This is a genomic window from Sphingobacterium sp. LRF_L2, from assembly GCF_965644235.1.
Taxonomy (GTDB): Bacteria; Bacteroidota; Bacteroidia; order Sphingobacteriales; family Sphingobacteriaceae; genus Sphingobacterium.
On the sequence record NZ_CBFFRI010000009.1, the window covers coordinates 115344 to 230686 of the forward strand.

The 115343-nt window shown below is 39.9% G+C and carries 92 protein-coding genes (1 of these 92 only partly in view); 39 read left to right on the forward strand and 53 right to left on the reverse strand.

All coding sequences use genetic code 11. The features are described from left to right. Positions 1–287 carry the 3' portion of an acyl-CoA thioesterase gene (locus tag ACSZOX_RS18015; protein WP_437921577.1) on the forward strand. Its footprint begins 160 nt before the window's first position, so only the last 287 of its 447 coding nucleotides appear in the window; its start codon lies beyond the left edge, outside the window; the stop codon is at positions 285–287. A gap of 21 nt (positions 288–308) precedes the next feature. Here ACSZOX_RS18015 and ACSZOX_RS18020 read toward each other — a convergent pair whose 3' ends face one another. The 4 genes from ACSZOX_RS18020 to ACSZOX_RS18035 all read right to left on the reverse strand — a co-directional run bounded on the left by ACSZOX_RS18020 (position 309) and on the right by ACSZOX_RS18035 (position 4112). Continuing rightward, on the reverse strand, positions 309–821 hold the full coding sequence (locus ACSZOX_RS18020; protein ID WP_437921578.1) for a DUF421 domain-containing protein: 513 nt from the start codon (positions 819–821) through the stop codon (positions 309–311). Positions 822–825: 4 nt separating this feature from the next. After that, positions 826–2334: a GNAT family N-acetyltransferase gene (locus ACSZOX_RS18025; RefSeq protein ID WP_437921579.1), complete on the reverse strand. Its 1509-nt coding sequence runs from the start codon at positions 2332–2334 to the stop codon at positions 826–828. Between the two features lie 257 nt (positions 2335–2591). Then, entirely contained in the window at positions 2592–2933 is a 342-nt protein-coding gene (locus ACSZOX_RS18030) for a DUF3467 domain-containing protein (protein ID WP_437921580.1), read from the reverse strand. Between the two features lie 60 nt (positions 2934–2993). After that, the gene (locus ACSZOX_RS18035) at positions 2994–4112 is read right to left on the reverse strand and encodes a M42 family metallopeptidase (protein WP_437921581.1); all 1119 of its coding nucleotides are present in this window, start codon (positions 4110–4112) and stop codon (positions 2994–2996) included. A 229-nt stretch (positions 4113–4341) separates the two neighbouring features. Between ACSZOX_RS18035 and lgt the strand changes: the two genes are divergently transcribed. Continuing rightward, on the forward strand, positions 4342–5166 hold the full coding sequence (gene lgt / locus ACSZOX_RS18040) for a prolipoprotein diacylglyceryl transferase (protein ID WP_437921582.1): 825 nt from the start codon (positions 4342–4344) through the stop codon (positions 5164–5166). Beyond that, positions 5163–6410 carry a multidrug effflux MFS transporter gene (locus tag ACSZOX_RS18045; RefSeq protein WP_437921724.1) on the forward strand — a complete coding sequence of 416 codons (1248 nt, stop codon included), beginning with the start codon at positions 5163–5165 and terminating at the stop codon, positions 6408–6410. Before lgt ends, ACSZOX_RS18045 begins: the two co-directional genes overlap by 4 nt. Before the next feature lie 38 nt (positions 6411–6448). Here the strand turns inward: ACSZOX_RS18045 and aroQ are convergent, their stop codons facing one another. After that, positions 6449–6865: a type II 3-dehydroquinate dehydratase gene (gene aroQ / locus ACSZOX_RS18050; RefSeq protein WP_437921583.1), complete on the reverse strand. Its 417-nt coding sequence runs from the start codon at positions 6863–6865 to the stop codon at positions 6449–6451. Positions 6866–7358: 493 nt separating this feature from the next. On the opposite strand from aroQ, the gene ACSZOX_RS18055 reads away from it, so the two are divergent. Together ACSZOX_RS18055 and murI are read left to right on the forward strand one after the other, a co-directional pair. After that, the gene (locus ACSZOX_RS18055; protein WP_437921584.1) at positions 7359–8777 is read left to right on the forward strand and encodes a glycoside hydrolase family 125 protein; all 1419 of its coding nucleotides are present in this window, start codon (positions 7359–7361) and stop codon (positions 8775–8777) included. 55 nt (positions 8778–8832) lie between these two features. Then, on the forward strand, positions 8833–9657 hold the full coding sequence (gene murI / locus ACSZOX_RS18060) for a glutamate racemase (RefSeq protein WP_437921585.1): 825 nt from the start codon (positions 8833–8835) through the stop codon (positions 9655–9657). 61 nt (positions 9658–9718) lie between these two features. On the opposite strand, the gene ACSZOX_RS18065 is transcribed toward murI, so the two are convergent. Further along, positions 9719–10132, reverse strand: coding sequence for a SufE family protein (locus ACSZOX_RS18065; protein ID WP_437921586.1), 414 nt, complete (start codon positions 10130–10132; stop codon positions 9719–9721). Between the two features lie 8 nt (positions 10133–10140). Continuing rightward, complete coding sequence (locus tag ACSZOX_RS18070; RefSeq protein ID WP_437921587.1) at positions 10141–11364, reverse strand: SufS family cysteine desulfurase; 1224 nt, start codon at positions 11362–11364, stop codon at positions 10141–10143. A 180-nt stretch (positions 11365–11544) separates the two neighbouring features. Between ACSZOX_RS18070 and ACSZOX_RS18075 the strand changes: the two genes are divergently transcribed. The 3 genes from ACSZOX_RS18075 (at position 11545) to ACSZOX_RS18085 (ending at position 15786) form a co-directional block, all read left to right on the forward strand. After that, positions 11545–12540, forward strand: coding sequence for an acyl-ACP desaturase (locus ACSZOX_RS18075; protein ID WP_437921588.1), 996 nt, complete (start codon positions 11545–11547; stop codon positions 12538–12540). 237 nt (positions 12541–12777) lie between these two features. Further along, positions 12778–14091, forward strand: a complete 1314-nt coding sequence (locus tag ACSZOX_RS18080) for an NAD(P)/FAD-dependent oxidoreductase (RefSeq protein ID WP_437921589.1) — start codon at positions 12778–12780, stop codon at positions 14089–14091. A gap of 9 nt (positions 14092–14100) precedes the next feature. Next, complete coding sequence (locus ACSZOX_RS18085; protein ID WP_437921590.1) at positions 14101–15786, forward strand: helix-hairpin-helix domain-containing protein; 1686 nt, start codon at positions 14101–14103, stop codon at positions 15784–15786. Positions 15787–15798: 12 nt separating this feature from the next. On the opposite strand, the gene ACSZOX_RS18090 is transcribed toward ACSZOX_RS18085, so the two are convergent. The 4 genes from ACSZOX_RS18090 to ACSZOX_RS18105 all read right to left on the reverse strand — a co-directional run bounded on the left by ACSZOX_RS18090 (position 15799) and on the right by ACSZOX_RS18105 (position 18752). After that, a complete protein-coding gene (locus tag ACSZOX_RS18090) occupies positions 15799–16602 on the reverse strand; it encodes a M48 family metallopeptidase (protein ID WP_437921591.1) in 804 nt (267 codons plus the stop codon). A 180-nt stretch (positions 16603–16782) separates the two neighbouring features. After that, positions 16783–17430 carry a glycerol-3-phosphate 1-O-acyltransferase PlsY gene (gene plsY, locus ACSZOX_RS18095; protein ID WP_437921592.1) on the reverse strand — a complete coding sequence of 216 codons (648 nt, stop codon included), beginning with the start codon at positions 17428–17430 and terminating at the stop codon, positions 16783–16785. Positions 17431–17459: 29 nt separating this feature from the next. After that, complete coding sequence (gene nadC / locus ACSZOX_RS18100; protein WP_437921593.1) at positions 17460–18314, reverse strand: carboxylating nicotinate-nucleotide diphosphorylase; 855 nt, start codon at positions 18312–18314, stop codon at positions 17460–17462. 81 nt (positions 18315–18395) lie between these two features. Then, positions 18396–18752: a DUF4783 domain-containing protein gene (locus ACSZOX_RS18105; RefSeq protein ID WP_437921594.1), complete on the reverse strand. Its 357-nt coding sequence runs from the start codon at positions 18750–18752 to the stop codon at positions 18396–18398. A 275-nt stretch (positions 18753–19027) separates the two neighbouring features. Between ACSZOX_RS18105 and gpmI the strand changes: the two genes are divergently transcribed. Then, positions 19028–20560, forward strand: a complete 1533-nt coding sequence (gpmI, locus tag ACSZOX_RS18110; protein WP_437921595.1) for a 2,3-bisphosphoglycerate-independent phosphoglycerate mutase — start codon at positions 19028–19030, stop codon at positions 20558–20560. A 28-nt stretch (positions 20561–20588) separates the two neighbouring features. Further along, complete coding sequence (locus tag ACSZOX_RS18115) at positions 20589–21104, forward strand: hypothetical protein (RefSeq protein ID WP_437921596.1); 516 nt, start codon at positions 20589–20591, stop codon at positions 21102–21104. Positions 21105–21216: 112 nt separating this feature from the next. Here ACSZOX_RS18115 and ACSZOX_RS18120 read toward each other — a convergent pair whose 3' ends face one another. The 4 genes from ACSZOX_RS18120 to ACSZOX_RS18135 are packed head-to-tail and all read right to left on the reverse strand — an operon-like array spanning position 21217 to position 25398. Then, complete coding sequence (locus tag ACSZOX_RS18120) at positions 21217–21756, reverse strand: adenine phosphoribosyltransferase (protein ID WP_437921597.1); 540 nt, start codon at positions 21754–21756, stop codon at positions 21217–21219. After that, positions 21749–22657, reverse strand: coding sequence for a helix-hairpin-helix domain-containing protein (locus ACSZOX_RS18125; protein WP_437921598.1), 909 nt, complete (start codon positions 22655–22657; stop codon positions 21749–21751). Before ACSZOX_RS18125 ends, ACSZOX_RS18120 begins: the two co-directional genes overlap by 8 nt. A gap of 13 nt (positions 22658–22670) precedes the next feature. Then, the gene (locus tag ACSZOX_RS18130) at positions 22671–23993 is read right to left on the reverse strand and encodes an efflux RND transporter periplasmic adaptor subunit (RefSeq protein WP_437921599.1); all 1323 of its coding nucleotides are present in this window, start codon (positions 23991–23993) and stop codon (positions 22671–22673) included. 19 nt (positions 23994–24012) lie between these two features. Continuing rightward, the gene (locus tag ACSZOX_RS18135) at positions 24013–25398 is read right to left on the reverse strand and encodes a TolC family protein (protein WP_437921600.1); all 1386 of its coding nucleotides are present in this window, start codon (positions 25396–25398) and stop codon (positions 24013–24015) included. 58 nt (positions 25399–25456) lie between these two features. On the opposite strand from ACSZOX_RS18135, the gene ACSZOX_RS18140 reads away from it, so the two are divergent. After that, positions 25457–26065, forward strand: coding sequence for a polysaccharide deacetylase family protein (locus ACSZOX_RS18140; RefSeq protein ID WP_437921601.1), 609 nt, complete (start codon positions 25457–25459; stop codon positions 26063–26065). Positions 26066–26084: 19 nt separating this feature from the next. Here ACSZOX_RS18140 and ACSZOX_RS18145 read toward each other — a convergent pair whose 3' ends face one another. From ACSZOX_RS18145 to ACSZOX_RS18160, 4 genes are read right to left on the reverse strand one after another with little or no spacing between them, the layout of a single operon-like run. After that, a complete protein-coding gene (locus tag ACSZOX_RS18145; RefSeq protein ID WP_437921602.1) occupies positions 26085–26888 on the reverse strand; it encodes a DUF4249 domain-containing protein in 804 nt (267 codons plus the stop codon). Between the two features lie 5 nt (positions 26889–26893). Further along, positions 26894–29209 (reverse strand): TonB-dependent receptor, encoded by a 2316-nt coding sequence (locus ACSZOX_RS18150; RefSeq protein ID WP_437921603.1) that lies wholly within the window; start codon positions 29207–29209, stop codon positions 26894–26896. 17 nt (positions 29210–29226) lie between these two features. After that, positions 29227–30036: an alpha/beta hydrolase gene (locus ACSZOX_RS18155; protein WP_437921604.1), complete on the reverse strand. Its 810-nt coding sequence runs from the start codon at positions 30034–30036 to the stop codon at positions 29227–29229. A gap of 21 nt (positions 30037–30057) precedes the next feature. Continuing rightward, entirely contained in the window at positions 30058–30936 is an 879-nt protein-coding gene (locus ACSZOX_RS18160) for a hypothetical protein (RefSeq protein WP_437921605.1), read from the reverse strand. A gap of 163 nt (positions 30937–31099) precedes the next feature. Here ACSZOX_RS18160 and ACSZOX_RS18165 point away from each other — a divergent pair, with 163 nt between their 5' ends. After that, positions 31100–31270 carry a hypothetical protein gene (locus ACSZOX_RS18165; protein ID WP_437921606.1) on the forward strand — a complete coding sequence of 57 codons (171 nt, stop codon included), beginning with the start codon at positions 31100–31102 and terminating at the stop codon, positions 31268–31270. Positions 31271–31317: 47 nt separating this feature from the next. Here the strand turns inward: ACSZOX_RS18165 and ACSZOX_RS18170 are convergent, their stop codons facing one another. Next, positions 31318–31959, reverse strand: coding sequence for a hypothetical protein (locus ACSZOX_RS18170; RefSeq protein WP_437921607.1), 642 nt, complete (start codon positions 31957–31959; stop codon positions 31318–31320). A 163-nt stretch (positions 31960–32122) separates the two neighbouring features. Continuing rightward, a complete protein-coding gene (locus ACSZOX_RS18175; protein ID WP_437921608.1) occupies positions 32123–35044 on the reverse strand; it encodes an FAD-binding and (Fe-S)-binding domain-containing protein in 2922 nt (973 codons plus the stop codon). 237 nt (positions 35045–35281) lie between these two features. Between ACSZOX_RS18175 and ACSZOX_RS18180 the strand changes: the two genes are divergently transcribed. The 4 genes from ACSZOX_RS18180 (at position 35282) to ACSZOX_RS18195 (ending at position 39136) form a co-directional block, all read left to right on the forward strand. Continuing rightward, entirely contained in the window at positions 35282–35761 is a 480-nt protein-coding gene (locus tag ACSZOX_RS18180; RefSeq protein ID WP_437921609.1) for an Lrp/AsnC family transcriptional regulator, read from the forward strand. 5 nt (positions 35762–35766) lie between these two features. After that, entirely contained in the window at positions 35767–36876 is a 1110-nt protein-coding gene (locus ACSZOX_RS18185; RefSeq protein ID WP_437921610.1) for a DMT family transporter, read from the forward strand. Between the two features lie 351 nt (positions 36877–37227). Then, a complete protein-coding gene (locus tag ACSZOX_RS18190; RefSeq protein WP_437921611.1) occupies positions 37228–37911 on the forward strand; it encodes a DUF4397 domain-containing protein in 684 nt (227 codons plus the stop codon). A 259-nt stretch (positions 37912–38170) separates the two neighbouring features. After that, positions 38171–39136: a helix-turn-helix domain-containing protein gene (locus ACSZOX_RS18195; RefSeq protein ID WP_437921612.1), complete on the forward strand. Its 966-nt coding sequence runs from the start codon at positions 38171–38173 to the stop codon at positions 39134–39136. A gap of 67 nt (positions 39137–39203) precedes the next feature. Here the strand turns inward: ACSZOX_RS18195 and ACSZOX_RS18200 are convergent, their stop codons facing one another. The 10 genes from ACSZOX_RS18200 to ACSZOX_RS18245 form a co-directional block, all read right to left on the reverse strand. Beyond that, positions 39204–39749 carry a GNAT family N-acetyltransferase gene (locus ACSZOX_RS18200; protein ID WP_437921613.1) on the reverse strand — a complete coding sequence of 182 codons (546 nt, stop codon included), beginning with the start codon at positions 39747–39749 and terminating at the stop codon, positions 39204–39206. Between the two features lie 130 nt (positions 39750–39879). Continuing rightward, a complete protein-coding gene (locus tag ACSZOX_RS18205) occupies positions 39880–40605 on the reverse strand; it encodes a CPCC family cysteine-rich protein (RefSeq protein ID WP_437921614.1) in 726 nt (241 codons plus the stop codon). A 117-nt stretch (positions 40606–40722) separates the two neighbouring features. Next, complete coding sequence (locus ACSZOX_RS18210; protein WP_437921615.1) at positions 40723–41901, reverse strand: hypothetical protein; 1179 nt, start codon at positions 41899–41901, stop codon at positions 40723–40725. Positions 41902–42055: 154 nt separating this feature from the next. After that, the gene (locus tag ACSZOX_RS18215) at positions 42056–42925 is read right to left on the reverse strand and encodes a hypothetical protein (protein WP_437921616.1); all 870 of its coding nucleotides are present in this window, start codon (positions 42923–42925) and stop codon (positions 42056–42058) included. 171 nt (positions 42926–43096) lie between these two features. After that, entirely contained in the window at positions 43097–44050 is a 954-nt protein-coding gene (locus tag ACSZOX_RS18220) for a hypothetical protein (protein WP_437921617.1), read from the reverse strand. Positions 44051–44226: 176 nt separating this feature from the next. Further along, positions 44227–44952 (reverse strand): hypothetical protein, encoded by a 726-nt coding sequence (locus ACSZOX_RS18225; RefSeq protein ID WP_437921618.1) that lies wholly within the window; start codon positions 44950–44952, stop codon positions 44227–44229. Between the two features lie 284 nt (positions 44953–45236). Further along, complete coding sequence (locus tag ACSZOX_RS18230) at positions 45237–45704, reverse strand: hypothetical protein (protein WP_437921619.1); 468 nt, start codon at positions 45702–45704, stop codon at positions 45237–45239. A 263-nt stretch (positions 45705–45967) separates the two neighbouring features. Further along, the gene (locus tag ACSZOX_RS18235; protein WP_437921620.1) at positions 45968–46432 is read right to left on the reverse strand and encodes a hypothetical protein; all 465 of its coding nucleotides are present in this window, start codon (positions 46430–46432) and stop codon (positions 45968–45970) included. A gap of 831 nt (positions 46433–47263) precedes the next feature. Next, entirely contained in the window at positions 47264–48814 is a 1551-nt protein-coding gene (locus ACSZOX_RS18240; protein WP_437921621.1) for a HEAT repeat domain-containing protein, read from the reverse strand. Positions 48815–49090: 276 nt separating this feature from the next. Further along, complete coding sequence (locus ACSZOX_RS18245) at positions 49091–49282, reverse strand: SymE family type I addiction module toxin (protein ID WP_437921622.1); 192 nt, start codon at positions 49280–49282, stop codon at positions 49091–49093. 94 nt (positions 49283–49376) lie between these two features. Here ACSZOX_RS18245 and ACSZOX_RS18250 point away from each other — a divergent pair, with 94 nt between their 5' ends. After that, positions 49377–49616, forward strand: coding sequence for a helix-turn-helix domain-containing protein (locus tag ACSZOX_RS18250; RefSeq protein WP_437921623.1), 240 nt, complete (start codon positions 49377–49379; stop codon positions 49614–49616). A 43-nt stretch (positions 49617–49659) separates the two neighbouring features. Here the strand turns inward: ACSZOX_RS18250 and ACSZOX_RS18255 are convergent, their stop codons facing one another. Further along, positions 49660–49860, reverse strand: a complete 201-nt coding sequence (locus tag ACSZOX_RS18255; protein ID WP_437921624.1) for a hypothetical protein — start codon at positions 49858–49860, stop codon at positions 49660–49662. Between the two features lie 732 nt (positions 49861–50592). Between ACSZOX_RS18255 and ACSZOX_RS18260 the strand changes: the two genes are divergently transcribed. The 3 genes from ACSZOX_RS18260 to smc all read left to right on the forward strand — a co-directional run bounded on the left by ACSZOX_RS18260 (position 50593) and on the right by smc (position 55883). After that, positions 50593–51198 (forward strand): hypothetical protein, encoded by a 606-nt coding sequence (locus ACSZOX_RS18260; protein ID WP_437921625.1) that lies wholly within the window; start codon positions 50593–50595, stop codon positions 51196–51198. 211 nt (positions 51199–51409) lie between these two features. Beyond that, the gene (locus ACSZOX_RS18265; protein WP_437921626.1) at positions 51410–52066 is read left to right on the forward strand and encodes a hypothetical protein; all 657 of its coding nucleotides are present in this window, start codon (positions 51410–51412) and stop codon (positions 52064–52066) included. A 274-nt stretch (positions 52067–52340) separates the two neighbouring features. Beyond that, a complete protein-coding gene (smc, locus tag ACSZOX_RS18270; protein WP_437921627.1) occupies positions 52341–55883 on the forward strand; it encodes a chromosome segregation protein SMC in 3543 nt (1180 codons plus the stop codon). A 75-nt stretch (positions 55884–55958) separates the two neighbouring features. On the opposite strand, the gene ACSZOX_RS18275 is transcribed toward smc, so the two are convergent. The 7 genes from ACSZOX_RS18275 to ACSZOX_RS18305 all read right to left on the reverse strand — a co-directional run bounded on the left by ACSZOX_RS18275 (position 55959) and on the right by ACSZOX_RS18305 (position 65919). Further along, positions 55959–59009: an efflux RND transporter permease subunit gene (locus ACSZOX_RS18275; RefSeq protein ID WP_437921628.1), complete on the reverse strand. Its 3051-nt coding sequence runs from the start codon at positions 59007–59009 to the stop codon at positions 55959–55961. A 5-nt stretch (positions 59010–59014) separates the two neighbouring features. Then, positions 59015–60085 (reverse strand): efflux RND transporter periplasmic adaptor subunit, encoded by a 1071-nt coding sequence (locus tag ACSZOX_RS18280; RefSeq protein ID WP_437921629.1) that lies wholly within the window; start codon positions 60083–60085, stop codon positions 59015–59017. Then, positions 60082–61443 carry a TolC family protein gene (locus tag ACSZOX_RS18285; RefSeq protein WP_437921630.1) on the reverse strand — a complete coding sequence of 454 codons (1362 nt, stop codon included), beginning with the start codon at positions 61441–61443 and terminating at the stop codon, positions 60082–60084. The genes ACSZOX_RS18280 and ACSZOX_RS18285 overlap by 4 nt, the downstream gene beginning before the upstream one ends. A gap of 32 nt (positions 61444–61475) precedes the next feature. After that, complete coding sequence (locus ACSZOX_RS18290; protein WP_437921631.1) at positions 61476–62114, reverse strand: TetR/AcrR family transcriptional regulator; 639 nt, start codon at positions 62112–62114, stop codon at positions 61476–61478. A gap of 126 nt (positions 62115–62240) precedes the next feature. Beyond that, positions 62241–62684 (reverse strand): Hsp20/alpha crystallin family protein, encoded by a 444-nt coding sequence (locus ACSZOX_RS18295; protein ID WP_437921632.1) that lies wholly within the window; start codon positions 62682–62684, stop codon positions 62241–62243. A gap of 244 nt (positions 62685–62928) precedes the next feature. Beyond that, positions 62929–65109: a DPP IV N-terminal domain-containing protein gene (locus ACSZOX_RS18300; RefSeq protein WP_437921633.1), complete on the reverse strand. Its 2181-nt coding sequence runs from the start codon at positions 65107–65109 to the stop codon at positions 62929–62931. Between the two features lie 81 nt (positions 65110–65190). Next, positions 65191–65919 (reverse strand): 3-keto-disaccharide hydrolase, encoded by a 729-nt coding sequence (locus ACSZOX_RS18305; RefSeq protein WP_437921634.1) that lies wholly within the window; start codon positions 65917–65919, stop codon positions 65191–65193. A gap of 71 nt (positions 65920–65990) precedes the next feature. Between ACSZOX_RS18305 and folB the strand changes: the two genes are divergently transcribed. After that, positions 65991–66356 (forward strand): dihydroneopterin aldolase, encoded by a 366-nt coding sequence (folB, locus tag ACSZOX_RS18310; RefSeq protein ID WP_437921635.1) that lies wholly within the window; start codon positions 65991–65993, stop codon positions 66354–66356. Between the two features lie 106 nt (positions 66357–66462). Here folB and asnB read toward each other — a convergent pair whose 3' ends face one another. From asnB to ACSZOX_RS18325, 3 genes are all read right to left on the reverse strand, one after another. Next, positions 66463–68151 (reverse strand): asparagine synthase B, encoded by a 1689-nt coding sequence (asnB, locus tag ACSZOX_RS18315; protein ID WP_437921636.1) that lies wholly within the window; start codon positions 68149–68151, stop codon positions 66463–66465. Positions 68152–68345: 194 nt separating this feature from the next. Next, positions 68346–70184: a UbiD family decarboxylase gene (locus ACSZOX_RS18320; RefSeq protein ID WP_437921637.1), complete on the reverse strand. Its 1839-nt coding sequence runs from the start codon at positions 70182–70184 to the stop codon at positions 68346–68348. Positions 70185–70257: 73 nt separating this feature from the next. Further along, a complete protein-coding gene (locus ACSZOX_RS18325; protein ID WP_437921638.1) occupies positions 70258–71121 on the reverse strand; it encodes a hypothetical protein in 864 nt (287 codons plus the stop codon). A gap of 250 nt (positions 71122–71371) precedes the next feature. Between ACSZOX_RS18325 and ACSZOX_RS18330 the strand changes: the two genes are divergently transcribed. From ACSZOX_RS18330 to ACSZOX_RS18345, 4 genes are all read left to right on the forward strand, one after another. Beyond that, entirely contained in the window at positions 71372–72613 is a 1242-nt protein-coding gene (locus tag ACSZOX_RS18330) for a deoxyribodipyrimidine photo-lyase (RefSeq protein WP_437921639.1), read from the forward strand. 172 nt (positions 72614–72785) lie between these two features. Then, positions 72786–75515: a 2-oxoglutarate dehydrogenase E1 component gene (locus ACSZOX_RS18335; RefSeq protein ID WP_437921640.1), complete on the forward strand. Its 2730-nt coding sequence runs from the start codon at positions 72786–72788 to the stop codon at positions 75513–75515. A gap of 48 nt (positions 75516–75563) precedes the next feature. After that, positions 75564–76799: a 2-oxoglutarate dehydrogenase complex dihydrolipoyllysine-residue succinyltransferase gene (odhB, locus tag ACSZOX_RS18340; protein ID WP_437921641.1), complete on the forward strand. Its 1236-nt coding sequence runs from the start codon at positions 75564–75566 to the stop codon at positions 76797–76799. 72 nt (positions 76800–76871) lie between these two features. Further along, positions 76872–77888 (forward strand): hypothetical protein, encoded by a 1017-nt coding sequence (locus tag ACSZOX_RS18345; protein ID WP_437921642.1) that lies wholly within the window; start codon positions 76872–76874, stop codon positions 77886–77888. Positions 77889–77916: 28 nt separating this feature from the next. On the opposite strand, the gene ACSZOX_RS18350 is transcribed toward ACSZOX_RS18345, so the two are convergent. Both ACSZOX_RS18350 and ACSZOX_RS18355 read right to left on the reverse strand, forming a co-directional pair. Continuing rightward, on the reverse strand, positions 77917–79851 hold the full coding sequence (locus ACSZOX_RS18350; RefSeq protein ID WP_437921643.1) for an LTA synthase family protein: 1935 nt from the start codon (positions 79849–79851) through the stop codon (positions 77917–77919). A gap of 4 nt (positions 79852–79855) precedes the next feature. Continuing rightward, positions 79856–81631 (reverse strand): LTA synthase family protein, encoded by a 1776-nt coding sequence (locus ACSZOX_RS18355; RefSeq protein ID WP_437921644.1) that lies wholly within the window; start codon positions 81629–81631, stop codon positions 79856–79858. 263 nt (positions 81632–81894) lie between these two features. Between ACSZOX_RS18355 and ACSZOX_RS18360 the strand changes: the two genes are divergently transcribed. After that, positions 81895–84510 carry a valine--tRNA ligase gene (locus ACSZOX_RS18360; protein ID WP_437921645.1) on the forward strand — a complete coding sequence of 872 codons (2616 nt, stop codon included), beginning with the start codon at positions 81895–81897 and terminating at the stop codon, positions 84508–84510. 82 nt (positions 84511–84592) lie between these two features. Here ACSZOX_RS18360 and ACSZOX_RS18365 read toward each other — a convergent pair whose 3' ends face one another. Both ACSZOX_RS18365 and ACSZOX_RS18370 read right to left on the reverse strand, forming a co-directional pair. After that, the gene (locus ACSZOX_RS18365) at positions 84593–85309 is read right to left on the reverse strand and encodes a hypothetical protein (RefSeq protein ID WP_437921646.1); all 717 of its coding nucleotides are present in this window, start codon (positions 85307–85309) and stop codon (positions 84593–84595) included. Next, positions 85306–85875, reverse strand: a complete 570-nt coding sequence (locus ACSZOX_RS18370; RefSeq protein ID WP_437921647.1) for an RNA polymerase sigma factor — start codon at positions 85873–85875, stop codon at positions 85306–85308. The genes ACSZOX_RS18365 and ACSZOX_RS18370 overlap by 4 nt, the downstream gene beginning before the upstream one ends. Before the next feature lie 82 nt (positions 85876–85957). Between ACSZOX_RS18370 and ACSZOX_RS18375 the strand changes: the two genes are divergently transcribed. Then, positions 85958–87961 carry a PKD domain-containing protein gene (locus ACSZOX_RS18375; protein WP_437921648.1) on the forward strand — a complete coding sequence of 668 codons (2004 nt, stop codon included), beginning with the start codon at positions 85958–85960 and terminating at the stop codon, positions 87959–87961. Then, entirely contained in the window at positions 87949–90534 is a 2586-nt protein-coding gene (locus tag ACSZOX_RS18380; protein WP_437921649.1) for a CHAT domain-containing protein, read from the forward strand. The genes ACSZOX_RS18375 and ACSZOX_RS18380 overlap by 13 nt, the downstream gene beginning before the upstream one ends. A 66-nt stretch (positions 90535–90600) precedes the next feature. Here the strand turns inward: ACSZOX_RS18380 and ACSZOX_RS18385 are convergent, their stop codons facing one another. Then, a complete protein-coding gene (locus ACSZOX_RS18385) occupies positions 90601–92361 on the reverse strand; it encodes an OmpA family protein (protein WP_437921650.1) in 1761 nt (586 codons plus the stop codon). Between the two features lie 232 nt (positions 92362–92593). Here ACSZOX_RS18385 and ACSZOX_RS18390 point away from each other — a divergent pair, with 232 nt between their 5' ends. The 4 genes from ACSZOX_RS18390 (at position 92594) to prfH (ending at position 95474) form a co-directional block, all read left to right on the forward strand. Continuing rightward, entirely contained in the window at positions 92594–92878 is a 285-nt protein-coding gene (locus ACSZOX_RS18390) for a DUF4342 domain-containing protein (protein WP_437921651.1), read from the forward strand. A 35-nt stretch (positions 92879–92913) separates the two neighbouring features. Beyond that, positions 92914–93120 (forward strand): YqaE/Pmp3 family membrane protein, encoded by a 207-nt coding sequence (locus ACSZOX_RS18395; RefSeq protein WP_437921652.1) that lies wholly within the window; start codon positions 92914–92916, stop codon positions 93118–93120. Between the two features lie 329 nt (positions 93121–93449). Next, positions 93450–94844, forward strand: coding sequence for an RtcB family protein (locus tag ACSZOX_RS18400; RefSeq protein ID WP_437921653.1), 1395 nt, complete (start codon positions 93450–93452; stop codon positions 94842–94844). A gap of 12 nt (positions 94845–94856) precedes the next feature. Then, positions 94857–95474, forward strand: coding sequence for a peptide chain release factor H (prfH, locus tag ACSZOX_RS18405; RefSeq protein ID WP_437921654.1), 618 nt, complete (start codon positions 94857–94859; stop codon positions 95472–95474). A gap of 57 nt (positions 95475–95531) precedes the next feature. On the opposite strand, the gene ACSZOX_RS18410 is transcribed toward prfH, so the two are convergent. Continuing rightward, positions 95532–95951, reverse strand: a complete 420-nt coding sequence (locus tag ACSZOX_RS18410) for a Dabb family protein (protein WP_437921655.1) — start codon at positions 95949–95951, stop codon at positions 95532–95534. A gap of 173 nt (positions 95952–96124) precedes the next feature. Between ACSZOX_RS18410 and ACSZOX_RS18415 the strand changes: the two genes are divergently transcribed. Continuing rightward, positions 96125–98032 carry a DUF3857 domain-containing protein gene (locus ACSZOX_RS18415; protein ID WP_437921656.1) on the forward strand — a complete coding sequence of 636 codons (1908 nt, stop codon included), beginning with the start codon at positions 96125–96127 and terminating at the stop codon, positions 98030–98032. Between the two features lie 17 nt (positions 98033–98049). On the opposite strand, the gene ACSZOX_RS18420 is transcribed toward ACSZOX_RS18415, so the two are convergent. The 4 genes from ACSZOX_RS18420 to ACSZOX_RS18435 form a co-directional block, all read right to left on the reverse strand. Further along, positions 98050–100032 (reverse strand): DUF3857 domain-containing protein, encoded by a 1983-nt coding sequence (locus ACSZOX_RS18420; protein WP_437921657.1) that lies wholly within the window; start codon positions 100030–100032, stop codon positions 98050–98052. A 273-nt stretch (positions 100033–100305) separates the two neighbouring features. Next, entirely contained in the window at positions 100306–100749 is a 444-nt protein-coding gene (locus ACSZOX_RS18425) for a PepSY-like domain-containing protein (protein WP_437921658.1), read from the reverse strand. A 67-nt stretch (positions 100750–100816) separates the two neighbouring features. After that, positions 100817–102112 carry a sensor histidine kinase gene (locus ACSZOX_RS18430; protein WP_437921659.1) on the reverse strand — a complete coding sequence of 432 codons (1296 nt, stop codon included), beginning with the start codon at positions 102110–102112 and terminating at the stop codon, positions 100817–100819. A 2-nt stretch (positions 102113–102114) separates the two neighbouring features. Further along, positions 102115–102786 (reverse strand): response regulator transcription factor, encoded by a 672-nt coding sequence (locus ACSZOX_RS18435; RefSeq protein WP_437921660.1) that lies wholly within the window; start codon positions 102784–102786, stop codon positions 102115–102117. Between the two features lie 219 nt (positions 102787–103005). On the opposite strand from ACSZOX_RS18435, the gene ACSZOX_RS18440 reads away from it, so the two are divergent. The 4 genes from ACSZOX_RS18440 (at position 103006) to ACSZOX_RS18455 (ending at position 112364) form a co-directional block, all read left to right on the forward strand. After that, positions 103006–108366, forward strand: a complete 5361-nt coding sequence (locus tag ACSZOX_RS18440; RefSeq protein WP_437921661.1) for a translocation/assembly module TamB domain-containing protein — start codon at positions 103006–103008, stop codon at positions 108364–108366. Next, positions 108332–110665, forward strand: a complete 2334-nt coding sequence (locus ACSZOX_RS18445; RefSeq protein ID WP_437921662.1) for a BamA/TamA family outer membrane protein — start codon at positions 108332–108334, stop codon at positions 110663–110665. Before ACSZOX_RS18440 ends, ACSZOX_RS18445 begins: the two co-directional genes overlap by 35 nt. A 196-nt stretch (positions 110666–110861) precedes the next feature. Beyond that, positions 110862–111800: a malate dehydrogenase gene (locus ACSZOX_RS18450; RefSeq protein WP_437921663.1), complete on the forward strand. Its 939-nt coding sequence runs from the start codon at positions 110862–110864 to the stop codon at positions 111798–111800. A gap of 120 nt (positions 111801–111920) precedes the next feature. Then, positions 111921–112364 carry an aspartyl protease family protein gene (locus ACSZOX_RS18455; protein ID WP_437921664.1) on the forward strand — a complete coding sequence of 148 codons (444 nt, stop codon included), beginning with the start codon at positions 111921–111923 and terminating at the stop codon, positions 112362–112364. Here ACSZOX_RS18455 and ACSZOX_RS18460 read toward each other — a convergent pair. Further along, complete coding sequence (locus ACSZOX_RS18460; protein WP_437921665.1) at positions 112350–113570, reverse strand: MFS transporter; 1221 nt, start codon at positions 113568–113570, stop codon at positions 112350–112352. The two genes, ACSZOX_RS18455 and ACSZOX_RS18460, sit on opposite strands and share 15 nt — an antisense overlap. A gap of 129 nt (positions 113571–113699) precedes the next feature. Between ACSZOX_RS18460 and fsa the strand changes: the two genes are divergently transcribed. Together fsa and ACSZOX_RS18470 are read left to right on the forward strand one after the other, a co-directional pair. Then, positions 113700–114359, forward strand: a complete 660-nt coding sequence (fsa, locus tag ACSZOX_RS18465; protein WP_437921666.1) for a fructose-6-phosphate aldolase — start codon at positions 113700–113702, stop codon at positions 114357–114359. Positions 114360–114558: 199 nt separating this feature from the next. Further along, entirely contained in the window at positions 114559–115008 is a 450-nt protein-coding gene (locus tag ACSZOX_RS18470; RefSeq protein ID WP_437921667.1) for a Fur family transcriptional regulator, read from the forward strand. Positions 115009–115343: the final 335 nt, after the last annotated feature.

Below are 115343 nucleotides of genomic sequence, written 5' to 3' on the forward strand. Positions count from 1 at the left end.
ATATTGGGCCAATCTTGTTCCGGGAGGAGCTCATCTACCATCGGGAAATTGGCCTTGATGAGTTTATTGATGTCCGTGTTGAGTTGACAAAATTGAACACCAAAAACTTTCGATTTTCTTTTCGGCATGAAATCTACAAAGAAAACGGCATAAAGGCTGCGACAGTAAATGTTGATGGCGCTTGGCTAAATTTACAAGCGCGTAAATTAACCGCTGTGCCCGAGGAATGGATCCCCATTATCGCACATATTCCAAAATCAGAAGATTACCAAGAAGTAACAGAATAATATCCTGTTTCATCCCCCTCATCAATTAACATCCAAGTGTTTGTGTGGGTGTTTTCTTTTGAAGATGGTCTGTCTCATACCATCTTCATTAGTAATAATGCTAATATTACCATCGATCTCTAACATCGCTAGACGAACATCACGATAATGCGCTACGCCATGTTCGCGCATAGCCTCTTGCAGCTCTTCGTTTGTTATTTTCAATCGGCTTAATGTCGTAAAATCCAGTTTTCCATGATGAATAAGTATTTCAGGTTTTTGATTGAATAGGTTACGCCATTTTTCATGCTTAAATAAAAAGTTTTTCAACAGAAAATTCATCAAGAAAAGGACCGCCGCCGCCACCAATCCCCCGAGCAATGAGGTATCCGGTCCAACCATTGCATTCTGTACGGCATTACTAATTAGCAAGATCAATACGACATCGCTGGTATTTAATTGAGACAACTCCTTTTTACCAGTCAATCGGATAGCCAACAACATGAAAAAGTACACAGCCAAAGAGCGCAGTACAATCACTATGAGATTTTCCATATGCTTATTTCAATAAGTTTACCGTATAAAGGTCTTTTCGTCGATCTTTAAGGATCTTCACCGTTCCATACTCGTGCAAATCACGAAGTGCATACAAATCAACATCAGCAATAAGCACCATCTCCGTGTTCGGTGTCGCTTCCGCCTTTATACCATTATTTGGAAAAGCAAAATCCGATGGTGTAAACACAGCAGATTGAGAGTACTGTATATCCATGTTATTTACCCGAGGAAGATTTCCTACGCAACCCGCAATCGCCACATAACACTCATTTTCAATAGCACGTGCCTGCGCGCAGGCCCTAACACGCATATAGCCATTTTGCGTATCCGTCATAAAAGGAACAAAAAGCATCTGCATACCCTGATCGGCCATAATACGACTCACCTCTGGAAATTCCACATCGTAACAAATCAACAAGCCAACTTTTCCACAATCGGTATCAAAAACCTGAATATCATTTCCGCCCACCATACCATAGTATTTACTTTCGTTGGGCGTTATATGGATCTTTTTATGCACGTCCAGTTTTCCATTCCTATGGCAGAGGTAAGAAGCATTATACAGCTTCTTATATTCCATCACGGGCATGGAGCCAGCAATGATATTTACATTATAGGAAACAGCCAATTGCTGCATTTTATCCACAATTTCGTTGGTTAATTCAGCTAATTTTTCCATTGCCGCCCGCTCTGGAAGATCATTATAAGGACTCATCAAAGGCGTATTGAAAAACTCAGGAAACATAATAAAATCTGTTCCATAATCACTTACTGTATCGACAAAAAACTCCACCTGATCGTAAAACTCTTCGATATCCTTAAACAGTCGCATTTGCCATTGTACCAGTCCCAAACGAATAGTTTGTCGTGTTGCAGAGTTCGATTTTGCATCTGGTTCGTAATAAATATTGTCCCAAACCAATAATGTAGCGAATTCATTTGACTCCTTATCCTCCGGCAAATAGTTCTTTAATATTTTGCTTACATGAAAATCATTCGAGAGTTGAAAAGTTAATGTAGGATCATAGATCTCCTTCCGTTTCACTTTTTCAATATAAGTTCGCGGAGTCATTTTATCTGAATAATTATGGTAATTAGGAATTCGTCCACCAGCGACAATACTCTTCAAGTTCATTTGTTCACAGAGCTCCTTTCGGGCATCATAGAGTCGACGCCCCAAGCGCAACGAACGATGATTGGGATGTACAAAAACCTCTATCCCATATAGCGTATCCCCGTCGTAATCATGGGTCGTAAATTTCCCATCGTCGATAATTTCATAATACTTCTTGTATATATTGGTTTTCTTCGAATCAATAATCAACGATAGTGCACAAGCAACAACACGACCATTGAGCTCCACACAAAGTTGTCCTTCGGGAAATAAACGGATCAAATCTTCAATATTCTCCCTTGTCCACACCTCACCATCTGCACCATAAGCCTTTTCCATTGATTTTTTCAAATCCTTATAATCCTTTGCCGTCAAATTCCTTACCTGTATATCCATATTTGTACTTAAACTTTACAACAAGACAACAACTCGACAACGGATTTAGTTTTAAAAAACACATTGAAAAACAACAAAAATAAAAGCAAAAATAGATAAGAAACCTACACCTCGTACCCATCGACTGATTCCATTTCCTGCAGTACAATATAGGGTTTTGTCCATCGACAGTCGTTTATAACAAAATCCTTTCTTCTCAAATAGGCCCAAAAAAAAAGAGAACAGTTCTGTTCTCTTTTTTTAAATCTATTGAAAGCTTACGCTTCTCCTTTTGGTCCCCCAAAATTCAAAGGAAGCGCCGCATCATTGGTCTTAATGGTTCCATTGATTGCCTCAAAGCGGTTAATATTATCCTGCAAAGCCCCCAATAACCTTTTCGCATGTTCAGGTGTAAGCACAATTCTCGATTTCACCTTTGCTTTCGGAATCCCCGGCATAACACGGATAAAATCCAATACGAATTCAGAGTTAGAGTGTGTAATAATAGCCAAATTACTATAAATACCTTCTGCTATTTCCTCACTTAATTCGATACTCAGCTCATTATTTTCTTGTCCTTCGTTATTCTTGTTCTTCAAATCCATAAAATTGACATCCATTGCTAAAAATTATTTTTCTTATCCGTTGATTAAATATATTAATAAAATTAAAAAAAAAGATTAATGCGTGAAAGTTCGAAAATCTTGACCGTCCTCAATAGCCAATAACGCTTCATAAATTAATCGAATGACATTATCCACATCTTCTTTATGAATCATCTCAACCGTCGTATGCATATAGCGCAAAGGCAACGAAATCAACGCCGAAGGCACTCCACTGTTCGAATATGCAAAAGCATCCGTATCCGTACCTGTATACCTCGAAGACGCTTGACGTTGAAACGGAATATCATTTTTGCCTGCTATCTCCACCAATAGACGATTTAAATTAATCTGTACCGCTGGCGCATAAGATAAGACCGGACCTTGTCCACAAGCGAGATCACCCTGGGTAATTTTGTTAATCATCGGTGTTTGCGTATCATGTGTAACATCGGTAACGATAGCAACATTTGGCTTAATATAATTTGCAATCATCTCAGCCCCGCGTAAACCGATCTCCTCTTGTACAGAATTCACAATATAGAGACCAAAAGGAAGCGTCTTCTTATTCTCTTTCAAAAGCCTAGCTACCTCCGCGATCATAAAACCTCCGGCACGATTATCCAAAGCCCTTCCCACATAATACCTGTCGTTTAACACCATAAATTCATCTTCGTAGGTAACTACACAACCTACATGAATCCCCATAGCTTCTATTTCCTCCTTCGATGTTGCACCACAGTCCAAAAAGATATTCTTTAATGTCGGTCCTTCTTCCTTCTCTCCCGAGCGTGTGTGTATAGCAGGCCAGCCAAAAACAGCTTTAACAGTACCTTTATCGGTATGGATATTCACTCTTTTAGAAGGCGCTATTTGATGATCTGAACCTCCATTACGGATAACGTAAATTAAACCATCTTTTGTAATGTAATTCACAAACCATGAAATCTCATCCGCATGTGCTTCGATCACAACTTTATAAGGAGCATCCGGATTTATGATCCCTACAGCAGTACCATAATGATCAATATAGGTATCGTCTACATAAGGTTTTAGATAATCCAACCACAGACGCTGTCCCTCCCATTCAAACCCCGTAGGTGAAGGATTATTAATATATCGTTCAAAAAAATGCAACGATTGATCTGTAACGACAGATACATGCTTTCTATCTTCTTTCTCTTTTTTGTTCGCCATAATCCATTTTTTTAGCAAAATATATAAATTTTGCGACCATATCAAACATAAAGAACGAACGTCTAGGAAATAAATATGAGTTAAAAACCCACGACAACCTATCCTTCACCCTATTATCCTGTTATACAAAAATAATTTACATTAAAAAATCGTCCTCTTGAAGTGAAGTTTTTTTTGACCTATGGATTTTATAAATGATAAGCTTATATTTACCACACAATTTATGACTATGCTTTCAATACTAAATGCCATACACTGGAACATTGATCCTGTAATCTTTCACTTGGGATCATTTGGTTTACGCTATTATGCACTATGTTTTCTAGCTGCATTTGTGGTATCCTATGTTCTAATGCTGAAAATTTTCAAGAAAGAAGGGAAAACCCAGGAATTATTAGACCAGCTAAGCATCTATATCTTTTTAGGTACATTAATTGGAGCGCGATTAGGCCATTGTCTATTCTATGAATTTGATTACTATATAAGTCATCCGTTAGAAATGATTTTACCATTTAGAATGGTGAATGGAAGCTTTGAACTTACGGGATTTCAAGGACTCGCTAGCCATGGAGGAGCGCTCGGAATATTAACGGCTTTATGGCTTTTCTCTCGAAAAGCAAAAGTCGATTTCATGTGGATTGCAGATAGACTTGTTATTGTAGTACCTTTAGCTGGAGCATTTGTTCGTTTGGGCAACTTTTTCAATTCGGAAATCATCGGCCTACCAACATCTTTACCTTGGGCTGTTGTTTTCGAGAAAGAAGATATGTTACCTCGTCATCCGGCACAACTCTACGAAGCTTTAGCCTATGTTATTATTTTCTTCATCCTTTGGGCGATGTATCAGAAAAACTCGAAACCAAAAACAGGCTATCTTTTTGGTATCTTTTTAGTCTTATTATTTGGAGCCCGTTTTGTATTAGAATTCTTCAAAGAAAATCAGGAAGCATTTGAAGACGGCATGAAATTCAATATGGGACAACTTCTAAGTATTCCATTTATGCTCGTTGGGTTATATTTAATTTTTCGAAAACCGAAGCAAATCAAAAAATAAATAAAGCCCATCTCAAAAGGATGGGTTCTTTTTTTAAAACAACTATGCAAAAAACAACAAATAGAACAATTATCTTATTAATTCTTGGTTTACTATCTGCCGTAGGACCTTTTTCCATCGACATGTACCTACCCGCTTTCCAAACCATTGCAAAAGACCTCAACACTTCCGTAGATCAAGTACAATTTTCATTGACAAGCTTTTTTATCGGTATTGCTTTTGGGCAGCTCATCTATGGTCCATTACTCGATAAATTCGGCCGGAAAAAACCACTCTTAGTCGGACTAATAATCTACATAGCCGCAACCTTATTTTGTATTGTAGCACGTGATATTGAACATTTAATTGCCTTACGCTTTTTACAAGCTTTGGGAAGCTGTGCCGGTATGGTTGCTTCCAGAGCTATGATACAAGATTACTACGAACCCAGGGAAGCGGCACGGGTATTCAGTCTACTGATGCTTGTCATTGCCATATCGCCCATCCTAGCGCCTACTGCAGGAGCATTTCTACTCAATCACCTCAATTGGCATTACATTTTTGTATCCTTATTGGTCATTGGTCTCATTATCTTAATAGCAACTTACTTTTACCTCCCGGAATCCTATGCCGGCGATAAGAATTTCTCCCTTCGGCCAACTGCTATACTAGGAAAATTTGGAGAAGTATTAACCAATAAAACCTTTATAAGCTATTGCCTAGTGGGATCTATAGCATCCTCTGGACTGTATGCATACCTCGCGGGATCATCCTTTGTTATGCAGCAATATTTCGGTCTCAATCAAACCCAATATGGATTAGCATTTGCTTTTGTTGCCTCCGCTATGGTCGTAGCAACCCAGATAAACCGATTCGTCCTCAAGCGTTGGACCAGTTCTCAGATTAGTAAGATAGCAAACATCTGGCAATCTTTGATTTCTATAATTATGCTGATTTGCCTGTTAAGCAACCTCCTTACCTTTCCGGTTTTACTCGGTCTTATCTTCTGCTATTTATTAGGCCACGGTTTTATATTCCCAAACACATCGGCAATAGCATTATCACCGTTTAAAGCCTTAGCCGGAAGTGCCTCCGCATTACTCGGCTGTATTCAGATGGCTATCGGTGCATTAACCTCAGGTTTAGTCAGCTTTTTCCACAATAATACAGCCTATCCAATGGTTATCGTCATGGCAATTGCTGCTATATTTTCATTACTTATTCACATTTTTGCTGGAGAGTCTGCTCCAAAAAGAAACCTCTAAAATAAAGAAGGCGCATTCTACAATGCGCCTTCTTTATTTTAGAGGAAGCTTTCCAAACCAAGCCTATAACTATCCAAGCCAAAACCACATATGACGCCTACACAGACGCTAGACAAATAAGAATGATGCCGAAAAGATTCCCGTTTGTGCACATTCGATATATGAACCTCAACTACAGGGGTATTAATAGCAGCAATAGCATCCGCTATAGCCACAGAAGTATGGGTGTAAGCCCCTGCATTTAAAACAACGCCATCATAAGAAAACCCAATCTCATGCAATTTATCGATAATGCCCCCTTCATGATTGCTTTGAAAATAAAACAGCTCAACAGCATCATAACGAGACTTCAACGTATCAAAGTAAGTAAGAAAATCTTGATCACCATAGATCGACTTTTCGCGAACGCCTAACAGATTCAAGTTAGGACCATTAAGAATGAGAATTTTTTTCATCTGTTTATTTTTTGCTTTCAGATCGAAACTTAGGTAATCAACCTATCCATTAAACTGTGTATTTAATGGATATACAAATCACACTGGATTCATCTGCAACGAATCATTAAAAGTATAGGATCTCATCGGGATACATCAACAATCACATACCTTACAACCAAGAATACCCTATCAGACGCTAATCGCCTAAAGATAGGAATATCCTATATATCTCCATAGAAATTACGGAAACTAGATCGAAGTCAAATACTACGTACAACAATGAAAAACAATCCTGATAAAAGGAAAAGTTTGCTGCGTTGCTTCACATCAAGTCTTAACTATTATTCCGCGTTATAGAACAATTATTATTCCCAAAATAACAATAGACAAAGGTAACTATATTTAACGGTAATCAACAAATTTCAAAACCTCTATGCTAAAACGTTTATCTCTTGCTATAATTCCACTTTATTTCCTATATTAGTCGTTAATAACCAACATAAAATCGTCAATGAAACGTAGAACATTTCTTAAAACCGCAGGCACACTCAGTGCAGGTATGATGGCAACTCAATTTTCCTTTGCGGAATCCTTTAACACATTCCCCACTGTACGTGTAGCGGCAGAAAAACGACATTTTTCAAGCAAAGTCATTGAAGGAGTAATCGGTGAATTTCAAAAAAACATCAAAAATCCAGAGCTAGGATGGCTCTTTAACAACTGCTTTCCCAACACATTGGATACAACCATCTATGACGAGTCTACTGCAGCAAAAAAGCTAACTTATGTTATCACAGGAGACATCGATGCAATGTGGTTACGCGACAGTAGTGCACAGGTATGGCCTTATCTCCAATTCATGAAGAAAGACCGTAAATTACAAGACCTAATTTTAGGTTTGATCAACAAGCAAGCATTATGTATCAATATTGATCCATATGCTAACGCTTTTTACAACGACCCACACAAAAAAGGAGAATGGTTTTCCGATCATACGGATATGAAGCCTGGTATCCACGAACGCAAATGGGAAATCGACTCCCTTTGTTACCCCATACGTCTAGCTTACCACTACTGGAAGGAAACCAATGATAGTACACCTTTCGACGACGAATGGGTGAAAGCACAAGAAAACATTTATAAAACCTTCGTCGAACAGCAACGTAAACAGAACACAGGTCCCTATGTCTTTTCGAGAACAACATCGCGAGGGTCGGATACCCTACAAGTAGACGGATTAGGCTACCCCGTTAATCCCGTAGGATTAATCTGCTCCGCATTCCGACCATCCGACGACTGCTCCATTTTTATGTTTTTAATTCCTTCCAATTTATTTGCAGTTGTTAGTTTACGTCAATCTGCAGAAATTTTACGTAAGGTAAAAAGTAATACAGACCTCGCTAAACGTATGGAAGACCTTGCGACGGAAGTCGAAACAGCAATCAATCGTTACGGTATCATAGACCATCCTGAACACGGACGCGTATACGCTTTTGAAGTTGACGGCTACGGAAGTTACCTCATGATGGACGATGCCAATGTCCCTTCATTGCTTGCACTACCTTATCTAGGAGCCATCGATATAAACGATGAAGTATATCAACGTACCCGTAAATTTATACTCTCCGAAAAAAATCCATTTTTCTTCAAGGGAAAATACGCCGAAGGTATTGGAGGACCACACATCGGCAGGGATATGATCTGGCCAATGGCAATCATTATGCGAGCTTTCACGTCGACAGATGATAATGAAATTAAAAACTGTATCGAAACCTTACGTACAACCCACGGAGATACAGGATTTATGCATGAATCCTTTCACAAAGACGATCCAAAAAAGTTCACACGTCACTGGTTCGCATGGACCAATACTTTATTCGGCGAACTCCTTTGGAAAACATATAAAGAAAAGCCATCTTTGCTAAAGTAAAGCAAAAAAGACTCTTCTAAAAACGTTAGAAGGGCCTCCTTTCTAACGTTTTTTTATGGACAACAACGAACTAAAAGGCCCAATAGGCATATTTGATTCTGGTTTCGGAGGACTAACCGTTTTCCGGGAGATTAAAGATGCTCTTCCCCAATACGATTACATTTACCTTGGAGATAATGCACGGGTTCCCTACGGCACACGATCGTTCGAAACCGTCTATCAATTTACGAAGGAATGCGTATTCAAGCTGTTCGATTTAGGCTGTAATCTAGTCATTCTCGCCTGTAATACAGCATCGGCCAAAGCCTTGCGCACTATTCAGCAAAATGATCTTCCCGAAGGCAAAAAAGTACTAGGGGTTATCCGTCCGACCACAGAATCGATCAATCATTTCACGAAATCTAATGAGGTCGGCGTTTTAGCAACACAAGGCACGGTGTTGTCTGAATCATACAAAATTGAGATTAATAAATTTCACCCACACATTACCGTTCATCAGCACGCCTGTCCGCTTTGGGTTCCACTAGTGGAAAACAACGAAATTAATACCCCTGCGGCCGAATATATCGTGCAAAAGGATATACAAGAAATATTGGCAAAAAGCCCCAACATTGACACCCTTGTTTTGGCATGTACCCATTACCCCTTATTACTTCCTGTTATCCAAAAGTACACGCCCAAGCATATTCAAATACTTGCGCAAGGAGATCTGATCGCCAAAAGCTTAACAGCTTATCTCCAACGACACCCAGAAGTAGAACAATATTGTTCCCAAAACGGAAAAACATTATTTACAACCACCGATGATCCAGTCGATTTTCAAGAAAAAGCAAAGATTTTTTTTCGCGAAGACGTATCCGCAACACACGTTAAAGTGTAAAAGACGACATTCTCTTTGCTTTCCCTATGGAAGAAAAATTGGGAAAGCAAAGAAAGATGCACTATACGCTAAGCGCCAAAGCATATAATTTCATTTGCTTCACCATAGAAAGCAAACCATTCGCTCGTGTAGGGGAAAGATGTTCTTTAAGTCCTATTTGATCAATAAAATATAAATTAGACTGTGCAATCTCCTCAGGTTTATGCCCTGAAAGCACTTTAACCATCAAGCTGACCAAGCCTTTTGTGATAATAGCGTCACTATCGGCAGTAAAATAAACCTTGCCATCTTTCAATTCGGGAAACAACCAAACCTTAGATTGACAACCTTTAATAATATAATCATCAACCTTATATTCATCCTTAATCAACGGCACCTCTTTCCCTAACTGGATGATATATTCATATTTTTCCATCCAATCCTGATAAAAAGCAAAATCTTCAATCAGTTCGTCTTGTATTTCGTTTATCGTCATTTTTATCTTTATTTGAGCATGCGGACAGCTCTTTCCAATCCAGCAACTAATAAATCCACCTCTTCCTTTGTATTATACAAAGCCAAAGAAACACGCACCGTCCCAGGGATACCAAAAGCCTGCATCACAGGTTGCGCACAGTGATGTCCCGTACGAACCGCAATTCCCAGTTTGTCCAAAATGACACCAATATCATAAGGGTGTATCCCATCGACAACAAAAGATATCACCGAAGACTTTGTGGCAGCGGTACCAATAAAACGAATGCCCTCAATTGTAGCCAACTTTTCCGAAGCATAGGCTAACAGTTCCTCTTCATAAGCATGGATAGCGTCTAAGCCAATCGAATTGATGTAGTCAATCGCATCACCCAAGCAAATCCCAGCTTCGATATTCGGAGTTCCGGCTTCAAATTTAAAAGGCAACTCGTTGTAAGTCGTCTTCTCAAACGTCACGTCCTTTATCATATCTCCACCACCTTGATAAGGAGGCATCTTATTCAACAATTCTTCCTTACCGTAGAGAACGCCAACCCCGGTAGGGCCATACATCTTATGCCCCGAAAAGGCAAAAAAGTCCACATCTAATGCCTGCACATCCACAGGAATATGTTGAATAGCCTGTGCTCCGTCGACCAATACAGGAACGCCATGCTGATGCGCCAAGTCGATCATCGCTTTCACCGGATTGATTGTCCCCAGCGAGTTAGAAACGTAAGTAAAAGAAACCAACTTCGTCCTTTCAGAAAACAGCGCATTGTAAGCTTCAATATCTAATTCCCCCCGATCATTCATCGGAATAATCCGCAATACGCAGCCCTTCTCATCAGCTAACATTTGCCAAGGCACAATATTAGAATGATGCTCCATAGCCGAAATAATAATTTCATCGCCTTCTCCGATAAATGTACGGCCAAAACAAGAAGCCACAATATTGATAGACTCTGTCGTTCCCTTGGTAATAATAACCTCATGTTCATGCGCCGCATTGATAAAGCTTTGCACTTTTCTTCTGGTCACTTCAAAAGCATCCGTCGATATCTGGCTTAAATAATGTACACCTCTATGCACATTACTGTTCATATCTGCATAATAGTTTACGATTGCATCGATAACCTGTTTAGGCTTCTGTGTAGTGGCACCATTATCAAAGTAAACCAGCGGTTTACCGTTCACTTCTCTCCCTAAAATGGGAAAATCCGCTCTTACACGTTGTATATCAAAAGTCTCCAAATCTTACCTCTTATAAAAATATCCTACAAATTTAGTATATTAAGCCGTAAAATAGGTCAATCAAGTGTATTCTTTTTCGATCTCAACTATTTCAGCGCAGCTCTGCTATTTAGCTACATTTCTATATTTTATCAAATTATAAATCCAATATTAATTTGCAATTGGTTACCTTTGCATTATATGCAAGAAGTACCATTAAATATTCCAGAGGGGTCGAGAAAAGAGGTAATGACTTATCTAGAGCCATTCATGTTAAATGAAATGAGCGACTATTTAAAGCCAGTGGAGCAAATGTGGCAACCCGCCGACTTCTTGCCAGACTCCTCCCGTGACACCTTTTTTGAAGAGGTAAGGGACCTACAGGAAAGCGCTAAAGAATTACCTTATGATTTAGTTGCCGTACTAATAGGTGATACCATCACGGAAGAAGCACTACCGACTTATGAATCGTGGTTAACGATGGTAGAAGATGTAGAAAAGAACGAACAAGGTGGCTGGATGAAGTGGGTTAGAGCGTGGACAGCTGAAGAAAATCGTCACGGCGATCTTTTAAACAAGTATCTATATCTATCAGGCCGTATCAACATGCGTCAGTTTGAAATATCAACGCAATACTTGATTCAAGACGGTTTTGACATTGGTACAGGAGCAGATCCTTACCGAAATTTTATTTACACATCCTTCCAGGAATTGGCTACCAATGTTTCACACAGGCGTGTAGCAGGTATTTCAAAAAAGACCGGCGATAAACTGTTGGCAAAGATGTGTGGTGTGATTGCGGCCGACGAAGCAAGACACGCAAAAGCATACATGTCATTCATTTCGCATGCGATGACCGTCGATCAAAGCGAAGTCATGATTGCCTTTGAAGACATGATGCGTAAAAAAATTGTGATGCCTGCACATTTCCTTCGCGAAGCAGGTGAGCCACAAGGTGAAGCCTTCGCTCATTTTTCAGATGCAGCACAACGACTAGAAGTCTATACAGCGCTTGACTACGTTGACATCTTGAAAACACTCAACGAAGAATGGGCAATCGATAAAATTGGAGGTTTAAACGAGAAAGGAGAAAAAGCGAGGGATTACCTCATGAAACTACCAGACCGTTTAACCAGATTAGCAGAACGCATTAAAATCCCTGAAATTCAATATAAATTTAAGTGGATATACGAATAAAGCCTGGGGTAATGCTCCAAGCTTTTTTTGTTTACAGGTCAAACAAACAATTGCATAAATGTTAACAGCTTTAGTGTACAAAGAACACTAAGTTTTCGTATTTTTGCAATAAAGAGAAGAGATAGCTATCAGCGTAGTATAAGTTTGCACAAATATTAGATAAAGTTAATACTAGCATAAAGAAACTATTAAGATATTTGTAACCTATCTCAAAATATTGAACAAAATTAGTTTATTATGTTATTAGATCGTTCTGAAAGAAGCTTTCCGAGAGTTATCATCATTGGTGGTGGTTTTGGAGGGGTAGAAGCAGCAAAGCACTTCAAAGACAAAGAAGTTGAAGTGTTATTGATTGACCGGAATAATTTCCACACCTTCCAGCCTCTCATGTACCAGGTTGCTACCGGCACCCTAGCAGCTGACGCCATCTCCTTTCCTATCCGCAAAATGTTCAAGAGCCAAAATAACTTCAGATTTAGGATGGCTGATGTTTTGGAGATAGACCATCAGGAAAAGATCGTAAAAACGTCTGTAGGTGATTATGATTACGATTATTTGATCATCGCTACAGGCGCGACATCAAACTTTTTTGGCAACAAACAGGTCGAAAAATATGCACTTCCTATGAAGAGCATACATGAGGCCTTAAATATAAGAAGCTACGTCCTTCAAAATCTGGAAGAAGCAGTGCTCAAAAAAAATCAGCACGACCGCGAGCGTTATCTAAACTTCGTTGTTGTTGGTGGTGGCCCTACTGGAGTCGAATTATCAGGTGCTATCGCCGAAATCCAACTGCACATGTTGAAGAAAGATTATCCAGAGCTTTCTCGTAACGAAATGAAAGTATTTCTTGTAGAAGGCACAGGAAAAATACTGAGCGCATTATCCGAAAAATCTTCAACTGATGCGGAGAGATACCTGAAAGAGCTAGGCGTAACCGTCATGTTAAACACACAAGTAACGGGATATGACGGAAACACTATTACATTTTCAAACGGAGAATCGATACCGACAAAAACAGTTATATGGGGTGCTGGTGTCATGGGCCAATTTCCAGAAGGATTACATCCTGAACTTATCCAACGGGGGAATAGAATCAAAACCGATGGTCAGTGTGTTGTAGAAGGAATGCCTGGCGTTTATGCTATTGGCGACGTTTCAGCAATGATAACCGAAAGCACACCAAGAGGTTTACCAGGTGTAGCACCGGTAGCACAACAACAAGGTAAATACGTGGCAAATCATATCTTAAGCATTATGAATGGCCAAACCGTAGCAAATTTCAAATATTTCGACAAGGGGTCTATGGCTACAGTAGGACGTAACCGAGCAGTAGTCGATATGGGAAGCATCCACATGAAAGGATTTTTAGCATGGATGACCTGGATGTTTGTGCATTTAGTTTCTATCTTTGGCTTCCGGAATAAGTTGGTAACCTTTGTAAACTGGTCTATCAAATTTTTCACAAAAAACAGTGGCATCCGTCTTATTTTCAACAAATATGAACGTCCGGATGTAGAAAAAGAAAAATTAGAATACGAAAAACTATAAACGATACACATGGAAAACAAAGCCATAGCAAAAGCATTTAAGTTATGCAGTCAATTAATGGAGCTCCACAATCAGAATCCATTTCGAACAAAAGCTATGGCTTCCGCTTCCTTTAAGATTGATAAACTTCCTTTTCAAGCAGCAGATGCATCCATAGAGGAATTGTCCGAACAACCGGGAATAGGAAAAAGTACGGCTGAAAAAATAAGCAGTATCCTTCAAACAGGGTCGTTTGATGAGCTTGATAAACTCGTCGCGCAAACACCAAAAGGACTTTTGGAGATGCTCTCTATCAAAGGCCTTGGCCCTAAGAAAATCCAAATTATATGGCAAGACTTAGGTATTGAGTCTGTTGGCGAACTACGCTATGCCTGTAATGAAAACCGTTTAGTAGAAGCCAAAGGCTTCGGCTTAAAAACACAAGAAGAGATTCGTAAAGCTATTGAATTCGCTAGTGCTGCAGAAGGTCTCTTTCTCTTCGCAAAGGCAGAAAAACCGGCACAGCATCTATTGGATGTATTAGTTACTGATTTTAAGGAATACCAACACAGCTTTACAGGAGAATTTCGTAGAAAAAGTGAGATAATCTCCAGTATCGATATCCTTACCACAGCTCCTTTAGAAGATATACAAGCTTCTTTAACAAAGAGTAATGCCTATACCGTATTGGAATCATCCAATGGAGCTCTTGTACTAAGTAATGAGCTTTCTATTAAATATCAAGTACTGCCCTCTTCGGTAAACACCTTCGCATTCGATTTACTAGAAACCACCGGAAGCGAAAATCACGTTCAGGAACTCAAAAATATCCAAGGCGTAATTCCTTCAGGCATTACCGAAGAAGAAATCTACCAAAAGCTAGATCTTGCCTACATAGAGCCTGAATTACGCGAGGGAATGGGCGAAATTGAATTAGCAAAAGCACATCAGTTGCCAGAATTGATTTCCTTCAACGATCTCCAGGGGACTTTACACAATCACTCTACCTACAGTGATGGCGTACACAGCTTGGAACAGATGGCTAAATTTTGCAAGGACGAACTCGGTTTATCGTATTTTGGCATTTGTGACCATTCTAAAACAGCGGTATATGCCAATGGGCTTTCGGAAGATCGGCTTGAACAACAATGGAAAGAAATCGATGAACTCAACATCAAATTAAGCCCATTTAAAATTTTTAAAGGCATAGAATCCGATATTCTAGGCGATGGATCCTTAGATTATGCAGACGACATCCTTTCCAAATTCGATTTTGTGGTAGCTTCCGTACATAGCAATTTACGTATGGACGAAGAAAAAGCGACACAACGCTTGATACGTGCTATTGAAAACCCCTATACGACTATCTTAGGACATCCTACAGGCCGCTTACTATTAAGTAGAGCCGGCTATCCTATAGACTATAGAAAAGTCATTGACGCATGTGCCGCGAATAATGTTGTTATCGAGATCAACGCAAACCCACTACGTTTGGACTTGGATTGGCGTTGGCAACGGTATGCTCTTGAAAAAGGAGTACTTCTATCGATTAATCCAGATGCACATCGAACAGAAGGATTACTGGACATGCATTATGGAATTCATGTGGCACGAAAAGGGGGACTTTCGGCTGCTCGTTGTTTGAATGCATTCTCGATCTCAGAAATTGGAAGCTTCTTTAGCAGCAATCGTCAATCTAAAACCGAGAATACCTAAACGTATATTACACTATTTTTTGTAGTAGTTCATCGCCTCCGGAATCAATTTCTGGATATCGCTGATCCGTCTTGTGTCACTAGGGTGTGTACTTAAAAACTCTGGTGTCGAACTCGCAGCCTTTGCCGAAGCCATACGCTCCCAAAAGGATACTGCAGTCTCAGGATTATAACCAGCCATAGCCATGAAAATTAACCCGAGTTTATCCGCCTCCGACTCATTACTACGAGAGTATTTCAATAATGCCAGCTGCCCCCCTACACCGTAAGCACTATTCACGACACCTTGCACGATTGAATTTTTACCTGACGTAGCAACCCCTAATACCTGAGCTCCCAATTGTACCGCAGCTTGATTAGACATTTGCTCCATCGAATGACGGGCAATCGCATGAGCAATCTCATGCCCCATTACCGTAGCCAATCCGGCTTCATTCACCGTAAAAGGCAGTATACCGGTATAAACAGCCACTTTTCCTCCCGGCATACACCATGCATTCACATCAGAACTTTCCACCAAGTTAAACTCCCAATTAAAATTATATTGATCAGATAGCCCCTCTGAAGCAAGGTATCTATTGACTGCAGTAGCAATTTTATTTCCTACGTTCTTCACCAATGCAGCATTAGAAGTTCCCGTAATAACCTTCGTAGAAGATGATGTAAGAAATTCCTTATACGCAACAGCCGCCTGTTGCTGAATCTGATCATCGCTCACCAACGAAAGTTGCTTTCTTCCAGACAATGGTACTGTAGAGCAAGAAGCAAGTGCTCCAAGAAGAAGTCCTAAGGTCGTATATTTAACTAAATTTTTCATCTGTATAAATTTTTATATTGGATAGAGAATTCACTAGCATCAGTAAGCTTATTAAACAAGGTGTATTCCTCGATATTGACACCGCTTTCCAATCCATTCATTTCTGTAATTTCATAAATGCGAATCCTTTCATATCTTGCATACTCCTTTTCAAAAATAATGCAAATCTTATGCCTAAACTTAGGTTTTCTTCCGCCGAAACAAATAGATTTTCGATTCATGCCCCTTCAATAAACGTTCTATATTCTTCTGATGGGTCACCAGTATCAGCGCACAAATCGCAATTCCATAAAGAAGAACTGCAGGCACAGAAGTATGAAAAATAAATGCGATACTAAAAGGAAATGTAAATCCCGCGAGAATCGAACTTAGGGACACATAATGCGTAAAAATAAGAGTCAATAGAAAAACGCTAACGCAACAAAGTGCAGCCTGCGGATGAATAGCGATAACCATTCCAAAAAGCGTCGCAACCCCCTTCCCTCCACGGAATCCCGCAAAAATGGGAAAAAGATGTCCCAACACAGCAATCACGCCCAAAGCGAGTTGAAAATTCACAAACTGTACGGAATTAGGAACCCCGACAATAGTCGAATCCAATAAATGAGGCAAATTGGTCGCTGTCCAGCCCTTTAGGATATCAACAAACATCACAATTGAACCAGCCTTCTTACCCAGCACGCGAAAAGTATTCGTAGCTCCTGCATTCCCACTTCCATATTCTCGAACATCGACACCATAGAAGGCTTCACCAAACCATACAGCAGAAGGAATGGATCCAAAAAGATAAGCTAATATGACTATCCCTACTAAATAAATTGAAATCATATCTAATCTAAGCTCTTCTTCAATAGTCTTTATAAAATAGTTGCTTTTAAGCTTAAATCCAAACTGCGAACGGAGTGTGTCAATGCGCCCACAGAGATAAAGTCTACACCAGCCAAGGCATAAGAACGGATTGTCTCTAACGTAATTCCACCGGATGCTTCGGTTATCAGTCTCCCATTCACCACTTCAACAGCTTCATGTACCTGTTCTGGCGTAAAGTTATCAAACATCACACGATCCACATGTTCACTTGCCAATACTTGTTCAAGCTCTTGCATATTTCGAACTTCTATCTCAATGGCAATATCCAGCCCCTGTGCAGATCTATAAGCATGCGCCCGTTGTAGTGCATTCGCTATACCACCGGCGTAATCAACATGATTATCCTTAATCAGGATCATATCATACAATCCAAATCGATGATTTGCTCCACCACCAATTAGTACAGCCTCTTTTTCCAAGAATCGTAATAAAGGGGTAGTTTTTCTCGTATCTAAAACTTTTGTTTTCGTTCCTTCAAGTTGGTCTGTATACGCTTTCGTTCGCGTAGCTATGCCCGACATTCGCTGCATAACATTTAAGACCAAGCGCTCCGCCTTCAATATACTGTGTACATTTCCTGCTACGTGAAAAGCAATGTCCCCAGGTTGAACAGCATTGCCGTCACTCAGGTGTAAATCGACAGCCAAATCAGCATCAATCAAACTAAAGATATCTTTTGCCACATCGACACCAGCCAATACACCTGTATCTTTAATCAGCAGTCTAGCCTCTCCCTTCGCGTCCCTTGCAATAGTAGATAAGGAGGTATGATCTCCCTCCCGCACATCCTCTTCCAACGCCAATTCTACAAATTTCTCCAGTTTAGTAAACTCAACTGCCATGTATTCTAAAATAAATTATTAGCGAAGATGACGAAAATATATGTCATAATAAAATCTAAGGTCAATTTTATCAGTAGATCATTACTCGATACGAAGTTCCGTGACCCTGTATTCCTTATCGGATTGCGCTATTTTAAAAAAGACACGATAAGTGGAGTTATTCGACTTCAACGAAAAAACAAGAAAAGAATTTGCCAGACTATTCACCCGCTGCAGTTCCTTGATCGTAAGAACTTTATTAGAACGGAAAAATTCACTTAACAAGACCTCTGCCTGGAACTTGGTGTATACCCCTTCTTCCCTCTTTACAGAAAGATTAATAGTCTGATCAAACGATGCACTCAATCGCTTCGCATCCCCAGCCTTCAACGAGGTAGAAACATTGTTAATGAGGTCCTCAAAGGAATTTGCCGCTATTAAAGGAATATAAACAAGCATAGCTACAAAAAACAAGACAACAAGGCGGACAGGATCATCACAAAATATATATTTTCTTGGTATACTTTTCAATTAACGCTCTCCCTTCTTTTTCAAATTTTATACGAAAACTATGCCAAGTCCGCTGTGATCTGGCCCCCTTGCAACCACAAACCATAAAGAGGCTATAAATAATTTTAATAAAAACCACAAGAGAAGACACATAATGTTGCTATTTTGATCTTTAGCAGACGTATTTATCTTGCATAAAAAAAGCAAATTATCTAAGTTTGTGTGTGAGTAATTTAGAAAACAAAAAAGTTGCCTTATTGATCCTAGACGGTTTAGGATATGGCAAAGACGATAATTCCAATGCGGTACGCGCTGCAGAAACCCCTTTTTTAGACCATTTATTAAATAGCTATCCAAACTCTCGCGTAGAGGCTTCAGGAGAGGCTGTTGGGTTACCTGCAGGACAAATGGGTAACTCCGAAGTGGGACATATGAATTTGGGTGCAGGTCGTGTTGTTTACCAGGAATTAGGGCGAATCAATAAAGCCGCAAAAGAAGGTGACTTCAAAACGAATCCGGTAATTCAAGATGCTTTTGCCTATGCAAAAAACAACGGAAAAAAGGTTCATTTTATTGGTCTACTCTCCGATGGCGGTGTTCACGCACATATCGATCATCTAAAAGCATTATGTGATGCAGCACAATCAGCAGGCTTAGATAAAGAAGTATTTATTCACGCTTTCCTCGATGGACGTGACACAGATCCAAATGGAGGATTGGGCTATGTAAAAGATTTACAACAGCATTTACAGCATTCCGTAGGACAAATTGCAAGTGCTATAGGCCGTTATTACGCAATGGACAGGGATAACCGTTGGGAGCGTGTAAAAGAAGCCTACGATCTACTTACCAAAGCCGTTGGTTCTCCAACCACAGACCTTGTTCAAGCTGTAGAAGAGTCCTACCAAAATGGAGTGACAGATGAATTTGTCAAACCTATCGTTGTTACACAAGCCGACGGCTCGCCATTAGCAACAGTACAAGCGGGTGATGTTGTTTTTTGTTACAATTTCCGTACAGATCGTGGAAGGGAAATAACCATTGCTTTAACACAAGAAGCTTTCCCGCAGCTTGACATGCAGCCACTAGACCTTCACTATGTGACAATGACTTCGTACGATGACACCTTTAAACGTGTTACTGTCGTATTCCAAAAAGACAATCTTGTCAATACTTTGGGTGAAGTTTTAGCTGCACAGCATAAAACACAAGTACGTATTGCCGAAACTGAAAAATACCCACACGTTACCTTCTTTTTCTCGGGCGGTCGCGAAAATGAATTCGAAGGCGAACGTCGCTTATTGATTCCTTCGCCCAAAGTAGCCACATACGATCTTCAACCGGAAATGAGTGCAGCTGGCATTACAGCTGCTATTTGCAAAGATATCGTTGATAATAAACCGGATTTTATCTGTCTTAATTTCGCTAATCCAGATATGGTAGGCCATACGGGGGTTTTTAGTGCTGTCGTGAAAGCTGTAGAAACAGTAGACAGATGTACAAAAGAAGTCGTAGAAACAGGTTTAGCAAATGGATACTCATTTATTATCTTAGCCGATCACGGAAATTCCGAGTTTATGGTTAATGAAGATGGTTCGGTCAATACAGCACACACCACAAACTTAGTTCCTTGTATCTTAATTGACAACGACTATAAAGCAATAAAGGATGGAAAGCTTGGAGATATCGCTCCAACTGTTCTTACTTTGTTAGGCGCAAGCATTCCTGCAGAAATGAGTGGAAATGTATTGGTTTAAAACTAAAGAATTATTTTTTAAAGCAGTAATGACAGCGTTCATTACTGCTTTATTCTTTTCTTGTCAACAGCAAGAAGACAAGTCCACTGTTAAAAAAACAACGTATATCGATATTCCCCAATTTTTTCAGCAGGAAATAAAAAGATTGGCAACAGAAAATCCAGAGATCGAGAAAACGGTAGTGAAAGACAGCTCTTCCGAAACCAAGAAAATGGCTATACAGGATTGGAGCAATGAACTCGCAAGTTTTTCTACTGTAGACTTAAATAAGCCCGCCTATAACGGTTTAATAAAAAAAGACAGCACCGATAAACGCGTTATTTATACAACCAACGACCCGAAAATCGACCTCACATCAGTCGAGATTCAATACGACGAGCAAAACACAGCAAGCGTATTTTTGATTAAGCGTCGTATTAAAAATTTGCTCTATCAAACAAATGAAGTGTTGATATACAAAAAAAACCAATCGTATAGTATTGAAAAGAACCAATCGGTTATTCTATTAGGCGACAAGCATTATCAAATTCAAGCCAACTTTTAAAACTATTCTTCAGTTGGCCAGAGAAGGTAATAACATGCCAAATTTGTGAAATGGATCACAGGTTATCAGCATTCAATATATGTGCTGACACCTGTGATCCATTTTATACGTTCTATTCTTGATAACCTGCGAGGGAAATGATATTCTCGCTGAATCTTGTCAGACGTCCCCCACTGTGCAGAAAATCCAAACTGATGATAAATGCATACCCCATCACCTGCCCCCCTAATTTCTCAATCAACTTGGAAGCAGCAACGACCGTTCCTCCAGTAGCCAAAAGATCATCATGAATAAGCACTTTACTTCCTGCAGGAAAGGCATCCTCATGCACCTCAATAGTTGCCTGGCCATATTCCAGTTTATACGACTCGGAAATGGTTTTAAAAGGTAACTTTCCTTGCTTGCGGATTGGTACAAAAGGAATATTCAATTTGTTGGCCAACATCATTCCAAAAAGAAACCCACGACTTTCCACGCCAGCAATAACATCAATCTCCTGCCCTTGCAGACGCTCTACAAATTCATCGACCACAGCATTGCATAGTCCCTGATCCTTCAGAATCGGTGTAATATCTTTAAAAACAATCCCCGGTTGTGGGAAATCGGGAATATCCCGAATGATAGATTTTAAACGTTCTTCTACGTTACTCATACCTATTAAAATTCAAATATGGTTCAATTTTACGCAAAAAATCGCTATCCAAGGTATAAATTGTCGAAAGATCGTCCAACGTTTGAAAAGCCCCATGTTGTTCACGGTAACGAACGATTAACAGTGCTATTTTGCGGGAAATGTAGGGATGTTTCGCTAATTCCTCCACGGACAGCTCATTAATAGCGAGCTTTTGCACAGGCTCACCCGTAAACCGCAAATGTGTTTTAATCTGTAAAAAGACCTCATCAGAAATACCGTAAACCTCGCGAATTTGGTCTACACTGTAAAAACCACCCAAATTGTCTCTGAATTTCACAATACGGGAAGCCAAAACAGAACCGATGCCCTGCAGTGCTTTATAACGGCTCGTATCAGCCAAATTGATGTTAACCTCCAAAAAGGCAGGTTTACTTTCCCTTTCGAATTTTTCAAACGATTTTTTGCCGACAGCAGGCAAAATTGCTATCGTATCAAAGCGCAGATAAGGGGCAATCCGTTTAAATTCCGCTGCCGATATAGAATACATCTTCTCGACATCCTTCGGCGAGTAGAAGCGCCCACCTTTCGCTTCATAATTCTTTATCACACGAATCTGCTTATCTGAGAATCCCAAATCGCGCCAGCGCTCCACAGGCAAATTATTGGGGTTAAAAGGAAACTCTCGTCGTTCGACTGCAGCAGTACCTTTCAACGCTGCAACAGCATTCGGGTAATCGGTTTCCGTAGGACGATCTATATTGTTTTCTGACCAGGAAAGTTGCGCAGGCACAGCATTATGCCGGATAAAAAAACGGTAAATAGAAGGGACAATAGCAACTACACTCATTAAAATCAACGAAAATAAGAACCCCTTGCGTTCATTTTCTGTCATTTCAAAAAACAGCGCTATCCTTTTCATCGTTGTCGTTTTTTTACTTCAATTCACTCGCATTTACTTTTTTCACGCGAGTACCATCCTGAAGAATTTTCGAAATCGCATTGAACGGACGCGACACTACCTCTTCTCCTTTTTTCAAACCCGTTTTCACAATAATATTACTATCATCCTGAATACCCGTTGTCACCTCCACCATCTTTACCGTATTCTCCTGAAGCACAAATACATACTCCTTCACATCCGCGTCTCTTGTCGTTGTAGAATCACCCTTATCCTCGTTATTACGAACTGTTACAGCTTGAATCGGCACGATAAGCCCCTGATCAGATTTTGTATGAATCTGTACCGTAGCCGAAAGTCCTGGTCTAAATGGAGAAGAATGAGCAGGCGCATCCGCCAACAAATCTTCATAAGAAGACACCTCGATACGCACCTTTACATTGAAATTTGTTACCTGTTCAGCGGTCGTAGAAGCAGTACTTGTCGAACCCGTTGCCGTAGAGGAACTCGAAATTTCGGTAACAGTTCCTTTAAACTTCCGCCCTTGGAAAGCATCCACCTCAATAACAGCCTCATTTCCAACCTTCACCCGATTAATATCATTTTCGTTCACCTCGACATTTACCTCCATCGTAGACATATTGGCAATACGCATAATTTCTGTTCCAGCCATTTGAGCAGTACCGACCACACGTTCACCAAGTTCGACCGACAACAACGAGATAACACCATCAGACGGTGCATAAATGGTTGTTCTAGCCAAACTATTTCCCGCCTCCTGCAATTGCGCTTGCGACTGGCTCACCCCAAATCGCGAAGCAACCACCTGCTGCCGTTGCGATTCCAAGCTCGCACGAGCACCTTCATAATCCGCACGCGCCTTGTCCATTTCCGAGGCAGAAATAACACGCTTGTCGAAAAGCTCCTGACTTCTATTGAATATAGCTTCGATATTGACAAAATTAGCTTCCTGCTGCTTCAACATTTGTTGAGACACACGGAGATTAGCCTCTTGTTGGCTTACCATGGCAGCCACCTGATCATAACTTGATTGAAGCAAATCAGGTTTGACACGGCAAAGCACTTGTCCTTTTTTTACAATATCCCCCTCCCGAACATTCAGTTCTATAATCTCGCCAGAGACCTCAGAACTGAGCTTTACCTCAAACTCGGGTTGCACCTTTCCGCTGGCAGAAACAAGCTCCGATATCGTCTTCTCTTGCACCACATCCACAGCAACCTTCTGCTCCCCCCCATCGCCAAACCAGCCCAGTTTACTTCCTACCACCACGATAATCAAGATTAAAACCGAAGCTATAACCAGTATCTTTGGAAGTCTATTTTTCTTCTTTGCCATGAATGCCTTATTTTATGAATTAATAATTTTCGAAATCTATCGTATTACCCAAGTAATAATCTATGATCCTGCTTTTAAAGATGGTCTCATACTTTGCACGTATCATATCAAATTCAGCTTTGTTCATATTCGTTTGCGCAGTAAACATTTCCATTGCATTGGCCATACCCACCTCATACCTTTCTTTAATTACATTAAAAGCAACTTGGCTACTGTTAAATGACACACGAGACGATATATATTGTTTGTTCGCTGCTTTCAGATCCAAAACAGCTTGGATTACAATCTTTTCCAGGTTACGTTGTGCCAATACAGATTCTGTTTCGGCCATCTGCTGGTTAATTTTAGCTTTCGCTATACTCACTTTCGTCCTTTGCTTATCGTAAATAGGCACACTAAGCGAGAGACCAATATTAAACGATCTATTTTCATTAAACTGATCTCCAAACGTCTTCTTCCGCAACTCAACATTCAGAGGGTCATCATCAACCGCCACCCGTTCAAAATTCTGTGAAGAGTATCCTGTCCCATAGCTGGTAGTAAGCGATAACGTTGGCAAGTACCCCCCTTTTGCAGTCTTGATGTTTTGCGCGGCCAAATCCTTTTTTTGCTCCGCCTGTGTGATCTGTGGCTGTACGGCAAGTGCCTTATTGTAGATTTCGCGCAAATCCGTAGAAATAGCCTCCACAACAACCTCATCAACCTGCGGACGCACCAATTCCATTTCTGTTTCCTGAGGGATTTCCATCAGCTGTTTCAAATTCAACATAGACAAACCAAGCGCATTCTCGGTCGTAATCACGCTCACCTCGTCCAATGCCACCTGGTTTTCCGATTGAGACAGATCCGCTAACGTTTTATTTCCAACAGCATATTGAATACTGTCCAAGCGTAATTGTTCTTTAGACAGGCTCACCTGCTGTATTGCAGCCTCGTGTAGTTCGCCGTTCGTCACCGCTTCCAAATAGGTGGTAATCACACTCAAAATCAAGTCATTTTTGACACGTTCCACTTCCGATTTATCAATCGATAATTGAATCTTATTTGCCTTTATTTGATTGATTTTTTGAAACCCCTGAAAAAGAGCCACATTAGAAGATAAACCACCTTGAAGCGAATTCGTCCACAAATTGCGATATACCTGTCCCGCTATCTGGTCAAAGCTATAGCCATAGTTAAAACTCGATGAAGTCTGCAAACTCAAATCAGGCAATCGATCTGCTTTAGACAATTTCAGATCTTGCTCACTTAGATCATACCCAAACTGCGCCTGACGGATCTGCAAATTGCGTTCTAAAGTTGTCTTAACCGCCTCTTCTAAAGTCACCTGTGCAAAAGAATGCAACGTACTTGCTCCTAAAAGAATAAGCGATAAGCATAAAGAAAGAAATAATTTTCTTATCATTTCGTAATTTAAGAATAAATGATTCCTAAATTTGAGATAAAAATCTGAGAATATCAATATGTATTTCGTTAACGCGCCTTTTTTTTTACGGTGGATGTATCCCAAAGTCTTATTTAACAAGTCTCGGAAAGAAAAAAAAGTATACCTGACTTTCGACGATGGTCCTATTCCGGAGGTAACACCATTTGTACTGGAGACTTTGGCCCAACATCAAATTAAAGCCACTTTTTTTTGCGTCGGCGAAAATATACAGAAACATCCATCTATCTTTGAACGCATACTAAAGGAGGGACATCAGGTGGGAAACCACACCTACAATCATTTAAAAGGCTGGGAGACCGACGATATCACCTACCTGGAAAATGTAGAGAAATGTCAAGAGCTCACAAAGACGAACTTATTTCGCCCCCCTTATGCCCGCGCAAAAAAATCACAGCTACGCCAATTACACCATCAATATGAAGTCGTTTTTTGGGATGTTCTCTCCGGCGATTTTGACACCGAACTTAGCCCAGAAAAATGTTATCAAAATGTTGTACGACATACCAAAAATGGCGCTATAATCGTATTCCACGACAACATCAAAGCAACCGCAAGGCTAACGTATGCACTTCCGAAAGCAATAATCTACTTGAAGCAACAAGGATACAGCTTCGACGTACTTTAAAATAAGCCAACTAAAGCGCTTAAGGCTCCAACGCAGGCACACTTTCCTCCACACGAAGCATAAATTCCTGAACAGTAGCTACCGAAAAATAACCTAAGGCATTATTAGATATATTCGATGTCGGATTACCCGGTGCCGCTGTTCCAGGATTAGTAGATTGGTACTCATTCCAATAATCAAAGACAGGCTTGTCCACACAATATCTTCTCACCAGCACTTCATCCCCAACAACCAAATCCGTATCGAGATCCGAAATCTGATGCGTCACATATAAGCCATCATTAAACTTATCACTTAATGCAGAAGCAAAACGAAAATTACCACCATTAATGGAGATATCGTATCTATAATAATTAGACACTTCAGCCGGATCATTAAATTTAAAAGTCGCGAAATAATACGTTTCGTCGAAAATATTTTCCTCCATTATACCGATCGAATCCACCTCCACATATTCAGGCATCGTAGAAATCGCCTCAAAATGCTCATCATCAATATCCACATTCAATGTATAGGTATCATTAATTGTTGGCCTAAAATTTCGATTCACATAATAACCATTTTCATCATAAGAAAACCTATACGAGCGGCCTCTACCGTCTATTACAACAACCGTTGCTCCCTCAACAGGTAAAGAATTTACCGCCTCCGTGAACGCCACGGTCTTGGAAACCCGGATACGCTGTTCATTATCAAAATCAGACAATTGTGCCTCGATAACATAGCGCGGGTCAGCCTCATTCAAATCGACATCAATAACTTCTTCGCAAGACACAAAGAGAAGAAAGAATAAAAAAACAAAACTATAGTGATGAACTTTCATGCGGATTAAAACTTAAAATTCCAGGTTACAGAAGGAATGATTCCAAAAAGAGCCACTTGATAGGCTTCGGTTATATTGGAGTTACCTTCTTTTTCTCTAAAGTCGATAATATAAGCGTTTCGACGATTATACGCATTGTAAACCCCAAACGTCCAGCTCGAATTAAAACGCTTGTTTTTTTGTACAGGTTCATAAGTCGCTGACAAATCCAAGCGATGGTAATTCGGCATTCTGTAGCCGTTACGCTCCGTATAATAAAACATCGACTGACCACCGACCTCATATTTTCCACTTGGGAATGTCACAGCATTTCCTGTGTGAAAAGTGAAGGTACTTCCCAGCGTCCAACTCTTTGACAAAGCATACATCGCCACAATAGACAAATCATGTGTTCTATCCTGACGCGCTCTAAACCAATCGCCATTATTTATCCCATCAAATTTTCGTTCACTCTTGGCCAATGTATAACTAATCCAACCACTTAATTTTCCTTCATTTTTGCGCAGATACCACTCCAATCCATAAGCGCGGCCGATCCCAAAAAGCAATTCTCCCTCCAAGTAACGGTTTGCTTGTAAATCGGCGCCATTCCGAAAATCAATTTGATTCCCCATGTATTTGTAGTACGTTTCTACAGAGAACTCATAACTATTATCAAAAAAGTTTCTAAAATAGCCCACGGCGACTTGATCTGCAATCTGTGGCTTTATATTTATACTACTCACCATGTATTGATCCGTAGGCAAACTCGAGGTCGTATTAGTGAGCTGGTGCAGGTTCTGTACAATACGGTTGTAAGATGCTTTCACACTACTTTTTTCGTTGAGTAGGTAACTAGCAGAAAAACGAGGTTCGATATTCAAATAGTGTTTTACAATTTGGGAACCATAATATTGTTCACCGATAGCCTCCCCTTCATCATCAAAATCGTAAAAAGTACCCGGTCCCATCACCATAAAATCGTTCAAGCGCAACCCATAAATCAAAGATAGACGATCAGACGGTTTCCATTCATGCGAAACATACGCGGATACGTCAAACCCCTGTCTACTATCCAACGAGATGGAATTTACACTCGTGCTTTCCGATGCCTCTAAGCTAGCCGGATGTATAGCCTGATGCAAGGCATTCCAGCCGAAGCGGACGGTACTATTAGGCCCTGCATAATAGGAAAAGTCCTGCTTTGCATTCCAGTTTCTAATTTTTGAAGCAATAGTGAAATCCGTATCATCGCTATTAACGGCAACATTATAGGTAAAATCACTATATATCAACGAGGTATTACTAAACAATTTCTCGTTAAAAATATGGTTCCATCGTACAGTCGCAGTCGTATTCCCCCAATCAAAACTAAACAGGTCCGAATAACCGAGATCATCCTTCCCGAAATAGCCCGAAATATAAAGCGTATTCCGATCGTCCAACTTGTAGTTCAACTTGGCGTTGAGATCATAAAAATACAGCTTGCTTTTATTGATGTCTTCATCTTTCGACACTTTCAAAAACATATCTGCATATGTACGTCGTCCACTGATCATAAAAGAGCTCTTATCTTTGACGATAGGTGCCTCCACCTTTAAGCGAGAGGCGATTAAACCAATACCTCCCTCCGCCGAAAATCTTTTTTGATTTCCATCCATCATGGCAATATCCAATACAGAAGATATACGACCTCCAAATTGTGAGGGAATGCCCCCCTTGTAGAGCTCCACATCCTTTATTGCATCAGAATTAAATGTAGAGAAGAATCCCAACAAATGCGATGCATTATACACTGTAGCTTCATCAAGTAGAATGAGGTTCTGGTCCGAACCACCACCACGCACATAGAAATTCGAGCTCCCCTCCCCTCCACTCTGTACCCCTGGTAAAAGTTGGATTGTTTTCAACAAATCCTTTTCGCCAAAAACAACAGGTACATTCTTAATTTCCTCCATGCTGAAATTCATCGCGCCCATTTGAGCGTCACGTACATTATTATCCTTTTTTTTCGCCGAAACAACCACCTCATCGAGTAAGTTATCCAGTGGTGTGAGCTCTGCGTTCAAACGTTTATTGGAAGATAAATCGACTTCTTCCACTCGGCTCTGAAAACCGACATAACTCAGTTGTACCCGATATTTACCAGCAGGCAAAGACAAAGAATAAAACCCATAAGCATTGGTACTCGTCGAAGGCCCTCCATTTTCTACGGCGACAACAGCACCGATCAATGTCTCTCCAGATTGGGAGTCGCGCAATACGCCACTCAATACAACTTGTTGCGCTAAAGCTGGGACAGCAAACAGCACAACAATAAAAGCAAAAACAATTCTTAACATCCGATCAATCTATTGGTCTATTTGGTGGAAAATTTAGATTGAAAACATTGGTTAAAGAACTCCATTTGATAAGCGATGGAGCGCGACCAATAATTCCAATCGTGTCGCCCCGGCATAGTCAAATAATGATGAGGTATATTTAGATACGTCAGCTTTTCATGTAATTTATTATTGACCTCGTAAAAAAAATCGCCTGTTCCACAATCTATAAACAACTGCAAAGCGCCAGGCTGCACCAAATGCGTCAACTCCATAACGGTATGCTCGTTCCATTTCTGCGGATTCTCACTGTAGGCCCCCAAGCGTTTCTTCATTCCCCAATTATCAGGAAAAGGACGAATATCCACCCCTCCAGCCGTACTGCCGGCAAAGGCAAACAAATCCTGGTGTTTAAATGCCAGATAAAGCGCACCATGCCCACCCATGCTGAGCCCTGTGATTGCCCGATTTGCACGGGTAGATCCAACTTGGAAACGTTTTTCAATAAAAGGCAACAGTTCCTTCGTTATGAAACTCTCATATTGATAATTCGCATCTTCCGTATCCCAATACCAACTATCAAATCCACCATCCGGGCATACGACCAAATAGCCAAAACGATCAACAAGCTCTTTGATCTGTGGCGCACTTGTTACCCAATTGGAATAATTTCCAGAGTGACCATGCAATAAATAAAGCGTAGATGATGCTTTACCCTTCTCTGGCGAAATCGCAACCACTTTCACATCTTTATTCATCTTCTTACTGAAAACAGCAATTGTATCAACTTGAGCGGCATAAACTTGAGAGAGGAAACAAAAAAACACAAGCAATAATGGATACTTCATAGCAAAATGTATATTCTTTTTTTAAAGTTTTGACTGTATGTGATAGCGATAAAGATAAGCATCTAAACCTAAAGGACGTTCGCTTACCGTATAAAAAAAAGTATTTTTTTCATCGAAACAGATCGCCTCCCCCTGGGGTTCGGGGGTGTATACAACCGTCTCTGGTTTAGCCCCTAACGTTTCCGCGATGGACTTCCCTGCATTGCGTCGCCATAAAAAAACCTGTGCAAGGTTTTTTATTAAAATAGTGCTGCCATCCCGCGAAATATCAGCTGCTGTGATAAAAGTCAACGGTAAATGAAGCGACGGTTTCAACACAAAATGCCGATCTTTCGTATCCGCGCTGAGATCTATGGGATAAATACCAACCTGGAAATCACGTTTCGAAATCAAATAGGCCTTCAAATCAAGCGGGTCTACAAAAATAGCTTCCGCATCACGCGCTTTATCCTCGTATTGCATGTTTATCCTTTTAATATTCTTCTTGGGAATGTGATAGATAAATTGATCCGATGTCCAATCAGGCTCCTCAAAAACATAAAGCTGGATATCTTTGCGTTTGCCCTGATTATCCCCAATATCGGCGACCAGCAAATAAGATTTACCATCTTTTTGAAAAGTAGCGATATCTTCCGCATCCACAAGATGCGTTCCTTCCAAATAATAAATCCCTTTTAACTGCGCCTTTGCATCTATCAAAAAAATACGGGCACTATCCCCGCTATCATTATGCGTCCAAAACATATCGGACTGTTTAGACGATTTTATCAGGCCCGATAGCTCGTTCAGTCGGCTATCCTTTAATTTACCCAGCGTCACTCTTTCTGTGGCTATTTCCTGTCCCAGCACCAATAGCACACAAACAGTCAAACCAACAATTACAAACAAACGATTGATCATATTTTACTAAATATCATTTTTGCTTTACCGAAAAATCACAACATTTCACCGACAAAATACGGCCTCCAGCCTAATCCAACTGTGGCGACGCTCCGGGAGCATCTATCTTTGAATAACGCAAAATCAAAAGAATAAAATCTTTTCACGTCCATCTACAAACATCATGCAAAAAATAGTCATCTCCTTGCTCACCAGCTTCGCTTTTTACTTATCATCTACGCTAATCCCCTCACCGGATAGTACGAAGGTACATCAAAGCGACAATAAGACGCAAAAAAAAGAAACCATCGCTGCAAAGCAAGCGACAGTTTCTCTCAGTCGGTCTGAAAATTAGGTCATACAACCTACATTTCAAGACGATATAAAATTGAGTAATACGCCCTATTTCCCTTCAAAGGCAGCGATAAGACGTGGGTACTGCGTACTATCTTTGGATTTAAATTCGACCAGGCGTTTATATAAATCTAGTACCAAAAAGGCCTCTGCCTCTGCACCAACTCCATTACCAAAAAAGAGTTTAAAGCTATAGGTACCATTTTTAGTCAGGTCAATCTCCGTTTTACTCGAGAAGAAAACCAGTGGCTGCAAAGTCGTATCCGTCATCTTATCCGAGCCAGACTGCTTGTACAAACCACGCAAAGCCTGTAAGAAACTATCGGACTCTTTACCAAGCGATGTAAATTTAACCGCTCCTTTCGTAAATCCAGCATCGTTATCTGGCGTTCCATCAACCGTGATTCCTGGCGGAACGTTCTTCAGCACTTCCAGTTTCAAGCCAATCGTATCCTGATCACGCAACGATTTTACCGTATAGACAGCCGAAGAGTCCGTTTGTTCCGTATCCACAATAGACAGAAATACCGATGGATTTTCCGCTTTGGCATCTAAGACATATTGCTCCAACTTTCTATCTGCTGCCGATTCTTTTTGATCTTTATTCTCCGTATTAGCGCCATTTCCACAGCTAGCTAGTAGACCGGCAACGGTAATGCACATAGCGCCTTTTAAAAATATTTTCTTCATATGTTTTTTTATTTATGCGTGTTAGATTTCATTGGAATACATGAGCTCATTTCACTCGTAAAAACTTGACTATTTCAACGATATATTCTTAATACTTTTCTTGGTTCAATAATTATCAATGGATTTATTTCCGCTTGAATAACAAAAGATCGTAAAAAATGTTTTACTTCAACAATGCATCATACAATATTTCTACCGGATGGTAAGAAGCACGCTGCGCTCCATCCTTAATCTGGTGACGGCAAGAAGTACCAGCCGCTGCTATCAGTGTTTTTTCATCCGTAGCACGTACAGCAGGCAACAACACCAATTCAGCAACCTGCATAGACACAGCGTAATGTTCTTTCTCATAACCAAAAGATCCGGCCATACCACAACATCCCGAAGGAATCACCTCTACCGAATAGTTCGTAGGAAAAGAAAGCAATTTCTCTGTATATCCTACCAAATGAAAAGCCTTTTGATAACAATGACCATGTAGTTTGATTCGTTGTTCAGCTGCTGTAAATTGTTCCCGATGGATTCGACCAGCCTCCATCTCACGAACAAGAAATTCATCAATCATCATCGTGTTACGGGCTAAGTTTTGTGCTTGAGCCCTCTTCGATTCTTCCACCAAGTCGATATATTCATCCCGAAAAGTCAAAATTGCAGACGGTTCTATTCCCAAGAGCGGGCTATCCCCCGTAACCACATCGGACAACATGCTTACATTCTTATTGGCAATCTTTTTCGCTTCTTTCACAAACCCTTTAGACAAATAAGTCCGGCCGCTTTCTACATGCCGGGGCACAATCACTTCATACCCCAGTGCTGATAGCAATTTGAAAGCCGTTATACCAATGGCCGTATCATTATATTCAGTAAACTCATCACTAAAGAGGTATACCTTACGTTGTTGAACAGGCTGTTGCTGCCCCCGTATATATTTTGAAAGCGTAGGATAATGCACAGTAGGTAATGAACGATCTGCCGCAAACCCGACAATGGATTTAACGGTATTCGCCAATAACTTTGTATTGACAACCATATTATAAAGTGGTGCCACGTAAGCCCCTAGCTGTTGACTTTTTGTAAAATTAGCGATCAACGTTGATCGAAACGAAGCACCATGTTCATCGTAATAATGCTGAAGAAACTCGGCCTTCATCTTAGCCACATCTACGCTCGAGGGGCACTCACTCTTACAAGCCTTACAACTTAGACACAAGTCCATCACCTCCTTAATCTCCTCATGATCAAACCGATTTTTTTTCGTAGAGTTGGTCAAAAATTGCCTTAGCATATTAGCTCGCGCCCGGGTAGTATCCTTTTCATTTCGCGTTGCCATAAAGGAAGGACACATTGTTCCACCGGTCATTTCTGTTTTCCTACAGTCACCAGAACCCGAACATTTTTCAGCGAGACGCAGAATACTTTCGTCTTTTGTAAAATCAAAATACGTACGAATAGCTTTTCCATCCGCCAATTGATCGTAGCGCAACGCCGTATCCATAGGTGGTGTATCGACAATTTTATGGGCATTAAATACGCCTTTTGGATCAAAAATAGCCTTCGTTTGTTGCAGAAGCTTATAAACATCTTCGCCAAGCACCTTCCCAATAAATTCACCACGCAAACGACCGTCGCCATGCTCCCCACTCAAAGAGCCGTTGTATTTTAACACCAAATCAGTCGTCCGTTCTAAAATTTGGCGAAACTTCCTTTTTCCGTCGGCAGTCTTCAAATTGACAAAAGGCTCAATATGCAATTCACCTGCACCAGCATGCGCATAATAAGAAGCATGCACCCCCTCCTCGCGCAACAGCTGCTGCACATCCGCAACGTATGCCGGTAAGTCTTCTGGAGAAACAGCACAATCCTCAATCAAATTGACAGGCTGTTCATCCCCCGGAAGATTCCGTATCAATCCCAAACCCGCTTTGCGCACGTCCCAAACTAGGTTTGTTTCCCGGGTTCCTGTTACGAAGGGATAAGCATATCCCAAGCCCTTACGCTGCAATTCATCCGCCAAAGCTTGCGCCTTCACCTGCAAGGTCGAAGCATCTGCAGCCCTAAACTCCACAATAAGCAACGCTTGCGGATCACCCACAATAAAGAATCGATTATGTTGATAAGTAGGATGTCCAACGGTGAAATCTAGAATGTATTTATCCACCAATTCCGATGCCTCCGGATGGTGCTGCAAAGCAACTATATTGCCCTGCATGCAGGAAATCATATCATCAAAATGCACACACAGCAATCCTATCTCTTTTTCCGGCAGCGGCATAAGTTTCAATTTCGCTTCGGTTACAATACCGATCGTACCTTCCGAGCCAGCAAGCAATTGACACAGATTGAATGGCGTTGATGTGTCGACCATAAAATCCAATGCGTAGCCTGTATTTCTTCGAGTCAATGATTTTTTAGGATACCCATGATGGATTGCGGTCACGTGTGCAGGGGCTGTCAATAAATTAGAAAAAGCCCTATAAATAGCCCCCTCTCGCGAATCAGAAGACAACTTTTTGAACAACTGCTGTTCATCCAATGGCTCGAAGACCACTTCAGAAGCATCATCCAGCAGGACATTTGCCTGGAGCAGATTCTGACGTGTATCTCCCCATACAATAGAGTGCAACCCCGAAGAATTGTTCCCAATCATCCCACCGACCATGGCGCGACTCGCAGTAGAAGTTTCCGGTCCGAACATCAAACCAAAGGATTTTAAGTAATGATTCAAATCATCTCGAATGACCCCAGGCTGCACGCGCACCCAACGTTCTTTTTCATTCACCTCCAGAATCTTGTTAAAATGCAGAGAAACATCAACAACAATCCCCTTTCCAACGACCTGCCCCGCCAATGAGGTCCCCGCTGTTCGAGGAATAAGTGTGATACCTTCCTGCTGAGCGAAGCCAATCAACGCTTGCAGATCCTCCTTGCTTTTCGGAACAGCTACAGCCAAAGGAAGCTCCTGATAAACAGAAGCATCGGTCGCGTAGGCAAAACGCATGGTTTGATGCAAGGACTCTTCCGCCTTAAAAAACAAATCACCCTGTAAAATCGAAGAAAGTTGGTTTAATTTATCTGCTATGTGCACGGTTTTATGTAGTTTTATAACACAAATCTAGTTATTTAGGCCAGTATTTCCCGCATTGCAAAGCGTTTTATTTAAAAAATACCACATAAAAACGCACAAATATGCAAAAGAACAATCTACAAAACAGAACCCTTCAAAAGAACTAAAATTTCACAAAAACAAATAAACAGAGAATTATGTTCATTTTTATTTATTAAATTTTGAACATAATTCTTTTATAATTATCTTTGCAGCACTATGGCAAAACTTGAATACAATTTAGATCAGATCGACTATCAGATATTGCGGATTATGCAAGATAATGCGCGTACGAACAATGCGGACATCGCACGCGAATTAGGCATGGCGCCTTCGGCAATATTAGAGCGCGTAAAAAAACTGGAACAGAAAGAGGTTATCTTACAATATAATGCCAAGATAAATCCAAATGCTCTTGATCAAAAATTGCTTTCATTTATTTTCATCAAAGCACAGGATATTATCGGCGAACAAAAAGTTGGTTTTATGTTGGCCGAAATTCCCGAAGTGCAGGAAGTACACGATATCGCAGGTGACGACGGTTATCTGATCAAGGTCCGCACCAGCGACGCCGCAGGTCTGGTAGATTTGATGCGGAACTCCTTAGGAAAGATTGAAGGCATTATCTCTACCCGTACCACCATCGTTTTGGAAACAGTAAAAGAAGAACAAAAGTTGGTTATTCCAACAAAGAAATAACAATTATGACAAAAGTGTCTAAAGCAAATCCTGCGATTACAGGAATAATTTTCGCTTACCTCGTTGTATATATCGTTTGGGGATCCACTTTCTTTTTCATCGAGAAGGCGTTGCGGAGCTTTAGTCCTTTTGTTTTAGGCTCTATCCGTTTCTTTATAGCAGGTTCTTTACTGATGAGCTTCTGTTGGTTACGCGGCTACAAGCTCTATATTAAATCTGTCGTAAAAGATGCGCTATTTATTGGATTTCTACTCCTATTTGTAGATATGGCTGCCATCATATGGTCGGAACAATATATATCCAGTGCGATTGTCACCATCTTATCATCTGCAGCAGCTATTTGGTTTATTGTATTTGACAAACCCAAGTGGAAACAAAACTTTTCAAGTTTCCCTATTGTACTGGGACTGTTGTCGGGTTTTGTCGGTGTATTTCTGCTCTTCGCAGAGCAGCTTTTCACACAAGAAGAGGCTGGCTCAGATCAAAAAATGAAAGTAATAGCGATGGCTGTACTCCTATTGGGCACTGTAGGATGGACGATAGGATCGCTGATATCGAAATACAGCAAAGAAAAGCGGGATAAGAATAATGGTGAGAACGAAGAGCAGGAAGATCTACATGTCATGGTCAAAACAGCGTGGCAGATGGTTTCTGCCGGTGTTTCTTTTACATTGGTTGCGCTTATCAATGGCGAATATGCCCGTTTCGATATAGGCAACGTCTTACTAGTCGACTGGGGAGCAATGCTATATCTGGCTACTATGGGCTCCATACTGGCGTTCGGTAGTTATATCTGGCTGCTGCAACATCGCCCCGCAACGGAAGTCAGCACCTACGCTTATGTCAACCCAATCGTTGCCATGGCTTTAGCACATTTTTTCACCAATCACCAAGTGACCTCACTTCAAGTTATTGGACTACTTGTTGTTTTATGCAGTGTTCTCCTTATGAACTGGAACTTGTATAAAGACAATAAAAAATTTAAGGTATACAAGCGTGCCAAACGTATTAAGAAACTCCGTGATATGGCTCCCAAAAGCAGTATCCCCAGAATTATCGAGGTGTTTAATTTTAATTCTAAGCACGAAAAAAAAGAGCCCCACTCCCAACTGTAAGTCGAAACAATAATTCTCCTAATAGACAACCTAATAGGAGTCCTAAAAACATACAGAGTAAGATTTTAAGCCCAAAGGGGAAAGCATGAAATTTCATTAGCAACATTCTCATTCACTGCAAATATCGACTATAACAACAGTTTTGAGAAATAGTATTTCTTTTGAATTAAATATTGTAGTTCATACACTACAGCTGCCTGAGATTTAAAAATATTTTCCTTTAAAAAGCCTGTTCTAACCATAAAAAGAGCATGCTTTTGTCTATTATTCATTATCATCTTGAAAGTTTTTTTTAAACATTGTAGCAAAACCTGAAACCGTTACGTACTATTTGGAAAAGACTAACAACGCATGAAAAAGTTATCTATATCATTTTTACTTTGCCTCGTTACAGGCATATTTACGTTCACTAGTTGTTTAAAAGATGACGACTCGACAATCCTGCCTATGGGGTATATGACATTTATCAACTCCTACCCGGATGCCAGCAGCATATACTACAGCACCGACCGAGGGACCATTCCATTACCTTACAAATCGTTTTCTCCAGCCACAATGCTCATCGGAAACCGTAACATCGCGGTGTATGCCTATGGCACGAACAAAGCGATCCTCGATACAACGGTCACTATTAAAGATAGCATGGCCTATTCTTCTTTCATATTCGGTACAGAAGCCGCTCCTCGGTTTGCGATGACACAAGATAAGAGCATCGAAAACTTAGGGATGAATAGTGGATTCCGCTTTCTTAATCTAGCAAACGATTCGGAAGAAATTAATCTCATCATTGGTAGCGAGACCACTGCCACATTTACCAACCGCGCCACAGAAACCGGAGCAACCGCTGTTGCCCACCAAGAATTTGTAGCGAAAAGCAGTGGAAATATGACGTTAAAAATTACCGATGCTGACGGTACAACATTAGCCACGCGAGAAAGCTACAGTTTCCGCCAAGGTTATTATTATACCATTATGTTGAGCGGTAAAAAAGACGACACTGAGAACCCATTGTATATCGGTATTGTCGCACACTAATCTTAGCAAGAGCTTAATGTCATAAGACATTTTTATTTTCACTATCTATTAAAACGGAGCAATTTTAGTTAAAATGTGCTCCGTTTTCATTTTTGACTTTTATTGGTCCATCTGCCAAGGCCTCATAACGCCTCCCACCGCAGCATAAATGTCCATTTCCTGAATTGGGCTACTGTCGGGATCAATTATTATCTATAAGGAAATACAATAACGAGCTAAAATTTGTATCTTAAGGTCGTATCGATTCATAAACTTTTTAATGGCTTCAAACAATATCTTCAAATTATGGCAGGAGACTGCGGCCGCAAGACCGATTCCTAAAGATATCGTTAGAAGCATGCATTTTTCGGTATTGCCACAAGCAACCCGATCAATGACCGGAGAGAAATTACATGCGCTTTATTACGAATTGCAAGATTTCGTTCTTTATGAATGCAAAGGCAGCACCGAATCGCTTATCGACTTGCACTTACCTTTTTTCAATACAGCCATATTATGGCTAGGTATCCAATTGCAGGGAAACTCCACGCTCCCCCACGGTGGCATCAATGAATCGGGCACTTTTACCGCATTTATCCTTCCCGAAGAAGACAGTTGTCTAACCCTAACTGCCGAAAAACAGTGGCTCCTATTTATTGGAGTCAAAGGAGCAGCACAGCAGCAACTCCTAGCAGAAATTGCCCCTCTTCGGGCGCGAATAGAACAACAAGTTCGTGATTATAGAACGGTGCGTCTGTCTTATCGGGAACGCCAACTATTAGATAACCTCCGTAAACTATCTTTCGGTCCTTTTTCTTCGCTTCACCATATCGGCCAACTCGCGTTGAAGCTCTATAGCAATTATGTTGATCTGTACCAACAGCAAAGCGAACAAATCAAGGAGGAAGCACAGATTCAACTGTATCACGCAGCCATGGCCTATATACGTAAGCACTTTATGGAAAAGAATCTAACCGCAGAACGTATTGCCGAAGCACTAAACTGCTCCACCCGCAGCTTGCATCGCGTATTCGAAGGTCGATCAGCATCCATCAACGTAACCATCCTGACCTTACGCATCTACAAAGGAAGAGAACTGTTAGCACAACATCCTGAACATACCATTGATCAAATAGCGAGAGAGCTCCATTTTTACGATGTAAGTCATTTTAGCTCAAATTACAAGAAACACTTTCATCAGACACCGCGTGAAGAACGTAAGAAAATTATAAATCGGAAACTCTAACGTATTGGATCATCTTCGAACAAAGCCGTCCAGCCCGACTATTTCCAATACGATGTTAGCTGTCTTTTTATTTCTGTTCAATTTTATATAATACACAAGTTTTAAGTCGGTCGTTGTTTGTCAATAGAGAATGTTCAAATTCATATTGTTTTTTCATTCCGACTTTTGTCATAATGTGTTCCGATTTTGTGTTAATTTTCGGTGCAATTGAATATACATCTTCAAGTTTCAATTCACTGAAAGCATATTCAAGGCATTTTTTTGCACCCTCTGTAGCAAAACCTTTATTCCATTCGCAGCTCTTTATTCTCCAACCAATGTCAATACAAGGTGTAAAATCCGCTTTATAAGTTTGCTCAGAAAGTCCAATAAACCCAATGAATTCATTATCTTCAAGTTTATCAACTGCGAAATAGCAAAAACCTTTGTCTTCAAATTGATTTTTCATTCGTTCAACAAATTCTGTTGTCTGTTCTTTTGTCGGAATACTTGGGAAAAATTCCATTACTTTTTCGTCAGAGTTTATTTCGTGCATTTTGTCAATGTCGGTAGGATTCCAATTTCTAAATCCAAGTCGGTCTGATGTAAATATGTAATTCTTCTTGTCGTTCATTTTTACGGTCTGTATTTCAAAATAACAGTTAACGGTTTTCCGCTTGACGAAGGCGGGGTTTGTAGCAAAAAAGTTTAATCGAAGCTGTCCAGTCACACTTTTGGCAACACCTTGTTATGTGCTGTTATTTTTAATCATATGGTTTCCAATTCTTATCTTTTGGTTCTTCTATACTCGCAGCTCTTACATTTCGCTTCATATCCAAATCACAAGCTCCAAATTTCAAAAAGTTTTTTTGCGCTTGCTTTAATGAAGTTAGATTTGCTCCACCTTCATAACTTGGGTCGTCGAGTTGAACTGGGTCGTCTTCCCAAAAGCAAACTGGGCAAATGCCGTAAGTTCCATTTGGTTTTTCAGTAAAGGTTTTATGTCCACAACAAGGACAAGCAAATTTTGAGTTAACTGTCAAGATTAATAACGCCTTTTCTAATGCTTCTTTATCAAACCCGATTGATGGTCTTGTCGTAACCCAACGTTCTTTTATATAGTCTGGTAAAGCGTTTATGGATTGATCATCATCAATGATGACATAATTTTCTTCTTCTTTGTTTTCAACCCATTCCTTAATTTCAGTTCCTCTATCAAGCAATTGACTTAATTCTGTTTTGTTGTTTATTTTTGATATTGTTTCAAAATTCACCCCCCTTAATCTAAAAATTGCTTTCCATTTTTCTTCATCATAATTTATTCTATGAGTTGTTGTCAAAATGACTGAAGCGTTTGTCCTTTTGAGAAGGATTGATAAGTTTTCAAGTGCTTTTTCATTCAGTTTCATAAATCCGTCAGAAAGTATCTCTACCCGTCGCCAAGTAGGTGTCGTTTCTAAAACTCCGTCTATGTCTAAAAGTATTGTCATTCAGTTTTTTTCAGTCTTTATGATAGCACATAACGTTTTGGGGCTTTGCAGTCGTGGTGCAATCGAAGCATTTCAGCCACACTTTTGGCACTACCATGTTATCCGGTCATTGTTTTTTCATTCTGTTACCTCAAACCAAGGAATATCAAATCGTCCCTTCATAAAGTAAATATTCACTTTATCGTTTTGATCGAGTTTATTGTATAAATCTTTTGTAACTGAAACTTCGTCAATTTCCTTTTGTAGTCCCCAAGGTGTCAACTCTAAATAGTAGGTGGTCGATTTACCTGAGCTTATTCGCTTGTTTAATACTGTTGCATTAAATATTTCAGGTTCTGATTTGTCGTATATGCAATTTAAAGTTACTACCGCACCATAACCATAGCCGAACATAAAGACTGAAAAACCAAGAATGGTCAAATAGTCCTTCGCCTTATTAAACTTAAATTCTTTATTTCGAATGGTCAATAATGCAATATAGGTCAAGGTAATTAATATAGAAGGTGTCCAAACGTTAGAATAGTCAAAAATATTATAGTCTAATAATCCCCTTAAACTAAGGCCCATACTGGTTGCAAATATTGCCCAAAAAATTGTCGGATAGGCAGTGTCTTTTCTCTCGTCAATTCTGATAAGTCCATTGAAATACTTCAATACAATTACACAAATAACTGGAAACGTTACTGATGCAATAATTGCGTATTCATAAGGATTAGCTAAAAATAAAGTCCAAGCTCCAATTACTCCACCTGTCCAATTTAAAATTTTAGCGGTCTTTTGTGCTTTTATTAGTTTCTCTTCTCTTTGCTCTGTCGTCCACCCAAGCTCTTCATTATTTAATATCTCTTCCTTTTCTTTATTAGCTTGTATAATATCAAGGTCTGAATAGTGTTCTGATAACCATTCTTCAATTTCATTTACCTTTCCAACATATGTGCTGACTTTAATTTTCTTTTTCTGCTCGTTATTTGATTCTATGAATATATACTTGTCTGTTATCCTGTATCCTTTGATTTCATTAAACATTAGCTGTCTATTTGAAAAAGTACTGATCGCATAAATTTTGTCACTATCAATAACGAATTTTCCCTTAACCGTGTCTAAAAGTCCTACTATCATTAACGCAATCATCCCTAATGAGATTGGAATCAGAAACCAAAATACATTAGGATTCATATCATCTTTCATTGATGGAACAAAAGGCATTATTAAAATCCAGCAAAATAGTGCAATTAATAATGGAGCACCGATGTATATAAAAATTGCCCATCCTTTTGATATTTTATATTCTTTCATATTGTAAAATTATTTGTCAGTTTGTTTGCTAGGGTATCCATTCGGTAAAATGCTGCATAACGTTTTCGGAGCTTGCCGAAGGCGGAAATTTTTAACAAAAAAGTTCAATAGAAGCTTTTCAACCCCGCTTTTGGCAAAGCCTTGTTACCAGCAGTTATTTTTCCCATTTTTTGTAAAATCCTGCTTTAATATATTCTTTGTCCCGTTCGTTTACAGGTTTACCTTTATGTTCGGCAAATATCTCGTAAGCGTCTTCAACTGTATTAATGCCAATATCAAAGCAAGCCCGTCCCCACTTGTAAAGAGCAACACTTTGTTTTGTCGTAAACACTCCTGCTTTTATTTGAACTCCGTCATATTCTTTCCCTTTGATTTCCGTAAAAAAGTCAAGTTTGCCACCTTCCTTGGTTTCGTTAAGTACGAAGGAATTAATTTCATTCTTTGAGGGTACCATTACGTCTGACGGCTTCTTTTTATCTAATTTCTCTTTTTTGATTAGGACAGAAACAGCCTGTTCAATTTCTTGGCTTGAAATGATTTTAAATTCTTTGCCGTTAAATTTCAAATTTCCGTTGTCAATAGTTGCTGTCGTGTCATATTTTTCTTTAATGATTTCGTTGGCTCTATTTTCTGTAATGTCGCCAATAAGGTTGCAAGTGAAAGTCGATTGTTGATTTGTTCGCATTTCAATCGTCATAAATTGTCGTTTAGGGTCGTTCTGCAACATAACCAAAACAACCATTTTGCTTTCCTTTGTCAATATAAAAAAGTCCGAAGGAAGATTGACTGCCGCTTTTTCAACTTGGTCTAATGTTGGATTGTCAGAAACGAACACCGAAGATTGTTTGTTCTCAATGTTGTTTTTAAGTGTGTAATAATTAGAGATAAGCAAAAAATCGTCAAACGATTTTTCGGTAGTAGAAACAGAATTGAACACGGGATTTCCGTTTTTGTCCGTTTGCCCAAATGTCTGTCCAAATCCTAATGTAAGGATTGTCAAAATAATGATTGTGACTTTATTCATTGTCGTTAATAATTGCTTGTGACGTTTTGGAGCTTTGCGTTCGGGCGGGTTTCGGAGCACAAAGTTTTAATTTATTACTAAAGTTCATTAGAAGCACACAGCTCCGAGTTTGAACGTCAGCCCGCCTGACGCAACCGCAGTGCAGCACCGAAGGTAAATCCTTGTTAACAGTTATTCTTTCGTTTCGCATCGTTTCTCTATTACGTCTAAAAGCCTGTCCTGAAAGTCTTTTAAAATGATGTCGCCCCAGAATTTACCGTAAAAGTTAATTGTTGAAGTCAATTGATAATTCGATGAAAGTTTCAGTTTTACTTGTCCGTTTTCAAGAGGTGCAAGTTCATATGTTGCGTCAACAAACGTGAAGTAATTGCCATTCAAAACGTGCTGGTCAAAAACATTTGGTCTCACAGATTTCGGGTCAACTGTTATGTCGAAGGAAACGATTTTGTTTGGTTCATATTTAGTGATAGTTTCAATAAACTTAAGCCCGCCTTCAAAATTTCCGATACGTTGTCCGCCACTTTCTTTTCCGTCAACAGTCGCACTAATTGGTTTTGGAATACCGATATCATTGAAGAATCCAGCATCGTATTCATTTTCTCGAATAGTCTTGACTTCAACAATATTATTCCAAATCGTTTCGGGTGTTGCTGAAATAATTACTTCACTTTCAATGTTAAAAGTCACTGAGGGACTTTTAATATATTCTTCAATGGGAGCAAATAGGAAAGGAATGAGAACAAGAGTTAAGAGTTTCCCTTTATTTTTTTCCTCGTTAATTTGAATCAGCCGGTAAATAAATGCTCCGATCGTTCCAAGTATAAAAAACGGCCCGGCAAGAATAAGCAAGCAAATAAACTCTTCTATTCCGATTAAAAACATCGTCAAAAAGAAAGTAGCAACTGTCAGCCAGGGAATAAAAATTATGTTCTTGTAGGATTTGAGTTGGTCGTTGTTTGCAAACATAAGAGGAACAATACCTAAAATTGTCGGAATAATGAACAAATAAGTTATTGAAGCCAAAGTTGCTTTTTCACCAAAGACAAAACGTGTCACAAGTCCGTAAACGATGCCGAGTAAAATTCCAATAATTAGTAGTCCGTATTTCTGCCGTAGTCGTGTCATTCTATAATAGCTCTGGTAACGTTTTGCCGCTTTGTGTTCGGGCGGGTTTCGGAGCAAAAAGTTTTAATTTATTAATAAAGTTCATTAGAAGCACAAAACTCCAAGTTTGAACGTCAGCCCGCCTGACGCAACCACAGCGCAGCACCGAAGGTAAATCCTTGTTATGTCCTATGCTTCTACTCCGATTGATTTTTAACTCGTCCTGTTTTAAATATTTTCAATGCTGTTTCTTGTTGTTTGCTTGTCAAGTTAAATGTCGCCATAGATAAAGCCAAATAGCCATTAATTGATTCATTGAAACCATTCATATCTCGAATATAAATTCCTGTTGTACCTTTTCGTGGGTCTTTTGACCACACAATTTTCCTGTATTGGTAGTCTACAGTATCAATACTATAATTCGTTTGTTTGATTTCGTCTGGAATATAAATAGCAATATCGAACTCGGTTTGGTCGTGTTTGCATTTTGCAACATAGTCACAACCTTTTCCAATTGTGCTGTCTTGAATTGTCGCGGGTCGAATACTCATTATATCAACCTTTGGTGTATTTCTCTGATCGTATGTTATTCCTTCTTTCATAAAACGATACGACAATTCATTTCTCCAAAAGCCATTGTCTAAATATTCTTGTGCAGTTGGTTCAAAGTCACTAGAATAATAACCAAAGTCAAAACCGAAGCACATACTGTCACCTTTTATCATCCCGACATAAGAGTCTATACCTTTCTCAGGAACTAATTCGAAGTCGGCAGGAAAGTCAAAAAGGTAGTAACCAACTTCAATAGTTTTCCATTTTCCGTCAGATTTTTTTTCCGTATGTCCGCAACCAAATAGAAGTATCGTTACTAAAATTGTCAGTAGTCGTTTCGTTTGTTGGTTCGTCGCTATAGCATAGCACATAACATATTTTTTAGCGAAGCTAAAATACAAAATATTTGGCCAATATGTCTCTATAGACGCACTTCGCCTTACAGAAAAAAAAACAACATAACCAACTATACTTTAACAGGTTGACACAATATTAAACAACATAAAGCGACACCATTGCTATGAATAAATTGTTATCTCTATATGAGATAATGAAACTATTCTGAAAACATTTGACAAAAGTTGACTACGCAAAGATAGCTGCAACAGAAAAGTTCAACATAAAGAGTCTCTACTTTCAAATTGCAGCTCTATTTTTAGGCTTCTCCGTTAACGCGAAGATCATAAAGTATCCCTTCATCAACATTAATTTTGATGTTCCAATAACGGCTACATCCATCCAAGACAGTTTCAATATCTTCAGAGAGCCTCTTTCTATCTGCGCCCGATTTCCAGACAAAGTTTACCCAAAGAACCTTATCACCGTTTTCATTGATGACTCCAATATACTGCCTAACATATTTTTTGAGATTCTTATGAATAACCGGACACCCCTTATTACCCTGATTAATCGATGGGGTATTTACCGATTTAAGGTTTTCTTTTAACAGTCTTTCTGCAGCATTGATATCTTTTTCATCAGGACGATAACTCTGTCCTTTAACATCTATAAGCACAAAATGGTCAATCGAAAAGATATACCCCTCAAACCCCTTACCTTTTATAAAATAGGATGCAGAGGAAAAGAAGTTTGCCAGAAAAAGCACGGATAATAATATTTTCATAACATACTGTTTAGACCTGATAGTTTATTGGACGTCCATTAACATCAAGGAGCTTACAAATTAAAAATTGCTTTTTAAATCTGCCTAAGGTAAAGACAGCAACTCCTGTTACAATTCCACATTTCACTTGCGACATTATTGATTATATCCGCTTTGATGACTACAAAGCTTTCCCTTTTCTACATCTCCATACTAAATATACTTCTCATATTCCTTTACTTGATAGATCACACGTAAAGTCATAGCCTAATATACGTAACTGATTATTTTTGAACTTTCCGAAACTTATAAACTCCTAAATCAATAGGCTTAGAATCAAGACCTTTCAGCAAAAATAACTGAATAGAATCTACCAATTTAGCAACGTGCAGATCATAAACTCCATTGCCCGAGCCGGCACGACTTCCAACAGTATCTATGATATACCAAAAATCTGTACTGTCTCTCCCACTAACTTTTTCATTTAATGATGCGACCAGATTTATACTTCCTAATAACTCCCTGTATTTCTTCCCATTTTTGATAGAGTTTTTCCAAGACTTCTCTAGCCATACTTCTTTTATAAAATCATTACCATCATCATCGACTGGACTACCAACAGACAACAATAAATCATACTGTCTGGATTCAGATATTGTCTTCGACATCTGCGGATTGACCGTATTAGTCTCCAGATCACAACTCACAAGTGTAAAAAGGATAAATAATCTTATGGTTTTATTTATCATTACTTCTAAAATATATTAGTCGATGTTCCTGCTGTTCTCCCTCACTTACTGAAATATAATTCATAGCTTTTGATTACAGATGCCGTTATCGGCAAGTATACAACAAATTACAACCACATATTCCTGTTTTTTGCCGATAACGGCATGATTAAGGATTTAATTTCATATGTAAATTATCTGTTTTTTAAAGGTCATATGGAATGGCCGGGTTATTTTCATTCGTGTTTGTGTGAAGCATTCGTGGACATTTCCTATGTAAATACGTTTTGGGAAGGCTGGGAAAACATAACGATACAGAAGGTAGTATTTCTCATCCTCCATTGTATCGTATACTTCCCCCAGATTTAGAGGTAATACTTTCTCTTGCCGATTTTATCTTTAGAAGTTTATTGAAGAATATCGGGTTATAATTTCGATTTTTTTGCCTCTTATGCCCTCTTCCAAATATTTGAAGAAAAGCCCATTTCTGGTAAAATTATTAATAATAACCCAAGAAATAAGTTAGAAAAAAAGTTATGGTTCATGTTTAGTTTAATTAGAAGAATTTTATCGAATGAATTTCGTTTATTTATTTTCTAAATATATAGCTTTCCCATTATTTTCAATAATAACGTTCATCCAAAAATGTAGATTACCTTTTTTTAATACACCTGAATGAAGAAGTAGGTATATTGGTAATATTTGATATGGACAATTAAAATCCACTTGGCTGTATGACACGGTTTACTTTGGATGATGTTATTAAGGTGTAGTTTTTACTATTATCAAAAATCCAATATTTTTATCATCATCCGCCATTGAGCCAAACGCCTGTTACAAGCTGGCCTTCTTTTATTTGAAGTAAAAGTCAAGTCCATCTACCGGGTTTGTTTTAAAATATTGCTTGTCTTCGTGTGTCTCTTTTACGAAAGTGAAAATCTGTTTTGCTCTATCAATTTCGTCTTGTTTTGGTATTGAAAATAGTCTTACTGCTCGTGTTCTCCAAATTTGCAAATAGCCTAACGCCAATTTTCTTATGTTCTCATTTTCGTCTATTGTTCCAATCATCAAGTCGGGAATTGCTGTCCAACCGCCAACTTTATTAAAGAGTTTTAGCATTGACTTTTTTAAGTCATAATTGCCTCTTTCGTAAATGCCTTTTGCCGTTGTCAAAACTTCTTGTCTCGGAATGTGTGATAAAAATTCAATGATTACGTTTCTAAGTCCAAGATATTTACTATCAAGGTTTGCAAATGCAAAGTCAAAAGCACGTTCTTCATCAAGTTTGCAAAGAGCTAAAAACGCTGTCTTTTTAACTCTTATTTTTTTGTCTTTCAGATATGACTTAACTGTTTCTGAGTACTGCTTACCTCCTGTTTCAGCAAGCCCACTTAATGACCCAATGACTTGTATATTTTCTTGTAAGTTGTCATTGTAAAATTCAGCAAAGTCAATATTTGATTGTTTAAGCGAAAACCTTGCAAAATGTCTTATTGTAGCTGAATAGTCCGCTAAAAATTTATTTACAGTTGTTTCAAAGCCGTTTTGATCTTTTAAGCAATAAAGTGTTTGAAGTCGGACATTAGCTGATTTATCATTCAATAATTGTTCGATTTCAGTTTGTTCAAGTTTGTCAAAATGGTTTATTACTAAGTTCCTAATCAAAAAATGTTTGTCGGTTAAGAACAGATTTAATTCTTGCGAATTGTCTCTGAGCAAACTTGAAATGTGCTTTGCTAATAAAATTCTAAGTTTGTCTGGATATTTTTTGAAGTTGCCAATTACATATGTCCTATTTGTGGAAGCAATGAACTCAATAATATCTTTGTAAATTCCACTTAGATCTGTCCGTTCAACTTTTTGTAACCACTCAAAAATTGGCAAATTTTCAATTAAGTTATCAATGTAATTGGTTGTTTTATAGTTGTCAATACCGTTTAATGCAGCTTGTCGAACTGACAAAACCCAATCAGCTAAACGATAGATTAAAAATTGTATAGCTCTTGAACTGTCAACCTGTGAAAGTTTTTTAACTGCTTTTTCTCTTACATAACCACTGCCGTTTAATGAACTAATTGCCAATAACTCTACATATTGTTCCTTCGGAAAATTTGCTTCATAAAAGTCAATGTCACTTTTCGAAATCCCGCAGTGCTTAAGGGTGTCGTAATATCCCTTTTTACTGTCAATTTTTCTGAATAGGTGAGTGATCGTCTGACAAGTGGTTTCCCTTATTTCCTTGTTGTCATCTTTTAAAAATTCTGTCAAACTGTATATAAGGCTTGGATAACCATCACTGGCAATTTTTGTCAAGGCGTCAATCTTCTCTGAGGTATTGTCCATTGAGAAAAACCAAGTCTTGTTAGGTTGTCTTAAAATTTCTATGTATTGCCAAATTTCCATTTCTTGCTATCTCGTCTTTTAGGTCGGCTTGTAACATACAAAGGCTTGGGCTAGGCTCCAAAAGGACTTCCCCAAACCTTTGTCATATATCGTTGCTTTTTGTTATTGCCTTTCTTAAAGTTAGTATAATATTTCCACAAATCAACGATTTATGAGGCGTTATGAGGCTATCATATTATAAAATTTCAACAAAACGATTATCTGCAATTTTACCTAAAGGTTCGGAATAGGCATCCAACGCATTGCCAGATCTTACCAAAGCCTTGTTAGGCATATTTATTTATGCCCTTTGTCAACCGTTATTATCAATTTGTTTTTCTTTTGGTCAATGATTACCATTTGTCCTTGCTTGAAGCCAAGCTTGTCAAGCCATTTTCCTTTAAGTCGGATTTCTGGGATTGTAGTTGTCGCTCCGTAAGCTCTAGTTTGGTGTTTCGTATGAATTTTGAGTTTTCTTGAATTTTTCATTGTCGTATAATTATACGACAAATATAACTATCCATTCTTTATTGTCAACTTTTTATATGACAAAACTGTCAGCAAATTAATTGACATTTGATCCGTGGATAGAGATAAGCTAAAAAAAGAACTAGGTAAACGCATTATCGAACTTCGTGAACAAAGGGGGTGGAGCCAGTCCGATTTAGCGAGAGCTTGCAGCAAAGACCGTCAGGCGATTGAAAAACTTGAAAACGGAAAAGTTAATCCGACACTTTATACCTTGCTTGAAGTAGCAAATGCTTTGGAGGTTTCTCTTTCTAAGCTTGTAGACTTCTCTTACTTTAAGTCAAAAAGTACTTAACCTAATCGGATTACTCGATAATAATCTGAGTCCAATGAACGATTTACAATCCCAATTCTTTTCTGATAGCACCTATCTGCTTAAAGATTGAACTAATTTCATAAGCTAGCTCACTAGCCATCCCTCGTACCTTCTCCTCCTTATCGAGAACATTAGCGTTAAAATAAATTGCATCCATCCATAATCTTAAATCATTAGGATTATACTTCACCATAAGATCGTAGACTGCTCCAATATCTTTCAAATCATAGGCGGAATATGTATTCTCTGAATTAGATAACTGTTTTAAAACATTTAGACTAAAACCTCATCTGATCTTACTAGAATTACAGCAGTGCCAAACAAAATCACAGCAGCCCAGACTAAAACCTCCTGTGATTTCCCAAGGATCACAGCAGTGCCGAACTAAATCACAGCAGCGCAGACTAAAACCTCATGTGATTTTCTCCAAATCACAGCAGTGCCGAACTAAATCACAGCAGCGCAGACTAAAACCTCATGTGATTTTCTCCAAATCACAGCAGTGCCGAACTAAATCACAGCAGCGCGGACTAAAACCTCCTGTGATTTCCCTAGGATCACAGCAGTGCCGAACTAAATCACAGCAGCGCAGACTAAAACCTCCTGTGATTTCCCTAGGATCACAGCAGTGCCGAACTAAATCACAGCAGCGCAGACTAAAACCTCCTGTGATTTTCTCCAAATCACAGGAGGTTTTGCCAAAATCACAGGAGTTACACTTTTACCCAAAAACTAAATTAATTAGTCCAAAAACAACCTTTAAACAACAAAAAACAATATTTTAAAGACAAAAACAACTTCTTTTCGCCTTCTAAAAACAGGAAATTTGTGCCAAAAAGTTTTTCGCTACCCCCCTGATTTTGGCACAAATTTCCTGTTTTGCAATCGCTTTATCCCCCACCTTTGTATTGTATCGATACAGCGTCATTAAATAATTTTAAAACAGTAAAATGTTATGATTAAACCCATTTTCAAAAGCAGTACCGCAACCGGATTGTTGCGCTATGCAGAAGGCATCTTATTAAAGATGACACAAAATATCTCCTTATTTCCAGAGCCTAACCCGACTCTAGCCAGTTTGGAAGGCAGTCTGTCGACATACCGTGAAGCGTATGCCGAAGCCAATTTCCGCGATACAAGAGCCGTACTCATAAAAGGGAAAACAGGTAAGGATTTACAGGAAATCATTTATCGCCTATCCCATTATGTAGATGCCATCGCAAAAGGTGATGCAGAAATCATCGTAGCAGCGGGATTTACCGCATCCAGCCTCAGAGGAAATGCAGGTAAAACACCGCAAGCACAGGGTGTAACGATCAGCAATGTACAAGTGGGTACGGGCGTGCTCCGGATCAAGGTAAATCCTTGGAAATATGCACGTATCTACCGTTACGATTACCGCAAAAAAGACACAGAGGCATGGACATCTGTTCTTCATTCCAAATCGACACTGGAAATCAGCGCATTGGAAATGATGCAGACCTATGAATTTCGGGTTTCTTATATCGGTACAGACACCGAACCGAATTTCAGTCCTATCGTAAGTGCGATTGCTGTTTAATAGCCAAATTGGAGGAAGTCACAACGCACTTCCTCCTGTTTTCGCTTTTTTTGCTTCGAATACAAGAACCGCATGAAAAGCTTTTACAACTTTCACAAGAGTGTTGCACTCTCGAAAGAATACAGGCAGGTTATTGGATTCCGACGAACATCAAGGGTATCATTTTAAATCCAGCATACGCAACGTTTTTTTACTAACTTTATATACAACCATGGAACGAATAGACGACATCACGATACAGCATCCTTTACGCACGATCTTACTTCGCGTAAACACGACAGTCACCGCGCCTGCTTATGAGAAAGAGGCTTTGGCCTGTTACGAAGAGTTACACGACAAAACCCATCAACTGCAGCAGGAAGTTAAAAATGCAAGGACAACCGCCAGCGATTTCGTTTTTCAATTGGAGGAAATAGACGAATTTTACAGGCAAGCAAGAGATAAATTCAAGCATTTAGAAGTCATGTTGCCCACAAATCCCGATAAACCTATCGTCACCATCCAACTTCAAACAGCTCTTCAACGTATAGAGGAGGCGCTCAATGAATTTGTACCTGACTTAGCGGATTCAGCCATGGCATTTTACGCTTACGATGATCGTACGGCCGAATTCGAAACCTGGATGAATGAGGTCGCTTTCGCGAAGTTTGACCATGTATTCGCAAACTATAAAGAATGTGCCGTAGAATTAGTAGCCTTTGATAGAGATTTAGATGACTTCAAAGGATCACTTAGCTTTTTCAAGCGCCAAGAAGAGGAATACTACAAGACCATGAACATTTACATCGAGCAGTATACGGATCTGAACCTAGATATCGACAAACTGTTTAAGCAGGTAGAGAATTTCGATCCAAAATTGCTCCCCTGAGGATAGATATGGTACAACAGGTTACAAAGTGATCGTTCAAAATCGTTTTACAAAGACGCCACTTTGTAACCTCTATTATAGACAGTAGCTTCCCTATCAACTTTCCCCTCATGCACAGCGCAAAACCTGCCAACAGCACTCCCTATTAGGCGCTAGGTTATCCCCACGATTAAGGTTGCAAGGTTATACGTTACATGCGCACAGCCGATTCACAACTTTACAAAAAAAACTGTATTTTCGTCCTTCAATTTTTACGAGGAATAAGGCATTACATATGCAATTGACAAAATTAGAAATTAAGGGTTTTAAGAGCTTTGGCGATAAAATCACCATCAATTTCAATGAGGGTGTGACGGCTATTGTGGGACCGAATGGCTGTGGAAAATCCAATGTTGTAGATGCCATACGCTGGGTATTGGGCGAACAAAGCACGCGGATGTTGCGTTCGGAAAAGATGGAAAATATTATTTTTAACGGCACGGTAAACCGTAAGCCTGCAAATCTAGCGGAGGTATCCCTCACTTTTGAAAATAATAACCAACTTCTCCCAACGGAATTCTCTACCGTAACCATCACGCGTAAACTGTATCGAAACGGAGACAGCGAATATCGGTTAAACGATGTAAAATGTCGTCTGAAAGATATTACAGATCTGTTTTTAGACACGGGTTTAGGTGCCGACTCCTATTCTATCATCGAACTAAAAATGATCGATGAGATCATCAATAATAAGGAAAATTCACGTCGCAACTTGTTTGAGGAAGCTTCTGGGATATCGAAATATAAGGTTAGAAAGAAGCAAACACTTGCCAAACTAAAAGACACCGAGGCTGACTTATCAAGGGTAGACGACCTGCTGTTCGAGATCAATAAGAACCTAAAACAACTGGAAACACAGGCGAAGAAAGCCGACAAATATTTCCAGCTTAAAGAAGAATATAAACAGGCCAGCATAGGTCTTGCTTACTATCGTTTGGAGACATTCAGTACAGAATTAGAACGCATCAACGAGCAAGAACAAAACCAACAGACGCAGATCCAGGAGGCAGCAACCAAAATTGAAACCAACGAAAATCAATTACAGACGCTCCGCAACGACATCCTAGCGAAGGAGAAAAATCTGGCCACACAGCAGAAAAGCACAAACGAATATGTCAATAAGATCAGGGCATATGAATCGGATAAAAAGATTAAAAACGAGCAAATGCGTCATTTACAAGACAAAGAAGCTCGTCTAACGGCGGAATTAGCAAACGATAAAACGCAGTTGGAGCATGTCGTGCAAACCATGAAACGTTTGCATGAGGAACTTTACGCCGAACAAAACATCTTCGATGGCTACCAATCTGCTCTCGAAACAAATAAGGTGGAAGTCGAAGAACTGCGTAACCAACAACAATCGTCGAAATCCAAACTGGATGCGATAAGCGAACTACGAAATGAATTGCAGCGTAAAATCTATGCCTTGGAAAAGGAAATCGCAGTATTGCATATTCAGAAGGATGCTTTGCAACAAGAATCCCTAAGAAATGTCACAGATACAAGCTCCAAAGAAGAGGAATTAACGGAATTTAACCGTGCAGTATCCGAACTCGAAGAACGCGTTGAACAACAACAGTATCAATATGATGCCGCTGTACAAGCGGAAGACAACTTGCAACGGCAGGTAAAAGAAGTCGAAGAAAGGCTTGTGGAAACAAGAAATCTGATCAACCGGGAATCCCGTTTGATCGATGCCAAGCAGAATGAATACAATTTGACCAAATCTTTGGTTGATAATTTAGAGGGCTTTCCTGAATCGATCAAATTTCTACGCAAAAATGCCGGATGGAAAAAGTCATACCCCCTGTTTTCAGACATTTTATTCTGTCAAGAAGAATATCGCGTAGCAATCGAAAACTACCTAGAGCCTGTGATGAACCACTACGTTGTGGAAAATCAAGAAGAGGCGGTACAAGCGATCCAATTGCTAAGTGATGCTTCACGCGGTAGAGCCAACTTTTTCGTTTTAGACGCCGTACAGCAGGTCGAATCGACAGCACAGCCATTGCCTACCGATAAACTGACGCCTGCATTGGATGTCATTAAAGTCGATAAAAAGTATGCTGCCCTCTGTCAACAACTGCTGCAACATGTTTTCTTACTGAAACCAAATCAACTGGATTCCCTGGAAGAGGAACTTCCAAAAGATAAAATCGTGGTATTGCATCCGGAAAGCAAATTTTCCAAAAACTGCCTAGGCCTTAGTGGCGGATCCGTAGGCTTGTTTGAAGGAAAACGTATCGGACGTGCAAAAAACCTGGAAAACTTAAGTAAGGAGATTAAAGATCTAAATGCGCAGATTGACACGCTACAAGGTAAAGAAACAGCCGATATTGACTTATTAGCCACCTTACGTATCTCTTCGCAGAAAGATATCATTGATGAGCTGCGCAATTTACTGAACCGTTTAAACAATGAGCTCATTACCGTCAAGACAAAGCAAGAGCAGTATCAATCCTTCATCACCAACAGTCAAAATCGGAAACAAGACATTGAAAACAAGATCGCGACCATTGAAGAAGAATTGGCACGAACGGAACCCGAACTGGTGCTTTTGAAAGCGGAAATAGAAAAACAACAACAAGAGATTTTCGAGTTCCAAGAAGCTTTCGCCGAGATATCGGACATACTGAACGAGAAATCAACAGCTTTCAACCAAGAAAATATCCGTTTTCATCAACAGCAGAACAAAGTCTCCAGTCTACAAAAAGACCTGGAGTACCGTGAAAGTCAGCAAGAATCCTTCGAATCTCGAATCGCTAAAAATAGTGCAGAGTTTGATGAAGTTAAAACCGCTATGCAAGCTGCGTTGAATTTTTCGGAAAACAATGACGATGATCTTATCGCCATGTATGCCCAAAAAGAAGGTCTGGAAAAAGGTTTGCAAGAGATGGAAGAAGAGTTTTACGGCTCGCGCAAAGTGGTGAATGACCTGGAAGACGAAATGACCCAATTGAGAAGAAACAAAGATCAGAACGACTTCCTGCTTTCCGAACTAAAAGACAAGAAAAACGCTTTACAGCTCGATCTTAACAGCCTAAAGGAGCGTTTGGCGGTGGAATTCAACATCGATCTCAATGCCCTTCTTGAAGCAGATACACCAGAGGTGGAGGCCTCACAGCAGGAACTTGTCGACGCATGCGATAAACTCAAAAAACAACTGGAGACGTACGGTTCTATCAACCCAATGGCCAAAGAAGCCTATGACGAAATGAATGCAAGACATACGTTTATTTCCAAGGAAAAAGGCGACTTATTGGAAGCAAAAGCCTCGCTAATGGCTACAATCAGCGAAATTGATCAAACAGCGAATGATAAATTTATGCATGCTTTCAATACGGTAAGAGAGAACTTTATTCAGGTCTTCCGTTCGCTATTCAACCAAGAGGACTCCTGCGACATGGTACTCACGGATCCGAACAACCCTTTGGAGTCTGATATCGACATCATTGCACGTCCTAAAGGAAAGAGACCACTGTCTATCAATCAGTTATCAGGCGGTGAGAAAACATTGACAGCGACAGCACTATTATTCTCGCTCTATTTATTGAAGCCTGCCCCTTTCTGTATATTTGACGAAGTCGATGCGCCATTGGATGACACCAACATCGACAAGTTTAACAATATCATACGTGACTTCTCGAAGAACTCGCAGTTTATCATCGTTTCGCATAACAAACGTACCATTGCAAGCACCGATATTATCTACGGTGTGACTATGGTGGAACAAGGCGTTTCTCGTGTTGTACCAGTCGATTTGCGCGACGTTGCCTAATTAAGAAAGGCTATTGGGTATAGCTATATACCTAAAAAAGGGACATTCTCAACTGCAGAATGTCCCTTTTTGTTGTTAATCCTTCTCGATCACAGGAGGAATAAGCTTATAGATGACCGGCGTAACAATCCTAGACAAAAGCGTAGAACTGATCAAACCACCAATCATGACAATAGCCAAAGGCGATATCAACGGGTTACTAGACCAAGCAATAGGCAATAACCCTCCGATTGCTGTTAGCGATGTTAAAATAATGGGCAGAAAACGGATTTCTCCAGCCTGTTCAATGGCCTCATTGAGTTCCATCCCCTCGCGCCGTAACTGATTGGTAAAGTCAACCAACAAAATCGTATTCTTTACTTCAATTCCTGCCAAAGCAACCAAACCAATTGTTGCCACAAAAGATAAGGTATTGCCAGTGGCCAAAAGTGCTAATATCGCTCCCACAATACCCAAAGGAATAACCGACAAAACAATCAATGTACTTTTGAAGGTCTTAAACTCCAACACCAAAACAGCAATGAAAAGAAACACCGTAATCAAAATGATGGTCCCGAAACCACCAAAGGCAGTCTCCCTACTCTCTACTTCACCCCCCATTTCATAATGATACCCTGCAGGAAAAGAAAAGGAATCCATTTTCTTTATTACTGCATTAATCACCTCATCATTGGTATATCCTTTCGCTACGGATGAATTCACAGATACCATACGTTGCTTATTCTGATGGTAAATATTTGATGGAGAAGACTCTAAAGATAAATCTGCCAACTGCGACAAAGGAATAGCTGTTCCCTGCACATTGTTAACATAAATAGCATCAAAAACCTGCATACTTGGTGTATTCTCCCGCGGAACAGTGACCGTGATCCTATACTCGTTATCGTCCACACTTGGATCGGTATACATACCCACTTCATAGCCCGCTAAAGCAACGCGGATCGTTTGATCAATACGAGCGGTGGGTACGCCTAGCGCCATAGCCTTCTCCCGATTGATCTGCACCCGCAAATCTGTCTTTTTATTCTTCAAGGGGTTGTTTACATACACATTTCCTGCCGTAGCTTTCAACAAGCCCTCCACATCACTTGCCAACCTTTGTAAGGTATCTAAATTATCGCCGAACAAGCGGACTTCCACAGGGGATAGTACCGGAACCCCTTGTTCGAAATTTTTCACTTCAATCTTAGCCCCCAGATAAGATGTCCATTTCTGACGAAGCTGTTCGATAAGAGCTTCCTTTTCACGCGCTTTTACATCCGTATGCAATTGAACAAAAATATCGGCGTAAGCCACATTTTCATTTCCCTGATTCATGTTGTAGTAGATTCGCGGATTTCCCTTACCTACGTTACTGGTAAAATATTTGACAGATGAGATCGCTCGCAAATCACTTTCGATGCGCTTCGTGATACTATCAGTGGTTTGTATACTCCCCTGCAGTGGCGATGAAATCTGCACCATAAACTGCGGCTTCTCCGAAGGCGGAAACAATGAGAATCCCACCAATGGAATCAAGGCTACTGCACCAAAGAATATAAACAAGGCAATAACCGCCGTACGTTTCGGATGTTTCAGCGCTTTGTCCAGCCAAACAGCATACGTACTATGGATCAATTTCTGCAGTCCTCTTAGGATAAAATTACCTTCGGTTGTGCCATGTGTTTTCAACAATTTACTCGACAGAAAGGGAACAACCAGCAGCGCGATAAACATCGATCCTATCACCGAAGCGATAACGGCTGTAGGCATGCTCCGGATAAAGTCGCCCGCCATCTCCGGCATAAACATCAAGGGCAAAAAAGCAATAACCAACGTCACGGTACATCCTACAACCGCTAATGCGATCTGGCTCGTCCCTTTAATAGCGGCATCGACCTTCGAATAACCTTCGCGCATCCAACGTTCTATATTCTCTACCACCACGATACTATCATCGACCACCAATCCCAGCGCAACGACAAAACCGACAATACTCAGCTGATTAAGGGAATATCCAACAATGTTCATGGCTATTAAGCCCAAACCCAACGAGAGCGGTATAGCGATCATAACCACCAACGATGCTCTCGTACCGAGTGGTAGCAACGTAAACAGCACTAGTGTAATAGCAATGATAAAATCAACCCCAAGCCCACTCAACCTCGTGTTTACCTGATCTGCCTGATCAAAACTGACAATAAAATCGACATTCGTCGGCAAGGTTTTTCGGAACTCATCGAGCACTTGCTGGTATTCTTCCTGGGTCTTACTGATATTCATACCACTCTTTTGAGCAGCATTGACCAAAAGAGCCTGATAACCATTCAACCGCGTAATATGTGTCTTCTGTGCAAATGTTGGATACACATCCGCGACATCTTTCAATTGGATATTCCGTCCTTGTGCACTCGCAACAATCGTATTTTTGATCTCTTCAATACTCTGATAGTCGCCACTGGTTTTCACACTGAACGTACGCCCACCAGCCAACACACTCCCTCCTGGTATGTTTTGGTTTTCACTTTGGATGGATTGAATCACTTGATCCATAGGGATTTTTAAGCTCGCCATCTTAGGAAGATCGAGATCAATCCGAACCAATTGATCCGGCAAGCCACTAATCTCCACATCTTTCAAGGCGCGCACTTTTTCCAGACGTGATTTAAGGTCGTCTGCTAATTTCTTCATGGTAGCCATGGAGGCACTCTCCGAAACTAAAGCAGACTGGATAACGCTGACTCCCGTAGGGTCAATCTTTCGAACATCTGCACTGTAAATATTGGCAGGGAGTTCATTTCGGGCAGCGCTCAGCTCCCGAACAAGTTCCTGATATTTCGCATCGTAATCCTCTCCATATACATATTCGACAAAGATAAAAGCAACACCATTACTAACTGTCGTCTTTAACCGTTTGATACCATCCAAGGCGTAGAATCGGCTTTCCAATGGTTTAACAACAAGTTGTTCCATATCTTTGGGACTCGTTCCCGGATAGATCACGGTCACCGGAAAATTCACAGGCTTCATTTCCGGATCTTCTGAGCGCGGCATAGTAAGCACCGTACTAATGGCCACAACCATCACCATCAACACCATAATCAAGGTGAACTGGTAATTTTTTATAGGATATTTTATAAGGCTCATACCGTCTACTTATTTTCTTCAACAACGCGAATAGGAGATCCATCTACCAGATAAGGACTTCCGGACACCACCAAGGCCTTTACACCTTCCAATCCGCTCGAAACGACGACTTGCGTTGCCGTGATAGCGGCAATGTCTACTTTCACACGCTTCGCAACACGACCATCACCCGTCACAAAAACATAACCTTCTTTACCGTTGCCATCCAACAAGGCAGTATATGGAATATGCCAAGCCGACTGATGGGTTGTCTGCGCTATGATTTGTGCTTTCGCAAATAATCCGGCAGCTATTTTGCCCTTGGGCTGTTCTTTCAGTTTAACAAAAACACTGAACGTTCCTGAATTCGGATCTAAACCTTCCGCTTTCTTGCTTACAACAGCGCTATACGGCCCTTCACCAAGCGCATCTGCCTGTACGGTCGCACTGTCCCCCACTCGAATGGCAGCCCATTGCTTATCTGAAACACCAACCTTTAGTTCCCAATTTTCTTCATTCGCCCCATTAACCTGAAGTACTGGTGTACCTGGACCGACAACCTGCCCCTCCTGTGCTAGCCGTGCAAGCACATAGCCGTTGTGCGTCGACCGTATTTCTACATACTGTTGATTAAACTGTATACTCTTTAGATCTTGACGAGCAACATCCAATGCGGTCTTTGCATTTTCCATTTGTTCAAGGGTGGCGACACTATCTTTATAAAGTCTGTAAGCGCGCTGATAGTCCCGTTGCGCTTTTTCCTCCGCCAATGTCGCTTGCGACACGCGCGCATTGACTTCATCGGCATGCACACGCGCCAACAATTGCCCCGCCTTCACCAAATCACCTTCACGCACATAAATCCGGTCGATAACGCCCCCACTCTTAAACCCCAAAAGGGTTTCATCTTGCGTCGTAAATGTTCCAGTAGCCTCTATAGCGCCCGTTGTGGCATCTGTTTGCAGCGATTGGAGAACAACCGGAATCGTGTCTGTAGTCGGAATCCCCGTGGATCGATCCACTTGATGGCAGGAGACCAATAAGCCTGAGCCAAATGCTGTGGCTAGCATCATATAAAAGGAAATTCTATTTTTCATGGTTGAGGAATTTGGAAGGTTGCGGATTCTCGTTCAAGTTTGGCTAAGGCCGAAAGTATCTGAAGCTTACTTACTGTTTCAGCTAACTTAGCATGGGTAAATTGCGAACGTGCATCAATCGTTTCAATATACGTATTGACACCTTCGCCATAGCCCCTTTGTATCAAACGCTGATACGTAGCGGCTGTTTCAAGTTGTAATTTTGTTTTTTCGTAATTTTTGAAAGCGGCAATTACTTCGTTTTTAGCGAGTGCTAAAGCGATCGTCAATTGCTGTTCTGCCTGCAGTTTTTTGTTTTGTGATGTAGCGAGATCGATCTTAGATTCTTGAATCTTCAATCGATTTCTATTGCCCTGGAACAAGGGCATTTTCAACGTTAAGCCCACCATAAAATAGCGCGAATCGTCATTAAACTTCAAGCCTTCGGCCTGTGATCCCAGATCAAAGAAACCACTGATTTTTGGCACCAGATACTGGCTATGCATCTTTACCACAGATTCCCGAATAGCCAAACCTGTTTCCAACGATTCCAGCTCCTCACGATGCCCGATCCCCAGCTGCTCCCAATCCCCTAAGGCCCACAACGATTCTACATCCAAGAGACTGTCTTCTTCTATCGGTTCTTCTGCGTTTCTATTCAGCAAGGCATTAAAGTAAATAAGGGCATTCTTTGTATTTTTATCCGCTTCGGCAAGGTCTGCGTCTATACCCGCAATTTCGGATTTCGCCCGCATGATATAAGCCGGCAACCCTTTACCTGCTTCGACCAACTTTTCATTAACCCGGAGCCCCTCTTTTGCCAATTCAAGCGACGAGATATAAATAGACTTTATCTTCAGGCTTACCAAATAGCGGTAATAACTTTCCTTGATATTTTTAACCAATTCACGTTTATAAATGCTGATCTGCCCTTCTTCCAGACGCACCATATCAGACTTGATACGCTTGTTGTAGCCAATATCTGTGTTTAATAAAGGCATTGTCGTACGCACTTTGGCATCGTAATAATTCTGCGGCAGGAAGTTGATCGTCTCGTTGCTAATTTGTGGAAAAGCCTGAGATTCGGTCAATGCATTAAGGGTATTATAGACCGGATTCAGCAGGTCTCCAACAGGCAGCTGAATGGAACGCCCCCCCTTAGCATGCGAATAAGCGACATCTACATCTACCGAAGGAAGATACATCGATTTCGCCACGGCAAAAGCATTCAAGGCCTGTTCCAAGGAAAGATTTCTTTCCTGCAGCACCAAGTTGTTGGTTAGGCCTTCTTCCAGATACTTATCTAAAGCTGGAGATTGCGCCTGCGTAACACCCATGCTCCAAAGAATACCGAAGAATGATATAAATACTGTTCTCATTATTAACGGTGTTAAGTTATAGTCTATTTTTTTTACTTCGTTAGTTCTAAATAATGAATAAATACACGAAAAGCATCAGCGATCATTTTTTCTTGATCATCCTCGTTCAACACAGCCTCCATCATGCTTTTTAAATGTCCCGATACAAACAAGGCACAAAGACCATGCACAGAAGACCAAGCTTGCACAGCCACCTGTACAGCCTCCAATCGTTGAAAATAGCCAACAGCTTGACAATCGCGTATCGTTTGTAGCAACAAATCAAAAACACGTTCTCCCTCTGCCCACTCACCATCCACACAATTGATTTCCAAGTGCTTCATTGGATCTTTCATCATAAACATCACCTCATAAAAATCGGGATGTGTAAACGCAAAATGGAGATAACAGCGACCGATTGCCTTTAATCTTTCGTAAGGATCTTCTACCTGCATAAGCGGCTGAAAATCTTGACGAAGCATCAGAAACCCTTCTTGATGTAATGCATATATAATGTCACTTTTATCCTTATAATAAAGGTAGATTGTAGTCGGACTAAACTCGATCTCTTGCGCAATTTTGCGAATCGAAGTTGCTTCATAACCTGCTGTTACAAACAGTTTTTTAGCCGCTTCCAAAATACGTTTACGCAAATCTTCCTTATGTTTTATCTTACGCTCTTTAATACCCATAATCTCTTCTTCGTGTTCAAATTTAATGAACACTGTTAACCTAACCAAATTTCTTTGCAAAAAAAAGAAAGACCTTCACTTTCGCGAAGGCCTTTCCCACCTTAAAAAATTAAACACGCTATCTCACTACTTCACTTCGATCAACCGTTTTGCAACGATCGCATCTTCTTTCTTTCCAACAGAAACAGTCAATACACCTTCCTCATAACCTGCATCTATACTGTTGTAGTTAACGGTTTCAGGCAAGGAGAATGATCGCGTAAAAGAGTTGTAACTAAACTCTCTCTTGCTATACAATTTTTCTTCTACGCTATGCTCTTCTTTCTTTTCAACGGAAATCGTAATCAGATTTTTATCCACATTGATTTTAAAATCTGATTTCTGCAAACCTGGTGCTGCTAATTCAATTTTAAATGCTTCTTGGGTCTCCGAAATGTTTACCGCTGGAACACGGGTCACTAAACGATCTGTAATAAACGAATCGTTGAAAAGATTGTCAAAAATGCTGTTTACATACGGATTAACAGCATCAGAATTTACAGTTTTTGTAGGGAATTTGATTAAAGCCATTTTTTATGTCCTCCTATATATTTATATTTTTTACTTAAATAATTACGAAACATAAAGATCAAAGCTTATACCGAAACAAAAAACAAGACTTTTTGTCATTATAAAATAATAATAAATGACAAAAAGTCTTGTTAAATTAAATTGACAAGAAATAAAGACAGCTTTTGACGATCAGCAATCAGCTCCACCTCTCAAAACCATCATCGAGAAAAGAACTCTCCTCGGTCAAAAGCAGCTCTACTGCCTAGTTCTTCTTGAGGTGTATATCAAAATACTTCGCAATCTTATCGTACATATGCACTCTATCCTTACCCATGACGTTATGTTCGTGGGTAGGATACAGGAAGTAATCCACTTTTTTCCCGGCTTTAATACAAGCTTCAACAAACTCCATACTGTGCTGCTGCACCACCACGGGATCCTGCGCACCATGAATAATCAGCAAGTTCCCTTTCAACTGATCCGCCTTATTCAACAAAGACGTCTTCTGATAACCTTCCGGATTCTCCGCAGGCGTATCCATATACCGCTCCCCGTACATCACTTCGTAAAACTTCCAATCGATAACAGGACCTCCAGCAACAGCTGTATGAAAGATACCAGGATGTTGAACCATGAAAGAACTCGTCATAAAGCCTCCAAAACTCCAACCAAAAATCCCCAAACGAGCGGTATCAACAAAAGGTTTCGATTTCAGAAATTCAACCCCTTGCAGCTGGTCCGCCATTTCTGCCTGCCCAAGCTGCCGATGCGTAACACGCGTAAAGTCACGACCTCGAGCATCAGACCCTCTATTATCCATAGTAAATACCACATAGCCGTTTTGAGCCATATAAAGATCAAAATAACCTGCCCCATAAAGCCACTTATTCTGCACCAACTGCGCATGTGACCCGCCATATAAATAAACCATAACAGGATATTTCTTGCTTGCATCAAAGTTTGGCGGATAAATAAGCCGCCCATTCAACGGCGTCTTACCATCAGCAGAAAGTAACGATACTGGCTCTATTTTAGGTAGATTGATTTTCCCAACAAAAGGATCTTCTGCCTGAAGCAAGGTTTGAATCAACTTTCCTGACACAGACTTCACAGCTGCCACATAAGGCGTCTCCAGATTAGAATATTCGTCGTAGATATACTTCCCTGTTGTACTCACAAGCCCCTGATGCGTCCCTGCACCTGTCGTCAACTGCTTTGTTTTCCCCGTACCGATCTCCACTTCAAAGAGCTGCCGATCTAAGCCCTCATTCGTAATCCCGGTATAGGTTAAGCGTTTTCCATCTGCAGTAAAATCGTGCAACTCCTCCACAATCACATCCTGGTAACCAAGTGAACGAATCAACCTTCCTTCTGTATCGTAGAGATAAAGTTGATTAAATCCCTCTTTATCGGTTTGATACAGAAATTGATTCTTCGCACCAGGCAGAAATAACAGTGCATGCTGAGGTTCCACCCATGAACTAGACTGTTCTTCAAACAATGTTTTAACAAACTCGCCGGTCTTTACATCGTATTTATTGAGTTTTAAGTGGTTCTGCTCTCTATTCAACACACCGACATACACAAAATCTCCAGAAGGATCCCATGTACAAATAGTCAGGTATTGCTCCTTAGGCTGCCCTGTCTTTAAAATAACCTTCTTTTTACTTCGCGTATCAAACACCACCAATGTTACCTCCTCGCTCTTCATACCAGCCATAGGATAACGAATAGAACGCACATTTGCCACGCGCTCACCCCACTGCACTAAAGGATAAGGGCTCACCATCGTTTCATCCTTCCTGTAATATAAAAGTTTGGTATTATCGGCACTCCACCACATCCCTTTGGTAATACCGAACTCCTGGCGGTGCGTATAATCACTTCCATTTACAATACCATCGATGGTATCATTGGTGACACGCACTTGATTTCCTGCCTCATCTATAATCTCGATATTATTACCAACAAGATAAGCTGTCTTTGGCGAACCTGGATTACTTTCTGGATTATTTGCGTCCGACGGCCATTTGGAAACAACGACAGCTTTCTTGTCCGCTACCTGATACCGCAATTGATAAGTCCACTGCGCTGATTCATACGTAAATGAAAATGTATTCTTATCAACCCAACTATAATCCAACGGGAAATAAGAAAGTTTGATTTCCTTTTCAGCAGAAAGAACGGCCTGTAGCGCCCCCGTCAATTCCTTTGCAGAAACTAAAGGCACAGCTGCCCAATTTGATTTTGTATCCCTTTTTTGCAGGTTTTGATAGGAAGCATCCAGCTGACTGAGTACGTCTGTGCCAGGAATCCATTTTACAGCATTGATACGCTGAGTCGCAAATTGCCTCAGCCCAAATACCGTTTCTTCAATACTGAAATTCCGCTGCCCGTAAGCAACAGAAGACCCCAGCAGGAATAATAAAAAGAGTTTCTTCATTTTTGTGCATTAATTTAACGACAGCTAAATTATAAAAATGAATGTTAAACCGAAAAACGAACGCTTTTCTTCAAAAGAAAATTACAAAGGACGAATCCAAATGTTGCGAAAATGTACAGGGTTACCATGATCTTGCAAAATCAAAGGCCCCACACCGTGCGCCATCATCTTTGGAAGCCCGATATATTCCGTAGTCCCCTCGATAACGGCTTGATCCTGAACCAAAACTCCATTATGCAATAAGGTCAACGTTGCTTTACGCACAAGCATACCATCTCTATTAAATTGCGGTGCATGATAAATAAGATCGTAACGATGCCAACCATCTTCTTCGCTTCTGACTTCGACAAGTGGAGGACGCTGCTTGTAGATACTCCCCGCCTGACCATTTACGTAGGTGGGATTATCGGTATTATCCAATACTTGAACCTCATAAAGCCCCTGCAAAAAGACACCACTATTCCCACGGCCCTGCCCCTCTCCTTTGATCAGCTCCGGGCTCTTCCACTCGATATGCAACTGAAAATCACCGAACTTCTTTTTCGTTTGAATATCCCCTGCTCCTCCCTTTACTGTCAATACACCTTCTTCAACGAGCCACGGCGCCGCCTGGTTAGTATCCTTAACACTCTGCCATTCCACTAAATCCCTCCCATCAAAAAGAACGAGCGCATCATCAGGAACACCTCCCGGCACATGCACAACATGAGGCTTTGGGGTATAAAATTCAGTATCTTCAGGTTTAAATTTTGTCTGCGCAGCAGCAATAGACGCAATAAAAAGAAAAGAAATAGCCAGATTAAGTTTCATAGTGATCGGTTGCTTTTAAACAATTATACGGATTAATTTCAACATTTTTCGTTTTTTACTATGTTTGCATTATGGCTGAAATTATCCAAGAGGTAGCATTAAAGGATGTCAGATTCTTTGCTCCGATAGGTTTTTACGAAGAAGAACGCATATTGAACAATGAGTTTTTTGTGGATTTGATGATCTTCTTTCCTTTTCGCAATGAAGCACCTGACGAACTGCCTAACACCGTAAATTATGCAGAGCTTTTTCAATTGCTTCAGCAGACCATGAAAAAAGAACGCAAACTCCTGGAATCGGCAGCACACGAAATTCTAGAACGTACATTGGCTCAATATGATTTCATCACCGAACTAAAAGTATCGATCCGCAAAACGACACCTCCCTTCGGAATAGACAATATACATGCAGTCGTATCCTTACATTACAACAAGTAACAACAGCCACCGAGGACGAAAAACCTCGACAGCAACCGACAGCAACAAAAAAAAGAATCGACCTTTAAAAGGTCGATTCAACACAAACATACTTCAAGAGATATGATTAAACCGTCTCGGTCGCTTTCACATAACTTTCGTTATGCACACTGGCAACAGCACGACCAGATGGATCATTCAAATTTTGAAAAGAGGCATCCCAAGCTAAAGCTTCAGGTGTACTACAAGCAACAGATTTTACAGAAGGTACTGTTTGCGCTGCCGCTTCGGACGGGAAATGCGATTCGAAGATCGTACGGTAAAGAAACTCTTCCTTGTTCTTTGGTGTATTAACAGGATAACGTACAGCAGCAGTTGCAAATTCATCATCCGATACTTTATCTTCTGCCTGCGCCTTAAGTGTATCAATCCAACTGTACCCTACGCCATCTGAAAACTGCTCTTTCTGACGCCAAGCGATACTTTCGGGAAGATAATCCTCAAAGGCTTTTCTTACCACCCATTTTTCCATTCGCCCATCTTTTATCATTTTATCCGCTGGATTGAGCGTCATAGCCACATCCATAAATTCCTTATCCAAAAAAGGAACACGGCCTTCAACTCCCCAGGCTGCCAACGACTTATTCGCACGTAAGCAATCATATAAATAAAGCTTCTTCAATTTACGCACCGTTTCTTCATGAAACTCTTGTGCGTTTGGTGCTTTATGAAAATAGAGATAACCACCAAATAACTCATCAGACCCTTCACCCGACAACACCATCTTAATCCCCATAGATTTAATGACACGCGCTAAAAGATACATAGGCGTAGAGGCACGAACCGTGGTAACATCGTAGGTTTCCAAATGATAAATAACGTCACGGATAGCATCCAAACCCTCTTGGATAGTAAAGTTAATTTCATGGTGAATAGTACCAATATGATCGGCAGCCTTTTGCGCAGCAATCAAATCCGGTGCACCTTGCAATCCAACAGCGAAGGAGTGCAACTGTGGGTACCAGGCATCTTCTTTACCACCAGTTTCAATACGCTTAGAGGCAAATTTCTTGGTAACAGCTGCAATAACTGAAGAATCCAACCCTCCGGACAACAACACACCGTAAGGCACATCCGACATCAATTGACGCTGTACAGCTTCTTCCAATGCATTGCGCAGTTTGGCAATATCCGTTTCATTATCCTTCACCGTATCATAAGCCTCCCAATCGCGCACATACCATTTAGTGAGTGAACCACCCTCTTTACTATATAGGTAATGTCCCGGAGGAAATTGATCGATTTCTACACAGAAACCTTCTAAGGATTTTAATTCTGAGGACACAAAAAGCTGGCCCTCGGCATCTTTACCATAGTATAATGGAATAATCCCCATGTGATCACGGGCTACCAAATAAGAATCGTCACGTCCGTCGTATAATGCAAAACCGAAAATCCCATTAAGATCTTCGATAAAAGAAGGCCCTTTTTCCAAATACAACGCCAGGATAACTTCCGAATCCGACTGCGTAGCAAATTGATAATGAGGTAACGTATCTCTTAATTGTTGGTGATTATAAATCTCGCCATTCACCGCCAAAACAACCTTACCATCAGGGCTATACAAAGGCTGACTCCCTGATTTAGGATCCACAATCGCTAGGCGCTCGTGCGCCAAAAGTGCTTTTTCACTGGTAAAAATACCTGACCAATCCGGTCCGCGATGTCTAATTCGTTTAGACATTTCTAATACCTGTGGCCTAAGCTTCTCTGAGGAGGAAGGCTTTAACTCGAAGGCTCCAACAATTCCACACATAAAATAGTTTTTTTATAAAGTTCTCTACGTTCAATTACAATTCCTACACAAAGAAAGCTATTAAAAAACTAAATTCATAATTTTTTACATTTTTTATTGTAAATAAAATAACAAATCAATTATATGATTAACATATCTACATCAAATCAATTAATTTATTAAAAACGAGAACCCGCCTTCCTTACTCTTCAAAGCTAGATAATCCCGTACAACGAGCCTCCCCGCTCTCCAAGACGATCAACATGCCGCTCTACTTTCTCATCTTTAATCAAAGCCGGCGCGTGATGTGGTTTATTTCGCGCATCGATAATCACAGGCCCATGACAGCCCCAATGTTTAAAATGGGTAAAACTATCGACACCATAGATATCGTATGAGGGGTTACTTCGTGTAAAGGTTACCCATACAAAGTTGTTAACAGAAGCGGCCGCAAACGCAGCATCATCAACCAAAACAATCATCTGAATCCCCTCCAGATCTGCTTTATTCACATTAGCTGTCCAAAGTCCGACCTGCTGTTGCTCTTCTTCGTAGGTAGAAAACGGTGAACCATCCAACACCAACACTCCCGCCAAAGCCAGCTTACCCTGGTTAAATGGCCGAGGTAACGACAAGCCAGCAGGCAGCTCACGGATTAATTCTCGCCTCTTCTGCCCCACCGCCGCAAAAGTCACTTTAGAACCCGCATTCAGTCCGTCCCCCGAATAGTCCAACGTATCGATGGTGGTGTTGGTCATGAAATGCAAATCTCGAGAGAGGTCTATCCGTTCTAATATATGTGTAAGAAAACGAGGTATATCGTGAATATCCAATGTTAGATCATCCTCAAAAGCGGAAATAAAGAGATATTTCGCAAGGCTCAACTGATTGGTTCCTAAAATTTGATTGGCAATCGTTAACAGCTCCTGCGGCCGCTCCACTTTTTGGTAGGGGGTATACCGTTCGCTACCTATAGCAAAAAGTAAAGGATGGACGCCCGCTGGATCCACGGCGTGCACAGCATGCAATCCATTGATCTGCTGTGGAATCGCATTACCTGTAATTTCATGAATTAATGCACCAAAACTCGTATCCTCCTGTGGTGGCCGCCCAACCACTGTAAATGACCAAATGGGGTTTTTACGATGGTATACCTTATGAACTTTCATTAAAGGAAAGGGATGCACTAAGCTATAATAACCAATATGATCACCGAAAGGACCCTCAGGCTTATTTTCCTGGGGATAAACGGTCCCTGTTATGACAAAGTCGGCATCTGCCGAAATACAAAAGCCCTCTTCATCGTAAAAATAGCGAAAGCGCCGATTGCCCAGCGTGCCCGCAAAGATTGCTTCCGACAAACCTTCTGGCAAAGGCATTACAGCTGATAGGGGGTGCGCAGGCGGTCCACCAACAAAAATACTAACCTTCAAAGGTCTCCCCAAAGCATTTGCTTTGGTCTGATGAACTCCGATCCCCCGGTGCAACTGGTAATGAAGACCAATTTCCTGATCGGGGACATAGTCATTTCCAGATAATTGAATACGATACATCCCCAAATTAGCCTGCATAATACCCGGCCGCGTAACATCTTCCGTATATACTTGCGGCATCGTTACAAATGCTCCGCCATCCATAGGCCAGTTTATAATTTGTGGTAAATCTGAAATCTTGGTTTGACCATATAAAATAGGCGCATTGGTTCTTTTCTTCCACGGAAGTGCCCCCAAAGCAACCATAGAAGATCCGAGATAATCAAAGGGCCGTTTCAACACCGACATGGGATTCATCTTTACATCGACCAACCTCTTTACATGCTCGAGTGTGTCCCGGAACATAAATTTCGAACGATCGAGGGTCCCAAAGAGATTGGAAACAGCCGGAAATTTGGATCCTTTAATGTTTTCAAAATAGAGTGCAGGACCTTCTACATCGAAAACGCGCATGTGTATGGCCGCCATCTCCAGATAAGGATCGACTTCTTCTTTAATACGTATCAGGTGTCCGTTCTGCTCTAGGTCAGCTACACATTCAGCTAAGCTTTTGTATCCCATATATCATTTATGTATGCTTACAAAAATAGCAGAATAAACGTAAAATCCTTTTCTACAGCGGAAGGAATTAACCTTACCTATCGCTTAGCAAAATCTGGCTTAGTGGTGTAAATTCAAAAGGCATTTCCGATTGCCAACTGTTCGAACTTTGTTGACCGGACTGCATTAAACGACTTAATTCAGCGTAATCAGAACTGCTAATATCTAAACTCCGTTGATACAGCACCCGAACCATCCATCGGGAGAGGCGCATAATTCGTTGACTTTTTTCAATCAACCCCAGTTTTTTATACAGTTCAAACATCTCCCGAAAGGAGAAACCTTCGTCTCCTCCAATTTCCAAAATCCTATTTTTAAACGCACGAATATGCAAAACCTGTTTTAACCAACGTATAAAATCATGGACACCGAAAGGCTGAAAGCGATGATCTGAATAATAGCTAGCATAAAAAATAACCGATTGGCTTGCCATACTTTTGAAAACACGATCAATCAATGCATCACGTCCTACAACACTTTCTTTGAGAACAACGGTATATTCCATACCAAACTCTTCCAGCAACTCCAAAACAGGTTCTATACAGGTTTTATCTGTTAAGCGTGCTACATAGATAATACGGACGCATTGTCTCTTTTTCACGATACGGATAAAATTCCGAAGACATAAAAGCTCAAGTTTCAGATTAACAATATCCGCTAAAGTAGGCACCTGTGTAAAATAGTAGGCAGCGGATAGCTCGGGCAATGGCAAAGGATCGCCTTCTTCTCCTTTGATAAGATCGAGCTCAAACACCTCTGCACGAGATGGTTCAAAAAGCCGACGTTGAAATAACTTGAGATTGCGAGTTACCGCGAACACCTGAAAATGCTCATCAGCCATCAAACTGACACTTCTACGTCCTACATAGTTATTGAGCCCACTAATCAAAATATTCATAATCAACTTATCCAAAAATCCATTCTTTGATGTAAATACCCAAATAACAGAACAGGGGTGTGAATGTTTCTCAAAAATAGAATTTGTTACAATATGATTGCGAAAAAAATAAATGAAGACAAGGGAAAGCGTTCCAAATTTGTCTCTACTGTGTAAAAAGACTGTAGATATTGGTGTGCTTTCTACAATAATCGATTCTTTGGGTTATATTTGTGGTATTTATTAACAGTAAAGCAAAGCATTTTCTTGTATGGCGAAAAAGGTGATTTTAATATGGTTTCGAAACGATCTCCGCATTCATGACAATGAAATTTTGTTTGAAGCTGTTCATAAAGGGAATATCGTTATCCCAGTCTACTTTTTTGATCCTCGCTATTTCAAGTCAAACAAACTCGGCCTACAAAACACTGGCATATTACGTGCCAAATTTTTAATCGAGAGCGTACAACAACTTAAAGACAATCTACACGATCTTGGCGCTGACCTTTTGGTATTCCAAGGCAAACCAGAAGACATTTTGGGTACATTATGTGCAAAATACGAAGTGACAGAGGTGTACCACCACCGCGAAGTTGCGCACCGGGAGACGAAAATATCGGAACGTGTGGAAACGGCACTCTGGAAAGAGAAAATCAACCTCAAACATTTTATTGGCCATACGCTATACCATAAAGAGGATCTGCCTATTCCAATTAAAGATATTCCAGATTCTTTTAGTGCTTTCAAAAAAAAGGTAGAAAAAGAGAGTTTCGTTAGACCCGTCTTACCTACTATAGAAAAAATAGTAACACACCCTCATTTGGAGGTTACGCAGGTACCAACCCTGGAAGATTTGGGTTTTTCGCCTACTGACATCCAAAACATATACCTCAACAGCGATACATTAAAAGGAGGCGAGGATAATGCCTTAAAAATAATCGACATGACACTATCGCCTCACCATGACGACGTGGATGATTACAACTTAGTATCACCATTCATTGCTGTTGGCGCCGTATCTCCTGCATATTATTACCATAAAATAAAAGCGGCTCAAGTACCCGCTTACAAGAAAAAATACGAAAAGCTTATTTCTCGTCTTCTTTGGCGCGACTATTTTCGTTTCATGTTAAAAAAACATCCGAACATTTTCTTTAAAAACCACCAGCCCGACCTTGATATTATAGCATCTTCTAAAGTACTGCAGCACATGATTAGCAATGGGACGGACGAGCTGGTCATCAATGAAATGTTTGAGGAAATAAAGCGTACGGGAAACCTTCCTTATGAATACCGGGAAATATTAGCCGCTTATTTGACACAAACGGCAGCAGTGAATCACCTGGCTGGAGCCAACCTCTTTGAAGAATTTCTTATAGATTATGCTCCTGCTACCACTTATGGCTACTGGCTGCATGTGGCGGGCTTCGGGACAAGCGCCAAAGACAACACAAGCTCCTCTTGGCAAGACCTTGTTAAAAAAAACTATAAAGTTAGAAGTACAGCAAAATAACGGCATTAAATAATAATTGGCCCGCCTGAATAAGAGTGTATTTGCACAATTGTCATAAAAAATCAAATTCTCAAAATTTCCTGCATTTTGATGGTTTTTTTGTTCATTTTAAGGGTGACAAAATATTATTATTTGCTAACTTTGGGCAAATTTTTATACGTAAGCTTTCCTCATGGACAAATTAACATATTTGAGTAACGCAGATTCAGGCTATATTGACTCGTTATATCAAGCATACAAGGAAGATCCAAACGCAGTAGATGTAAGTTGGCAAAAATTTTTCGAAGGATTCGAATTTGGCCAAACCAGCGGTGGCGGTAGTGCTGTCGCAGAAACTCCTGAACAAGCAATCAAGGAGATCAATGTCCTCAATATGATTAACGGTTATCGTGATCGCGGACACCTTTTCACAGAAACAAATCCAGTGCGCGAACGCCGCAAGTATTTCCCTGGAAAAGAACTTGAAACATTTGGTTTGTCTGAAGCTGATCTTAACAGCGTCTTCAACGCTGGTGTAGAAGTTGGCTTGGGTCCAGCAAAGTTAAAAGATATCCGTCAACTTATTGAAGATACTTACTGCCGTTCTATAGGAGCTGAATTCCGTTATATTCGTCACCCAGAGAAAATCAAGTTCCTCCAAGATAAAATGGAGGCTGATCGTAATACGCCTAACTTTTCGTTAGATGCTAAAAAACGTATATTAAAAAAATTGAACGAAGCAGTTATCTTCGAAAGCTTTTTAGGAACCAAGTTCTTGGGCCAAAAACGTTTTTCACTCGAGGGGGCTGAATCGTTAATACCTGCTCTCGACTCTGTTATTCAAAAAGGTTCTTCATTAGGAATTGAGGAATTTGTTATCGGTATGGCACACCGTGGTCGTCTGAATGTATTGACCAACGTGATGGGCAAATCGTATAAAACAATCTTCTCCGAGTTTGAAGGAAAAATGTATGAAGCCGATCCTGAAATTCAATTTGGAGGAGACGTTAAATACCACTTGGGATTCTCTTCGGATATTACCAGCCAAGATGGTAAAAACATCCATTTAAGCCTCGCCCCTAACCCATCGCACTTAGAAACCGTTGATGGCGTTGCGGAAGGTATGGTACGTTCGAAAATCGACCTCAAATATGACGGCGATTCTTCGAAAATTGCACCGATCTTGATTCACGGAGATGCGGCTGTAGCTGCACAAGGTATCGTGTACGAAACCATTCAGATGTCTAAATTGGACGGTTACAAAACAGGCGGTACAATTCATATCGTAATCAACAACCAGGTAGGTTTCACAACGAATTATAAAGATGCTCGTTCATCTACCTATTGTACAGATATTGCAAAGGTTACTTTATCACCTGTATTCCATGTAAACGGTGATGATGTGGAAGCGTTAGTCTACGCTATTAATTTGGCTGTAGAGTATCGTCAGAAATATAAAACGGATGTATTCATTGACTTATTGGGTTACAGACGTTACGGACACAACGAGGCCGACGAACCGAAGTTCACACAGCCTTCATTGTACAAATTGATTGAAAAACATCCAAATACCTTGGCTATCTATGTCAAGAAATTGGTTGACCAAGGAAGCATCGATATTGATTTTGCTAAATTACTGGAAAAAGATTTCCGCGGGGTATTGCAAGAACGACTTGATGAAGCAAAGAAGGTAGAACAAATTAGTGATGAACGTCCAATGTTTGCCGGAGCTTGGAAAGGATTACGCCCTGCAAAGGGAGCTGATATTCCTAAATCGGCGGATACAGTTGTTTCTAAAGAGCTCTTTTTAGCTTTAGCGAATGAAATGAACAGCCTACCGAAGGATAAGAAATTCTTCCGTAAGATTACCAAAGTATTCGAGGATCGTTTGAAAATGATCGAGTCTGACAAATACGATTGGGCAATGGGCGAGTTAATGGCCTATGCGACATTATTAAACGAGGATTATCGCGTACGTATATCAGGCCAAGACGTACAGCGTGGTACTTTCTCTCACCGTCACGCAGTGGTGACACTGGAAGATTCTGATGAAACTTACACGCCGCTAGCCAAGGTTAAAGGTGGCGATAAATTTAGCATCTACAATTCCCTATTATCGGAATACGCTGTATTGGCTTTTGAATATGGTTATTCATCGGTTAACCCGAATTCGCTTACGATTTGGGAAGCACAGTTCGGCGATTTCGCCAACGGTGCACAGATTGTATTCGATCAATATATCTCCTCCGGAGAAACAAAATGGAAACGCTCGAATGGTTTGGTGATGTTGCTACCGCATGGTATGGAAGGACAGGGACCAGAGCACTCTTCTTGTCGTATAGAACGCTACCTTGAACTTTGTGCAAACAACAATTTAATTATTGCGAACTGTACAACACCAGCGAATTATTTCCATCTGTTACGCCGTCAATTACATCGTGAATTCCGCAAACCATTGGTGGTCGCAACTCCAAAGAGTCTTTTGCGTCATCCAAAGGCAGTGTCTCCTCTTACGGAATTTACAGACAAAGGATTCCAAGAAATTATTGATGACGAAAATGTAACGGCAAAATCTGTTAAACGCGTCTTGTTATGTTCTGGAAAAATCTACTACGATCTCGTAGAGAAACAAGAAGCTGACAAACGTAAAGATGTAGCGATTGTGCGTGTTGAGCAATTGTATCCTATTGCATTGGACAAAATTGAAGCACTTCAAAAGAAATATGCAAAAGCTGAATTTGTATGGGTGCAGGAAGAGAATGAAAACATGGGTGCATGGCCATTCTATAGCCGTAAATTCCGTGGCAACAGCCTTGACTTAAAAGTTATTGCTCGTCCAGAAAGTGGTTCACCGGCAACAGGATATATGAAACAACACGTTGCGCAACAAACACAGATAATTAACAACGCATTTGAAATTTAAAACATATCAACAGCCTCCGATGTTGTTGATATAACAGAAAACAAAAATATGAGCTTAGAAATTAAAGTACCTGCCGTAGGTGAATCGATCACTGAAGTTACCTTGGCACAATGGCTAAAACAAGATGGCGATTACGTTGAAATGGACGAAAATATCGCTGAATTGGAATCCGACAAAGCTACTTTCGAGTTGCCAGCTGAAAAAGCGGGTATACTTAGGATTATAGCTCAAGAAGGTGACACTTTAGAAATTGGTGCAGTAGTATGTTCTATCGAAGATGGTGACGCTCCTGCTGGCGGTGCCGACAAAAAACAAGAAGCTCCAGCTGAAAAAGCAGAAACTACTGCTACTTCAGCAAAAGACGATGCGGAAAACCCGGATTCTTACGCTGCGGGTACAGCTTCTCCAGCTGCTGCAAAAATTTTGAGAGAAAAAGGTATAGATCCTGCTTCGATCAAAGGTACAGGCAAGGACGGCCGTATTACAAAGGAAGATGCAGAAAAAGCGCAAGCAAAACCTGCAGCTCCTAAAGCAGAAAGTAAATCTGCTGCAAGTGCAGCACCTGCTCCTGTGGTTGCGGGTGCACGTAACGAGCGCCGCGAGAAAATGACGTCTTTACGTAAAACTATCGCCAAGCGTTTAGTAAGTGTGAAGAATGAAACAGCGATGTTAACCACATTCAATGAGGTAAACATGCAGCCGATCATGGATCTTCGCGCGAAATATAAAGATACATTTAAAGAAAAACATGGCGTAGGTCTTGGCTTCATGTCCTTCTTTACGAAAGCAGTTACAACTGCATTGAAAGAATGGCCTGCAGTGAATGCTCGTATCGAAGAAAACGAGATTGTTTTCTCTGACTTTGCTGACGTTTCTATAGCTGTTTCTGCACCGAAAGGGCTTGTGGTTCCTGTAATTCGTAACGCAGAATCGCTGAGTCTATATCAAATAGAAAAAGAAATTATCAACCTTGCAACAAAGGCGCGCGATAACAAATTAACGATTGATGAAATGACAGGAGGAACATTCACAATCACCAATGGTGGTGTCTTTGGCTCCATGATGTCTACACCGATCATTAATGCACCACAATCTGCAATTTTAGGTATGCACAATATTGTTCAACGTCCTATTGCTGAAAATGGTCAGGTTGTTATTCGTCCAATGATGTATATTGCATTATCGTATGACCACCGCGTAATCGACGGTCGTGAGTCGGTAAGCTTCCTTGTTCGTGTTAAACAGCTCTTGGAAGATCCTGCAAGATTATTGTTAGAAGTGTAATACATATCAATACGTATATAAAAGGTCGTCTTCATATTATAGGGCGACCTTTTTAATTTCAAGTTATAGAGAATGAAGATCCTTCGGAAATTCCATTTGCTATTGTTCATGTTGTTGTCTATGCTCATGCAGACTCGAGCTCAACAGCGATTCGGCGTAGACATCGATTTTTTTGGCTATGTAGATAATAGGGAATATAAGTCTCAATATACTATCGATAAAACCATACTCGGTACGATTATGTCTCCTAAGCTCTATTTTGCTATAGACAGTAACCATCGTATTTTTGGTGGGATACATTACAATCAGGATTTTGGAAAACACCGCGAAAATAGAGGACAAACACTTCCTATTGCATACTACAATTTCAGGAATAAAAACTTTGATTTTGCTTTGGGGCATATGCCTCGTTTCGAGCGTCTAAAAGATGTTCCTCGCCTCGTCTTATCGGATACGTTGATGTATAACAGACCGAATATTGAGGGGATGTATCTTGCATTTCAAAAAAAACAACTCAAACAAGCTTTATACATTGATTGGCTCAGCGAACAAAGTTACAGTCAGCGCGAACGTTTTATCGTTGGCCTTTCGGGAAAATACCGATTGGGTTCTTTCTACCTACTGGATGATGCGCTTCTCTATCACAATGCTTTAACAAGCAACGATAGTATAGTGGAGCATATTCAGGATAATGGCGTCGCTATGTTACGTGCGGGAATAGATGTGAGTAGAAAGACATTTCTGGATTCTTTAACAATAGATGCAGGTATGGTCGTTGGTTTCGACCGTGTACGTTCCGAATACGATCTCCGTATCGCGCGAGGTTTCATCTCCAATCTTTATGTAGGTTATCGTGCTTTCTTTTTGGCAAATACGCTATATCTGGGCGACGCACAACATCTGCCTAATGGAGATTCCTTCTATAACAGAGAACGCTACAACCGCCTGGATTTAGGCTGGATACCGTTCCGAAAAGGTAATATTGAAGGAAAATTTACCGCTTCATTCCACTTTGCTCCTGATCAAACAAGTAATCAACAAGCTTTCACCTTACGCTACAAATTTGGCAAGAATATCTGGCGAAAATAATAAGCATAACTGAAATACAGATGATTCGCTATTCGGCCACAAGCTGATTGTGAATCATACCTGCATTGTATTGTTGCATAAAGGCTTTCAGCTGCCCATCTAAACGAGAGGCTATCTCCCCCTCTTTTTTCAGTAAATCCTCTTTTTCTAAACGGTCTTTTTTTAGATTGAACAACGAAAGTGGTTTCTTTCCATCGTGAGTCATGTAATAATCACCTTGGAAAAAATTGAAAACTCCACCAATATTGTTGACCACGAAATTTGTACGGTCTGCGGAAAATGCGTCAAAACCAAAAGAAAAATAAGGACGTTCATAGCCTAGGTAATTGAGAACCGTAGGCATGATATCAATTTGTTGAATCAGCTTATCGGAAACGCCACGCAAGTTTTTATCCCCTGGATAATAGAAAATAATAGGTATAGAAAAAGCTCCTGCAGCGGTATTGTATTCAGGCTGGTAGCTTACCGTGGCATGATCTGCACAGATCACGAAAAGCGTATTGGCAAACCAACTTGATTTTGATGCTTTGTTAAAGAATTGACGTAATGCGTAATCTGTATAACCAACAGGTTCTTGCACTGGAAGTGGTCCTTTCGGGAACTTTCCCTCATACTTCTCCGGGACTTTGAAAGGATGGTGCGAGGACAATGAAAAGAAACTGGCAAAGAAAGGCTGTTTTAAGGTATCTAGATTGCTCGCCATAAATTGCATGAAAGGTTCATCCCAAATCCCCCAAATGCCATCGAAATCTTGATCGTTATTATATTCATTCTTACCGAAGTAATGTTTTATACCCGCGAGTTGTGTATAGGCTGAAAAACCCATACTTCCATTAGGCGCACCATGAAAAAATGCAGTCTCGTACCCCACATCGCCAAGTAATTTAGCTATACTTGTTGTTTTATTACCAGAATAAACCGACAAGACGAAAGGTTCACCAACGGAGGGAATTCCCGTAATAATGGAGGGCAGCGCATCAATTGATTTTCGACCATTGGCATAACTGTTCGAAAAGGTATAAGACGATTCAATCAAGGAATCCAAGAAAGGTGTATATCCTTTATAGTTACCGTCTTGTATATCTTTGTTTAAGGCTCCGATATGTTCCTTTGCAAAACTCTCCAAAATAAGGAACACGACATTTAATTTTTTAAACGATTTCCCAGGAACGGCTTGATGTACGACAGGATAACGTTGCTCCAACTCCTGATTCGTATAATAATTCAATTCTTTCAATTCCACGGCTTTGAGTGTTTTCAGCATGCTGAAAGGTGTGTTTAACACGATACTCATTTCTTCCGGATTTTGGACATAATCTCCGGCATTGCTTAAGGTAATTGGACGTGTGCTATGTGCCCATCCCCCGCGTACACCGCCAACAAATAAAAATGCCGTGAACAAGAACAAGACACTATGCAGGGCATAGAAAATAAGTCCTGTTTTGGCAGGACGTATAAGGACTACAATTTTTGCAATACGGAACACCAAATAAATCAAACCAGCAAAAAGAACAACCAACATCCAATAATCTGCAAGAAAATCAAGAAACAATTTACCTAGGTTTTCCTCATTGGCAAATTGACTGAAAACAGTTCCAGTAGTACGTTTTAATGTAAAGGGATAATAGGCATAATCGATGAGATTTGCCCCTATTCCCAAGCTGTTGGTGACAACAAATATCCATTGTGCCAGCGTTTGATACCACTTTTTGTATTTAAGGGTCCAAGGGATAATCTGAAATAAGATGTAAAGTATATTTAGATACAGTATGGCAACAACATCAAACTTAACACCTCCTCCTAACATCACGACAAGACTGCTGAAATGCACATTCGGAAACAAGGACTGATTATACGTATAAAAACCGATACGTAGCCCTGCATAAATAGCCAATAAGATGATAAACTGTATAAGAAGCAACAGATAGGTATTCCCTGTATTATTGGATAAAAATCTCTTCATACAACTAGTAACTTAGAAAATCTTGAAAAACATGCTGATAATAACCTTTCGCAATATGTAGCAAACTATCTCGTGTACTTACCTGATTTTTCGGAACATCACTATAACCGACATCCCGTTTTAACATATCATAGCTTACGGTATGCGTATTGGTCACGACACCAAATGTACTGTTCGAGTTGAAAAATGCAATATGTTGTCTATTCTTCGCAAATAAATCACTTCCATAAGGAAAGTCTGTCGCCGGGCGGCCTACAAAGTGGCATAGCGTTGGCGCAATATCCAACTGACTAACGACATCGTCGACTTTCATTCCTTTGTATTTATCCAGCAACGCACCACCGAAAATAAATAATGGAATGTGATACCGTTCTCGTTTTTCCAATCCGTACTTTTCTTTTGGGTAGATATGTCCGTGATCGGACGTTACCACAAAAATAGTATTTTTATACCAATCCTTTTTTTTCGCTCGTTCCACCAAATTATAGATCATACTATCCGTATAGAACGCGGTACTTCGATACGCATCGGCTTTTGACTTATTGCCAAATTTGTATGCTGGCTCTAGATGAAATGGTTCATGATTTACTATTGTATAAAAGATGCTGAAAAAAGGCTTTCTATCCTTATCTAAATCCTGTAACATCCGATCGGCAATCACATGATCGTAAACGCCCCATGAATTCCGTTGTGCCGTAATTGGACAATTCAAATCGTCGACCACGCGTTCGATACCATGGGTAAACATAAACGACTTGAAGTTGTAAAACTCGCTTTGTCCACCATGATAGAAGGAAGTTTCATAGCCTAATGAATCGAAGACCTGACCAATGGCGGGTAATTTTTCATGTTTTGGGATATACTTAATAATACTTTCAGGCCCCTGTGCTGGAAAACCGCTCATCACCGCGATCATACCTTTATCTGATCGATCAGCAGCAGCGTATGCCCGTTTAAAACAAACACCTTCGTCCATTAATTCCTTCATTTTGGGCGTTACCTCGCTTTCGCCACCTAACTCTTCGAATACTTGTGCTACCATACCTTCCAGCAAAATCAAAACAACATTGGGACGATTGCTGGATAATACATTCACATTATCGTGTACCGGAGGCAATACCGAAGCGACAATCTGATTACTCTCATTCGTATCCATAAATTGATAGGGATTCTTTTTGGTGTTCTGCAGAAGACTTTTCAAAAAAGACCAATACGTGTTTACGGCGGCATGGTTGGCGGTATTATCTTCCGAGAAATACACTGAACTTTGATTCAGTGTAGCACGGCCAATGCTTCCTCGCATGGTCAAAAACAAGACTATACTTCCCAAAACAAATACAAGAGCGGTAGAATTGGGTTTAACAGGAACGTATTTTGCATACCGAACGACAATGCGATGGTAGAAATAGTGTGCACCAAGAAAAAAGATAACAAGAACGAAAACACCTTGAAAGATCACCTCAAAGTCTATAGAACTCGAAACCCCTCCCATCGTATCCAGCCCCAACGTAATGGCACGCTTACTTATTTTTTCGCCCCAAGCTTCATATAAAGGAAGATCAGCAGCTGTAACAGCTGCAAAAAGGAAGGTCGGCAACATGGCATATCCCCTCAAAAACCAAGGGGAAACTCTTTTTTTAATCCAAAATTGCTGAATAATAAAAAACAAAAATGGAACAATAAGCAGATAAGCTGCCAAAGAGAGGTCTAACCTTGCACCATACAAAAATGCGTAAAATGCATCCAACGGTTCCTCGATTTTATGCCAAATACTATACACAAAGATAGTTCTATCTAGGAAAGACAGGAATAACCAGTAGCTAAATAAGGCGAAAAAAAACGATAGGTTAGCCCGCCAAGTGGACTCATGTGCCATGTTAATACCGCTATAACAAATTAATAATAAAAAATTAACCCGCAAAAATACAGTTATTCATTTAATTTTTTTTGAATTCTATGTCATTCCAACAACATTTTATAGCATCCTTTTTCCTTAAAATCTAAGCAATTCCCTATTTTTGCAACTTGAATCTCTAAATTAAAATGAGCATAGCAAAAACATACAATCCCAAAGAAGCAGAAGAGAAATGGTATTCGTACTGGATGGAGCACGGATTCTTCCGTTCCACGCCTGATGAGCGCGAGCCTTACACGATCGTGATGCCCCCACCGAATGTCACAGGTGTTTTACATATGGGTCACATGTTGAACAATACAATTCAAGATGTACTTATCCGTCGTGCCCGTATGCAAGGCAAAAATGCATGCTGGGTCCCCGGCACAGACCACGCATCGATTGCAACGGAGGCGAAAGTGGTTGCTATGTTGAAAGAACAAGGTATTGAGAAAGCCGCAATTAGCCGTGAGGACTTTTTAAAGTATGCTTGGGAGTGGAAAGAGAAATACGGTGGCATTATTTTAAAGCAATTGGAGAAGTTAGGAGCATCCTGTGATTGGGAACGTACTAAATTCACCATGGATCCTGATCTTTCTGAAGCTGTAATCGACACCTTCATTAAATTTTACAAAGAGGGGTATATTTACCGTGGTGTCCGTATGGTAAACTGGGACCCTCAAGGTAAAACCGCTCTTTCGGACGAGGAAGTAATCCGCAAGGAAGTCAATCAGAAGTTATATTATATCCGCTACAACGTTAAGGATAGCAACGAGCATATTATTATTGCTACGACAAGGCCAGAAACTATTATGGCGGATACGGCAATCTGTATTAATCCAAATGACGAAAGATATCAATCCCTTCGTGGAAAGACCGTGTTTGTTCCGATCATTAATAGGGAGATTCCGGTGATTGAAGACGAATACGTAGAGATGGAATTTGGTACTGGCTGTTTAAAGGTAACGCCGGCACACGATTTGAATGACTACGAACTTGGTCAGAAGCATAATTTGGAGATCATTGATATTTTGAACGATGACGGTACGTTGAATGAGAAGGCACAAATCCTTGTAGGAGAAGATCGTTTTATCGCACGGAAGAAGATCGCCAAAATGCTTGAGGAAGTAGGACAAATCGAAAAAATTGATGACTACAAATCCCAAGTAGGGTTCTCCGAACGTACCGACGCGGCAATCGAGCCTAAGCTATCCATGCAATGGTTCTGCAAAATGGATAAACTTGCAACACCTGCACTGGAATATGTGGAGAATGGAACAATCAAGCTAATTCCTGAAAAGTTCTTTGCATCCTATAAACATTGGATGGAAAACGTGAAAGATTGGTGTATTTCGAGACAGCTATGGTGGGGACAACGTATTCCGGCTTGGTATAATGACCGCAACGAATGGGTTGTTGCGAAGACTGAGGCTGAAGCAACTTTGGCTTTTGAGGAACAAGGAAAATCGACAGCTGGCATCCGTCAGGAAGATGATGTACTCGATACATGGTTTTCTTCTGGCCTATGGCCGATGTCCGTGTTTGATGGCGTTCGCAATCCAAACAATCCGGAATTCCAATATTATTACCCGACAAATGATTTGGTTACTGCTCCTGAGATTTTATTCTTTTGGGTAGCTCGTATGATCATCATGGGACACGACTATACGCAGAAGCCTCCATTCCGCAATGTATATCTTACAGGGATTGTGCGGGATAAGTTGGGCCGGAAAATGTCTAAATCGCTTGGAAACTCTCCTGATCCTATTGAACTGATGGAACAATATGGTACGGATGGGGTCCGTGTAGGGATGCTCCTATCCTCTCCTGCCGGAAATGACCTCATGTTTGATGTTTCCTATTGTGAGCAAGGCCGCAATTTTGCCAATAAGATCTGGAATGCATTCCGTTTGGTAAAAGGTTGGGAGACTACGGATTCACCCGCGACAGCTTCACAGAAAACAGCAGCAAAATGGTTTGAAAACCGATTCAATCAAGCTGTTAACGAAATCGAAGATCACTTTGAGAACTATCGGTTGTCGGATGCTTTAATGAGTACATATAAGTTGATTTGGGATGATTTTTGTGCCTGGTATTTGGAACTGGTAAAACCAGCATACCAAACACCGATAGAAACAGAAACCTTAGCAACTGTCAAATCATTCTTTGAAAGAATTCTTGCCCTTGCTCATCCATTTATGCCTTTCCTAACGGAAGAACTTTGGCATGATGAGTTATTTGGGGAACGTGCAAAAGAGGATTGTGCTATCGTAGCGACCTATCCTGTCAAACAGGAATTTGATGAGCAACTCATTAAGGAATTTGAAATCGTACAGCAAGTAATCTCGGAAGTACGTAGCATTAGAAATAACAAAGGTATATCACCAAAGGTGGCTCTTCCTTTGGCAATCAATGCCACTGTAGTGGATTTCTCTAAATATCAAGAAAGCATCATCAAATTGGCAAACATCGAAGAACTTTCTTTCGTTAAAGAGAAAGTGCAAGGAGCCGTTAGTTTCTTGGCTGGAAAAGATGAATGTTACGTCGCGCTCGAGAATAATATCGATGTAGAAGCGGAAAAGGAAAGAATATCGAAAGAGATTGAATATTTAAAAGGTTTCCTACTTTCTGTGGACAAAAAATTAGCGAACGAACGATTTGTACAAAATGCAAAACCTGAAATTGTACAAAATGAGCAAAATAAAAAGGCGGATGCCGAAGCTAAGATAAAAATCTTAGAAGAGAGCTTAAGTAGCCTAGTATAAGATTTTCCTCTCCTTAAAAACATAAAGCATCTGATGACATCAGATGCTTTATGTTTTTAAGGAGATTAGGTACAACAGAAAACTACTTTTTCCATTCGTCTAAGAGCTGCTGCGCTTTCGTATATATTTGTACGTCTTTAGGAATTGTAGCCAAGTGTTTTTTTGCTTCTTCAATCTGTCCTGTCTGGTGGAGCGCAATGGCTAAATAGTAAGCTGACTCATAACGGAAGACAGATGTACCATCGGCCAAGGGTTGTAAAACAACGGTAGCATCAGACGTTTTCTCTTCACCTAGTAGACTAAGCCCTAAATAGAAGGTGTATTGCACAACGGAGCTATCTGTCCGATGAAGATCTTGCAAAATTTCCGTACTTTCTTTGTAATGCCGACTATTAAAAGCTTTTACAGCTTCCTCGTAGCGAGTGGCGTATTCATTTTCGTGACCACGGACGATTTCAGAACGCATTTCTGGCAACTGGTACAAGGGATCTGCGGATGGAAAAAAGAAAAACCGCCCAACAAGGGCCAAGGTCGCAACAGCAAGCAAAGGATACACCCAGCGTTTCCATTGTACAATAGGTGTCGTTCTATAGGCCTTTTCTGCCTCTACTAACGTGGCCTTTAAGGGCTGTGTATCTGTTGTCAACCTACGGGAAAGCAAATCAGCTATTTCCTTTTGAAATTGTACTTCCTCCCGAAATTCTGGATCTGCGGTCCACCACTCGTCAAACAGTATTTGATCTTCAGCCGATAAGACTTCGTCGATGTGATCTTGAATTAATTCCTCTTTCGATTTCATAATTTGTTCGTTTTAAAATAAGGATGTGCTTTCAACCTGTTAGCCAAAGTAGCCATACACTCGCTTTTCTTTTTACGGAGATAAGCATAGGTTATCCCCAGAAACTCCGCAATCTCTCCTTGATTCTTCGTGGTCATGCAGCGTTTAATGATTTCTTGACAACGTTCGCCCAGAGTTGCCAACGTTTCCATGACTAAGCTTTCCTTCTCTACTACCAAGATATGTTGCATATATTGTTCTTCTCCATCATCCTCAATATCAAATACATGATCATCCATATTTGTTACCTCTTTATTTTTTCTTTTTTTCAGTTCATTCAACCACTTCCTCTTACTGACCAACAAGAGAAAGGATTCAAAAGATGTGGTTAGCTGAAATTCCTTATATTTTGCCATATGATAGATATCTACAAGAACCTCTTGAAAGATATCAAATCCATCGTCATCGGTACCATTATTACGCTGCACCATGACGACAACTTTTTTCGCAAATTGCTTATAAATTGCCTGAATTCCCAGGTGGTTATTATCAAGTAGAAACTGAATGTATTTTTGGTCGATATGCATACAAATGGTTAGTATTTCGTAAATTTAACTAAATTATTTGCTTTTACCTCGTAAAACCAAACGATAACCAGTTGAAACATTTATGAAAAAACAGCTGTATTGGGCTTTTATCATCTTCCTATACCAAACGGTTTGCTTTGGTCAGGACTCCTTATTGGTGAGACAGGACACCTTCCCTTCCGCTATAACCACTTCGATCGTGGGCGATCGAATCCAATTCACCCCCATCATACGGCCTTTGATGCCTATACCCGGGGGAAGGCAGGCTTTTTACACCTATCTGTGGGATTTTGGCGACGGTAGCTTTAGTACTGCCGAGAAACCCGAACATCAGTATCAACAGGTTGGCGAATACGACGTTTCGCTGTATGTTGTCAACAATTATGATAACGGTCCTCGCCCAAAAAAACCTAAAACAAAGGTAAAGGTTGAATCTAAACTGGCGTCGATCGTACCTATACCTAACAGCTTCGAGGACCATTTCTTCAAATCGAATGGTATTTTTCAGATTTTTAAAAATGCAGATGCTGTGCCTGGGGAAGATATGTCTTTAGTAATTGGCGTAAAACCGCTAACGAAAAAAGGTAAAATTATCCTGTTAACAAACGAAAAATTGATTAATCCAAATGGTTTTATAGTTGCCAATCAAAGCCAATATTACCAGGAAAGGCTCATTCCTGTCGTAAATCCAAAGGAATTACAAACATTGTGGGCACATGTGAATGGGGTATCTATCACACAGAGCGGCAGTCCGGATTACGGCAATCGCGAGGAACTAAGCTTTAAAGACCGTGAGGCCATATCCTTTTTTACCAACTTAATTGACGGGTATAAAACGGTATCACAGTATGAAATCGAAGGCGAGCTAGCCTCTTCACAATTTTCTATTGTTAATTTGGATATTAGTCCTGATATGCTGGCAGATACAAATGCTATTGTAACGGTAACGGGCATCTACCTTGCTGAGGGTGAGGGGGAGAATCCTGTGATCCATAAGTTAGACATTCCAATCATAAAGTCGCATGACCCCAATAAAATGTCTCTGCGCCCCGCTTTGTTGGATTACAGGCTACAATTCAAAAAGAAAAAATTAACCTATAAGGTACAGTTTCAAAACGACGGTGAAGGTGATGCCAAGGATATTCGATTGGAAATGTTTTTCCCGGAACAGGTCGATGTTCAATCTTTTAAATTGCTCAACCTCTATCCTCAATGTGATTCTTGTTTAACGGAAACAGATCTCGGATGTTACACTTATGAATTTAAAGGTGAGCATCAAATCAATTTTCACTTTAAAGGTATTGCACTTCCCGGTACAGCTTCGCCTACCTTGACCGATCAAGATAGCAGCAAAGGGTTTATCCGCTTTACATTACAATCGCACAAAAAATTACAAAACAAATCCTTAGCCAGCTATACGGATATTTTCTTCGACAAAAATGATCCTATACGCACCAACAAGTCTGTCGCCCGCTTTCGTCCGGGTCTCTCTCCTTTCGTTTCGATAGGTCTCCATACGCCGACGAAACCGGAAGATGACGAGCTGGGAAAGCTAACTAAAGGCTTGACTATAGGTTTGGGAATAGCACCAATAGCTCCCTATCGAAAACCTTATTGGCAAATCGAATTATTTGCCAGTACATTTGGAAATAATATGTCCCAATCTTTTGCTAATCGCCGTGGGGAAATACAGGCTCCCGATGAGAAAGGAAATCTAGTTTATCAAACGTACAATGCCGTAGACAGTACTGCGAAAAAAGCCTATGTTAGTCTGCAGATTCCTGTACAGATTCGCTATAATTTCACCCGTTATCTTTCTGCTGGTGTAGGGGCATTAGTAAAAACAAACCTAAACTATAAAAACCAACAACAGCTGACTTACCAGCTCATGAATGCCGATGGTACGCAACGACCTTATACCGTGGATGTAAAAACGGCTAAAGAGCCGCGATCAGCCTTGCTATTATCTCCTTTAGTGGACTTAAACATCGGCCGTGCTTACCTAGGCCCCGCGCTCGGACTGCGCTATCATTTTGATAAAATATACAAGAACAATCTAAATCTGTATCTAATGTGGCGGTTATAAGAATATCTTGTTATTTTTTATTTTTTTTACTTTTATCCTGTCAACGACAGCATAAACAAGCGGAGTCTTTTGACAATACTCGAGATACAGTAAGCAACGATTTACTGGACTCTTTAGGGGAACTTGCCTATGGCAACTATGATGCCTTTAAACAACAGCCAAATCTGTTTATCCAACGTATAGAAAATAAGGTATTGACTGCGGAACAGCGCGACACCTATGTATGGATACTGATCAATATGGCTTATGCTTTCCAAGAACATAGTCGATTTCTCACATCGACAAATTTTTATGAAAAAGCACTTTTAGAGGATAATACGCATCAAATATTATCGGCAGATGATCGCCTAACGTATATATACAAACCTTTAGCGAACAACTACACGATACTAGCAGACTATGAAAAAAGTGAAGTACTGCAACGAGACGCACTTCAGGAAGCTCATGATCCAGAAACAAAAGCATCCTTTTTAAACAATCTTGCTCTCTTATACATTTACAAAGGGGCACACGAACAGGCGAAGGTCGCAGCGCTGGCTGGATTAAAAAGCACATCTACAAAATCGCTACAGTTGCTTTTGCATAATGCACTTTCAACCGTGTATATGCAAACAGGAAAGCTAGACAGTGCCACGATACATAATACGATTGCGCTACAGATTGCACAACAGTCTAAGGACGAAACGCTACTTCCCGGCCGGATAAGCGCAACACAGCAATCTGCTCAACTACTACTCGCTAAGGGAGAACCACAGGAGGCGAAAAAGATTGTATTGGAGGGAATTACATTGGCAAATCAATACTATCCGAAGAAACGTTTTCGCGAAAAGGCCGACCTCTACAACGTACTTGGCGAAAGCTACCTTGCTCTTCAAAAACCTCTCCAAGCGGCTCTGTATTTAAAAATGGCGAAAAAACAACTCGAAAACATTGATTCTACGCAACGTACTTCAAGCTACACACCTATTCAGGTGTTTAAAAATTTAGGGATATGTTATTTAAAACAGAACTTAGACAGTGCCCTGTTTTATTTTACAGAGGCCATTGAGCGGGATTTTGCATTTCAACAAAATATCACGAGCAAGACGAGCCATCTTTGGGGAAATTCATGGAACAGGCAACTCTTGGAAGATGTATTGCACTGGATTTCCGCGGCAGATTCTCTAACGCAAAACCAACAGCTCTCTCTATTATGGCTAACAGAACTCACCAAAGGACGTCTGCTGTGGAATGATATCAATCGCTCAAGGGCATGGGAAAATGATAGCACAGAGATGTCCAAAGCTGCTGCTCAGTTGCAAAGGCTCTACACCGTACGCGATAATCTGACAGACGACAGTGAAATAAAGTTAATAAATAAGGCTATTGATAGTACACTCCGTACCTTTGCGTTAGAAGAACGATATTTCACAAAAAAGGTTAAACTACCTGACTTCAAGCGTTTCAAAAAACAACTCCAAAAGGGAGATCAAGTCATTTATTCCTATTTTGTGCATGCGGACAGCAGCCTTTCGATCTTCCAAGTCAAAAAGGGGCAAATAAACTACTTCCATTTGGCTGAACGAAACCTTTTGGATAGCATTGCTCATTTTAAAGAAACATACTTCGACAAGTCACCAAATGCCTATAATCAAGATCCCTCCCGTTACTTTTCACAGGCTACAAGCTTACGAGAGGATCTTTTGCCGCAGCTGCCTAAGCATGGAACAACACTACAGTTATCGTTAGACAATGAACTCTATACCCTTCCGTTCGATGCGCTAAGCTTACAGCATGATTTTCTTATTCGTTTTTTTGATATCCAATACATAAATTCGCTCCTGATGTATGATCTATACGATACCACAACGTATAATCAACAACAGATATCCATTCTCTCCCGCGATCAATATGATCCTCCTTTGGTGAATCTAACTTTTGTAAAGAAGGAAGTTAAAAACCTCCGCGACCATTACGCCAGTGTACACTATGACGATCGTACGCTAAATCCGGAATTGCTCGCGCGCGCTTTACAGGCAGAATCAATTATCCATATTGCCGCTCACACCCTCATAGATGAAAATCAAGAGGCAAAAATACGTTTACATCAATCCATTTCCGCAGACCAACTCCGTTATTACAGCATCCATGCCCCACTTGTGGTATTATCGGCTTGTAATACAGCTTCCGGAACTATACTACCGTCTGAAGGTTTAGAAAGTATTAATAGAGCATTTTTAAGTAAAGGGATACCCGGCGTTATTGCGACGCAGTGGTTTGCCAACGACGATGCTATGCTGGATTTAACAGCTAAATTTTATGAACAACTCCAGGCATTAAAAAGCCCAGTAGGTGCACTAGCCAACGCCAAACGGGACTACTTGGACAAGCAAGATGAACTAGGCAAAAATCCTTGGTATTGGGCAAACATGGTCTATACCGGCATAGACACAAAAATAGATCTGCATAAAAATACAGATCTATCCTATTGGTTATATGTATGGTTGGCTTTTCTTGTCGTTACCCTTGTTGTGCTATGGTTTGCAAAGTCTAAAAACAAAGCATATGAAACCAATCAAAAATTTAAAAAATGATTCTCTCGGTACGGATGATTCCCAATTGGTTTGTTCATCCATCTGTTGATTATTTTCCATCTTAGGCTATTTATTGTAATTCAACACTTTGATTTCGGTACGTCTATTTTCTTGATGCTCGGCTTCTGAACAATTGACGCCATTGCTGCATGTATTGACCAACCGTGTCTCTCCATATCCTCTCGCTACCAGTCGATCTTTCATAATTCCGTTACGCACCAAATAAGCCACGGCAGCTTCAGCGCGTTGTTGAGAAAGACGCATATTGTAGTCATCCTTTCCTCTGCTATCGGTATGCGATGATAGTTCAATACGTAAGCTTGGATTTTGTTTCATGATCGCAACTACGTTGTCTAATATTATTGCTGCATCGGGACGGATATTTGATTTATCGAAATCGTAATGTATATTTTTCAAGACCCAATTATCCCCTTCAACTAAATTACAGACGCCTAACTTTAAGGTGACATACAATGTTTTGCTACGATCAAGTCCTTTTGTGGTCACCAATTCGGTTTGGGAATATTGTCCAGCTTGGTTGGCTACAATCGAGTAGTCGGTTGCCCCATCAAGTTGATAAATAAATTTTCCTTCTACGTCGGAAGTCTGGTTCATATTACTTTTTGTTTCCGATTGGGTTAATACAGTTGCTATGTGAGAAATCGGCTTATTAAGATCACAATCTACAGTCTCTCCAATGAGTGTAAAACGGGGATCATCGTGGAATATTTCGCGGTAGATCAATGTTTCGTTCGACTGAAAATCCGCTGCTGGGATCGTCAATAAGTTTGTTTTCACACCATTTTTCTCTCCAATAATCTGATACTCTAGTGGCGTTGCTGCATGTACACGCTCCGCTTCACCATTGGCATTGGAAATTGATTTGCTATCCATATCGGCAGAACGTATGGAGACTGTTACACCACTTAATGCAAGTCCTGTTTGTTTATCTTTCACGACCACTAAAATATCTTTGGCCTGTACCTTTTTAGTAACGGTGGGAACTTCTTCGATTGGCACCTCGGTCGGAACCACTTTTTTTGCCTTTTTACCAAATATATACTTTACACCGACACCTATGTTAACGCTTTTATAGTGGGTGCTTGACGGCGTAAAGCCCTCTTCGTAATGGTCGGTAAAACTCTTTACACCAGTCGTTGTTTCAATACTATTTCCGGTTCCTTTTCTTTCTTCGACATGAAATACGGATGATTTTCCGCCCAATTTTGACCCAAAGGTTTGCATATAGTCGGCTTGGGCGAAAATAGCCCAATTCGGACTTAATTTGTAATTAAAGCGGAGGCCAGCTAAGCCAACCCATGCATTGGCTTTGTTGGTAGAGTCGTTTGCAGTTCTTCGGATAGGCACCGTGGTATTTCCGATCACATCGCTATAAGTCAATGCAGTTTCGTACTGTGGAAAACTGTGCAACATAATTCCACCTTTTAAAAAGGTTTCAAGTTGGAATCGACCACGTTCGAATTTATAGGTAGGCCCCAACGTAAATGCCCAATGTTGGAATCGCTTTTTATTAAAATAATCCGTTGCGATATGTCCGTTCTCAAAAATCAGGGAGTCCTCGGTTTTTATGCCATGACGTAAATAGCGAACGTCGATCCCCAGGCCAAAAGCATTTCCCTTAAAATATTTATCGGCGAAAAAACCTCCAAAATATCCGGTCTTCGTTTGACCAATAGACTTATAACTTCCAAGAGGAAAACTTCCACCTCCAAAGACACCCATCTGAAAATCTCCAGATTCTTTAACCTGCGCGTATCCGACGAAGGAAATCGCGAGTAAAATGACAGCTAGTAAAATTCTTTTCATAATCTTCTGTGTTTAAATAAATACTCTTGTTAACTTTTGTATCTATATCCACCCGTTGCCAGAAATGTTACCCCCTTTTTTTAAAAAAATAAAATAACCGTTCGTATTTCACCGATAAAGCGATGCATCTTACCGAGAACTGCCCAAACCTCGCCTATTTGTACGTGACGACAACACTATTTCACGCTACCTTTGGAGTATACAAATAGAGAAACATTAAATAAAAAGACATATGAAAACGAAAACAACATTCAACGTAAACAGCGAAAATGTAACAAGTACATTCCAAAAAGTAATCGATAGCATCCAAGAAACAAGAGTTGTGGTTTCGGCTAAGACAGGTAAAGAGTATATGAAATTGCCTCTCCTTATCGCCATACTTATCGCTATTATTGTTCCCTTCGCTGTCGTGGCTGCCATAATTATTGGTTTAGCATTAGGAATTAATTTATCTTTCGAAAAAGATGTGAAGCCCGCGGATAAAAACGATACCCCGAGTGTCATCCACATCAAATAAAACCGAGATATCTCACAAAACTAAACTGAAACATCATGACACTCATTGCCGTACTCTTTCCTTGGTTATCTTTCTTTTTACGTGGAAAAATACTTATTGGCTTCATTTGCCTCATCCTTCAAATCACGCTTATCGGCTGGCTACCTGCTGCTATTTGGGCTGTAGCCTCCCATGTCGATGGTAAAAATAAAAAACGGATACGCCGCTTAGAGCGTCGAAGCCAGTATCCCATATATCGTTAGTTATTGGGGTATTTTAAAAAAAATTTGCAAAATTTGATTTCCTATCCTATTTTTGTGCCGATAAAAATGGTTTAACCCTTTAAAAGACGAAGAAAATGTTTGTAGTTACATTCCCATACTTCAAGAGATCAACAAATGGATTTGTTGATACTTCTCTTCGTGCTTATTTCTCTTAACGGATTTTACAAAACGTCATATGATTAAAGCTCGAAGATAATTCGGGCTTTTTTGTTTCATTCCGGACCCTGAACAAGAACTTCCGAATTACATGTTCGCGTAGCTATCGGCGCGCAAAAAACGATAGCTCAGTTTTACTAATAATTTTAAACATGGGCAGTAAATTATCAGGGAAAGATCTAATAAAACTAGGTTTCCCTCAAAATAACACGGTGAATATCGCTTTAGGACAGATTCATCGTTATCGCAAACGCGAAAAAAAAGAACGTATATTACTGGAAGCTAAAGAGGTACTACAAAAACCTGATAGCTTTCTTGGAGATGGTATTTGGGGTAAAGTGGCAGAAGGATTGATAAAACCAGTGGAAGTTCGGATGCAGCAACTTCGAAATACCCGTGCACCTTTCACGATCTTCGGCGAAAACGAAATTGATGAATTGGCAAAACGGCAACTTTACGATGCACTGAAATTACCTGTAGCAGTAAAAGGAGCTTTAATGCCCGATGCGCACGGTGGCTATGGTTTACCCATAGGAGGTGTTTTAGCAACAGATAATGCTGTGATACCGTATGGAGTCGGCGTAGACATTGGGTGCAGGATGAGTTTATCCATCTTTGACATTCCAGGTTCTTACATCAAGGGTAAAAGTTTTCAACTCCGAAATATGTTATCGGAACACACCAAATTTGGTATGAACGAGACACATAAAATTAAAAATGATCATGCAATTTTCGAGTGTGCTGCGTTTCGAGAAATCCCGTTGTTAAAATCGCTTCGTGATAAGGCGTATAGGCAGCTGGGAAGCTCTGGCGGAGGCAATCACTTTGTTGAATTTGGAATTGTACACCTCCAAACTTGTAAACCGGAATGGAACCTTAGACCGGGAGAATATCTGGCTATTTTATCGCATAGCGGATCCCGGGGACTGGGTGCAAATATTGCCAAGCATTATACGTACCTGGCAACTAAACAATGTCCATTACCTCGTCAGGTACAACACCTTGCTTGGTTGGACTTGAATACACACGATGGGCAAGAATATTGGATTGCAATGAACCTAGCGGGAGACTATGCAAAGGCCTGCCATGATGATATACATCGTAGGCTAGCAAAAGCACTGGGGAAACGCCCTGTTGTTACGATCGAGAATCATCACAATTTTGCTTGGGAAGAGGTTGTTGACGGCAAAAAAGTTGTTGTACATCGTAAAGGGGCTACACCGGCGGCGGAAGGTGTATTAGGAATTATTCCTGGATCGATGACAGCTCCAGGGTTCATTGTCGAAGGAAAAGGAAATCCATATAGTTTACAATCGGCTTCACACGGTGCAGGACGACGATTATCGCGTGGCGCTTGCAAAAATAGCATAACAAAGAGTGATCTAACAAAAACATTGGATATGTATGGGGTAGAATTGATAGGAGGAGCTGTCGATGAAGCTCCTATGGCTTACAAGGATATCCATAAGGTGATCAATCTTCAAGAAGAACTTGTCCGTGTACTGGGGCAATTCACCCCAAAAATAGTTAGAATGGACAAGGGATAGGAGGACAATAAGATGAAAAGATTGATAAAAATAACATCAGGACATGGCCCGAAAGAATGCGATTATGCTGTGCACCGGATACAGGAAATATTTCAAAGAAGTGCTATACAATATGGGGTTCAACTAGAATCGTTACAACAGGAAGTGAAAGATAACTTGATATGTTCGGTTGTATTTGAATTGGAGGGAACCAAAGTTGATTATTTTATTGAGTTTTGGTCAGGGACTATTTGCTGGATTAGCGAAAGTCCTTTCCGCCCTCAACATAGACGCAAAAACTGGTTTATCGCGGTATTTGAATTACAGGATTTTGAGCAAGTGGAACTCTATGATCGAGATATCATGTACCAAACTATGCGAAGTTCTGGCGCAGGAGGACAACATGTTAATAAAGTCAGTTCCGCAGTGCGAGCGTTACATATTCCTTCGGGCATATCGGTGCAAGTAATGGATACACGATCCCAGCTACAGAACAAAAAACTGGCTTTTATACGGCTTGCAGCGAAGTTAAATGCACAACAACAGGCTCGTAGTCAAGAAAATCGAGAAGCACAATGGCGACAGCACGTCCATATTGAACGTGGGGCCGCTAAGCGAATTTTCCAGGGTAGAGCATTTAAAGAAAAGTAGGTTTGTCGAATGACAAACCTACCTCCTTCTAATATCTAAAGATGGCGGCACGCTATTTTATAACAAATGCATATCCCGAACCGCAACTTTCGTCCAATATTTACTATACTCTTTTGCCGCGGCTAGGTGATCAGGGTGTTTTTCATAAGTATTAATATCATCCATGTTCGCAAAGGTCACTAATAGACTGTAATGAAATGTATTATCCACCACGTCTCTTGCGGTAGTACCAGCAGGTTTTCCTACATGAAAACTATGGATACCAGGCACCTTTTTCAACGTTTCGAAAAAGTTAAGGAAATCTTTTTCCTCTTCCTCGGTAATATTTTCTTTAAGCCAAAAGTAAACAGAATGTACTATTCTTCCAGCGATCAGTTCGGTATCAGTGTCCTTTTCAGCCGATGCTGCACAGGAGGTTACAACTGCTGTGGATGCGCTTGCAACCGCAACCGATTTCAAAAAATTTCTTCTTACCATAGTTTTTTACTCTAATTCCTTTAAAGATAAACATAAAAGTAGAAGAAGTGAAATGGGATTTTACAGCTAGAAACCAACTTTAGCAAAGAATTTCCCTGCTTTCTTATTTCAACATTCTAATACTTCGAAAGAAAATATTTAGTATATTAGAGACTTAAAACAAACCAATTGTTATGAAACATGTTTTCTTGCTTTTTTTAGTAAGCTTGGCTGTATTTGGCCGAGCACAATCGAATTACAACGTGCAGCTTATTCCGAAAGAATTGAAAAGTCGTGCAGCAGCCACTGTCCGGAATGAATTTGTAACGATAGAAATGCGCAGTGTTGATGAGGTCGTACAGAAGGTAAAAACAGCGATCACCGTTTACAATCAAAATGGCGACCATTACGCTTATGTTCCTTTGTATTACGATAAGGCTTCGATCATCAAGTCCGCAAAAGGTATTATATATAATGAATTCGGATTGCCAATCAATAAATTCGGCATCAAGGATTTTACGGACATCAGTACAGCTGATGGTTATTCGATGTTTAACGATACGCGTTTAAAGTACTATAAACACAATTCTACACAGTATCCTTATACGATTGAATACGAATATGAAATATTGCGTAAATACAATCTCTTCATTCCAGGATGGCACCCGAATTTCAGTTCTGCAGTATCGGTGGAGCAAAGTAGCTATACTTTCGTCTCTCCAAAAGATATTACAGTAAGAACTTATGTAAAAAATGTGGATGCAGAGCCTGTTATCAATCAGACGGAAAAAACAATTAGTCGGCAATGGGAAGTAAAAAATATAGCTGCAATAAAAGAAGAAAACTTCACGAAGCACTTCCGTCAGACACAGGCTATTGAAATCGATATTGTGCCGACGAATATTTCCTATTATGGAAGAACAGGTACATTTAGTTCTTGGGAAGAGTGCGGTAAATGGGTTTATGACAACCTTCTTCAAGGAAAGCAAAACTTGGGTGATCCGGTAAGGCAAAAAGTGGCGGAACTCACAAAGAATTGTTCAGATGATAAAGAAAAAGCGAAAGTTCTTTATAAGTACTTACAAGAAAAAACTAGATATATAAGCATTCAAGTGGGTATCGGAGGGCTAATGCCTTTTCCTGCGAGCGATGTAGATAAATATGGCTATGGCGACTGTAAAGCACTCGTCAACTATATGCAAAATCTCTTATCCTTTGCGGAAATCCCCTCCTATTACTGTATTGTAGAAGCTGGCCGTCAAAAACAAGATCTGAGAACAGAATTTGCAAATGTGCAGGATGGAAATCATATTATTCTCTGCATTCCATTTGAAAATGATACCACTTGGTTGGAATGTACGAGCCAAGAACAACCTTTTGGTTTTTTAGGAGACTTTACTGATGATCGTTTAGTCTTGGCCTGTACCCCTGAGGGAGGTAAGGTATTACGAACGCCAACTTACACAGAGCAAGAAAACAAACAATTACGCACTGCAAAATTGAAATTTATTAATGAGACCGATTTACAAGGGGAAATCGTTACTAAATTTTTCGGTTCGCAATACGACAATCATTTCGATGTGATGCACGCAAAAAACAGTGAAAAGCCTAAAGCTTTGGTAAGCCACTATGACATAAACAACATTTCATTCTCCAATATTTTATATAACAAATATGAAGAAAACAGCGCCCCTTATGTTCAAGAAGACCTTGCTATCGATATCAGAAATATTGCGGTAAAAACAAATAATAAGCTGACACTTCCTTCTTCATTGTTTAACAGTTATGGCAGCATTCAACGAAACGATAACCGAACGCAAGAAGTTTATATTAATAGAGGTTTTACCGATGAAGATCTTGTGGAAATTGAACTACCGGAAAAAGTCAGCAAGAAAATATTACCAATTAAGAAAGAATTTAATTGTGAAATAGGCTCTTATGTTTTTACAGCTAACATAGAAGATAATAAACTCGTTTGCAATCGAATCTTGACGATTAAACAGGGAACATATCCGCCTGAACTGTATGCGAGCTTTCAGGATTTCTTAAAATCAGTCAGCCAAACGGATAAAGGTCGTTTTACATTAGAAATCCTGCCCTAAGGCAGGATTTCTTTTTGTTATTGATTAGCTAATACTAAACTCGTTTTTTCAGTTTGTATAATGCGACTAAAAAACTCTTTTAAATCAAAATATTCTTCGGGCAGAAAGATATCTTTGTTGATCTGCATCAGTACCTGAACCGTGATTAGATTACCTTCTTGGGCTACGGAATAAATAAACCGTGCATCACGATTAGGCAGTGCTATGTTCAGTTTGTTTCCCAATGACTCCGCAGTCAAATTATACCCTTCCGGGACGCGGATAACAAAGCTATAGTTTTCTTGTAGTTTCGAACCAATATCCACTGGGTAAGTGCGGGATGCCAAATTGAATGGATTTTTTTCGGTCTTCCCGTACACAATCGGGTTAAAATGAAGCTCATTATCGTGAACTGTAGCAAAATTAGCGAACTCAACATCCATTTCTTCTTTCAACAACATTTCACAATTCTCTCTATTTTCTACAGAAGGGGTAGAAATAGACATATGTGTTAATCGTTTCTCGTATCCTTCAAAGTATTCCTCTATGGAATTGTAAGTATCCATGGACTCGCGTTTATCGGAGGCTCCATACCCACCCCTGTTGAAGGTTAGTTTCCCTTTTAATGAGCCTTCGGTATCTAGATCACCGATAAAGTTGACGTGCAACGTAGAAATAAGATTTGCTTGAAGCGGTACCCAATCCGATGTACCTTGCAACGGTATGTTCCGGCCTTGATAGTTGATACATTTCAGTGGGAGGTTTCCGAAAGGCTCGTAAACCGCACTAGCATCTAGAAAATAATGCTGACCATTGATTTCGACGCGTGCAATCACGTGATTAAATTCTGAAATACCGGCCGAATAGATTCCTGCAAAACCATTTTCTCTCGTGGACAGAATAATTGCTTCGGCAGGTAATCCAGCAAAATTAAGCGCACTAACCAGAGCCAAATTAATATCAGCACTGTTTCCTGTTCGTGTTTCTAGGGCCTTTTTGATACCGATATCGGCAAATATGCTATGTCGTTGATTCCATTTCACCTGCTGCTTGACATAGTTATAAATCTTTACGGCTTTATCATAAGGATCTTCCACATTCTGTACCACAGGTGTAATAAGATCTTTCAGTTGATTTTTACGTTTCAATTGACCCCCAAAATTCTCATCCTCCAGCAACGATTTATGCACATCAGCCCAAGTGAGGGAAAACGTTTCGTTAGGTCCAAATGGAATAGAGTAACGTGCCAACTCGAAAGTCAAAATAGATGTAAAATTCTTCGCCGCTGTCATATAGTCTTCCGAGATGAAGGCTGGAATATTCTCCATGAGGTAGGAGGTCTTATCCCCACGAATTTCACCTACTTCAGAGGATAAGTTGGTATTGTAATTTTCTACATTTCGATTACCCAAAGGGATCGTTCCTTTTAAATTTACACGATACGTACAGATTTCTGGAATTCGGGTTACAAATTCACTACGGATCTTAGGAATGTCGGATTGAAATGGCCAAGTATTCAAGCTAAACAAAAATGGAGATTTGGTTTTATAACGCAGCTCAACTATCGACCCTTCCTTAACTTGGGGAAAAGCAATCTTTACCTGGTTATATGTTTTAGATGTTTTTTCGGTAATAACATTCTCTTTGGACAGTTCAGTCTTAACAACCTTACCGGCGTCCAAATTGTAGGTATAACCTTTTACGTCCACTAATGTTTCTCTATTACTGTTGTTTGAACTTAAGTAAAGTGGAACGGAAAAATTCGCCTGATCGTACCCTTCTTTATTCAGAACCTTTAGTACAACATGATAATAGTATTCAATTTCAAACCCCTTGCCTTGAATAGGGCTTAGCTCGATGTTAGCATATCCATATTCATTCATCACAATACCTTGCGAACTACTATCTAACAAAGCACTTTGAATGTTGAAATCTGCTTCTTTAATTTTACCGTATGGAAAATCCTGGGCATGTGACGCGCATGCGAAGAAAACAAAAAGCGCCATGAGACAATTCTTCATATATATCAATAACTGGTAAAGCAAATATACTCTTTATCTTAACATAAAGAAATAGAATTATCAAAAAAAAACGCTAATCTTGGTATTTATTCGTAAATCAGCCCTGATTGTCGAGCATTACGTTCAACAATTTAACCGAATCCCCCTCTCTTGATCAAACAGAAGTTCCATTTCTTGCTTTCTCAAGCCCCCCTTCCCTGTCTTCACGTCACGAAATAATATCTGTATAAAAAATAGATGGATAGGCATTTAAGATTTTTGTTTTCATTTTTTTTAATCGTCAATTCTTAAAAAATCACCCTTTTTATTAAATTCTAACTCCAATCCATTAGAAATTTTTACTTCATACATTTGACGACTTCGTTTGATTTCTACCACAAAGTTATTGGGAAAGCTTTTATCAATATATTTCAAAATAGCAGCAGGAGTAATTTTTAAGGGGACTTGTTTTCTTTTCATTTTCACTTTCGTCCAATTTCCTGTAGCATCAAATTCTACTTTAGATCCATCACGTAGAACAACTTCGTATTCTTTAAATATCATATATTCGGTATCTAGAGTCACACTGACAACATTATCCTCTGCGAAGTATTGTTTAATAAAACTTTGTCCTTTAGTTGGCAGCTGGTCAAAAGGAATAGGTTTTTCTGCGGCCGATAGAAAACTATATGTCGAAACCAACAGAAAAACAACGAGAATATACCGTATCATTTTCATATTTTTTACTTTTATTGATCAAAGATGAAAATTGATTTGGGAAAGATTTGGGAAAGGGAATGCCCAATCAGGGATTTACAAAGACATGTTTAACCGTGAAAAGATGTTGCCCCTCGGAGTATTTGTAATCTATTTCCATTAGTGGATAGGAATCAATAATGGATTTCACGATTGCAAGGCCTAAACCATTGGATTTACTATCCTGTGTTTCTTTGTAAAATCGGCGAAAGATATTAGCGGTATCCAAGGCTTCACGTTTACCCGTATTTGCTACACTAAAATGATCCGGTTGAAAAACAAGGGACACAGTCCCTCCCTCATCTATATTATACCGAATGGCATTCCGCAGTAGATTAGAAAGGAGTACCAAAGCAAGGTCTTTATTCATTTCTAATAGAAATTGTCCCTGTTCAACAAATTCCAATTGGATTTCCTTGAATTCAAATAAATCTTTTAAATCCTCGCATAATGCTCTTGCTAATACATTGAAGTTGACTTCCTCTACCGCAGTGAACTGCTTGTTTTCTATGCGAGACAACATCAAAAGAGCTTTATTTAAGTGAACGAGCCGTTGTAGCGATGCTGTTGAATTTTGAATCTGGGTCAACTGATTTTCGTTTAAGGATTCATCCTCCATCAGCAAATCCAATTTATTAATTGTAATGGCTAAAGGTGTCTGGAGCTCATGTGCCGCATTTTCAATAAATCGCTTTTGCTCATTAAAAACGTCCTCGTTACGTTTCCACATGCGTTGGATTTCTTCATTCAACCTATTAAATTCAACCACATTCGTGTGAATGGGTCTCAGGGACTCGCGTTTACCAAAACGATAATGGTTTACATTTTCGAGTATACTATTGAATGGTTTCCACGTTTTTCGCAATACAAAACCGTTGATTAGATACATGCCAGCAATTAATATGGCATACAAAACGATTAATGCTGTCGTCAAATCGTAAATCAAGTCGTCTTCTTCCACCGTTGAAGTTCTTATTTCTAACAAATAAGGCTTTCTATCTGTCGCATAAAAACCGGTTCTTAAAATTCTATAAGGTTCTTGTTCGTCATCATAAGGCATATAAAAGAACTCACTAGACAGTTTGTTCTCTTCGAAAGATTCACTTTCGTCGGTCGCGGGACTAACCCGGAATTGACTTATACCGAATTCTCTCGTCTGCAAAAGATCCGGATATTTGTAAATCTCTCTTAGAATTTCGATCTTTTGATTTTTGAGCCCGTCATCGACGTTATCATAGACCTCATCTAAAATATATGCATAAAACAATGCCGCCCAAATCGTTATAATAACAAAAAATGCAATACTTAGGTAACGTAATGTATAGGTCTTTAATGAAATTTGCATATTCAGATTAATTTATAACCAACTCCATATACAGCTTGAAAATCGACATCGGCTTGATTATCTTTTAGTTTTTTTCTTAAATTTTTAATTTGAGAATAGATAAAATCTAAGCTATCGGACTGGTCTGCATGATCGCCCCAAACCGCTTCAGCCAAAGTTGTCTTCGGAATCAGCTTTTCTGGTCTAATGAGAAAATAGTAAAGCAAGTCGTATTCTTTGCGGTTCAATTGGACATCAAGGCCACGGATGGCTAATCTTCTATCTTCAGGAAATAAACAAACATTCTTATAGCATATTGATTGTTCGCCATGTTGATTATTTCGACGGATGACAGTTTTAATACGAGCGAAGAGTTCCGCCAAATGGAAGGGTTTCGCCAGATAATCATCGGCACCTAATTCTAAACCTGCTACTTTATCTTCAACAGCATCTTTTGCGGAAACAATAATAACGGAATCTGCTTTTCCTAGTGCTTTCAGCTCGCGAAGCAAATTAAGGCCATCTCCTCCAGGAAGCATAATATCAAGTAAAACACAGTCATAGTTATAACTGACAATCTTTGCCAGACCACTGACGTAATCGTCCGCAGTCGCCACAATGAACTGCTCTTGCTCTAAAAAATCCCGAATAACCTCACGGAGGTCTTTTTCATCTTCAACAACTAGTATTTTCATGTGAAACTAAACTACAACATTAAAGCTAAAGTTAGGAAAGAATTAGGAATATGAAAAAATGGCCCTTTTTCAACCAATGGATAGAAAACCATATCAAGAATAGCAGCGAGCAAATAAATACTTCACCATAAATTAAACATTTACGGTTGTTTTACGTTTTTATGTTATAATTTTATTTATTGAATAACGTCATTTTTGTAATATAATAATAAAACCGCCTTGAATCGATTTGGACGAATAGCTTTAAAAACCATACTTTGGATCATCGGTAGTGTAATAGCCCTGATTCTATTACTAATTTTTCTTATTCGTATTCCTGCCGTACAGAATTATGTGGTCGGTAAGGTAACGAACTATCTTGAAAACAAAATCGGAACCCCCGTTTCTATCGGCTATGTTAATATCACTTTCCCTAAAAAGCTTGTTCTAGAACGGGTATATTTCGAGGATCAATCGAAAGATACATTGATCGCCGGTGAAAAACTATTGGTCGATATCAATATGTTCAAGCTTTTAAAAAATACCGTAGAAATTGAAGAATTAGAACTGGAAGGAATTACCGCTAAAATTAGCCGAACGTTGCCCGATAGCGCTTTTAACTTTGATTACATCGTTAAAGCATTTTCTTCGGAAAAAGAATCTACGACACCTTCAGACAGCTCTTCTTCTTTAATATTTGACATTGATGATGTGCAATTTGACAGAATTCACTTTGTCTATAACGATGAGGTTATTGGCACCAATGCAGATATCCATCTAAAACATTTCGACACGAAAGTAAAACGCTTTGAATTAACAAATAATATGGCATTTTCTATGCCTGATGTCAACATAGACGGACTCACCGCAATCGTCAAACAATGGCAACCTATTGCTGAAGAACAAACACCCTCGCTGGATGATTTCGGCATTACAGATTCTTCGGCTCAAAAGACCTCATTATTACCTGATATCGAAATAAAGAACATCGATCTCGCTAATATTTTGGTGCGTTATGAGGATGCATCTTCTTTGATGGATACTAAATTTGATATCAAGAGATTAACAGCGAGTATCAAGCAAATCGACCTCAACAAAGAAATCGTCTTGCTGGAAGATGTTGCCCTTGATGAGTCTGATTCGGAAATTCTATTTGAAAAAAAAGTGCAACAAATAACAAAAAACACGAGTGATACCAGCACTGCGGAAAACACACCCATGAACTGGGTCGTATCTGCGGATCGGCTCGTGGTCAATAAAACCAACGTACATTTTAAAGACGATAATCAACCACGAATGAAAGGGTTTGATTATGGAAATATAAAAATCAGTGATTTTTTTGGGGAACTTGAAAATCTTTACTATTCCGCAGATTCGATTTCCGGATCCCTGCAAAATTTAACGATGAAAGATCATTCGGGTTTTACAGTCAAAAAAATGACTGCTGATTTTGTGTATGGAAATCGTGGTGTAGAAATCAAGAATCTCCTCGCCGAGACGCCTTACACGACTATTCGTGATTACGTCAAAGTATCTTATCCGTCGTTAGAAGCACTTTCCAAAAATCCGAATTTAGTTGAAGTAGATGCAAAAATCCGAAAAACAACGATCGATATGCGGGATATTCGGTATTTCGTTCCTGATTTGGATACGATGCAGGTTATGAAACCTCTTCTAGCGCGTTCCTTTTATATTGATGGCTCTGTTCGTGGTAAACTTAACGACCTCAATATACCAAATATTGAATTTAAGACCTTAAGTAAAACACACCTGATTGCCAGTGCGCGTATAAAAGGGTTACCTGATGTAGAAAAGATGGATATCAATCTAAACTTAAAGAAATTTACAACAGGTAAAGTGGATATCGAACGCTTAGTTTCCAAATCATTACTTCCAGATAGTATACAGATGCCCAATGCCATCAGTTTGTCGGGAACGTTTAAAGGAGGAATGACAGGTTTCAATACCGATATGCGTCTCATTACGGAAAAAGGTAATGCTACCGTAAATGGCAATTTGAAAATGGGTAAACGCGATACCACCTATGATGCCTATGTCACGATAGACAATTTTAATATCGGAAGTTTATTGAAGCAAGATTCCGTACTGGGAGTCTTATCGGCGGAGGCAAAGGTTGTAGGTACAGGATTGAATCCTAAAAACATGAATGCCACTATACAAGGAAGCCTAAATCAATTGGAGGCTATGGGTTACACCTATAAAAATATTCATTTAGACGTGCAGGCAAACGATGGTGATATTGCTGGTACAATCGACAGCCCAGATCCTAATATTCAGCTTCACTTGGATTTCGCAGCGGATATGCGAAATACCTATCCTAAAGTTCAAGCTACGTTAATGGTAGATAGTGTGAATCTGCATAACTTAAAATTAATGAACGAGAATTTCCGTTACCACGGGAAAGTTGTAGCGGACTTTGAAACGGCTGATCCAAATTTCTTGAATGGCTCTATTACGGTATCAAATTCATCGATTGCGTATGATGATGCGCGTTATACGTTAGATACGATTTCTTTGCGTGCGTCTGCTGACACAACGAGGAATATGCTGGTTCTGCAATCGGAATTTTTGAAAGCCCACTTGGTCGGAAAATATAAATTAACTGAGCTTAGTGCTTCGATACAAGATATTGTTAAAATGTATTATAATCCGAAAGGATCTACGGAAACAGGGCTAAAATATGATCCTCAGAATTTTGAATTCAGTGCTTCTCTAAATAATTCCCGATTTATCCGTGATTTTCTACCCGAGCTTGAAGAGATGCGTGATGTCACACTCGATGGAACTTTTGACAGTGAATCGAAAAGTATCATGGCTAAACTGATTGCTCCGAAAATTCTTTATAATGGAACATTGATCGAAAATGTAGGTGTTGATATTACGACGGCGGATAGTACATTATATTATTCAGCACTGATCAACAAAATAAAAGTGAATAATATTGAATTGAGTAATACCGTATTGAGTGGAAGTGTGATTGAAAATAACCTTGATTTTGGTTTGTGGATTAAGGATAAGTTTGAAAAGGAACAATACCATCTTGGAGCACGCATGCAAGTAGCTGAGAATAATTACATTTTAAGTCTTAAGGAAGATGGTTTAATGTTAAATTATGAAAAATGGACGATAGATTCTGCAAATAGATTAAGTTTCGGAACAGATGGTATACATGCGCAAACTTTTCGTTTAAGCAACAAGGGACAGGAATTTGTTATCCAATCAAAAGACTCGACATTAAATGCGCCTATAGATTTGAACTTTAAAAATTTCCGCATCGAGACGTTCACTGAAATTTTAGAGTCTGAAACGCTAAATTTAGGTGGCGGCATAAACGGTACAGCTACCGTTTCTCGTCTGGAGAGCAGCCCCGTCTTCGTCTCTGACTTGAATATCGAAAAGTTTTACTTCGGAAAGGATACTATTGGTAATGTATTAGTAAAAGTAGACAACGTAAAAGAAAACACATTCTCTGCCGAAATAGAAATCACAGATAACGGAAACAACGTCAAGTTAATGGGTGATTTCGTGAGCCAGCCAGGGGAACCATCAACGATTGATGCTACTCTATCTTTGCAACCTATGAAATTGACGACTATTCAAGCCTTCAGCCTAGGTTACTTGGAAGATTGTGCGGGCGATTTAGTGGGTGATTTAAAAATTTCAGGAACGTTAGATGCTCCACGCATCAACGGTGATCTTATTTTTCAAAAAGCAAAACTAAATGTAGCGATGTTGAATGCGGATATGATGATGGACAACCAAGCTATACGTTTTAGTAACCAAGGTATTCAATTTCGACAATTTGAAATTAAAGACTCTAGAGGGAATTCTACTCGTTTAAATGGTAGCATCCGTACTACGAATTATACGGACTTTGATTTCAACCTCAATCTGAATATGGATGATTTTGCTGCCGTAAATTCAACAAGGGAAGATAATGATTTATTCTTTGGACAATTATACCTCACTTCTAACCTACGCATCACTGGAAATTTAGATAATCCTCGTGTGGATGGAAATATTAAGGCGAATGATAAAACAAATTTTGTTTTTATTGTACCTAATGATGATCCAGGAATTGCACAACGCGACGGCGTTGTCAAGTTTGTCAACCGCAGCGACACCGCGAGGGCAAATGTATTTGCTCGTTTAGATTCGATGACAACAGCGACAAAGCTATCAGGCTACGATATCGCCTTGAATTTATCAACAGATCGTGATGCGAAGTTTAAAGTTATCCTAGACGAAGGAACACAGGATGCACTAAACATTCAAGGTATAGCTGAGCTGAATACGACCATTGATGCGAGCGACAAAATTACAATGTCAGGAACATTTACTGTTGAAAAAGGGGATTATACTTTTTCATTAGGGCCAATATCAAAACCTTTTCTTTTCCAAAAAGGAAGCACAATCACGTGGAACGGAGATCCGCTCGATGCCCGTCTTGATATTACGGCTATATATAGGAACCGCTTTTCAACACTTGAACTTGTTCAATCTCAAGTAGGCTCAGAGAGTCAAAATCTATACAAACAACGTATCCCGTTTGATGTCAAGCTTATCCTTACTGGTGAGTTATTTAAACCAGAAATAAACTTTGACATCGATCTTGATGAGAACAATGCCATCGCTTCGCAAGATGTTATCAGCAAAGTGAATATTGCGCTCGCTAATATCCGATCCGATCCGGCAGAATTAAACAAACAAGTATTTTCGCTCATCGCATTAGGTCGATTTATGTCCTCTAATCCTTTCGAAAGTCTTTCTGGAGGCGGAGGCGCAGAAGGTTTGGCAAGAAGCACAGTCAGTTCATTCCTTACTAGCCAGTTGAATAATCTGGCTTCGGACCTCATAAAAGGCGTGGAACTTGATTTCAATCTCCAATCGGAGGAAGATTATCTTACGGGAAGTGCAGAGACACGTACAGATCTGAATGTCGGTGTTTCGAAAATGTTGTTTGATGACCGTCTAAAAATTACAATCGGCTCTAATTTTGAGGTGGAAGGCAACAGCCGACCGGGAGAAAAGGCGAGTAACATTGCGGGAGATATTTCTTTAGAATACCAGCTTTCAAAAGATGGACGTTATTTTGCGCGTGTCTATCGCAAAAATCAATACCAGGCTACTCTTCAAGGACAATTCGTAGAAACAGGTATTGGCTTTATCATCAATATGAGCTATGATAAATTTAAGGAGCTGTTTATGAATTCCAAAGCTCTGGAACAATACTATAATACTGATAGTCGTCGTTTTAGACGTCGATTTGATGTGGAGCGTATGGAAAGCGACTCAGTCTACCGCGACAGTGTACGCCTAGTGATTCGCGATAGTCTTATGCAACATAGCCCTGAGTTTAGAAAACGTATGGAGGAACGTGCAAAGGAGCAACAAACACCGGATAGCAGCAAAAATGAGAAACCTGATAGCAGCAATCGTATTATTCGTAAAGAAGAGATTGATGCTCCACAAAAAAAGCAAGCAGAAAAGGACAGCAAAGATTCTACAGAGAGCAAAATAAATGCGACACAAACTACACCACGAGATGAAGAAGATGAAAGGAGGAGTCATGAAAATTAAGGTCTGTTCTGCAGCAACATATTTTATCGTTTTGCTCTTTATTGCCGCCTGTAACCCGACAAAATACTTGACGGAAGAAGAAAAATTGTATAACAAAGGAAATGTACATCTTCCACAAGACACACTTTCTAACGAGAAACGAGAAGGTTATGAAGAGCATCTTGAAGGATTGCTCACGCCGAAACCTAACAAAAAATTATTGGGTATGCGGATCAAACTTGGTCTTTATAACATGGGAGGTGGACCAGATACGGCGAAGAGCGGCATAAAAAGATGGATAAAAAAACAGGGGGAGAAACCGGTCTTGTTAAGTGATGTCAATCGAGAATACAATGAAAATTTACTCCGCAACACATTGGAAAATCTCGGTTTTTTTAATGCGTATGTTACTTCCGACACAAGTATCGATGGTAAATTTGCAGAAGTGAATTACAATGCCTTCCCAGGCAAAATTTACCGCATCGCAAAGGTTGATTTCGAGGTAGATTCTACGATGCACTTGGGCAGAGATATCCTAAATACCAAAGATAGCTCCTTACTCAAAGTGGGTCGGAACTACAACCTCGATGTGATCTTAAATGAACGGGATCGGATAGACAACGACTTAAAGAATAAAGGTTACTATTATTTCTCTCCGGATAATATTCTCGTTGAAGTAGATAGCACAAAAGGGGATCATCAAGTGGATATGTATGTCACGATCAAACCAGAAACTGCCCCGAAGGCTAAATCTCCACAGAAAATCGGAAACATTTTTATTTACCCAAATTACAAACAAACATCTGAAGGTTTTCAAACGGCCCGCCCCCGAAAATCGCAATTATTTCGCAACAACTATTATATAATTGATCCTGAGAACACCTACAGGAAGCCTGTTTTGGCCAATCATATTTTCTTCCATAAAGGCGATACGTATAACCGCAACGATCATAACATGACGATTAGCCATTTAGTAAACCTAAATGCTTTTAAGTTTGTAAAAAATAGTTTTGTGGATAGTCCGGATTCGGCGAACACGATGGATGTGTATTATTATCTAACCCCCATGCAAAGAAAAGCGCTTCGTTTCGAGATTCTCGGAAAGACTGCTTCCGTTTATAATGGGACGGAAGCAAATGTCAGTTGGACACTACGAAATGCTTTCAAAGGTTTTGAGACACTTAGTGTTTCTGTATTTGGTGGATATGAAACCCAGACTGGTGGAAATGTGAACCTGAATTCGAGTTATATTCGTTATGGCGCTGAGGTGGGAATCGTCTGGCCCAGGTTATTATCACCGTATAAATGGGCACCATCGAGACGGTTCATTCCAAAAACATATACAAAAGTTGGCTATGAGTTCTTAAATCGTAGAAATGCATACACACTTAATTCATTGACGATGAATTTCGGTTACAATTGGAAAGAAAACGAACAGAAACAACATGACTTGGCCGTTGCAGAAATTACCTATGTGCAACCTCGTAATATCACCGATGCTTATCGTGCACAGATGGATACGGTACCTACCTTAAGGCATATTGTTGATCCACAGTTTTCGTTTGGACCGAATTATTCATTCACGTTTACAAATTCTACCGAATCTTCACGTAAACATACTTTTTATGTAAAAACGGGATTGAATACATCGGGAAATGTCCTTGGACTGATACAGGGAGCTAGTTACAAAAATGACAATGTTAAAAATCTGTTTGGTACGGCCTATGCTCAGTTCGTAAAGGCGGAAGCTGATTTTAGACACTACATGAAACTCTCTCCTAGTTCTCAATTGGCATCACGTATTATGATAGGGACCAGTTATTCGTATGGTAACTCGCAGTCACTCCCCTATCTTAAGCAATATTTTTCTGGAGGACCAAATGGCCTAAGATCTTTTCGAGCACGCGCTGTAGGCCCGGGTACTGCCTATCCTGAAAATATTGGCGAAGACAACTTTTTTGCGGATCAAACTGGAGATTTCAAATTGGAACTTAATACAGAATACCGCGCTAATATAACCGGAATCTTTAATTGGGCGGCTTTTATAGATGCTGGTAATATATGGCTTCAACGACAAGATGACAACAAGCCAGGGGGCAAACTATCTAAGAATTTTTACAAAGAGCTCGCTGTTGGCGGTGGATTGGGTTTGCGATTTGACTTAGATTTCCTAATTATACGTACTGATCTTGCTATACCTTTCCGAGTTCCTTATCGGGAAGCAGGTGACCGTTGGGTATTCAAGTATATTGATATACGTGATTCTGAATGGCGAAAAGACAATTTAGTTTTCAACTTGGCTATTGGCTATCCGTTCTAATTTTACAATCAACTACATAAACACCATAACGCATGGGCATCCTTTGCTCATGCGTTATGTGTATAATAAACCACGACAATTCTATCCATCACTTCTTATCATTAAATGACAAACATCTTACTTGTCCGCCTGTTAATCCTATAACTTTTTAGTATATTTATATACATCGCAGTTCTTACCACAAAATCCAGAAAATATGAAAATTACAGTTATTGGAGCAGGCGCAGTCGGGGCCACTACAGCCGACAATTTAGTAAGAAGAAACATTGCAGAGGAAATTGTATTGCTTGATATTAAAGAAGGTGTTGCAGAGGGAAAAGCGCAAGATATTATGCAGACATCGGCACTTTTAGGCTTTAATAGCAAAATAGTAGGGGTTACAAACGACTATTTATCTACGGCTGGATCAGCCGTTGCCGTAATAACATCAGGTATTCCAAGAAAACCAGGAATGACGCGCGAGGAACTAATAGGGACTAATGCGGGGATTGTGAAAACGGTCGTCGAAAACTTGATTAAATATTCACCAGAGATTATCATATTAGTCGTGTCTAACCCTATGGATACGATGACCTACTTAGCTTTAAAAGTTAGTGGTTTACCTAAAAATAGAATCATTGGTATGGGGGGAGCATTGGATTCTGCTCGATTCAAATATCAGATCGCCGAGAAGCTGAATGCATCTGCAAATGATCTAAATGCTATTGTAATTGGGGGGCACGGAGACACGACAATGATTCCACTTATCAAGCACGCCACGTGGAACAGCGTTCCTGTCCATCAGTTTTTAACTGAAGAGGAAGAAGCAGATATTGTGAAGAAGACAATGGTTGGCGGGGCGACCTTGACAGCACTTATCGGAACGTCAGCTTGGTATGCTCCTGGTGCTGCAGCTGCAGCAATGGCGGAAAGTATCGTACATGATCAAAACCGGCTGTTTACAGCTTCTGTTTTTCTCGATGGCGAGTTTGATGAATCTGATATTAACATTGGTGTACCCGTTATCATCAATAAAAATGGTTGGGAAAAGATAGTACCTCTTCACCTTTCGGAGGAAGAAAAGCAGGCATTTAGTAAGAGTGCAGATGCCGTACGGGCCATGAATAAGGTTTTAAAGGATAGCGAAATCATCTAGTCGCCACCGCTAGCCTAGGTTTTTCGGTGTTATACATCTTATTCGAGATTTACAATTTGATAATTTAGATTTATAGATAATCCGCTTTGTTTATAAATCTAAATTTATCTAAGTTTAGCCATGCAAAAAATTCCTTTAGAAATTCTTGAACTCCAAGGCGACGGTTACCACCTTCTTTTAGATGTCTACCTATTTGATAAACCTTTTAAAATGGTATTAGACACAGGTGCTTCCAAAACCGTCCTAGACAAAGAAACACTCCTCCATTCTGGCATTTCAGAAGATACTTTTCAAAACACCGATATTCTCTCCACGGGTCTAGGAACAAACTCGATGCAAAGTTTCGTATTGAATATTCCTCTTTTCAAGATACACAGCTGGCAACAAAAAAACTTTGAAACTGCTGTCTTGGATCTCAGTTCGATAAACTATGCTTATGAACAAATGAATCTACCACGTGTAATAGGAGTTGTTGGAGGAGATATTTTACGTCCTTTCGGTGCAAAAATTGATTACACAAAAAAAATGCTCACCTTGCGAGACCGTAAACTAAAATTTAAATAAGCGGCGGTGTATATGTTGGCGCAAATAAACATAGTAACATAGCGCTATCAAAATCCCGGCGCCCCCCATCATATACAAGGTGATTTTAATACCATAGTATTCGGCTACCGCGCCGACCAGCAACGTTCCAATAGGTGCCACACCTTGAAATGCCATCACGTAGTAACTTATCGCTCTAGCCCGGTAACTCGGCATAGCGTGAGTTTGCAAATAGGTGTTTATGGATGAATTTTGCATCATCATAGCGAGAGATACAAATGTGGTAAACAGCAAAGCGGTGGGTAGAAAATGAGCAAAAGCTAATAAACATAACGAAACACCCATCATCAGTGCAGAAAAAAGAACACGATAACGAAGATTTTGACCAGTCTTGAGTCTAGCCATATTAATTGCACCGAGCATTGCTCCAAATCCCGCTGCACTTTCAAACCAGGAAAAAGTGGATTCATTCCCCGAAAAAAGATCTTTTGCCACGGCGGGTAACAACGACGTGTAGGGAATGACGAGTAAACTCGAAAACGTTAAAACCACAATCAATGATGATATATGTGGGGAGCGTTTTAAATAAGCGAAGCCTTCCTTTAGTGCAATCCAATTGCTTACTGTAGTCAGCTTGTTGCTATCTTCTTGGACGCGCATCATAAGTAAACAGAGGATCACCGGTATAAAACTGATAAAATTGATACCGAAACAAACAAACTCGCCATAATTTGTCAGCAAAACACCACCGATGGCAGGTCCCACCATTCGCGCTGCATTGAAAATTGAAGAGTTCAGTGCAATAGCATTTGGCAGATCTTTTTTATTATCAACCAATGAAACCATAAGAGACTGCCTTCCCAACACATCAAAAGCATTGACAACCCCTTGAATGAATCCTAAAAAAGATAAGAGAAAAACAGTTTCCCAATGGAGCCCTACGACTAATGTCAATACACCTGCTTGGATCATAAGCCCAATCTGCGTCAGAAATACCAATCTATATTTTTTGTGCTTATCGACAAAAGATCCTATAAATGGAGAAAGTATTAATGAAGGCAATAAGGAGACAAATTGGACAAAACCAAGCCAAAATACAGAATTAGTCATCTCATAAACTAACCAGCTGATCGCGACACGCTGCATCCAGGTGCCTAAAAGCGAGATTGCCTGCCCAATAACATGAAGTCTAAAATTCGGATAAGATAGTGATCTGAATATATCCATTCGGGATAAAAAATGTTTTGCTCAAACTTAATAAGTTTGAAAATAATATAGCTATTTTTGTAACGTATACAAACAACATTATGTTTTAGTTTCTTTTTTAATTTATTATAAATCAATCACCCATCAAACATGAAATTTTTTATTGACACCGCAAATTTAGCGCAAATCAAAGAAGCGCAAGACCTAGGAGTTTTAGACGGCGTAACGACCAATCCTAGTCTTATGGCTAAAGAAGGCATCAGCGGCGAAGAAAATGTAATCAATCATTATAAAGCTATCTGCGACATCGTTGATGGCGATGTAAGTGCGGAGGTCATCTCAACAGACTACGAAAACATGATCAAAGAAGGCGAGATATTAGCTGCTCTTAATCCGAAGATTGTGGTCAAAGTTCCTATGATTAAAGACGGTGTAAAAGCCATTAAATATTTTAGTCAAAAAGGTATCAAAACAAACTGTACTTTGGTATTCTCTTCTGGACAAGCATTGTTAGCAGCGAAAGCTGGAGCTACCTACGTTTCTCCATTCATCGGTCGTTTAGATGACATCTCTGTAGATGGTCTTGGTTTAATCGAAGAGATTCGCTTGATCTATGATAACTACGGATTCAAAACACAAATCTTAGCAGCTTCAGTCCGTAATAGCTCGCATATTTTAGGCTGTGCAAAGATCGGCGCGGATGTAATGACTGGCCCTCTTTCTGCTATCGTATCGCTATTAAAACACCCGTTAACTGATAGTGGTTTAGCACAATTTTTGGCTGACCATGCGAAAGCTGCTGGTAAATAATATTGAAAAATCGCTAGTGTTTTTAGCGTAAATAGAACTCCCTACTTCTTCGGCTGTAGGGAGTTTTTTTTATGATATCATTCCATAGCAATAACGGATAAAAAAACTTTATCCTAGGAAAACCTTTTACTAAAAGTCCCATTATCCACACGCTATATATTCAAATATTTACCAAATTTTCTGTAATTTTACCTATACCATGACAAGTGTAACAACAGACAAAACGAGAGACTTCAGTCGCTTATTAAAACAAAGCGGCCTGAAAATAACTCCGCACAGATTGCGTGTTTTAGAAGAAATAACGCATAAAGATGCAGCTATTTCACAACCTGATTTGGAAAAAATTGTAGGTAAAGAGATTGATAGAGTTACCCTATATCGTATACTATCGAGCTTTGAAGAAAAGGGTATAGTTCATAAAATATTTGATTTGAATGGTACAGCAACATACGCCATTTGCACAGCCGACTGTTCAGAGAATCATCATCATGATCAACATATTCATTTTATATGTTCTGTATGTAATAGTGTTTATTGTTTACAGGAAGTCAGTATGCCGAAGATCAATCTTCCTCCTCATTTCACACTTCATTCTATCGCGTTAAACGCGGTTGGTCTATGTGAAAATTGCGAAAAGGTAAAAGAATAGATAACAGACAAAATAAGATTAAAAAAGAGACACCTTCACTACATGGAGGTGTTTTTTTGTATCTAATTTACTTTTAAAAATTTTATCAAAATAAACATATAAACATCTTTATCAATACATTAATTTAAATAAAATAAATTTTTTATTTAAATTAATATTTTAGCAAAACATAAAAAAGAAGAATGATTTAGAGATAAACTAGCTTAGATAAGGTTTTATTTAAAATTATTTAGCAAAACACAATCACAAAAACCTATTAATCATTTAAATAAATAAGCTAAAATAAACAAAAAAGTAATAATTTATAAATTTCGACCAATCAGCGATAGTCCTGA

What these genes read in the sequence shown, in the direction of transcription:
- ACSZOX_RS18020 (WP_437921578.1), bottom strand. Translation starts at nt 821, where the DNA reads ATGGAAAATCTCATAGTGATTGTACTGCGCTCTTTGGCTGTGTACTTT.
- ACSZOX_RS18025 (WP_437921579.1), bottom strand. Translation starts at nt 2,334, where the DNA reads ATGGATATACAGGTAAGGAATTTGACGGCAAAGGATTATAAGGATTTG.
- ACSZOX_RS18030 (WP_437921580.1), bottom strand. Translation starts at nt 2,933, where the DNA reads ATGGATGTCAATTTTATGGATTTGAAGAACAAGAATAACGAAGGACAA.
- ACSZOX_RS18035 (WP_437921581.1), bottom strand. Translation starts at nt 4,112, where the DNA reads ATGGCGAACAAAAAAGAGAAAGAAGATAGAAAGCATGTATCTGTCGTT.
- lgt (WP_437921582.1), top strand. Translation starts at nt 4,342, where the DNA reads ATGCTTTCAATACTAAATGCCATACACTGGAACATTGATCCTGTAATC.
- aroQ (WP_437921583.1), bottom strand. Translation starts at nt 6,865, where the DNA reads ATGAAAAAAATTCTCATTCTTAATGGTCCTAACTTGAATCTGTTAGGC.
- ACSZOX_RS18055 (WP_437921584.1), top strand. Translation starts at nt 7,359, where the DNA reads ATGAAACGTAGAACATTTCTTAAAACCGCAGGCACACTCAGTGCAGGT.
- murI (WP_437921585.1), top strand. Translation starts at nt 8,833, where the DNA reads ATGGACAACAACGAACTAAAAGGCCCAATAGGCATATTTGATTCTGGT.
- ACSZOX_RS18065 (WP_437921586.1), bottom strand. Translation starts at nt 10,132, where the DNA reads ATGACGATAAACGAAATACAAGACGAACTGATTGAAGATTTTGCTTTT.
- ACSZOX_RS18075 (WP_437921588.1), top strand. Translation starts at nt 11,545, where the DNA reads ATGCAAGAAGTACCATTAAATATTCCAGAGGGGTCGAGAAAAGAGGTA.
- ACSZOX_RS18080 (WP_437921589.1), top strand. Translation starts at nt 12,778, where the DNA reads ATGTTATTAGATCGTTCTGAAAGAAGCTTTCCGAGAGTTATCATCATT.
- ACSZOX_RS18085 (WP_437921590.1), top strand. Translation starts at nt 14,101, where the DNA reads ATGGAAAACAAAGCCATAGCAAAAGCATTTAAGTTATGCAGTCAATTA.
- ACSZOX_RS18090 (WP_437921591.1), bottom strand. Translation starts at nt 16,602, where the DNA reads ATGAAAAATTTAGTTAAATATACGACCTTAGGACTTCTTCTTGGAGCA.
- plsY (WP_437921592.1), bottom strand. Translation starts at nt 17,430, where the DNA reads ATGATTTCAATTTATTTAGTAGGGATAGTCATATTAGCTTATCTTTTT.
- nadC (WP_437921593.1), bottom strand. Translation starts at nt 18,314, where the DNA reads ATGGCAGTTGAGTTTACTAAACTGGAGAAATTTGTAGAATTGGCGTTG.
- ACSZOX_RS18105 (WP_437921594.1), bottom strand. Translation starts at nt 18,752, where the DNA reads ATGCTTGTTTATATTCCTTTAATAGCGGCAAATTCCTTTGAGGACCTC.
- ACSZOX_RS18115 (WP_437921596.1), top strand. Translation starts at nt 20,589, where the DNA reads ATGACAGCGTTCATTACTGCTTTATTCTTTTCTTGTCAACAGCAAGAA.
- ACSZOX_RS18120 (WP_437921597.1), bottom strand. Translation starts at nt 21,756, where the DNA reads ATGAGTAACGTAGAAGAACGTTTAAAATCTATCATTCGGGATATTCCC.
- ACSZOX_RS18125 (WP_437921598.1), bottom strand. Translation starts at nt 22,657, where the DNA reads ATGAAAAGGATAGCGCTGTTTTTTGAAATGACAGAAAATGAACGCAAG.
- ACSZOX_RS18130 (WP_437921599.1), bottom strand. Translation starts at nt 23,993, where the DNA reads ATGGCAAAGAAGAAAAATAGACTTCCAAAGATACTGGTTATAGCTTCG.
- ACSZOX_RS18135 (WP_437921600.1), bottom strand. Translation starts at nt 25,398, where the DNA reads ATGATAAGAAAATTATTTCTTTCTTTATGCTTATCGCTTATTCTTTTA.
- ACSZOX_RS18140 (WP_437921601.1), top strand. Translation starts at nt 25,457, where the DNA reads ATGTATTTCGTTAACGCGCCTTTTTTTTTACGGTGGATGTATCCCAAA.
- ACSZOX_RS18145 (WP_437921602.1), bottom strand. Translation starts at nt 26,888, where the DNA reads ATGAAAGTTCATCACTATAGTTTTGTTTTTTTATTCTTTCTTCTCTTT.
- ACSZOX_RS18150 (WP_437921603.1), bottom strand. Translation starts at nt 29,209, where the DNA reads ATGTTAAGAATTGTTTTTGCTTTTATTGTTGTGCTGTTTGCTGTCCCA.
- ACSZOX_RS18155 (WP_437921604.1), bottom strand. Translation starts at nt 30,036, where the DNA reads ATGAAGTATCCATTATTGCTTGTGTTTTTTTGTTTCCTCTCTCAAGTT.
- ACSZOX_RS18160 (WP_437921605.1), bottom strand. Translation starts at nt 30,936, where the DNA reads ATGATCAATCGTTTGTTTGTAATTGTTGGTTTGACTGTTTGTGTGCTA.
- ACSZOX_RS18165 (WP_437921606.1), top strand. Translation starts at nt 31,100, where the DNA reads ATGCAAAAAATAGTCATCTCCTTGCTCACCAGCTTCGCTTTTTACTTA.
- ACSZOX_RS18170 (WP_437921607.1), bottom strand. Translation starts at nt 31,959, where the DNA reads ATGAAGAAAATATTTTTAAAAGGCGCTATGTGCATTACCGTTGCCGGT.
- ACSZOX_RS18180 (WP_437921609.1), top strand. Translation starts at nt 35,282, where the DNA reads ATGGCAAAACTTGAATACAATTTAGATCAGATCGACTATCAGATATTG.
- ACSZOX_RS18185 (WP_437921610.1), top strand. Translation starts at nt 35,767, where the DNA reads ATGACAAAAGTGTCTAAAGCAAATCCTGCGATTACAGGAATAATTTTC.
- ACSZOX_RS18190 (WP_437921611.1), top strand. Translation starts at nt 37,228, where the DNA reads ATGAAAAAGTTATCTATATCATTTTTACTTTGCCTCGTTACAGGCATA.
- ACSZOX_RS18195 (WP_437921612.1), top strand. Translation starts at nt 38,171, where the DNA reads ATGGCTTCAAACAATATCTTCAAATTATGGCAGGAGACTGCGGCCGCA.
- ACSZOX_RS18200 (WP_437921613.1), bottom strand. Translation starts at nt 39,749, where the DNA reads ATGAACGACAAGAAGAATTACATATTTACATCAGACCGACTTGGATTT.
- ACSZOX_RS18205 (WP_437921614.1), bottom strand. Translation starts at nt 40,605, where the DNA reads ATGACAATACTTTTAGACATAGACGGAGTTTTAGAAACGACACCTACT.
- ACSZOX_RS18210 (WP_437921615.1), bottom strand. Translation starts at nt 41,901, where the DNA reads ATGAAAGAATATAAAATATCAAAAGGATGGGCAATTTTTATATACATC.
- ACSZOX_RS18215 (WP_437921616.1), bottom strand. Translation starts at nt 42,925, where the DNA reads ATGAATAAAGTCACAATCATTATTTTGACAATCCTTACATTAGGATTT.
- ACSZOX_RS18220 (WP_437921617.1), bottom strand. Translation starts at nt 44,050, where the DNA reads ATGACACGACTACGGCAGAAATACGGACTACTAATTATTGGAATTTTA.
- ACSZOX_RS18225 (WP_437921618.1), bottom strand. Translation starts at nt 44,952, where the DNA reads ATGTGCTATGCTATAGCGACGAACCAACAAACGAAACGACTACTGACA.
- ACSZOX_RS18230 (WP_437921619.1), bottom strand. Translation starts at nt 45,704, where the DNA reads ATGAAAATATTATTATCCGTGCTTTTTCTGGCAAACTTCTTTTCCTCT.
- ACSZOX_RS18235 (WP_437921620.1), bottom strand. Translation starts at nt 46,432, where the DNA reads ATGATAAATAAAACCATAAGATTATTTATCCTTTTTACACTTGTGAGT.
- ACSZOX_RS18240 (WP_437921621.1), bottom strand. Translation starts at nt 48,814, where the DNA reads ATGGAAATTTGGCAATACATAGAAATTTTAAGACAACCTAACAAGACT.
- ACSZOX_RS18245 (WP_437921622.1), bottom strand. Translation starts at nt 49,282, where the DNA reads ATGAAAAATTCAAGAAAACTCAAAATTCATACGAAACACCAAACTAGA.
- ACSZOX_RS18260 (WP_437921625.1), top strand. Translation starts at nt 50,593, where the DNA reads ATGATTAAACCCATTTTCAAAAGCAGTACCGCAACCGGATTGTTGCGC.
- ACSZOX_RS18265 (WP_437921626.1), top strand. Translation starts at nt 51,410, where the DNA reads ATGGAACGAATAGACGACATCACGATACAGCATCCTTTACGCACGATC.
- smc (WP_437921627.1), top strand. Translation starts at nt 52,341, where the DNA reads ATGCAATTGACAAAATTAGAAATTAAGGGTTTTAAGAGCTTTGGCGAT.
- ACSZOX_RS18275 (WP_437921628.1), bottom strand. Translation starts at nt 59,009, where the DNA reads ATGAGCCTTATAAAATATCCTATAAAAAATTACCAGTTCACCTTGATT.
- ACSZOX_RS18280 (WP_437921629.1), bottom strand. Translation starts at nt 60,085, where the DNA reads ATGAAAAATAGAATTTCCTTTTATATGATGCTAGCCACAGCATTTGGC.
- ACSZOX_RS18285 (WP_437921630.1), bottom strand. Translation starts at nt 61,443, where the DNA reads ATGAGAACAGTATTTATATCATTCTTCGGTATTCTTTGGAGCATGGGT.
- ACSZOX_RS18290 (WP_437921631.1), bottom strand. Translation starts at nt 62,114, where the DNA reads ATGGGTATTAAAGAGCGTAAGATAAAACATAAGGAAGATTTGCGTAAA.
- ACSZOX_RS18295 (WP_437921632.1), bottom strand. Translation starts at nt 62,684, where the DNA reads ATGGCTTTAATCAAATTCCCTACAAAAACTGTAAATTCTGATGCTGTT.
- ACSZOX_RS18300 (WP_437921633.1), bottom strand. Translation starts at nt 65,109, where the DNA reads ATGAAGAAACTCTTTTTATTATTCCTGCTGGGGTCTTCTGTTGCTTAC.
- ACSZOX_RS18305 (WP_437921634.1), bottom strand. Translation starts at nt 65,919, where the DNA reads ATGAAACTTAATCTGGCTATTTCTTTTCTTTTTATTGCGTCTATTGCT.
- folB (WP_437921635.1), top strand. Translation starts at nt 65,991, where the DNA reads ATGGCTGAAATTATCCAAGAGGTAGCATTAAAGGATGTCAGATTCTTT.
- asnB (WP_437921636.1), bottom strand. Translation starts at nt 68,151, where the DNA reads ATGTGTGGAATTGTTGGAGCCTTCGAGTTAAAGCCTTCCTCCTCAGAG.
- ACSZOX_RS18320 (WP_437921637.1), bottom strand. Translation starts at nt 70,184, where the DNA reads ATGGGATACAAAAGCTTAGCTGAATGTGTAGCTGACCTAGAGCAGAAC.
- ACSZOX_RS18325 (WP_437921638.1), bottom strand. Translation starts at nt 71,121, where the DNA reads ATGAATATTTTGATTAGTGGGCTCAATAACTATGTAGGACGTAGAAGT.
- ACSZOX_RS18330 (WP_437921639.1), top strand. Translation starts at nt 71,372, where the DNA reads ATGGCGAAAAAGGTGATTTTAATATGGTTTCGAAACGATCTCCGCATT.
- ACSZOX_RS18335 (WP_437921640.1), top strand. Translation starts at nt 72,786, where the DNA reads ATGGACAAATTAACATATTTGAGTAACGCAGATTCAGGCTATATTGAC.
- odhB (WP_437921641.1), top strand. Translation starts at nt 75,564, where the DNA reads ATGAGCTTAGAAATTAAAGTACCTGCCGTAGGTGAATCGATCACTGAA.
- ACSZOX_RS18345 (WP_437921642.1), top strand. Translation starts at nt 76,872, where the DNA reads ATGAAGATCCTTCGGAAATTCCATTTGCTATTGTTCATGTTGTTGTCT.
- ACSZOX_RS18350 (WP_437921643.1), bottom strand. Translation starts at nt 79,851, where the DNA reads ATGAAGAGATTTTTATCCAATAATACAGGGAATACCTATCTGTTGCTT.
- ACSZOX_RS18360 (WP_437921645.1), top strand. Translation starts at nt 81,895, where the DNA reads ATGAGCATAGCAAAAACATACAATCCCAAAGAAGCAGAAGAGAAATGG.
- ACSZOX_RS18365 (WP_437921646.1), bottom strand. Translation starts at nt 85,309, where the DNA reads ATGAAATCGAAAGAGGAATTAATTCAAGATCACATCGACGAAGTCTTA.
- ACSZOX_RS18370 (WP_437921647.1), bottom strand. Translation starts at nt 85,875, where the DNA reads ATGCATATCGACCAAAAATACATTCAGTTTCTACTTGATAATAACCAC.
- ACSZOX_RS18375 (WP_437921648.1), top strand. Translation starts at nt 85,958, where the DNA reads ATGAAAAAACAGCTGTATTGGGCTTTTATCATCTTCCTATACCAAACG.
- ACSZOX_RS18385 (WP_437921650.1), bottom strand. Translation starts at nt 92,361, where the DNA reads ATGAAAAGAATTTTACTAGCTGTCATTTTACTCGCGATTTCCTTCGTC.
- ACSZOX_RS18390 (WP_437921651.1), top strand. Translation starts at nt 92,594, where the DNA reads ATGAAAACGAAAACAACATTCAACGTAAACAGCGAAAATGTAACAAGT.
- ACSZOX_RS18395 (WP_437921652.1), top strand. Translation starts at nt 92,914, where the DNA reads ATGACACTCATTGCCGTACTCTTTCCTTGGTTATCTTTCTTTTTACGT.
- ACSZOX_RS18400 (WP_437921653.1), top strand. Translation starts at nt 93,450, where the DNA reads ATGGGCAGTAAATTATCAGGGAAAGATCTAATAAAACTAGGTTTCCCT.
- prfH (WP_437921654.1), top strand. Translation starts at nt 94,857, where the DNA reads ATGAAAAGATTGATAAAAATAACATCAGGACATGGCCCGAAAGAATGC.
- ACSZOX_RS18410 (WP_437921655.1), bottom strand. Translation starts at nt 95,951, where the DNA reads ATGGTAAGAAGAAATTTTTTGAAATCGGTTGCGGTTGCAAGCGCATCC.
- ACSZOX_RS18415 (WP_437921656.1), top strand. Translation starts at nt 96,125, where the DNA reads ATGAAACATGTTTTCTTGCTTTTTTTAGTAAGCTTGGCTGTATTTGGC.
- ACSZOX_RS18420 (WP_437921657.1), bottom strand. Translation starts at nt 100,032, where the DNA reads ATGAAGAATTGTCTCATGGCGCTTTTTGTTTTCTTCGCATGCGCGTCA.
- ACSZOX_RS18425 (WP_437921658.1), bottom strand. Translation starts at nt 100,749, where the DNA reads ATGAAAATGATACGGTATATTCTCGTTGTTTTTCTGTTGGTTTCGACA.
- ACSZOX_RS18430 (WP_437921659.1), bottom strand. Translation starts at nt 102,112, where the DNA reads ATGCAAATTTCATTAAAGACCTATACATTACGTTACCTAAGTATTGCA.
- ACSZOX_RS18435 (WP_437921660.1), bottom strand. Translation starts at nt 102,786, where the DNA reads ATGAAAATACTAGTTGTTGAAGATGAAAAAGACCTCCGTGAGGTTATT.
- ACSZOX_RS18445 (WP_437921662.1), top strand. Translation starts at nt 108,332, where the DNA reads ATGAAGAAGATGAAAGGAGGAGTCATGAAAATTAAGGTCTGTTCTGCA.
- ACSZOX_RS18450 (WP_437921663.1), top strand. Translation starts at nt 110,862, where the DNA reads ATGAAAATTACAGTTATTGGAGCAGGCGCAGTCGGGGCCACTACAGCC.
- ACSZOX_RS18455 (WP_437921664.1), top strand. Translation starts at nt 111,921, where the DNA reads ATGCAAAAAATTCCTTTAGAAATTCTTGAACTCCAAGGCGACGGTTAC.
- ACSZOX_RS18460 (WP_437921665.1), bottom strand. Translation starts at nt 113,570, where the DNA reads ATGGATATATTCAGATCACTATCTTATCCGAATTTTAGACTTCATGTT.
- fsa (WP_437921666.1), top strand. Translation starts at nt 113,700, where the DNA reads ATGAAATTTTTTATTGACACCGCAAATTTAGCGCAAATCAAAGAAGCG.
- ACSZOX_RS18470 (WP_437921667.1), top strand. Translation starts at nt 114,559, where the DNA reads ATGACAAGTGTAACAACAGACAAAACGAGAGACTTCAGTCGCTTATTA.